The organism is Kitasatospora sp. NPDC085895 (assembly GCF_040702125.1).
GTDB classification, from domain to species: Bacteria; Actinomycetota; Actinomycetes; order Streptomycetales; family Streptomycetaceae; genus Kitasatospora; species Kitasatospora arboriphila.
In genome coordinates, this window is record NZ_JBFBJY010000036.1 from 1 (window position 1) to 80810 (window position 80810).

At 74.4% G+C, this 80810-nt stretch carries 72 protein-coding genes, 2 tRNA genes and 4 pseudogenes; 36 read left to right on the forward strand and 42 right to left on the reverse strand.

The features are described 5' to 3' along the window. Nucleotides 1-49 precede the first annotated feature (49 nt). The gene (locus AB0442_RS22150; protein WP_363548841.1) at nucleotides 50-793 is read right to left on the reverse strand and encodes a CGNR zinc finger domain-containing protein; all 744 of its coding nucleotides are present in this window, start codon (nucleotides 791-793) and stop codon (nucleotides 50-52) included. A gap of 249 nt (nucleotides 794-1042) precedes the next feature. On the opposite strand from AB0442_RS22150, the gene AB0442_RS22155 reads away from it, so the two are divergent. The 12 genes from AB0442_RS22155 (at nucleotide 1043) to aroA (ending at nucleotide 13633) form a co-directional block, all read left to right on the forward strand. Beyond that, nucleotides 1043-2584, forward strand: a complete 1542-nt coding sequence (locus AB0442_RS22155) for a 4-hydroxyphenylacetate 3-hydroxylase family protein (RefSeq protein WP_344622136.1) — start codon at nucleotides 1043-1045, stop codon at nucleotides 2582-2584. 59 nt (nucleotides 2585-2643) lie between these two features. Further along, nucleotides 2644-3141, forward strand: a complete 498-nt coding sequence (locus tag AB0442_RS22160) for a flavin reductase family protein (protein ID WP_344622137.1) — start codon at nucleotides 2644-2646, stop codon at nucleotides 3139-3141. Between the two features lie 21 nt (nucleotides 3142-3162). Continuing rightward, nucleotides 3163-4200, forward strand: a complete 1038-nt coding sequence (locus tag AB0442_RS22165; protein ID WP_366164725.1) for a hypothetical protein — start codon at nucleotides 3163-3165, stop codon at nucleotides 4198-4200. 160 nt (nucleotides 4201-4360) lie between these two features. Next, nucleotides 4361-5908: an FAD/NAD(P)-binding protein gene (locus AB0442_RS22170; RefSeq protein ID WP_366164726.1), complete on the forward strand. Its 1548-nt coding sequence runs from the start codon at nucleotides 4361-4363 to the stop codon at nucleotides 5906-5908. A 38-nt stretch (nucleotides 5909-5946) separates the two neighbouring features. Then, a complete protein-coding gene (locus tag AB0442_RS22175; RefSeq protein WP_363550258.1) occupies nucleotides 5947-6747 on the forward strand; it encodes a class II aldolase/adducin family protein in 801 nt (266 codons plus the stop codon). A gap of 46 nt (nucleotides 6748-6793) precedes the next feature. Further along, nucleotides 6794-7432 carry an NAD(P)H-binding protein gene (locus AB0442_RS22180; RefSeq protein ID WP_366164728.1) on the forward strand — a complete coding sequence of 213 codons (639 nt, stop codon included), beginning with the start codon at nucleotides 6794-6796 and terminating at the stop codon, nucleotides 7430-7432. A 129-nt stretch (nucleotides 7433-7561) separates the two neighbouring features. After that, nucleotides 7562-8809 (forward strand): multidrug effflux MFS transporter, encoded by a 1248-nt coding sequence (locus tag AB0442_RS22185; protein ID WP_359979884.1) that lies wholly within the window; start codon nucleotides 7562-7564, stop codon nucleotides 8807-8809. Between the two features lie 176 nt (nucleotides 8810-8985). Continuing rightward, nucleotides 8986-10380, forward strand: coding sequence for a class II 3-deoxy-7-phosphoheptulonate synthase (locus tag AB0442_RS22190; protein ID WP_366164730.1), 1395 nt, complete (start codon nucleotides 8986-8988; stop codon nucleotides 10378-10380). Further along, nucleotides 10380-10754, forward strand: a complete 375-nt coding sequence (aroH, locus tag AB0442_RS22195; protein WP_363550266.1) for a chorismate mutase — start codon at nucleotides 10380-10382, stop codon at nucleotides 10752-10754. The genes AB0442_RS22190 and aroH overlap by 1 nt, the downstream gene beginning before the upstream one ends. Further along, on the forward strand, nucleotides 10754-11914 hold the full coding sequence (locus AB0442_RS22200) for a prephenate dehydrogenase (RefSeq protein ID WP_366164805.1): 1161 nt from the start codon (nucleotides 10754-10756) through the stop codon (nucleotides 11912-11914). The genes aroH and AB0442_RS22200 overlap by 1 nt, the downstream gene beginning before the upstream one ends. Nucleotides 11915-11927: 13 nt before the next feature. Beyond that, nucleotides 11928-12398: a type II 3-dehydroquinate dehydratase gene (locus tag AB0442_RS22205; RefSeq protein WP_366164733.1), complete on the forward strand. Its 471-nt coding sequence runs from the start codon at nucleotides 11928-11930 to the stop codon at nucleotides 12396-12398. Then, a complete protein-coding gene (gene aroA / locus AB0442_RS22210) occupies nucleotides 12395-13633 on the forward strand; it encodes a 3-phosphoshikimate 1-carboxyvinyltransferase (protein WP_366164735.1) in 1239 nt (412 codons plus the stop codon). The genes AB0442_RS22205 and aroA overlap by 4 nt, the downstream gene beginning before the upstream one ends. A gap of 182 nt (nucleotides 13634-13815) precedes the next feature. Here the strand turns inward: aroA and hisC are convergent, their stop codons facing one another. From hisC to gap, 3 genes are all read right to left on the reverse strand, one after another. Further along, nucleotides 13816-14886, reverse strand: coding sequence for a histidinol-phosphate transaminase (gene hisC, locus AB0442_RS22215; protein ID WP_366164737.1), 1071 nt, complete (start codon nucleotides 14884-14886; stop codon nucleotides 13816-13818). 29 nt (nucleotides 14887-14915) lie between these two features. Next, nucleotides 14916-15815, reverse strand: coding sequence for a pyridoxamine 5'-phosphate oxidase family protein (locus tag AB0442_RS22220; protein ID WP_366164738.1), 900 nt, complete (start codon nucleotides 15813-15815; stop codon nucleotides 14916-14918). A gap of 139 nt (nucleotides 15816-15954) precedes the next feature. Continuing rightward, complete coding sequence (gene gap / locus AB0442_RS22225) at nucleotides 15955-16962, reverse strand: type I glyceraldehyde-3-phosphate dehydrogenase (protein ID WP_363546228.1); 1008 nt, start codon at nucleotides 16960-16962, stop codon at nucleotides 15955-15957. Nucleotides 16963-17274: 312 nt separating this feature from the next. On the opposite strand from gap, the gene AB0442_RS22230 reads away from it, so the two are divergent. From AB0442_RS22230 to AB0442_RS22245, 4 genes are all read left to right on the forward strand, one after another. Then, the gene (locus AB0442_RS22230; protein WP_363546231.1) at nucleotides 17275-18021 is read left to right on the forward strand and encodes a helix-turn-helix domain-containing protein; all 747 of its coding nucleotides are present in this window, start codon (nucleotides 17275-17277) and stop codon (nucleotides 18019-18021) included. A 186-nt stretch (nucleotides 18022-18207) separates the two neighbouring features. Then, complete coding sequence (locus AB0442_RS22235) at nucleotides 18208-18990, forward strand: class I SAM-dependent methyltransferase (RefSeq protein WP_366164740.1); 783 nt, start codon at nucleotides 18208-18210, stop codon at nucleotides 18988-18990. Next, entirely contained in the window at nucleotides 18987-20654 is a 1668-nt protein-coding gene (locus AB0442_RS22240) for an AMP-binding protein (protein WP_363546236.1), read from the forward strand. The genes AB0442_RS22235 and AB0442_RS22240 overlap by 4 nt, the downstream gene beginning before the upstream one ends. A 181-nt stretch (nucleotides 20655-20835) precedes the next feature. Further along, nucleotides 20836-21429, forward strand: coding sequence for a TetR/AcrR family transcriptional regulator (locus AB0442_RS22245; RefSeq protein WP_344622153.1), 594 nt, complete (start codon nucleotides 20836-20838; stop codon nucleotides 21427-21429). Here AB0442_RS22245 and AB0442_RS22250 read toward each other — a convergent pair. The 3 genes from AB0442_RS22250 to AB0442_RS22260 all read right to left on the reverse strand — a co-directional run bounded on the left by AB0442_RS22250 (nucleotide 21330) and on the right by AB0442_RS22260 (nucleotide 23748). After that, the gene (locus tag AB0442_RS22250) at nucleotides 21330-21803 is read right to left on the reverse strand and encodes a LysR family transcriptional regulator (protein ID WP_366164742.1); all 474 of its coding nucleotides are present in this window, start codon (nucleotides 21801-21803) and stop codon (nucleotides 21330-21332) included. The two genes, AB0442_RS22245 and AB0442_RS22250, sit on opposite strands and share 100 nt — an antisense overlap. A 60-nt stretch (nucleotides 21804-21863) precedes the next feature. Next, a complete protein-coding gene (locus tag AB0442_RS22255) occupies nucleotides 21864-22793 on the reverse strand; it encodes a ScbA/BarX family gamma-butyrolactone biosynthesis protein (RefSeq protein ID WP_366164743.1) in 930 nt (309 codons plus the stop codon). A gap of 304 nt (nucleotides 22794-23097) precedes the next feature. After that, nucleotides 23098-23748 carry a ScbR family autoregulator-binding transcription factor gene (locus tag AB0442_RS22260; RefSeq protein ID WP_363546243.1) on the reverse strand — a complete coding sequence of 217 codons (651 nt, stop codon included), beginning with the start codon at nucleotides 23746-23748 and terminating at the stop codon, nucleotides 23098-23100. 313 nt (nucleotides 23749-24061) lie between these two features. Here AB0442_RS22260 and AB0442_RS22265 point away from each other — a divergent pair, with 313 nt between their 5' ends. Continuing rightward, entirely contained in the window at nucleotides 24062-25228 is a 1167-nt protein-coding gene (locus AB0442_RS22265; protein WP_366164745.1) for an oxidoreductase, read from the forward strand. Nucleotides 25229-25327: 99 nt separating this feature from the next. On the opposite strand, the gene AB0442_RS22270 is transcribed toward AB0442_RS22265, so the two are convergent. Further along, nucleotides 25328-25708, reverse strand: a complete 381-nt coding sequence (locus AB0442_RS22270) for a hypothetical protein (RefSeq protein WP_344622158.1) — start codon at nucleotides 25706-25708, stop codon at nucleotides 25328-25330. Further along, nucleotides 25705-27336: a class I adenylate-forming enzyme family protein gene (locus AB0442_RS22275; protein WP_366164747.1), complete on the reverse strand. Its 1632-nt coding sequence runs from the start codon at nucleotides 27334-27336 to the stop codon at nucleotides 25705-25707. The genes AB0442_RS22270 and AB0442_RS22275 overlap by 4 nt, the downstream gene beginning before the upstream one ends. 421 nt (nucleotides 27337-27757) lie before the next feature. Here AB0442_RS22275 and AB0442_RS22280 point away from each other — a divergent pair, with 421 nt between their 5' ends. The 4 genes from AB0442_RS22280 (at nucleotide 27758) to AB0442_RS22295 (ending at nucleotide 30562) form a co-directional block, all read left to right on the forward strand. Next, complete coding sequence (locus AB0442_RS22280; protein ID WP_366164748.1) at nucleotides 27758-28210, forward strand: hypothetical protein; 453 nt, start codon at nucleotides 27758-27760, stop codon at nucleotides 28208-28210. Between the two features lie 127 nt (nucleotides 28211-28337). Further along, complete coding sequence (locus tag AB0442_RS22285; protein WP_263104466.1) at nucleotides 28338-28751, forward strand: DUF3151 domain-containing protein; 414 nt, start codon at nucleotides 28338-28340, stop codon at nucleotides 28749-28751. Between the two features lie 153 nt (nucleotides 28752-28904). After that, the gene (locus AB0442_RS22290; protein WP_366164750.1) at nucleotides 28905-29480 is read left to right on the forward strand and encodes a hypothetical protein; all 576 of its coding nucleotides are present in this window, start codon (nucleotides 28905-28907) and stop codon (nucleotides 29478-29480) included. Between the two features lie 215 nt (nucleotides 29481-29695). Then, on the forward strand, nucleotides 29696-30562 hold the full coding sequence (locus tag AB0442_RS22295; RefSeq protein WP_366164752.1) for a DUF3152 domain-containing protein: 867 nt from the start codon (nucleotides 29696-29698) through the stop codon (nucleotides 30560-30562). Between the two features lie 93 nt (nucleotides 30563-30655). Here AB0442_RS22295 and AB0442_RS22300 read toward each other — a convergent pair whose 3' ends face one another. From AB0442_RS22300 to purS, 5 genes are all read right to left on the reverse strand, one after another. Next, on the reverse strand, nucleotides 30656-32407 hold the full coding sequence (locus AB0442_RS22300) for a hypothetical protein (protein ID WP_366164754.1): 1752 nt from the start codon (nucleotides 32405-32407) through the stop codon (nucleotides 30656-30658). 107 nt (nucleotides 32408-32514) lie between these two features. Then, nucleotides 32515-33324 (reverse strand): sterol carrier family protein, encoded by an 810-nt coding sequence (locus AB0442_RS22305; RefSeq protein WP_366164756.1) that lies wholly within the window; start codon nucleotides 33322-33324, stop codon nucleotides 32515-32517. A gap of 69 nt (nucleotides 33325-33393) precedes the next feature. Next, nucleotides 33394-35649: a phosphoribosylformylglycinamidine synthase subunit PurL gene (gene purL, locus AB0442_RS22310; RefSeq protein WP_366164758.1), complete on the reverse strand. Its 2256-nt coding sequence runs from the start codon at nucleotides 35647-35649 to the stop codon at nucleotides 33394-33396. Continuing rightward, nucleotides 35649-36326, reverse strand: a complete 678-nt coding sequence (gene purQ, locus AB0442_RS22315) for a phosphoribosylformylglycinamidine synthase subunit PurQ (RefSeq protein ID WP_030274667.1) — start codon at nucleotides 36324-36326, stop codon at nucleotides 35649-35651. Before purQ ends, purL begins: the two co-directional genes overlap by 1 nt. Next, a complete protein-coding gene (purS, locus tag AB0442_RS22320) occupies nucleotides 36323-36583 on the reverse strand; it encodes a phosphoribosylformylglycinamidine synthase subunit PurS (protein WP_199922992.1) in 261 nt (86 codons plus the stop codon). Before purS ends, purQ begins: the two co-directional genes overlap by 4 nt. 453 nt (nucleotides 36584-37036) lie before the next feature. On the opposite strand from purS, the gene AB0442_RS22325 reads away from it, so the two are divergent. The 7 genes from AB0442_RS22325 to AB0442_RS22355 all read left to right on the forward strand — a co-directional run bounded on the left by AB0442_RS22325 (nucleotide 37037) and on the right by AB0442_RS22355 (nucleotide 41643). Then, nucleotides 37037-37354, forward strand: a complete 318-nt coding sequence (locus AB0442_RS22325; protein ID WP_030274670.1) for an Lsr2 family protein — start codon at nucleotides 37037-37039, stop codon at nucleotides 37352-37354. Between the two features lie 139 nt (nucleotides 37355-37493). Beyond that, nucleotides 37494-37566: transfer RNA gene (locus AB0442_RS22330), tRNA-Gly, on the forward strand. 46 nt (nucleotides 37567-37612) lie between these two features. Further along, nucleotides 37613-37685 (forward strand) — tRNA-Gly (locus AB0442_RS22335). Nucleotides 37686-37861: 176 nt separating this feature from the next. Continuing rightward, nucleotides 37862-38836: an ABC transporter ATP-binding protein gene (locus tag AB0442_RS22340; protein ID WP_366164760.1), complete on the forward strand. Its 975-nt coding sequence runs from the start codon at nucleotides 37862-37864 to the stop codon at nucleotides 38834-38836. Continuing rightward, nucleotides 38833-39678, forward strand: coding sequence for an ABC transporter permease (locus AB0442_RS22345; RefSeq protein ID WP_366164761.1), 846 nt, complete (start codon nucleotides 38833-38835; stop codon nucleotides 39676-39678). Before AB0442_RS22340 ends, AB0442_RS22345 begins: the two co-directional genes overlap by 4 nt. Nucleotides 39679-39784: 106 nt before the next feature. Next, nucleotides 39785-41032, forward strand: a complete 1248-nt coding sequence (locus AB0442_RS22350; RefSeq protein WP_366164762.1) for a sensor histidine kinase — start codon at nucleotides 39785-39787, stop codon at nucleotides 41030-41032. Next, nucleotides 41029-41643, forward strand: a complete 615-nt coding sequence (locus tag AB0442_RS22355) for a response regulator transcription factor (protein ID WP_366164764.1) — start codon at nucleotides 41029-41031, stop codon at nucleotides 41641-41643. Before AB0442_RS22350 ends, AB0442_RS22355 begins: the two co-directional genes overlap by 4 nt. Before the next feature lie 175 nt (nucleotides 41644-41818). Here AB0442_RS22355 and AB0442_RS22360 read toward each other — a convergent pair whose 3' ends face one another. From AB0442_RS22360 to purD, 4 genes are all read right to left on the reverse strand, one after another. Continuing rightward, nucleotides 41819-42718 carry a phosphoribosylaminoimidazolesuccinocarboxamide synthase gene (locus AB0442_RS22360; RefSeq protein ID WP_344622171.1) on the reverse strand — a complete coding sequence of 300 codons (900 nt, stop codon included), beginning with the start codon at nucleotides 42716-42718 and terminating at the stop codon, nucleotides 41819-41821. Nucleotides 42719-42761: 43 nt separating this feature from the next. After that, nucleotides 42762-44303, reverse strand: a complete 1542-nt coding sequence (locus AB0442_RS22365) for a N,N-dimethylformamidase beta subunit family domain-containing protein (RefSeq protein ID WP_366164766.1) — start codon at nucleotides 44301-44303, stop codon at nucleotides 42762-42764. A 163-nt stretch (nucleotides 44304-44466) separates the two neighbouring features. Next, nucleotides 44467-45939, reverse strand: coding sequence for a hypothetical protein (locus AB0442_RS22370; protein ID WP_366164767.1), 1473 nt, complete (start codon nucleotides 45937-45939; stop codon nucleotides 44467-44469). 520 nt (nucleotides 45940-46459) lie between these two features. After that, nucleotides 46460-47701 carry a phosphoribosylamine--glycine ligase gene (gene purD, locus AB0442_RS22375; protein ID WP_366164769.1) on the reverse strand — a complete coding sequence of 414 codons (1242 nt, stop codon included), beginning with the start codon at nucleotides 47699-47701 and terminating at the stop codon, nucleotides 46460-46462. Between the two features lie 481 nt (nucleotides 47702-48182). On the opposite strand from purD, the gene AB0442_RS22380 reads away from it, so the two are divergent. Beyond that, nucleotides 48183-48953 carry an SLATT domain-containing protein gene (locus AB0442_RS22380; RefSeq protein ID WP_366164807.1) on the forward strand — a complete coding sequence of 257 codons (771 nt, stop codon included), beginning with the start codon at nucleotides 48183-48185 and terminating at the stop codon, nucleotides 48951-48953. Nucleotides 48954-49040: 87 nt separating this feature from the next. Here AB0442_RS22380 and AB0442_RS22385 read toward each other — a convergent pair whose 3' ends face one another. The 3 genes from AB0442_RS22385 to AB0442_RS22395 form a co-directional block, all read right to left on the reverse strand. Continuing rightward, a complete protein-coding gene (locus tag AB0442_RS22385; protein WP_344622175.1) occupies nucleotides 49041-49691 on the reverse strand; it encodes a hypothetical protein in 651 nt (216 codons plus the stop codon). A gap of 121 nt (nucleotides 49692-49812) precedes the next feature. Next, nucleotides 49813-50730: a GntR family transcriptional regulator gene (locus AB0442_RS22390; protein ID WP_366164772.1), complete on the reverse strand. Its 918-nt coding sequence runs from the start codon at nucleotides 50728-50730 to the stop codon at nucleotides 49813-49815. Between the two features lie 222 nt (nucleotides 50731-50952). Beyond that, nucleotides 50953-51750, reverse strand: coding sequence for a carbon-nitrogen family hydrolase (locus AB0442_RS22395; protein WP_359984455.1), 798 nt, complete (start codon nucleotides 51748-51750; stop codon nucleotides 50953-50955). Nucleotides 51751-51906: 156 nt separating this feature from the next. On the opposite strand from AB0442_RS22395, the gene AB0442_RS22400 reads away from it, so the two are divergent. Together AB0442_RS22400 and AB0442_RS22405 are read left to right on the forward strand one after the other, a co-directional pair. After that, nucleotides 51907-52740, forward strand: a complete 834-nt coding sequence (locus AB0442_RS22400; RefSeq protein ID WP_366164774.1) for a maleylpyruvate isomerase family mycothiol-dependent enzyme — start codon at nucleotides 51907-51909, stop codon at nucleotides 52738-52740. Between the two features lie 162 nt (nucleotides 52741-52902). Further along, the gene (locus AB0442_RS22405) at nucleotides 52903-53712 is read left to right on the forward strand and encodes a Bro-N domain-containing protein (RefSeq protein WP_366164776.1); all 810 of its coding nucleotides are present in this window, start codon (nucleotides 52903-52905) and stop codon (nucleotides 53710-53712) included. A gap of 83 nt (nucleotides 53713-53795) precedes the next feature. Here the strand turns inward: AB0442_RS22405 and AB0442_RS22410 are convergent, their stop codons facing one another. The 6 genes from AB0442_RS22410 to AB0442_RS22435 form a co-directional block, all read right to left on the reverse strand. Continuing rightward, the gene (locus AB0442_RS22410; protein WP_366164778.1) at nucleotides 53796-55112 is read right to left on the reverse strand and encodes an MFS transporter; all 1317 of its coding nucleotides are present in this window, start codon (nucleotides 55110-55112) and stop codon (nucleotides 53796-53798) included. Between the two features lie 143 nt (nucleotides 55113-55255). Further along, complete coding sequence (locus AB0442_RS22415) at nucleotides 55256-56482, reverse strand: M64 family metallopeptidase (RefSeq protein ID WP_366164780.1); 1227 nt, start codon at nucleotides 56480-56482, stop codon at nucleotides 55256-55258. Nucleotides 56483-56681: 199 nt separating this feature from the next. After that, a complete protein-coding gene (locus AB0442_RS22420; RefSeq protein ID WP_366164782.1) occupies nucleotides 56682-57932 on the reverse strand; it encodes an ABC transporter permease in 1251 nt (416 codons plus the stop codon). Then, complete coding sequence (locus tag AB0442_RS22425) at nucleotides 57929-58612, reverse strand: ABC transporter ATP-binding protein (RefSeq protein WP_366164784.1); 684 nt, start codon at nucleotides 58610-58612, stop codon at nucleotides 57929-57931. Before AB0442_RS22425 ends, AB0442_RS22420 begins: the two co-directional genes overlap by 4 nt. Then, nucleotides 58609-60147, reverse strand: a complete 1539-nt coding sequence (locus tag AB0442_RS22430; RefSeq protein WP_366164786.1) for a peptidoglycan-binding protein — start codon at nucleotides 60145-60147, stop codon at nucleotides 58609-58611. Before AB0442_RS22430 ends, AB0442_RS22425 begins: the two co-directional genes overlap by 4 nt. 332 nt (nucleotides 60148-60479) lie before the next feature. Further along, nucleotides 60480-61709 carry a benzoate/H(+) symporter BenE family transporter gene (locus AB0442_RS22435; RefSeq protein ID WP_366164788.1) on the reverse strand — a complete coding sequence of 410 codons (1230 nt, stop codon included), beginning with the start codon at nucleotides 61707-61709 and terminating at the stop codon, nucleotides 60480-60482. Between the two features lie 282 nt (nucleotides 61710-61991). Here AB0442_RS22435 and AB0442_RS22440 point away from each other — a divergent pair, with 282 nt between their 5' ends. After that, nucleotides 61992-62135, forward strand: a complete 144-nt coding sequence (locus tag AB0442_RS22440; protein WP_366164790.1) for a hypothetical protein — start codon at nucleotides 61992-61994, stop codon at nucleotides 62133-62135. 65 nt (nucleotides 62136-62200) lie between these two features. On the opposite strand, the gene AB0442_RS22445 is transcribed toward AB0442_RS22440, so the two are convergent. Genes AB0442_RS22445 through pdhA form a run of 3 tightly spaced genes read right to left on the reverse strand, consistent with a single transcriptional unit; the run spans nucleotide 62201 to nucleotide 65778 of the window. After that, nucleotides 62201-63631, reverse strand: a complete 1431-nt coding sequence (locus AB0442_RS22445) for a dihydrolipoamide acetyltransferase family protein (protein ID WP_366164792.1) — start codon at nucleotides 63629-63631, stop codon at nucleotides 62201-62203. Nucleotides 63632-63646: 15 nt separating this feature from the next. Continuing rightward, nucleotides 63647-64624, reverse strand: a complete 978-nt coding sequence (locus AB0442_RS22450; protein ID WP_366164809.1) for an alpha-ketoacid dehydrogenase subunit beta — start codon at nucleotides 64622-64624, stop codon at nucleotides 63647-63649. Next, a complete protein-coding gene (pdhA, locus tag AB0442_RS22455; RefSeq protein WP_344622184.1) occupies nucleotides 64621-65778 on the reverse strand; it encodes a pyruvate dehydrogenase (acetyl-transferring) E1 component subunit alpha in 1158 nt (385 codons plus the stop codon). Before pdhA ends, AB0442_RS22450 begins: the two co-directional genes overlap by 4 nt. 373 nt (nucleotides 65779-66151) lie before the next feature. Here pdhA and AB0442_RS22460 point away from each other — a divergent pair, with 373 nt between their 5' ends. Further along, nucleotides 66152-66820, forward strand: a complete 669-nt coding sequence (locus tag AB0442_RS22460; protein ID WP_344622185.1) for a response regulator transcription factor — start codon at nucleotides 66152-66154, stop codon at nucleotides 66818-66820. A gap of 178 nt (nucleotides 66821-66998) precedes the next feature. Continuing rightward, complete coding sequence (locus tag AB0442_RS22465) at nucleotides 66999-68024, forward strand: phosphotransferase (RefSeq protein ID WP_366164811.1); 1026 nt, start codon at nucleotides 66999-67001, stop codon at nucleotides 68022-68024. Between the two features lie 12 nt (nucleotides 68025-68036). On the opposite strand, the gene AB0442_RS22470 is transcribed toward AB0442_RS22465, so the two are convergent. The 6 genes and pseudogenes from AB0442_RS22470 to AB0442_RS22495 all read right to left on the reverse strand — a co-directional run. Beyond that, a complete protein-coding gene (locus AB0442_RS22470) occupies nucleotides 68037-69770 on the reverse strand; it encodes a protein kinase (protein WP_366164795.1) in 1734 nt (577 codons plus the stop codon). 119 nt (nucleotides 69771-69889) lie between these two features. Further along, nucleotides 69890-71338, reverse strand: a complete 1449-nt coding sequence (locus AB0442_RS22475; RefSeq protein ID WP_359981346.1) for a protein kinase — start codon at nucleotides 71336-71338, stop codon at nucleotides 69890-69892. Between the two features lie 190 nt (nucleotides 71339-71528). After that, a complete protein-coding gene (locus AB0442_RS22480; RefSeq protein WP_363546342.1) occupies nucleotides 71529-72125 on the reverse strand; it encodes a bacterial proteasome activator family protein in 597 nt (198 codons plus the stop codon). Between the two features lie 97 nt (nucleotides 72126-72222). Further along, nucleotides 72223-73101, reverse strand: coding sequence for a hypothetical protein (locus AB0442_RS22485; protein WP_366164797.1), 879 nt, complete (start codon nucleotides 73099-73101; stop codon nucleotides 72223-72225). Nucleotides 73102-73238: 137 nt separating this feature from the next. Next, on the reverse strand, nucleotides 73239-74219 hold the full coding sequence (locus tag AB0442_RS22490) for an NAD(P)H-quinone oxidoreductase (protein ID WP_366164799.1): 981 nt from the start codon (nucleotides 74217-74219) through the stop codon (nucleotides 73239-73241). Between the two features lie 62 nt (nucleotides 74220-74281). Beyond that, a pseudogene (locus AB0442_RS22495) lies at nucleotides 74282-74936 on the reverse strand (NAD(P)-binding protein); the annotation flags it as partial. Nucleotides 74937-75202: 266 nt separating this feature from the next. Here AB0442_RS22495 and AB0442_RS22500 point away from each other — a divergent pair. Continuing rightward, complete coding sequence (locus AB0442_RS22500; protein WP_366164814.1) at nucleotides 75203-76216, forward strand: potassium channel family protein; 1014 nt, start codon at nucleotides 75203-75205, stop codon at nucleotides 76214-76216. Nucleotides 76217-76234: 18 nt separating this feature from the next. Here AB0442_RS22500 and AB0442_RS22505 read toward each other — a convergent pair whose 3' ends face one another. The 5 genes and pseudogenes from AB0442_RS22505 to AB0442_RS22525 all read right to left on the reverse strand — a co-directional run bounded on the left by AB0442_RS22505 (nucleotide 76235) and on the right by AB0442_RS22525 (nucleotide 80143). After that, entirely contained in the window at nucleotides 76235-77410 is a 1176-nt protein-coding gene (locus AB0442_RS22505; RefSeq protein ID WP_366164816.1) for a molybdopterin molybdotransferase MoeA, read from the reverse strand. Nucleotides 77411-77427: 17 nt separating this feature from the next. Further along, nucleotides 77428-77679 (reverse strand): annotated as a pseudogene (locus AB0442_RS22510) (DUF6457 domain-containing protein); the annotation flags it as partial. A gap of 133 nt (nucleotides 77680-77812) precedes the next feature. After that, nucleotides 77813-78376: pseudogene (locus AB0442_RS22515) on the reverse strand (NTP transferase domain-containing protein); the annotation flags it as partial. Nucleotides 78377-78461: 85 nt separating this feature from the next. After that, nucleotides 78462-79367 (reverse strand): MBL fold metallo-hydrolase, encoded by a 906-nt coding sequence (locus AB0442_RS22520; RefSeq protein ID WP_366164801.1) that lies wholly within the window; start codon nucleotides 79365-79367, stop codon nucleotides 78462-78464. Nucleotides 79368-79495: 128 nt separating this feature from the next. Continuing rightward, the gene (locus tag AB0442_RS22525) at nucleotides 79496-80143 is read right to left on the reverse strand and encodes an NAD(P)H-dependent oxidoreductase (protein ID WP_366164803.1); all 648 of its coding nucleotides are present in this window, start codon (nucleotides 80141-80143) and stop codon (nucleotides 79496-79498) included. Between the two features lie 107 nt (nucleotides 80144-80250). Between AB0442_RS22525 and AB0442_RS22530 the strand changes: the two genes are divergently transcribed. Beyond that, entirely contained in the window at nucleotides 80251-80613 is a 363-nt protein-coding gene (locus AB0442_RS22530) for a helix-turn-helix domain-containing protein (RefSeq protein ID WP_363546333.1), read from the forward strand. Between the two features lie 87 nt (nucleotides 80614-80700). On the opposite strand, the pseudogene AB0442_RS22535 reads toward AB0442_RS22530, so the two are convergent. After that, nucleotides 80701-80810: pseudogene (locus AB0442_RS22535) on the reverse strand (dolichol-phosphate mannosyltransferase); the annotation flags it as partial.

Consider the following 80810-nt stretch of genomic DNA (forward strand, 5'->3'; position numbering starts at 1 on the left):
CCGGGGAGTCGACTCCCCGGGGCCACGGCCGTCGTGCGTCCGCGGCGGGTCAGCCGACGGCGACCCGGGCGCCGCCGCGGGCGGCGGGCTGTTCGGCGCGCAGCCGCCGGTAGTGCCGGGCGGCCTTGGCGCGGTTGCCGCACTCGGCCATCGAGCACCAGCGCCGCATGCCGTTGCGCGAGGTGTCGAGGAACCAGAGCGGCAGCCGGTGCGGTCCGGCGCAGCTGCGGATCCGCTCGGGGGCGGTGCCGAGCAGCTGGAGGTAGTCGTCGAGGGCGAGCCAGCCGGCCAGCCAGGCCGGGTCGTCGACCTCGACGGTGGTGGCGGGCCCGTCGGCGGTGAGCCGGTAGCGCAGGGCGCCGCGGGCGAGCAGCCGGTCCACCTCGCGGACGGCGTCCGGGTCGGCGGGCGCCCGGCCGGGCCGGCGCTGGTCGTACGGGGGGCTGAGGGTGGCCTGCAGCGCCTCGCGGGTGTGCCGGGTCGCGGAGAGCGCGGCGCCGTCGGCGGGGCAGAGGCCGGCGAGGCCCGCGGAGGAGAGCCAGATCCGGTAGCCGTCCAGGTCGTCGAGCAGGTCGCGGGTGCCGGCCGGGGCGTCCCAGCGGGTGTTGAGCAGGTCGAGGGCGAGGGGTTCGCCGAGCAGCGGGCGGCGGTCGGCCGGGTCCGGGCTGCGGCCGCCGGCGGTGCCGGCCGGGCCGTGCCAGCGGCGGTCCGGGCCGGGGACGCCGAGGGCGAGGTCGAGCAGGGTGACCCGGGCGTCCGCCAGGGTGGTCAGCGGTGTGCCGTGTGCGCGCATCGTGCTCCCTCGGCCGGTGTCGGGCCGCTCTCCCCCCGTCCCCGGGCGGCACTGCGCGGGCAGCGCGGCGGCACCGGGCCAGTCTGGCGCCGGGGCCGGGCGCGCCGGAACGGGTGGGCGCCCGGTGTGCGCGCAACGGCCAGAGGCCGTGCGCGGCCTCATAACTGACCCTCGGGAATCTTTTCTAGCTTCGGATGTGCCAGACCCGGACACGCAGATCCGAACGCCCGATGGGGAGAGTGAAGCACGATGGCTCAGGCCGAATCAGACCTGGCACAGCCGGGCGCCGAGGCGCCCAACGACCTGCTGAACGGCGACACGTACCTGGAGAGCCTGCGTGACGGGCGCCAGGTGTACATCGACGGCGAGCTGGTCAAGGACGTGACCGAGCACCCGGCGTTCCGCAACGCCGCCCGCTCGATGGCGCACCTGTACGACGCGCTGCACCACCCGGACACCAAGGACATGATGACCACGGTCGACCGGTACACCGGCGCCCGGGTCCACCGGTTCTTCACTCCGGCCCACACGGCGGACGACCTGGTCAAGGCCCGTGACGCCATCGAGCACTGGGCGCGCCTGAGCTACGGCTTCATGAACCGCACGCCGGACTACAAGGCCTCCTTCATGGCCGGCCTGGCCGTCACCCACTCCTTCTACGAGCCGTTCGGCGACAACGCCCGCGCCTGGTACGAGAAGTACGCCCGTCAGGCGCTGGCGATCAGCCACGCGATCGTCAACCCGCCGGTCGACCGCCACAAGGCCGCGCACGACATCCCGGACGTCTACCTGAAGGTCGTCGAGGAGCGCGACGACGGCATCGTGGTCGAGGGCGCCAAGCTGATGGCCACCGCCTCCGCGCTGACCCACGTCGCCTTCGTCGGCCAGATCCACCTCGCCAACCTGGAGAAGGGCAAGGCCGAGGACATGGCGCTGGCCTTCATGGCGCCGCTGAACACGCCGGGCATGAAGGTGATCTGCCGCCCGTCGTACGAGAAGAAGGCCAACAGCCCGTTCGACAACCCGCTCTCCAGCCGGTTCGACGAGAACGACGCGGTGCTGGTCTTCGACAAGGCGTTCATCCCGTGGGAGAACGTCCTGATCTACCGGGACACCGAGAAGATCCACCAGTACTTCCCGCGTTCGGGCCTGCTCTCCCGCGGCTTCTTCCAGGGCGCGATCCGGATGGCCGTGAAGCTGGAGTTCATGGCGGGCGTCCTGGACCGCGGCACCCGCCTCAACGGCACCGACAAGTTCCGCGGCGTCCAGGCCGGCCTCGGCGAGCTGCTCGCCTGGCGCCACCAGACCTGGGCCGTCACCACCGCGATGGCGATGGACCCGGAGCCCGCCGAGGGCGGCACCGTCCTGCCGCGGATGGACTACTCGGCCGGCTACCGGGCGCTCGCCCCGATCAGCTGGGACCGCACCCACAAGTTCTTCGAGGAGCACCTGGCGGGCGCGCTGCTGATGACGCCGTCCAGCCACAAGGACCTCCAGAACCCGGAGCTGCGCCCGCTGTTCGACCGCTACTACCGCGGCTCCGGCACCACCGCGGAGGAGCGCGCCAAGCTCTTCAAGATGGCCTGGGACGCGGTCGGTTCGGAGTTCGGCGCCCGCCACGAGCTGTACGAGCTCAACTACGCGGGCGGCCCGGACCAGGTCCGCCTGGACACCCTGAACTGGACCCGCGCGGCCGGACTGCTCGACCAGTACGGCGACTTCGTGCAGAAGGCCATGGACGACTACGACCTGGACGGCTGGCGCAGCGGCCGCTGGGCCGAGACCGACTGACCCGGCCGGGCGGGCGGCCGCGGACGCGGCCGCCCGCCCTCCGCTCACAGGAGGCGGTAATGAACCACGATCTACGCAGCGTCATGCGTCACTTCGCCACCGGGGTCTGCGTCGTCAGCACCTACACGGACGGCGCCGACGGCCGGCGGCACGACGCCATCACGGTCAACTCGCTCACCTCGGTCTCGCTCGACCCGGCGATCATCACGCTCTGCTTCCGGCACGACTCGCGGTTCCTCGCGGACCTGCGGACCGCCGGCGTGTGGGGCGTCTCGATCCTGGACGGCGAGTCCGAGAGCCACGCCCGCGCCTTCGCCAAGGACCCGGAGTCGCGCCAGGTCTCGCTGTCCGAGGCCGCCCACAGCTTCGGCGACGCCACCGGTGTGCTGCTGCTCGACGCGGCCGGCTGGATGGAGGTCGCCTACCGCGACGAGCTGGTGATCGGCGACCACGTGATGGTGATCGGCGAGGTCGTGCGGCTCGGCGCCGCCGACTCCACCGCTCCGCTCATCTTCCTCCAGGGCGGATTCCACACCCTCGAACTCACCCGTTCCTGAGACAACGGAGATCGCACCACCATGAGCACGCCGAAGAAGAACACGTACAAGAGACCCCTCATCGCCTCCTCCGCCGCGGCCGCCCTGCTGGGCACCGCCGCACTGATCTCGCCCGCCGCCGGTTCGGCGAGCGCGGCGGGCACGGCGGTGGACACCACCCCGGTGAAGGTCTGTCTGACCGGGAACACCAGCACCACCGCCGAGTTCAACGTCACCCTGCCCAAGGTGGCCGTCGACCCGGTGCTGCAGGCGACCCCGTCGTACCTGGGGCCGTGCGCCTCGTACGGCACGCCGAGCGCCCTGGGCGACGGCAACGTGCGCACCTACGCCCAGCAGGAGCCGAACGGCAAGCCGATCTCGATGGGCTTCGTCTTCCCGAAGACGATGCTGCAGAACCTGCCGACCACGATGACGGACCAGCACCACTGCTACGACATCAACGGCAACGGCGTCATCGACGAGCACACCGAGTGCATGGGCGGCCACGAGCGTCCGCTCGACCTGCCCACCGCGCTCACCGGCACGCCCGACATCCCGTACAAGTGGGCGCTGCTGAACTACAACACCATGGGCCACGGCCCCGCGGGCATCTACGACCTCCCGCACTTCGACTTCCACTTCTACGTCCAGCCGAAGGCCGAGCGGGACGCGATCCGCCCCGGCCCGTGCGCGCTGGCGATCAACTGCGACGACTTCGCCACGGCGACCAAGCCGATCCCGTCGCAGTACATGCCCTCCGGCTACATAGACAACGGGGTGGCCGAGGTCGCGATGGGCAACCACCTGATCGACCAGAGCTCCCCCGAGTGGCACGGCCAGACGTTCACCCAGACGTTCATCTACGGCGCCTACGACGCGAAGATCAGCTTCCTGGAGCCGATGATCACCAAGGCGTACCTGGAGGGCCTGGCCACCGGCGCCAACCAGAGCGGGTGCTTCCCGATCAAGCAGCCGCAGGCCTGGCAGGTGGCCGGCTGGTACCCGAAGGACTACTGCATCAAGTACCGCGCCAACCGCGGCGACTACACCGTCTCGATGGAGAACTACCAGCACAGCTGAGCCATCGACCAGGCAGGGCCCTCCCCCGCCCTGCCCCCGGAGCCCGGCACCGGGGGCCATCCCCACCCCCGGTGCCGGGCCGCACCCACAGGCCGTTCGGATACGCGGAGGAGACAGCGCATGGACGGCGCCGGACATCCACGAGTGGCAGGAATCTGACATGTCATCGGCGATCTCACTCGCAGTCATCGGAGGCGGGGCCTCGGCGGTCTGCCTGATCGACGCCCTCGCCCAACGCGACACCGCACCCGGCAACCTCACGGTCTTCGAGCCGTCGCCGCACCTGTGGCGCGGCCGGGCGTACCAGTCCGACACCACCACGGTGAAGGTCAACGCGACCCCCGACGACATGTCGGTCCGGGCCGGCGACGACCGGCACTTCGAGCGGTGGCTCATGACCCGGGACCGGATCCTCGGCCTGCCCGAGGGCACCACCGGCCTCGACCCCAAGGCCGGCGCCCGCTTCGCTCCGCGCACCGAGTACGGGGAGTACCTGGAGCAGACCGCGCACGCCGCCCTCGCCAAGCTGCGCCTGCGCGGCTGGCGGGTGGACCTGGTGAGCGAGTCCGTCACCTCCGCCAACCTGGCGGCCGGCCGCGCGATGCTGCGCACCAACGAGGGCCGGGTGCGCGCCTTCGACTACGCGGTGCTCTGCGTCGGCGGCGACAGCCCCAAGGACGTGTACGGGCTCACCGGCAGCGGGAACTTCATCGGCGACCCGTACCCGATCACCCAGAAGCTGCAGTCCGTCGCCCCGGACCAGCACGTCGCCGTGATCGGCAGCGGCCTGACCGCCGTCGACATCATCATCTCGCTCGCCTCCCGCGGGCACCGCGGCCGGATCAGCCTGCTCTCCCGGCGCGGCATGCTGCCCGGCGTCCGGCAGAAGCCGGTCCACTTCGACCTGAAGCACGTCACCCCGGAGAAGATGCAGCGGCTGTCGCGCCGTCAGACCAGCCTGCGCCTCCAGGAGATCGCCGACCTGATCGGCAAGGAGTTCGCCGAGGCCGGCGCCGACCTGACCGCGGTGATCGAGGAGATCACCGGCGCGCACCGCGAGCACCCGGTCGAACGGCTGCGCCGCCAGCTCTCCGAGGTGGACTCGCCCGACCTGGGCCTGCGGATCCTGCAGCGCGCGGTGCCGGACACCGGCCCGGACATCTGGCCGCTGCTCTCCGAGCGCGACAAGGTCGAGCTGCTGCGCACCCACTACCGGACGATCATGAGCCTCTGCTGCCCGATGCCGCCGAGCAGCGCCACCGAGCTGCTGCGGCTCGCCGACGAGGGCCAGCTGCAGATCGTCTCCGGTCTGCAGGACATCGCGGCCGGCCCCGAGGGCGGCTACACCGTCGAGACCTCCGAGCAGGACGCCTTCCGGGCCGACGTGGTGATCAACGCCGTCAACGCCTCCGAGGGCAAGATCCCCGTCGGCGCGGCCCCGCTGGTCAACTCGCTCACCCGCAACCGGCTCGCCGACCGCCACCCGCACGGCGGCCTGCACATAGCCCGCGCCACCAGCCGGCTCGCCGTCGAGGGCCGGCCCGAACCGCGCTGGTACGCGCTCGGCAACATCGCGGCCGGGACGCTGTTCTTCACCTTCGGCATCCCCTCGCTGGTGGACCGGAGCCAGGACATCGTCCGTGCCGTCCTCGCGCACTCCCAGCGGATCGCCGGCCTGCGCGCCGAGCGCGTCCTGCAGAGCGCCTGACCCGGCGCCCCGAGTCCAGAGCCAAGGAGAGCACCCCCGTGACCACGACCACCCCGAGCTACCTGGCGGACACCGCCACCGGCCTGCCGCTGCCCGGCGACGCGCAGTTCGCCACCGCCGCCGAGGAGCGCCGGTACCGCAAGCAGCGGCTCACCGCCGCGCTGCGGCTGTTCGGCAAGTACGGCTTCGGCGAGGGCATATCGGGCCACATATCGGTCCGCGACCCCGAGCTGCCCGGGCACTTCTGGGTCAACCCGTTCGGCGTCTCGTTCAAGCGGGTCACCGTCGGCGACCTGATCCTGGTCGACTCCGACGGCACGGTGGTGGAGGGCCGGCACAAGGTCAACCCGAGTGCCTTCGTCATCCACTCCGCGATCCACGACATGAACCCGGACGCCGAGGCGGCCGCGCACGGCCACACCGCCCACTCGCGGGCGCTCGGCGCGCTCGGCCGACTGCTGGAGCCGATCGACCAGGAGTCCGCGGCCTTCTACGGCAAGCAGGTGCTCTACACCGAGTACGAGGGCCCCTCGGTCGCCGTCGAGCAGGGCAAGGACATCGCGCAGAAGCTCGGCGACAACCGGGCGATCCTGCTCCAGCACCACGGCCTGATCACGGTCGGCGGCTCGCTGGAGGAGGCCGTGCACTGGTTCTTCACCTTCGACAGCTGCGCCGAGGTCCAGCTGCTCGCGCTCGCCGCGGGCACCCCGAAGAGCTTCAGCCACGAGCAGGCCCTCTCCGCGGGCGCCGGCTTCGGCGACGCCCAGCTGGGCCGCTTCAGCTTCCAGCTGCTCTGGGACGAGATCGTCCACGAGCAGCCCGACCTGCTCGACGAGTGACGACCCGTCGGGCACACCGCACACCCCTGCCACACGAGGAGTGGTCATGAAGGTTCTGCTGTTCGGAGCGACCGGGAACATCGGCGCCGCGATCGCCGAGGAGCTCGTCGCCCGCGGCCACGAGGTCACCGGAGTCACCCGCTCCGGCGGCACCGGCGCGGGCTCGGCCGTCCCGCTCGTCGCGGGTGACGTCGCCGACGCCGAGCAGGTGGCCGAGCTCGTCCGGGGCCACGACGCGGTCGCCTCCGCCGTCGGCCCCCGGATCGGCGCGGACGACGACCGGACGATCCTCCTCGGCGCCACCGACGGGCTCGTCGCCGGCCTGCGCAAGGCCGGCGTGAAGCGCCTGGTGGTGCTCGGCGGCGCCGGCAGCCTGCGCACCCCCGACGGCACCCGCGTCGTGGACGACCCCCACTTCCCGGAGCTGTGGAAGGCCAACGCCCTCGCCCAGATCGAGGCGCTCGGCCGCTACCGCGAGGTCGACGACCTCGACTGGACGTACATCTCGCCGGCCAAGCTGATCGAGCCCGGCGAGCGCACCGGGGCCTACCGGCTGAGCGGCGACGACCTGCTGGTCGACGCCGAAGGCCGGTCCCGGATCAGCATCCCGGACTACGCGGTCGCCTTCGTCGACCAGCTCGAAGGCGGACGGGCCCTGCGGACCAGGGTCTCCGTCGCGTACTGACACCGCGTACCGGCGGACCGACGGCCCCCACCCGGCGGTCCGCACCCCGCATCAGCACCACCGGCCCGCCCGGCCGCCGGCCCCCGCCGACCGCCGGGCGCGCCACCACTCCGGAGGGAACCCGAAACCATGTCATCCACCGCCAGGGCCAAGGGCGGCGGCGCGGTCGTCGCCATCCTGGGCGCACTCACCGCGCTGGGTCCGCTGTCCAACGACACCTACCTGCCCGGTCTGCCCGACCTCACCCACGACCTGCACGCGAGCGCCTCGGCCGGCCAGCTCAGCCTCACCGCCTGCCTGCTCGGCCTCGGCCTCGGCCAGCTCTTCGCCGGCCCGATCTCGGACGCCGCCGGCCGCCGCAAGCCGCTGCTGTGGGGCCTCGGCGTCTACACCGTGGCGGCGCTGCTGTGCGCCGTCGCACCGAACATCTGGCTGCTGGTCGCGCTGCGCGCGATCCAGGGCCTCGGCGGCGCGGTCGGCATCGTGATCGCCGCCGCGGTCGTCCGCGACAAGCACGAGGGCGCCGCGGCCGCCAAGTACTTCGCGCTGCTGATGCTGATCACCGGCCTGGCGCCGGTGCTCGCCCCGGTGGCCGGCGGCCAGCTGCTGCGCTTCACCTCCTGGCACGGCGTCTTCACCCTGCTCGGCGTCCTCGGCGCGCTGCTGCTCGTCGTGGTCGCCGTCGGCCTGCCGGAAACCCACCCGGTGGAGCGGCGGCGCACCGGCGGCCTGAAGGCGACCGGTCCGGTCTTCCGCCGGCTGCTCTCCGACCGCGTCTTCGTCGGCTACAACCTGGCCTGCGGCCTCGCCTTCGCGGCGATGTTCGCGTACATCGCGGGTTCGCCGTTCGTGCTGCAGGACATCCACGGCATGTCCCCGCAGGGCTTCAGCGCGGTGTTCGCGGTCAACGCGGCCGGCCTGGTGGTCTGCGCGCAGATCTGCGGCCGGATCGTGCACCGCACCGGCCCGCGCCCGCTGCTCGCGATCGGCCTGACCGGCTCCGCGGTGGGCGGCCTCGGCCTGCTCGTCACGGTGCTCGCCGACGGCGGCCTGGTGCCGCTGCTGGTCGCGCTGTTCGTGGTGGTCTCCAGCGTCGGCCTGGTCATGCCGACCGCGACCGCGCTCGCCCTGCAGGAGCACGGCGACTCGGCCGGCTCCGCCGCGGCCCTGCTCGGCCTGTCCCAGCACATCATCGGTGCCGCCGTGGTGCCGCTGGTGGGCCTGGCCGGCGAGGGCACGGCCGTGCCGATGGGCATCGTCATCGCGGTGCTCGGAAGCGGCGCGCTGCTCTCCTTCGCCGCGCTGACCCGCGCCGCGGCCGCACCGGCCCCGGCGGCCGGGGCGGACGCCCGCTCGGAGCAGGCCGCGCACGCCTGATCCTCCGCCGCCCCGCCGGGCCCGTCCCGGCGGGGCGGCCCCTCGCTCTCCCCCGCACCACCCGCACCACCGTGCAAGCCCCCGCTCCCCCGGAACCACTGAAGTACGGGCGTTGCGCCCCGATCGCCTCGCACGCTCTGCCGCACCGCGTCCCATTTCACGAGCCGGAGATCGTTATGCCGTTCGCAACCTCGACCGACGTCCTGTCCCGGGAGGAGTCCTGGCGGACCCTGCCCGCGGCCCAGCAGCCGGACTGGCCGGACCCCGATGCCCTGGAGCGGGTCTGCGACGAACTGCGCACCTACCCGCCGCTGGTGTTCGCCGGGGAGTGCGACAACCTGACCGCCCGACTGGCCGCCGTGGCCCGCGGCGAGGCCTTCCTGCTGCAGGGCGGCGACTGCGCGGAGACCTTCGACGGCGTCTCCGCCGAGCAGATCCGCTCCAAGCTGAAGACCATGCTGCAGATGGCCGCCGTGCTGACCTTCGGCGCCTCGGTGCCGGTGGTCAAGGTCGGCCGGATCGCCGGCCAGTACTCCAAGCCGCGTTCGCAGCCCACCGAGACCCGGGACGGCGTCACCCTGCCGACCTACCGCGGCGACTCGGTCAACGGGCTGGCGTTCGACGCCGAGGCCCGGGTGCCCGACCCGCAGCGGCTGCTGCGGATGTACAACTCCTCCGCCGCGACCCTCAACCTCGTCCGCGCGTTCATCTCCGGCGGCTACGCCGACCTGCGCGAAGTGCACTCCTGGAACCAGGACTTCGTCCGCACCTCGCCGGCCGGCCAGCGCTACGAGCGGCTCGCCGAGGAGATCGACTCCGCCCTCTCGTTCATGCGGGCCTGCGGCGTCGACCCGACCGAGCTGCACCGCACCGAGTTCTACACCAGCCACGAAGCGCTGATCCTGGACTACGAGTGCGCGATGTCCCGCCTCGACAGCCGGTCCAACGACCGCTACGACGTCTCCGCCCACATGCTGTGGATCGGCGAGCGCACCCGCCAACCGGACGGCGCCCACCTGGAGTTCGCCTCCAAGGTGAACAACCCGATCGGCGTCAAGCTCGGCCCGACCACCACCGCGGACGAGGCGCTCACCCTGATCGACCGGCTCGACCCGAAGCGCGTCCCCGGCCGGCTCACCTTCATCACCCGGATGGGTGCGGAGAAGATCCGTGACCTGCTGCCGCGGCTGGTCGAGAAGGTCACCGCCGAGGGCGCTCAGGTCGCCTGGGTCTGCGACCCGATGCACGGCAACACCTTCACCGCCTCCACCGGCCACAAGACCCGCAGCTTCGACGCCGTCCTGGACGAGGTCGCCGGCTTCTTCGAGGTGCACCGCTCGCTGGGCACCCACCCGGGCGGCATCCACGTCGAGATCACCGGCGACGACGTCACCGAGTGCGTCGGCGGCGGCCACGCCCTGGTCGCCGAGGACCTCCACCAGCGGTACGAGTCGGCCTGCGACCCGCGGCTCAACCGCAGCCAGTCGCTCGACCTGGCCTTCCTGGTCGCCGAGATGTACCGGGGCCGCGGCACCGCCGCCGGCGTCCGGACCGTCCAGGCGGTGCGCTGATGCGCGCCGTCCGCGGGGCGATCCAGGTCGACCGGGACGACCCGGCCGAGGTCATGGACGCCACCCGCCTGCTGCTCCAGGAGATCATCGAGGCGAACTCGCTCGTCCCCGACGACCTGGTCTCGATCCTCTTCACCGCCACCCCTGACCTGCGCAGCGGCTTCCCCGCCCGCGCCGCCCGCGACCTCGGCCTGACCGACGTGCCGCTGATGTGCGCCCAGGAGATGGACGTCGACGGCGGCCTGCCGCGCACCGTCCGGGTGCTGGTCACCGCCGAGACCCCGCTGCCCCGCGACCGCGTCCGGCACGTCTACCTCGGCGGCGCCCGGGCCCTGCGCCCCGACCTGGCGCAGCCGATGGCGGGTGCCCGGTGATCCGTACCGCCGCGGTGGTCGGGGCCGGACTGATCGGCACCTCGGTGGCGCTCGCGCTGAGCCGCCGCGGGGTGCTGGTGCACCTGATCGACACCGACCGGGACGCCGTCCGCACCGCCGTCGCGCTCGGCGGCGGGGTGGACTGCCCGCCGGACGAGCCGGTGGACATCGCGGTGATCGCGGTGCCGCCGAGCGCGGTCGGCCGGGTGCTGGCCGACCACCAGGCCCGCGGCCTCGCCCACGCCTACACCGACGTGGCGAGCGTCAAGCACGAGACCGAGCGGGCGGTGCTCGGCGGCGCCCCGGACCCGTCCCTGTTCGTCGGCGGCCACCCGATGGCAGGCGGCGAGCGGTCCGGGCCGCTCGCCGCCTGCGCCAACCTCTTCGAGGGCCGCACCTGGGTGCTGACCACCTGCGAGATGACCTCCCGGGAGACGCTCAACCGGGCGCTCGCCATGGTCGCCATGTGCGGCGCGGTGCCGGTGGTGATGGAGAGCGACGCGCACGACCGGGCGGTGGCACTCGTCTCGCACGCGCCGCACGTGGTCGCCGCGCTGATGGCCGCCCGGCTGGAGAACGCCCCCGAGGAGGCGTCCCGGCTGGCCGGCCAGGGGGTGCGCGACATGACCCGGATCGCCGGCGGCGACCCCGGGCTGTGGGGCGACATCCTGGAGTCCAACGCCACCGCCGTCGCCGACGTGCTCAGCGAACTCGCCGACGACCTGGCGGCCACCGTGCGGGCGCTGCGCGGCCTCGCCGAGGTCGACGCGGCCAAGCGGGCCGAGGAGATGACCCGGGTGATCGACCTGCTCGGCCGCGGCAACGCCGGCCGGGCCCGGCTGCCCGGCAAGCCCGGCACGGCGGGCGGCGCGCTGGTGCCGGTGGTCATCGGCGACCGGCCCGGCGAACTGGCGCGGCTCTTCGCCGCCGTCCAGGACACCGGCGTCAACATCGAGGACGTGTCGATCGACCACTCCACCGGCCGCCCGAGCGGCCTGGTCGAACTGGTGGTCGCCACCGACGCGGCCGGCCTGCTCGCCGACCGGCTGCTGGCCGCCAACTGGACGGTGCAGCGGATCCGTCCGGTCTACGCGAACCGCGCCGCCGGCGCCGAGAACCGGGACCGCAGCGCCGCGGACCGCGTCTCCGTGCCGAGCTGACGAAGGAGCAGCAGTGACGCTGGTCTACGTGCTCAACGGCCCCAACCTGGCCCGGCTCGGTCTGACCGAGCCGGGCCGGGACGGCCGCGCCGCCTACCCGGAACTCGTCCGGGTCTGCCAGGAGACCGCCGCCGAGCTCGGCCTGCGGGCCGTCGTGCTGCAGACCGACAGCGAGGCGGAACTGGTCGACTGGCTGCACCGGGTCGCCGAGGAGGCGGCCCCGCTGGTGCTCAACCCGGCCGCGTTCACGCACTGCTCGTACCCGGTGCGGGACGCGCTCGCGCTGCGCCGTGCCCCGGCGATCGAGGTGCACCTGTGCAACCCGTACGCGCGCGAGCCGTTCCGCCGGGTCTCCGTGCTGTCCGACGTGGTCGACGGCGCGGTGACCGGCCTCGGGACGGACTCCTACCGGCTCGCGCTGCACGCCGTCGCCCGCCTCGCCGGGGCGGGCGCCCGTCCGCAACCCCGAGGAGCCATCGCGTGACCACCGCCGCCCGAGGGGCGATCGCCCGCATCCCGGGCTCCAAGAGCATCACCAACCGGGCGCTGCTGCTGGCCGCGGCCGCCCTCGGCCCGAGCCGGCTCGGGGCGCCGCTGGTCAGCGCCGACACCGTCGCCTTCCGCCGGGCGCTGGAGGCGCTCGGGGTGCGGGTGGACGAGCAGGACGGCGACTGGGTCGTGCACGGCACCGGCCGCGGCCCGCACGGCCGCGCCCGCCTCTGGTGCGAGGACGCCGGCACCGCCGCCCGCTTCCTGCCGGTGCTCGCCGCGGCCGGCTCCGGCCGGTTCGAGGTGGACGGCACCGAGCAGCTCCGGGCGCGCCCGCTCGGCCCGCTGGTCGACGCCCTGGTGCGGCTCGGCGCCGAAGTGACGGCCGGGCCCGGCGGCCGGCTGCCGCTGACCGTCCGCACCACCGGACTGCAGGGCGGCGAGATCGCCCTCGACTCCACCAGCAGCAGCCAGTACCTGACCGGTCTGCTGCTGTCCGCCCCGCTGATGCGCAGCCCGCTCACCGTGCACGCGGCGGGCCTGGTGAGCCGCCCCTACATCGACATGACGGTGGCGCTGATGCGCCGCTTCGGCGCCGACGTGGCGCAGGGGCCGGACGGCCGGCTGCGGGTCACCGGCGGCTACCGGGCCACCGACCTGCGGATCGAGCCGGACGCCTCCACCGCCTCGTACGTGTTCGCGGCGGCGGCGGTGTCCGGCCGGTCGGTCACCGTGCCGGGACTCGGCCGCGACAGCCTCCAGGGCGACCTCCGGTTCGTCGAGGTGCTGCGGCGGGCAGGCGCCGAGGTGGAGATCGGCGAGGACGGGACCACCGTGACCGGGACGGGGCGGCTGCGCGGCGGCTTCGAGGTCGACATGGGCGACATCTCCGACACCTTCATGACGCTGGCGGCCGTCGCACCGCTCGCGGACGGGCCGATCACCGTCACCGGCATCCGGCACGCCCGGTTCAAGGAGTCCGACCGGATCGCCGCCGTCGCCGGCAACCTGCGGCGGCTCGGCGTCGAGGTGACGGAGGGCCCGGACCGGCTCACCGTGCACCCCGGGGCCGTCTCCGGCGGCCTCGTCGACTGTCACCGCGACCACCGGATCGCGATGTCCTTCTCCGTCCTGGGCCTGCGGGTGCCGGGCATCGTGCTGGACGACCCGTCCTGCGTCGACAAGACCTTCCCCGAGTTCCACACCGAATTCGCCCGCCTCTTCGCCTGACGAAGAGCCCACAGGGGCGCGGGGAACTGCGGAGAGCACCTCAGGGGCGCGGGGAACTGCGCAATCCGGATGCGGCGCACGGACGGATCAGGTCGGCCCTGACTCGTTCCGCGGCCCACCCCGGACTGCGCAGTTCTCCCCCGGCCTTCGGCCGGGAGGTGCCCCCGCGCGCCCCTCATGGGCTACCGCCAGGCGGCAGCGACTTGCAGGACCACGTCGTTGGCCTCCGGCTCCCCCACCGTGATCCGCACGCCGTCCGTCCCGTACGGCCGGACCACGGCGCCGAGTTCCGCACAGGCCTCGGTGAACGCGGCAGTGCGCCCGCCGAGCCGCAGCCAGACGAAGTTGGCCTCGCTGTCCGGCAGGTCGAAGCCGCTCTCCCGGAGTGCCGCGGTGACCCGGGCCCGTTCCTTCACCAGCAGTTCGACCCGGTCGAGGAGTTCGTCCTCGGCGGCGAGCGAGGCCAGTGCGGCGTCCTGGGCGAGCCCGCTGACGCCGAACGGCAGCCCCACCTTGCGGAGCACGGCCGCCACCTCGGGGTGGGCGACGGCGTAGCCGATCCGCAGGCCGGCCAGGCCGTAGGCCTTGGAGAAGGTGCGCAGCAGCACGACGTTGCCGTGCCGGCGGTGGAACGCGAGGCCGTCGGCGGCGTCCGGGTCGCGGACGAACTCGGTGTAGGCCTCGTCGAGGACGACCGTCACGTCGTCCGGCACCCGGTCGAGGAAGCGCTCCAGTTCGGCGCGGCGGACGACGGTGCCGGTGGGGTTGTTGGGGGTGCAGAGGAAGATCAGCCGGGTGCGGTCGGTGACCGCGTCGGCCATGGCGTCGAGGTCGTGGCGCTCGTCGGCGAGCAGCGGCACCCGGACGGAGGTGGCGCCGCAGACCTCGGCCATGATCGGGTACGCCTCGAACGACCGCCAGGCGTACAGGACTTCGTCGCCCGGTCCGGCGGTGGCGCGGACCAGCAGCCGGCCGACGGCGACCGAGCCGGTGCCGAAGACCAACCGGTCGGCGGGGACGCCGAGGCGGGCGGCGAGCGCCTCGGCGAGGGCGGTGCAGGCCGGGTCGGGGTAGCGGTTGATCCGGCCGGCCTGTTCGCGGACGGCGGCGACGACCGAGGGCAGCGGCGGGTAGGGGTTCTCGTTGGAGGAGAGTTTGAGGTTCTCGCAGCCCTGGCGCGGGGAGCGGCCGGGGACGTAGTCCGGGACGGCGGCCAGCGCGGCTCTGAGCCGGGGGGCGTCGTAGCGGCTCACGGCGGGTACCTCCTGCGGTCGGGGCCCGATCAGGTCGGGTTGAAGGGCGAGGGGGCGGCGAACTTCCAGCGCAGGGTGGTGAAGTCGCGGACCTCGACCACCTGCTCGACGTCGAACTCGACCAGTCGCAGGGCGCCCTGGACGGCCTTGGAGCGGGACTCGTCCCAGTCGATCCGGGCCTTCCCGGTGACGTGCAGGGCGTGGCCGGCCTCCCAGTCGAGGAAGGTGAGGCCGCAGGCGGGGTCGAGCTGGAGGTTGCCGAGGGTCATGTAGAAGGAGTTGCCGAAGTAGTCCGGCCAGACGATCCTGTTCGGCGCGGGGACCTCGACGAAGCCGGGCGCGCCGCCGCGGTGCGAGGCGTCGGCGCCGTGCTGCGGGGCGCGGCTGGCGATGAAGAAGGTGTCGGCGCCGGTGATCCAGCGCTGCTGGTCGGCGTCGAGCACGGTGGAGCGGCGCACGGCCGGCGCGGCGGCCTGCGGTGCGTCGGGGCGCAGCACCCGCTGCTGCAGGTACTTGGGGCAGTTGCCGAGGACCTGCTCGGTGGTGACGACGAGGACGTCGCCCTCGCGCTGCGCGACGCCGTTGATCCGGATCCGCTGGCTGGTCTGCGGCTCGATGGCGAGCATGCCGATGTCGCGCTGTTCGTCGAAGACGTGCTCCAGCGGGTCGCCGGCCACCGGCAGGGCCTTGACGTGGATGGTGTGGGAGCCGACGGCGCCGGCGAAGCCGCGCGGGCCGGTCAGGACGGTGGACCAGGCGGCGCCGTCGTCGTCCACGCCGCCGATCACCAGCATCCGCTGGCGGCGCAGGAACATGTCGAACGGCGGTGGGATCGCGGCCTCGAACATCGGCGAGCCCCAGCCGGGGTGGCCCTCGCCGGCCCGCTGCTGCACCGCCTGCTCGCCCTCGTGGTACGGCGTCTTGACCATGGGTCGGCCCTCTCTGTGCGGGTGTTCGTCCGGTGCGGCGCGTCTTCGCCGCGGGTCGCCTGCTCGGTTCACGGGCGCGGGCCGGGCGCCCGGGGTTCGCCCCGGGCGCCCGGCCCGCGTGTGCGGTCGGCGGCGCCGGTCAGGCGTGCTTGCCGATCAGCAGGACGGTGTCGACGACGCGGTTGGAGAAACCCCACTCGTTGTCGTACCAGCCGGCGACCTTGACGGTGCGGTTGTTGATGACCTTGGTGAGCCCGGAGTCGAAGATGCAGGACGCCGGGTCGGTGACGATGTCGTTGGAGACCAGCGGCTCGTCGGTGTAGCGCAGGACGCCGGCCAGCGCGCCCTCGGCGGCCTTCGCGAACAGCGCGTTGACCTCCTCGACGGTGGTGTCGCGGGCGACGGTGACGGTCAGGTCGGTGACCGATCCGACGACGACCGGGACGCGCAGCGCGTAGCCGTCGAGCTTGCCGTTGAGCTCGGGCAGCACCTGGCCGATGGCCTTGGCGGCGCCGGTGCTGGTCGGCACGATGTTGCCGGCCGCGGCACGGGCCCGGCGGAGGTCCTTGTGCGGACCGTCCTGCAGGTTCTGGTCCTGGGTGTAGGCGTGCACGGTGGTCATCAGGCCCTGCTCGATGCCCAGGCCGTCGTTGAGGACCTTCGCCAGCGGGGCGAGGCAGTTGGTGGTGCACGAGGCGTTGGAGACCACGTTGTGGACGTCCTCGTCGTACACCGCGTCGTTGATGCCGATCGCGATGGTGAGGTCCTGGTTGGTGGCCGGGGCCGAGATGATGACCTTGCGGGCGCCGGCCGCGAGGTGCGCCTTGGCCTTCTCGGCGTCGGTGAAGACGCCGGTGGACTCCACGACCACGTCGACGCCCAGCTCCGCCCAGGGCAGGTCGGCCGGGTTGCGCTCGGCGGTGACGCGGATGCTGCGGCCGTCGACGACGATCTCGCCCTGGCCCGCCGTCACGGGCACCGGCAGCTTGCCGAGCGTGGTGTCGTACTTCAGGAGGTGGGCCAGGGTCGCCGCGTCGGTGAGGTCGTTGACCGCCACGATCTCGATGTCGGCGTTCTGCTCAAGTGCGGCGCGGAGGAAACTCCGGCCGATCCGGCCGAATCCGTTGATGCCTACCTTGATTGCCACGGGTGGGCCCCTTCTGGGTGGGTGCACAGGGGGACGCGCGCAGCGCCGGTGATCCGCGCGCCCGGCACTGATCTGTACCGCCGACGCTAGGCGGGGCCCGGCCGGGCGACTTGTCGGAACGCGCACGGGTTGTTGTGCGGCCGCGCACGATCCGGCCGGAGCGCTTCACAGCGGGCCGGGCATCACTGCTGCCGATGAAAACCGCATACCTTCCAGAAGGTATGTTTCCATGATGGAGGGGTCCGCCCTCCCGGGGCGGACCGGGTACCGGCTGACGCGGCCTCAAGTCCTCGCGGGGGAGCCATGGATGCAATGCCTACCGAGAACGGGCACACCGAGAACGGAACGGCACCGCGCCGGGCGCCGGAGCCGCCCGTGCTGCCGGTGGTGGAGAACGTGAGCGAGGTCAGCCTCGGCAAGGTCCGGATCACCGTCGTCGAGGGCACCGCCCCGGAGTACGGCGACGACGTCCGGGTCTCCCAGCACCGCACCCGCGGGGGCGAGGCCTACCTGCGGGTGAGCTGTCCGCTGTCCGACCCGCTCGCCGTCCCCGAGCTGTTGCGCCAGCTCGCCGACCAGGGCGCACTGCCCTCCGACCGCACCGCCGAACTGCTGGCCCGCGGCATCACCGGACTGGTCGCCCAGGCGTGCGCCGACTACATGGACCGCGACCAGGACTCGCCCCGTCCGGCCCGCAGCTCCGGCCTCGCCCGCCGCGCCATGCTGCAGCGGATCAAGCACTTCGCCCGCAGCCGGCTCGCCGACCCCGAGCTGAAGCCGGAGATGCTCGCGCAGCACCACCACATCTCGCTGCGCTACCTGCAGAAGCTCTTCCAGGAGCACGGCCAGAGCCCGGCCAGCTGGATCCGCGACGAGCGGCTGCACCGCTGCTGCGCCGAGCTGCGCGACCCGCGGCTGGCGCACCTCACCATCGCGATGATCGGCGAGCGCTCCGGCCTGTACGGCGCCTCGCACTTCAGCCGGCTGTTCCGCGACCGCTACGGCATCTCGCCGCGCGAGTACCGCCGCGACCACGCACGCCTGACCGACGCCGCCTGACCCGGCGCCGCCCGCCGGGAGGTCCGACCCGACGCCGTCCGCCGGGCCGCCCGGCCGGTGTCGCCGCACCGCCCGCACCGCCCGTCCCGCACCGCCCGAACCACGCCGCCCGCCGGGCCGTCCGGCACCGACCGGACGGCCCGGGACGACCGGCGCCCGCCGGTCCCGAGCGAAAGGCCCTCCTCCTTGTCCAGCCTGTCCAGCTTCGAATACCCGGGCGAGTTCTACGAGGTGATCCGCAAGGATTTCCGCGACCTCGCCACCGAGACCGAGTTCCTCGCCTCGTACCTGCCGCCCGGCGGGTCGGTGCTCGACATCGGCAGCGCCACCGGTGCCAACCTGCGGGCCCTGGCCGCCCTGGGCCACCCCGGGACGGGCCTCGACCAGAGCGCCGCCTTCACCGGGTACGCCGCCTCGAAGGCCCGGGAGCCCGGCTCCGCCGCCGTCGAGTACGTGCACACCCGGGCCGAGGAGTACCGCACCGACCGGCGCTTCGACCTGGTGTACAGCCTGTTCAGCACCCTCAACCAGCTGGACCGCGGCGAACTGCGGCAGCTGCTGGAGTCCGTCCGCGGCTGGCTCGCCCCCGGCGGCCACGTCGTGGTGGACATCGGCCACCTGCTGAACTTCGTGGACGGCTACCAGCCGAACATCATCGCCCACCACCAGGGCGACGGCCTGCTCGTCACCCGGCTCGCCCGGCAGTCCGTGCACGCCCACCGCGCGGTCTGGCGCAACGAGGAGACGATCATCGCCCGGGACGGCGACGGCACCGTCTCGATGTACGCCAACTTCTTCGACCAGACCGTCTTCACCGCCCCCGAGGTGCGCGACCTGCTGGTGGACGCCGGCTTCGAGGTGGTCGCCGAGTACGGCGGCTTCCGCAAGGAGCCCGGCCCGCGGATCGGCCGCGGCCCGCTGCTGTTCGTCGCCCGTGCCGCCGCGACCGGCGAGGAGGCCGCCGCATGACCGCGCCCGCCGACACCCGCACCCTGCCGGACGCCGTCCTCGACGGCGGCCCGGCCCCCGAACTCCCGGTCTGCAACCTCGGCGAGGCCCTGCAGCGCGCCGCCGCCCGGCCCGACGCCGGCCGGATCCACCTCGTCCGCGCGGACGGCTCCGACACCGTGCTCGGCTACCCCGAGCTGTTGGACGGCGCCCGGCGGATCCTCACCGGCCTGCGCGCGGGCGGCGCCCGCCCCGGCGACCGGGTGCTGCTGCAGATCCGCGAGGAGTCCGACCTGCTGGCCGCGTTCTGGGCCGCCGTCCTCGGCGGCCTGGTGCCGATCCCGGTGCCGCCGGGCCGCACCGACGCCCCCGAGGCCGCCGCCCAGCAGCTGGAGTGGATCTGGGCCGGCTACGACAACCCCTGGGTGGTCGTCGGCGACGACGGCGCCCCGGCCGGCCGGGCGATGACCGAGGCCGGCCGCTGGCTCGGCCGCACCGGCGAGCTGCGCGGCCACGCCCCGGCCGAGGAGCTGCACCCGGCCCGCGCCGACGACCTGGCCGTCCTGCTGCTGACCTCCGGCAGCACCGGCGTGCCGAAGGCCGTCGCGCTGACCCACCGCAACGTGCTGGCCCGCTCCACGGCCACCGCGCAGGTCCGCCGGCTGGACGTGACCAGCCGCTCGTTCAACTGGATGCCGCTCGACCACATCGGCGGCCTGGTCATGTTCCACGCCCGCGACGTGCTGCTCGGCTGCACCCAGGTGCACGCCCGCACCGAGTGGATCCTGGACGACCCGACCCGCTGGTTCGAGCAGATCTCCCGGCACGGCTGCGACACCACCTGGGCGCCCAACTTCGCCTTCGGCCTGGTCAACGACCGCGCCGAGGAGATCGCCGGCCGGGACTGGGACCTGCGCAGCCTGCGCTACATCATGAACGGCGGCGAGTCGGTCAAGGCCCGGGTGATCCGGCGCTTCCTCGACCTGCTGGCCCCGTTCGGCCTGCCGCGCACCTCGATGCACCCCGGCTGGGGCATGTCGGAGACCTCGGCCGGCATCGTCGACTTCGTCTTCGACCCGGACACCACGGGCGACGAGCGGTTCGTCCCGGTCGGCCGGCCGCACCCGGGGGTGCGGCTGCGCGTCGTGGACGAGCACGACGCCCTGCTGCCGGCCGGCACCGTCGGCCGCCTCCAGGTGACCGGTGACCCGGTGTTCTCCGGCTACTACGAGAACCCGGAGCAGAACGCCAGGTCGTTCACCGGGGACGGCTGGTTCCGCTCCGGCGACCTCGCCGTGATCGAGGACGGCATCCTCACCGTCACCGGCCGGGTGGACGACCTGATCACCCTCAACGGCGCCGAGTACCACGGCCACGAGATCGAGGCGCTGGTCGAGGAACTCCCCTTCGTGGAGCCCTCGTTCACCATCGTCTCGCCGTGCACCGCGGCCGGCGGCGAGGAGGAGCTGGTGGTCTTCTACCACCCGCGCGGCGGCACCGGCACCGACGAGGCCGACCGCCGGATCCGCGACCTGGTCACCGAGCGGTACGGGGTGCGCCTGGGCGGGGTCGTCACCCTCGCCCGCGAGGACGTGCCGAAGACCGGCATCGGCAAGCTCCGCCGCGCCGAGCTGCGCAAGCGCCACGAGGCCGGCACCGCCGGCGGACCGGGCACCGGGGCCTGACACCCCGCCGCGGCACGCACCGAGCGGCCCTTGGTCCGGACACCCGGCAGACCGAGGGCCGCTCGCGCGTTCATGGAGAGGGAATGGACGATAGACGGGGGTCCGGAAGAAGGGTTTGCCTTCGAACCATGAACTGCGGTACGTGAGTTCACGGGCAACGTGGTGGAACGGAAGGAAGCCGATGGCACAACAGGAGCGGGCCAGGAGGACGTACGAGGCGGTGCTGGACGCCGCAGCGAGGGAGTTCGCCGCCCACGGCTACGCCAACACCAACCTCGGCCATGTGGCGCAGAGCACCGGCGTCACCAAGGGAGCCCTGTACGGCCACTTCGCCTCCAAGGAGGAACTGGCCGCAGCGCTCGTACAACACCTTGACGACGCATGGAAGTTGATCGAGGACGGGGTCGGCGACAGTCCGGACTCGCCGGTGGCGACCCTGAAGAACGTGACCTGCGCGCTGGTCGCCCGGCTGCACCGCGACATCCGGGTCAACGCGGCCCTGCGGCTGCTGCTCGAGGAGGCCCAGTCCTCCAAGCGGACGCCGGCCTTCGTGTCGGACGTGGAACGCACGCTGCTGCGCCTGGTCGTCCAGGCGCAGCAGCAGGGCGAGATGGACTCCGACTACCCGCCGGAGCCGGTGGCGCAGTTGATGACCACCGTGATCTTCGGCGCGCACTATCTGGGTTCGGTGCGCGAGGAGTTGGATCTGATCACCCGGGTCAGGTCGTCCTGGGACGTGCTGCTGCCCGCCCTGGGCGCCCGCTGGGTGAGCTGAAGACGCCCCCGCTGGGCGGGCAGCCTGACCCCCGCCCGGCGGGGCACGGCGGCCCGCCCCAGGGCCTGTCCGGCCGCTTCGGCGGCCGGGCGCTCGGCCCGGCCGGACGGCCGGTCAGCCGCGCCGGCCACCTCGCGGTGGGCGAGGTCGGCCAGGGCGACGATGCGCTCCGCCACCGGGCGCAGCCGCATGCCGCTCTCGGTCAGCGCGATCCGCCGGCCGCGCCGGTCGAACAGCACGGCGCCGAGCGAGGCCTCGAGGTGCTGGATCTGCGCGGTCACGCTGGACTGCGCGTAGTTCAGCTTCTTGGCGGCCCGGGTGAAGCTCATCTCGCTCGACACCTCGAGGAACGAACGCAGATGCTGAAGTTCCATCAGGACTCCTTCGGAGCGGGCCGGCGGGCACGGCGGTGCACGGACGCACCCGGCGGTCCGTCAGGACGTGGGGCCGCCGGGCAGGGCGGCCGGGCGGAACACGAGGTCCGCCTGGGCGATCGGACGGCCCGCCTGGGCCGCCGTGGCGCGTACGGTCCGGGTGCCGGGCTCGCCGCCCGTGGCCCGGGCGTCGAGCAGGATCGGCGTGCCGAACTCGCCGTACGCGTGGAACTCGACCCGCAGGCCGGTGAGCACCTCGGCGAAGGCGCCCCGGGCCTGGCCGTCGGCGAGCAGGCCGCTCTGGCGCAGGGCCTCGAGCAGCAGCACCGCCTGGACGTGGTCGGATCCGTGGTCGAAGAAGGTGGGGTGGCCCTGGTCCACCCGCAGCCGCCAGCGGGCGTCGTCGCCCGGTTGCGCGGCGAGCAGCACCACGTCGTCGGGGCGCCGCCGTCCCACCTGGGCCGGGGTGGCGGCGACCGCGCCGCCGTCCTCGGCCGGGAGGCCGGGCTCGGCCGGGCGGGCGGCCCGCAGCCGCCGGTAGAGCGCCGGGTCGAGGATCTCGCCGCCGATGGTCACCCGGGCGCAGGGGCGCCCGGCGCCGGCGTGGACGACGGTGTGCGTCCGGAAGGGCATCCGGCGGCCGGCCCGGCGCTCGGCGGGCATGTCGACCACCAGGTCGAGGGTGACCTCCTGCGGCGCACCGAAGGAGCCGCGCGCGGCCTGGCCGTCCGTCAGCTCGAAGTCGAAGCTCTTGGCGACGAAGGGCAGTTCGAGCGGCACGCCGTAGTACTCGTGGAACGTGAACATGGTGGCCTGGCGGACCGTCTCGATGATGACCATGCTGTCCGCGGTGCCGCCCGGTCCGGGCTGGAAGACCGCGTGGTCGCGGGGCCACTGGGCGGCCAGCAGGTAGCTGTCCGCAGTGGCTCTGGCCGAATCGGTGAGGAACACCTCGGAGACCGCGGCCTTGTGGACCAGTTTGCGCGACACCGTTCGATGGAAGTCGAGATCTGCGGCGCTCCGCTGCCGCGGCAGCAGTCCGGCCGTCGGATGGGTCAGCTGATCTGGTGCAAAGGTGTCCATCGCGAGCCTTCCCCCACGGGGCTGTGAACGACAGGGCACTGGCCAGGGTCCGACCTTGGGACCGAAAGAAAATATACCTCCGGGAAGGTATGTTGCCAAGCTTTGACCCTCCCCCAAGTCCCTTTCGCCACAAGGGAAAAGCGGGGGCATCGGCTCCGCGCAGAACTGCGCGGGGCCGATGCCCCCGCCGGAATCGGGGTGGGCGGGACGGTCAGCTCCCCGGCAGGATCAGGTCCAGCAGCTCCTCGACCCGCGCGACCACGTCTGCGCGGTCGTTCAGGATCCACGACACGTGCTGGACGCCGAAGAACGAGGCGACGATCGTCCGCGCCAGCGACTCCGCGGAGGCGTCCGCCGGGAGCTCGCCCGCCTCCTTGGCCCGCTCCAGCAGCAGGGTGTAGACGGCGATGTAGTCGATGAAGGGCAGCGGCAGTTCGGCGTCGGTGACCATGCGCTCGGTCTGCAGCCGGACGGCCGCCTGCGCCACCGCGTCGTCACGGAGCCGGCGCGCCGTCTCCATGGTCAGCCGGCGGACGGTCTCCAGCGGCTTGAGGTCCGGGTCGGCCAGGGCCGAGGTGGTCTTCGGCGCGGCCGCGTAGAAGCTGCCGACCAGTTCGGCCGCGAGCGCCTCCTTGTTGGGGAAGTGGAAGTACACGGCGCCCTTGGTGGCACCGGCCTCCTCGGCGATCTCCTGCATGGTGACGACTTTGAAGCCCTTGCGGGCGAAGAGTGCGGCGGCGGCCTCCAGGACCGTCGCCCGGGTGCGCAGCGCCCGCGCCTGTTTCAGGGCCGGAGCGCTCCGACCTGCTGCCGTTCCCCGGCTCCTGCTGGTGCCGCTGACCGGATTCCCGCTGGCCGCCATGGCTCAACCTCCAGGGGTGCCGGCACGGTCGTGCCGGAGTTTCGCGCGAATCATAACGTCACGAAGGTATGTTCCAAATATTCTGCGGTACGACGGCAGCCGGCCACGTACCCGTGCCCCGGAACGCCCGCATCCGCACCCCGTGGCTGCGGCCGCCTTCCGCGACCGGTTCCGGTCGGCCACGCTGTCCTCGTCGACGACGACGTCCCCGCCCGCTGCGCCGCTAACCGAACGGGCAACGGGCGCCCCGGCCCTGCCGGCGGCCGGCGTCGTCCCGGCACGTGACGCCAGTCCACGACAGGGGGAGACAACGTTGAGCATTCTGGACGATCCCTGCACCACGGCCCGGACCACCGGGCTGCCCGGGTCACTCACGTCGGCCGCGGACGCGCTCCGCCCGACCGCCTTCGGCCGGGCCTCCGAGACCGACCGGCTGCGCGGCCTCGACGCCGCGCTGGCCGAGCGGCTGGCCGGCTCCGGCTTCGCCCGCCACTTCGTCCCGCGCCGTTGGGGAGGCGCGGAGGGCAGCTTCACCGAACTCGTCGCCGCGACCGCCTCGTTGGCGGAGGGCTGTACCTCGACCGCCTGGTGCGCCGCCCTGCAGGCGGCCCACGGGCGGCTGGCCGCCTTCCTGCCCGAGGCCGGCCAGCAGGAGATCTGGGGGGCCTCCCCGGACGTCCCGATCGCGGCCGCGCTCGTGCCGCCGACCGGCCGACTGGAGCGGACGGCCGACGGCGGGGTGCTGGTCACCGGCCGCTGGCGGTGCGTCAGCGGGGTCCGGAACGCGGCGTGGGTGCTGCTCGCGCTGCCCGACCCGGCGGCCCTGCCGGGCGACTTCCTGATCGTCGCGGTCCCCCGGGAGGCGGTGACGGTCCACGACACCTGGCACAGCAACGGGCTGCGGGGCACCGGCAGCCACGACGTCAGCGTGGCCGAACCCCTGGCCGTGCCGGCGCACCGCTGCCTGGCCTTCATGGACCTCGTCCGGGCCTCCGCGGCCCCGGACCGGGCCCGCTGCCACGGCGTGCCGCCGCGGCTGGTGGCGGGGCTCGCCTTCGCCGCGCCCGCCGTGGGGGCGGCGCGCGGCGCGCTGAAGGCCTGGGCGGCGCCGCTGGCGGACACCCACGGTCCGGGCGGTCCGGCCGTCAGCCCGGCCCGCTGCGAGGTGATGGCGCGGGCCTCGGCCGAGATCGACATCGCGGCCTCGCTGCTGGCGGACGCCGCGACGCGGGCGGACGCCGGGGCCGTCGGCGACCGCGCGGTGGGCCGCAACCTGCGGGACACCGCGCTGGCGGTGGAACTCACCGTCTCCGCGGTGGAGCGGCTCTTCCGGGCCGGCGGGGTGGCCGCCCAGTGGGAGGACTCGGCGCTCCAGCGGGCCTGGCGGGACGTCCACACGCTGGCCGCCCACGGCGCGCTCAGCTGGGAGGCGGCGGCCGCCGAGTACACCCGGACGGGCCTGGCCGCGTACGCCGGCTGAGGCAGGGGTGCGGCCCGGTGCCGGCGGGGTTTCGTGCCCCCGCCGGCCCCGGGCCGCCGGCCCCGGTGCCGGGGCGCGACCGGCACCGGGGAGTCCGGCTCAGGCCGACATCTCCTTGGGCAGCAGCAGGTCGCGGGCGATCTGCGGCAGCATCTCGTCGAAGAGCTGCTGCCCGCGCAGCTCTCCGTCCAGGGTGTACGGGATGTCGTCGACCGGGATCACCAGCGCGGGCAGCGCCGGGACGAGCCGGGCGCAGGCGGCCCGGGCGGCGCGCTGGGTGGACTCCTCGCGCTCGGCGTCGGCCGGCACGAAGGCCACCAGCAGCACGTCGCCGTGGTCCGGGAGTTCGCCGATCAGGACGGCGGTCTGGCGGGCCGCGGGCAGCTCGGTGAGCGCCCGTTCGAGGGAGAGCAGCCGGGTGCCGAGGTCGGCCTCGTCCAGCTGGTCGTCGGAGGTGTGCGGCGGAACCGGCGTGGTCATGCGGGGATCTCCGTAGCTGACTGCTTGTCCAGGTGGATGTAGAGGTTGACCAGCGGCATGATCTCGGTGAGCAGCTCGCCGGTGCGGATGGTGCCGGTGGGGCTGTACGGGATGGCGTCGACCGCGATCACGTGCGCGGAGATCCACGGCACCCGGCGGGCGCAGACCGCGCTGACCGCCCGGTAGGCGGACGCCTCCAGGTCCCGGGCGACCGGGACGAAGGGCACCGCGAGCACGGGGCCGTGGTCCGGCACGGTGACCCGCAGCACGGCCAGGTCGCGGACGGCCGGCTGGTCGAGCAGCTCGGTCTCCAGCCCGAAGAAGGCGGAGTCGTGGTCGCCGTCGGCCCGGGCCCGCACCGCGCCGCTGGTCCGGCCGGTGAGTTCCAGCCGGCCCTCGTAGTCGATGACGCCGTCGTCGCCGGTGAGCAGGAAGGGCCGCGGGCCCTGGCCGTCGCTCAGGTCGACCAGCACGGAGGGCGCGGGAGCGTCCCCGTAGGCGTCCATGAGCTGGTAGCTCGCGACGGCGACCCGGCCGCGCGCGCCGGGCGGCAGCGGGCGGTGCTCGGCGTCCAGCACGGCGATGCCGATGCCCGGCATCGCGCGGCCGGAGCGGCAGGGCGACAGCGCCAGCTCGTCCGGGCCGAGCAGGGTGACCAGCCCGGTCTCGGTGGAGCCGTAGTAGTGGTGCAGGACGGGGCCGAAGCGGTCCCAGGCCTCGTTGACGATCCAGCGGTTGAGGTGCTGGCCGCCGGTGAGCAGGAAGCGCAGCCGGGAGGTCTGCCGCAGCTCGGCGGAGGCCGGGTGGGCGAGCAGCCGGGAGAGCACCGGCGGCACCATCAGGGTGGCGGTGACGCCCTCGTCGGTGATCAGCCGGCACATCTCGGCGAGGTCGTGGTACGGGCCCAGCACCACGGTGCCGCCCAGGGCGAAGAACACCCGCGCCCAGCCCGGGCTCGACGCGTGGTACATCGGGACGGTCACCAGGTAGGTGTCGTCCTCGTCGAAGGCGAACTCGTCGACCAGTTCGGCGAGCCTGCGGGCCTCGAAGGAGCGGCGGCGGACCACCAGCCGCGGGTCCCCGGCGACGTCGTAGCTCACCGCGAAGTGCTCGTAGGGTTGGGAGATCGGCGCGGTCACGGCGGTCTGCGCGGCGGCCAGCGTCGAGTAGTGCACCGGCTCGCCGGCCTGCGGGTCCGGGACGACCGGCTCGGGCGCGGCCAGCTCCTCGCCCACGCCGTGCAGGTGGACCTGCAGCACGCCCTCGCGGTCGGCCCAGCCGGCGGCGATGAGCAGCGGGCGGTGCAGCTTGCTGCTGACCACGACGGTCGGGCGGAGCTGCGCCAGGGCGTCCGCGGTCGCCTCCGGGGTGGCCTCGAAGTCGAGGCCGGTGACGGACACGCCCAGCGTCTCGAAGGCGGCCATGGTGACGACCAGCTCCCAGCCGTTGCAGCAGAGGAAGGCGGCGCGGGCCGGCCGTCCCTCGGGCAGCACCGCGGCCAGGCCGCCGGCCACCTTGGCTATCTCGTCGGCCAGTTCGCTCCAGGTGATCCGGCGTCCGCCGTCCACCAGTGCGACGTGGTCCGGGCGTTCAGCGGCGTGCCGCAGGGCGTCTTGCAGCTTGATCATCTCGAACTCCGTTCCAGTGGGCTGGAGTTGGCCCTTCTGGTTCATCCATCGGTTGGGGCGCCGGAACACCTGCCCGGCGGTCTCGCTGGGGAAGGTCGGGCTCTTCTTCGCTGCACGCGGTCGCCGCCGAATGCGCGGGCACGCGTCGGGACACCCACCCGATAGAAACAAACCTTCCCGAAGGTATCAATAGCCATCGGCAGGACCGATGTGCGGCCCGCCGACACCCCCGGCCGACCCCCGGCAGACCCCGTCCCGCCCCACCACCACCCGCCCCCACCTGCGGACACGACCGACGTGCGCGGATCCACGACGCCCGGTGCGCGGACCGGCAACACCCCCGTCCGGCCGGTCGGTAGCTTCGGCCGGGCACCGTCCCACCGCGCCCCGCCAGCCGTCCCACCGTGGAAGGAACAGCCCCATGAAGCGCCGTTTCGTCGCCCTCGCCGCCGCCCTCGCCCTCTCCGCAGGCGGCGCCACCCTCGTCGCCGGACAGGCCTCCGCCGACGACGGCACCGCGGCCGCGACGGCCTCCGCCGCCCGCACCAGCCTGCCCCCGTTCGCCGGCAAGACCTACCTGATCACGGTCGACAACGGGAACGTCTACAAGAACACCTACTCCGCGGACGGCACCTCGCTGCACTCCGAGACCGTCGCCGGCACCGGCGTCGGCGAGACCTTCGACGCCACCCTGGCCACCGCCCAGGTCGGCTGGGGCCTCTACTTCACCAACTGGGTCGAGCCCAACGGCGTCACCGTCAGCCACGTCATGAACTTCAACAACAACACCGTGAAGGTGTACTTCACCTTCGCCACGGCCACCGGCACCCGCCTCGGCCAGCTGCACAGCGCCACCATGAGCTGCGTGGCCTGACCCCCTTCCGGCCCGCACCCGGCGCGCCGCGCCCGACCCCCTTCCGGCGCCGCGCCCCGGCCGTGCCCGGGTACCGCCCCTCCCTGCGGTACCCGGGCACGCCGCCCGGCAGTGGTTGACTGGGCCCATGAGCATTCACGAGAACCTGCTCGGCGGCCCGCCGCCGACCCACCTCCCGGCCGAGCCCGGCCCGCTGGAGGCGCTGGCTCAGGGCGCCTCGCCCGCCGAGGTCGCGGCGAAGTTCCCGACGTCCTCGCTCGCCTGGGCGCAGCTGGCCGACGACGCCTACGCCGCCGGCCGCGTCGTCGAGTCCTACGCCTACGCCCGCACCGGCTACCACCGCGGCCTCGACGCGCTGCGCCGCAGCGGCTGGAAGGGCCACGGCCCGGTGCCGTGGGAGCACGAGCCGAACCGCGGCTTCCTGCGCGCCCTGCACGCCCTGGGCCGGGCGGCAGCCGCCATCGAGGAGAAGGACGAGGCCGAGCGCTGCGCCCAGTTCCTGCGCGACAGCTCTCCGACCGCCGCCGACATGCTGGGCTGACCGCCCGCCGCGACACCCCGCGGGCGGCCGCCACGGCCGCCCGCGGACTTTCCGCCGCACCCCCGGGGCCCCGCCGCCCGGCCCGCCCGCCGATCCGGCAGACTCTGCGCCGACACCGGGACGGCCGGGCGCGGCAGTGAGGGCGGGATCGGCATGGCGGAGCACCTGCGCGGGGCACGACCCCTCGTCCTGGCCGGCGCGGCGGCCCTCGCCGTGCTGGGCACCGGCCTGTGGGCGGGGCGCTCGGGCGGCCCCTTGCTGCTGGCCCGGATCTGCGACCACCCGGTGGTGCTGGGCACCGCCGGGATCGTGCTGTTCACCGCCGCGCTGGTGCGGCGGACGCGCTCCCCGCTCGTCCGGGCCGAGACCGCCCTGGTGGGCGCGGCGCTGGCCGCCGTCCTGCCGGCCGCGCAGTTCCTCGGGTTCTTCTGGAACGGTGAGGTGACCGTCCGGCAGGCCGCCCCCGGGCGCCCCGACCGCGTGCTGGTGGTCGAGGAGGCGCCGGACTGGATCGACACGCTGAGCCGGGTCTACGTCGACGACGCCACCGGGCTCGTCGAACGGCGCTGGCACCTCGGGGAGTTCACCGGTGACGACCCGTCGGCCGGGCTGACCTCCGTCGTGTGGGACGGCCCGGACCGGCTGCGCGTCACCGTCGGCGGCGAGGTCCACCTGGTCGACCTCGCCCCCGGCACCGGCCGGCCCGCCCGCTCCTTCCACCTGCGCTGACGCCGCCGCAGCCGGGCGGGCGGCGCCCGCAACCGACCCGGGGCGCGGCGCGTCTCCAGTCGTGGCGTCCGCCCGGACGCGACCCGCACCGGGCGGCCGATGCATACCGAGTATGTGGACATGCGGGCCGGTTGCGTGCGAGGGTGGATCGACGGTATCGATCCTGCAACACCATGACGGTCCGTCACGCCCCGTCGCCGACCAGAAAGCACCTCGTGCGAGCAGCCTCCGCCAGCAGGAACGCACCCGCGCCCAGCCGACGCCGCGCCCGACAGCAGCGGCGACGCCGGGCACGGCGGCGCACCGTCTTCGGCGTCGGCCTGCTCTGCTCACTGACCGTGCTGGGCGGCACCGCCTTCATGGTGCTCGGCGGCGCCAAGGACGCCGGGGCCGGCGGCCCCACCGCCCAGGCCCGGCCGATCCCGCCGCTGGCCAGCAGCGCCGCTCCGGCCGTCAAGAAGACCGAGTCACCGGCCCCGAAGCCCACGCCCAGCCCCACCCCGAGCCCGACCGCCGTCACCGAGAAGGGCAAGGGCACCTTCACCGTCGCCACCTCCAAGGGCGATGCGGTCGGCAAGGGCCTGATCCGGCGCTACCGGGTCGAGGTGGAGGACGGCATAGGCATCGACCCGCAGGCCGCCGCCCAGCAGGTCCAGACGATCCTCGGCGACAGGCGCAGCTGGACGACCGACGGCAAGAACGGCTTCAAGCTGGTCTCCGACGGCGTCTACGACTTCACCGTCAAGGTCGCCTCGCCCGACACCGTCGACCGGATCTGCGGCTCGGCCGGCCTGGACACCAAGGGCGAGGTCAACTGCGACGTCGGCAAGCAGGTGGTCGTCAACTCCAAGCGCTGGCTGACCGGTTCGCCGCAGTTCGGCGGCTCCCTGGACGACTACCGGGCGCTCATCGTCAACCACGAGGTCGGACACCGGATCGGCCACGGCCACGAGGGCTGCCCGGGCAAGGGCAAGCCCGCCCCCGCCATGATGCAGCAGATCTACGGCCTCAACGGCTGCGTCGCCAACGCCTGGCCCTACACCGCGGACGGCACCTACATCAGCGGGCCGGCCGTCCCGTAGCACCCGGTGTCCCGCGCTGCCCGGTCGCTCGGTGCTGCCCGGCCGGCGCCCCCGGGCGGGTGCCGCGGGCGCCGTACCGGCAGCGGCGGGCCGTCAGCAGCGGATCGCCGCGACGCCCTCCCCGGTGCCGGCCACCAGCAGCTCGGCGGTGAGCGCCAGCGCCCAGACCTGCGAGCCCAGCCGCAGGTCGACCGGGCCGTCCGCGCCCGGCCGGCGGAGCCGCACGAGACCGTCCGCCCATGCCGCGGCCGTCGCCGGCCCGGCCGGGGTGTCGACCGCCGCCACGGCGGTGACCTGGCTGCCGCGGCGGTCGACCGGTTCGGCCTCCGGCCCGTCCGCAGCCGCGTCCCAGCGCCGCACCGCCCCGTCGAAGCCTCCGCTGAGCAACAGTCCGGCGGTGCCGGCGAGCGCGGTCACCGGGCCCTCGTGCAGCTTCTCGGCGTCCGTACCGCCGTCCGGCCGGCAGCGGTGGACCGAGCCGGTGTCGTCGGCCACCGCCGGCAGCCCCTGCGGGCCGGTGGTGGCGAGGGCGCTCAACTCGCCGCGGACGGAGGCCTGCAGGGCGTGCAGCGCCTGCTCGGCGGCGGCCCCGCCCGCCGGCTGCCCGGCCGGCTCCGGCAGCACGGCCGCGGTCCCCTCCGCGTCCAGCAGCAGCACGGTGCCGTCCGGGGCCGTCGCCAGCCCGCGCAACGGCCGGGCGTCCGGCAGGGCGACCCGGGCCAGCGGCCGTCCCGACGGGGTGTCCACGGTGCGCACCACGCCGCCCGGGTCCGCCAGCAGCAGCTGCCCGGCGTAGCCGCCGGTGCCCACCGCCAGACCGGCCACCGGGCCGGGCCAGCCCTTCGAGGATCCCGGCCACATCGCCCACTCGGCCCGCCAGGGCGCGGGCACCTCGCCGAGCCGGTCGGCCGCGGTGTCGTCCATGCCGATCAGACGGGTGCGCAGCACCGCGGCACGGACGGCCGGGTCGTCCTCGCCGACCAGGGCCGGGCCGGCCGCCGTCCAGGCGTCCGGGACGGGACCGTTGACGAAGTCCATGGCTGCGGTGACCGCCACCGGCCTTGCACGGGTGAGGAGTTGGGCGTCGGCGAGCAGTCCGGAGGCGGAGCCGTCCTTGGCGGCGGCCGTCCACAGGTCGCCGAGCAGCGCCTCGTCGGCGGCACCGAGGTCGGGCCGGCCGTCGGGATGGCGCGGCACCCGGGCGATCAGCTCGGCCGCGGTCTCCGCGGGCCGCCCGGCGCTGCCGTCGGCCGCCCCTGGGCTGGGGTAGGCGGCCGGGTCGCCGCCGACCGAGGCCGCCCAGGCGGCGAACCGGGCCGGGTCGGTCCACTCCGGCCGGTCGAGGTCCAGGACAGCCGCCTCCGCGACGGCAGTACCGAAGGCCGCGGCCGCCGCGCCGCCGTCGGGCGCCTCCACGACCAGCCGCACCAGCTCGGACTCGGCGAGCGGCCGCAGCAGCCCCGCCACCAGGTGCGAGGGGTGCACCGCACGGCCCAGGTCCGGGACGCAGACCACCACCGGCCGGCCCTCGTCGGCCAGGGCGGTGATCAGCTCCCCCGGGCTGTGCACCAGGTGGCCGAGGCGGCGGCCGAGCAGCCAGAGCGCGCTGTCGACGGTGAGCCGCTCTCCGTCGAGCACCGCGTGCACCCGCTGCGGCTCGGGCAGCCGCTCTCCGGTGCAGGCCTCGCCGAACCAGGTCAGCAGGTGGGTCTTGCCCGCCCCGGGCGAGCCGGCGACCCGGCACAGCCGCGGTGCGCGGGGGTCGGCCAGCCAGCCCAGCAGCGCCCGTCCGGCCGGCTTGCGGCCCGCCCTCAGCGGCGGTATCCGACGCGCACCGTCACTCATGCCTGGTCCCCTCGTAGCCCGGTGAACGACCCATGAGCTTACTGAGCACCGACACCCCGACGGTCCGTCACCCCGCTGCGGCGCCGCCGCGGCCGCGGCGGCGGGCGTCAGCCCAGGACGGGCAGCCAGCCGCGGAGGTCGCTGCGCTCCCCGCCGGCGTGCACCTCGGCCGCCTCGACCGCGTCCGGCCAGGCGCGCCGGCCGGTGGCCAGCCGGATCCAGGTGAGCGGGTCGGTCTCGACGACGTTCGGCGGGGTGCCGCGGGTGTGCCGGGGGCCCTCGACGGCCTGCACCACCGCGTACGGCGGGATCCGCAGCTCGACGGCGCCGCCCGGCACCTGGTCGGCGAAGGCGTCGGCGAGCAGCCGGGTCGCCGCGGCCACCGCCTGCCGGTCGTGCGGGAAGTCGGTGCCGAGGGCGTCCGCGAGGTCGTCGGCGTGCACCACGGTCTCCACCAGCCGGGTCACCAGGAAGTCGGCCAGCGGCATCGGGCCGAAGCGCATCCCGATCAGCCGCCCGGCCTCCGCCGCGGCCGGGCCGGCCAGCACCGCGTGGAGCTCCGCGCAGCGCCGGTCGAACTCGGCGGCCACCTCGGCGGGCGTGCCGGCGAACGGCCCCGCCGCGAGCTCCTCGGCGATGTCGTTGATGGTGGCGGCCGCCGTCCGCGTCCTGCGCGCCCAGTCGAGCGGGGTGATGGCGGGGGCCTCCGGCAGCGGCTCGTCCAGGTGGGCCGGCACCCAGCTGACCACCATGCCCAGGTGCGACACCAACTCCCGTACCCGCCAGTCGCCGAGGCGGGTCGGCAGGTCCAGCTGGGCGGCGGTCAGGCCGCGGACGGCGCCGCGCAGCGCCTCGGTCTGCCCGGCGAGCGCGGCGCGCACCTTGGCCGGGTCGTACGTGCGGGTCTTCGTCGGCATAGCCAGCAGCGTACGCCGAGGGGCGGCCCGCTCCGCAGAGCCGGCCGCCCCTCGGGACGTGCGCATCCGTCAGGCGAGCAGGGCCTCGATGACGCCGGTGTGGGCGTCCTTCAGCTCCGCCAGCGTGACGGTGAACTGGCCCTGGACCTCCAGGGCGTCGCCGTCGACGACACCGATCCGGGCGACCGGCAGGCCGCGGGCACCGCACATGTCGTTGAACCGGACCTCCTCGCTGCGCGGCACGGAGACCACCGCGCGGCCGGCCGACTCGGAGAACAGGAACACGAACGGGTCCGTGCCCTCCGGGACGACGACGCGGGCGCCGTTGCCGCCCTTGAGGCAGCTCTCCACCAGCGCCTGGGCCAGGCCGCCGTCGGCGAGGTCGTGCGCGGCGTCGATCATGCCGTCGCGGGAGGCCGCGATGAGGATCTCGCCGAGCAGCCGCTCGCGCTCCAGGTCGACCTTGGGCGGCAGGCCGCCGAGGTGGCCGTGCACGACCTGGGTCCAGGCCGAGCCGCCGAGCTCGTCCTCGGTGTCGCCGAGCAGGTACAGCAGCTGGCCCTGCTCGCCGAAGCCGATCGGGGTGCGGCGGGTGACGTCGTCGATGACGCCGAGCACCGCGACCACCGGGGTCGGGTGGATGGCGACGTCGCCGGTCTGGTTGTACAGCGAGACGTTGCCGCCGGTGACCGGGGTGCCGAGCACCTGGCAGGCATCGGCGAGGCCGCGGGTCGCCTCGGCGAACTGCCACATCACGTCCGGGTCCTCGGGGGAGCCGAAGTTGAGGCAGTCGGAGACGGCGAGCGGCTTGGCGCCGCCGGCCGCGACGTTGCGGTACGCCTCGGCCAGGGCCAGCTGGGCGCCGGTGTACGGGTCCAGCTTGGCGTAGCGGCCGTTGCCGTCGGTGGCGACCGAGACGCCGAGGTTGGTCTCCTCGTCGATCCGGATCATTCCGGAGTCCTCGCCCACCGAGAGCACGGTGTTGCCGAGCACGTAGCGGTCGTACTGGTCGGTGATCCACGCCTTGGAGGCCTGGTTCGGCGAGCCGGCGACCTTGAGCAGGGCGTCCTTGAGCCCGGCGCCGTCCGCCGGGCGGGCGAGCCGCTCGGCGGTGGGGGCGTCGGCCTGCAGCGCGTCCTGCCAGTCCGGGCGGGCGAAGGGGCGGTGGTAGGTCGGGCCCTCGTGGGCGACGGTGCGCGGGGGCACGTCCACGACCTGCTCGCCGTGCCAGAAGATCTCCAGGCGCTCGCCGTCGGTCACCTCACCGATCACGGTGGCGATGACGTCCCACTTCTCGCAGATCTCCAGGAAGCGGTCGACCTTGGCCGGCTCGACGATGGCGCACATGCGCTCCTGCGACTCGCTCATGAGGATCTCCTCCGGCGAGAGCGTGTTGTCGCGCAGCGGCACGGTGTCCAGCTCGATCCGCATGCCGCCGGTGCCGGCCGAGGCCAGCTCCGAGGTGGCGCAGGACAGGCCGGCGCCGCCGAGGTCCTGGATGCCCGCGACCAGGTCCTCCTTGAAGATCTCCAGGGTGCACTCGATGAGCAGCTTCTCCTGGAAGGGGTCGCCGACCTGGACGGCGGGGCGCTTGGCCGGGCCGGTCGCGTCGAAGGTCTCCGAGGCGAGCACGGAGACGCCGCCGATGCCGTCGCCGCCGGTGCGGGCGCCGTAGAGGATGACCCGGTTGCCGGGGCCGGAGGCCTTGGCGAGGTGGATGTCCTCGTGCTTCATGACGCCGACGCAGAGCGCGTTGACCAGCGGGTTGCCCTGGTAGCAGGAGTCGAAGACGACCTCGCCGCCGATGTTCGGCAGGCCCAGGCAGTTGCCGTAGCCGCCGATGCCCGCGACGATGCCGGGCAGCACCCGGCGGGTGTCCGGGTGGTCGGCCGCACCGAAGCGCAGCGGGTCCATCACCGCGACCGGGCGGGCGCCCATCGCGAGGATGTCGCGGACGATGCCGCCGATGCCGGTGGCCGCGCCCTGGTAGGGCTCGATGTACGACGGGTGGTTGTGCGACTCGACCTTGAAGGTGACCGCGTAGCCCTGGCCGACGTCGACGACGCCGGCGTTCTCGCCGATGCCGACGAGCATCGCGTCGTTCTCCGGGGCCTTCTCGCCGAACTGCTTGAGGTGGACCTTGGAGCTCTTGTACGAACAGTGCTCCGACCACATGACGGAGTACATCGCGAGTTCGGCGCCGGTCGGACGGCGGCCGAGGATCTCCCGGATGCGCGCGTACTCGTCCTCCTTGAGGCCGAGCTCGGCCCAGGGCTGGGCGGCGTCCGGGGTCTGCTCGGCGTTCTTGACGGTGTCGAGGCTCATCAGGCGTTCACCAGCTGCTTCAGGACGGAAGTGAAGAAGCCCAGGCCCTCGGTGGTCGGGCCGGTGAGCGGCTCCACGGCGTGCTCCGGGTGCGGCATCAGGCCGACGACGTTGCCCGCCGCGTTGGTGATGCCGGCGATGTCGCGGTACGAACCGTTCGGATTGACGTCGAGGTAACGGGCTACGACCCGGCCCTCCGCCTCGAGTTCGTCCAGGACGTGCTCGTCGGCGACGAAGCGGCCCTCGCCGTTCTTCAGCGGTACGACGATTTCCTGGCCGCTGCTGTAATCGGACGTCCACGCCGTGTCGGCGTTCTCGATGCGCAGCTTCTGGTCGCGGCAGACGAAGTGCAGCGAGTCGTTGCGGGTGAGCGCACCGGGCAGCAGGTGCGATTCGCACAGCACCTGGAAGCCGTTGCAGATACCGAGGACGGGCATTCCCTGCCGGGCCTGCTCGATGATGGTGTCCATGACCGGCGAGAAGCGGGAGATGGCACCGCAGCGCAGATAGTCGCCGTACGAGAATCCGCCCGGCAGGACGACGGCGTCGACCTGGTGCAGGTCCTTGTCCCGGTGCCAGAGGGCCACCGGCTCGGCGCCGGCGAGACGCACCGCGCGCTGGGCGTCGCGGTCGTCGAGCGAGCCGGGGAAAGTGACGACGCCGACGCGTGTGGTCACTTCGCCTCTCCCTCGACGCGGACGGTGAAGTCCTCGATCACGGTGTTGGCGAGAAACGTCTCGGCGGCCTCGCGGATGCGGGCCAGCGCGGCGTCGTCCACCGGCCCTTCCAGCTCCAGTTCGAAACGCTTGCCCTGGCGGACGTCGGCGATCCCGGCGAAGCCGAGACGCGGCAGTGCGCGCTGCACCGCCTGTCCCTGCGGGTCGAGGATCTCCGGCTTGAGCATGACGTCGACTACGACGCGTGCCACTGGCACTCCCGGTGGTGATTGCGTGAAGGCGGGGGACCTTCAGACTACCTGGCATTTCGGGCCTCCCGGCGGGTCGGTCCTGGTGACGCGCGTAGACAAACGCCCCTTACGCCGCAAGGGCTCCGCACGTTCGAGCCGCCCCCGCACGCCCCTTTTCTCCGGATTCAATGGCGTCCCGGCCGGCCGGGCCGAGAACACCCGAATACCGGCACACCGGACATGTCGACCACGACTATCCCCGACTATCCGGCATCCTCGTGAAGCCGCGTGAATATCCGGAAAAAAGGAATGCCGGGGCCTTCGATTTCCAGCCTCTTTGGGTGCAGAATAGGGCGACCGGCGGCAGCCATCGGCTGTCATTTGGCACGGCATGCCCGCATGCCGCCGTGCGCGCCGCCGGCGGACGGGCCACCGGACACCAGCATCCGGCGGCCGAATTGCCCGAGAGGATTGACACCCATGGCTCAGCGTGTAGTCGTCACGCTCTCCGACGACCTGGACGGCGGCACCGCCGCGGAAACCGTCCACTTCGGTGTCGACGGGAAGTCGTACGAGATCGACCTCTCCGTGGAGAACGCGGAGAAGCTGCGGGAGGCCCTCGCCCCGTTCGTCGCGGCCGGCCGCCGGCAGAGCCGCACCGGCAAGTCCTTCCGGCGCACCGCCCTGACCCCCGACCCGCAGGCCGTCCGGGCCTGGGCGCAGTCGCATGGCATGGACCTCCCGGCCCGCGGCCGCATCCCGAAGGCCGTCTACGAGCAGTTCGCCGAGGCCAACTGAGCGTGCCGCCGCCCCGCCCCGGTACCCCTCCGGGGAAAGGGTGGGGCGAGCACTCCGATCGATGGGGTAGAGTATTTCTCGTCGCCGCAACCGGAGGCCGAAAGGCAGCCGGGAGGGGCGATCGGTGCCGAGGCACCGTGCGGACGTGGCTCAGTTGGTAGAGCATCACCTTGCCAAGGTGAGGGTCGCGAGTTCGAATCTCGTCGTCCGCTCGCAGTGTTCGAGCAACACAGCAGTAGCAGTACAACTCAACAGCATGCGGACGTGGCTCAGTTGGTAGAGCATCACCTTGCCAAGGTGAGGGTCGCGAGTTCGAATCTCGTCGTCCGCTCCGAGTACGAAGGGCTCCCTCGCAGAGGGGGCCCTTCGTCGTGCTGCCGACTCCTCGTGCTGCCGACACGCGCGGCACCGCCGATGACATTTGTCACCGCCCACCCGTGCAAGCGCACCGGCAGCCGGTGACGACACGCACTGACCCCGCGCGCCGCCCGCCGGGAGGCTGGAGGCATGAAGGACACCAGCCACTCCGGGCCGGCCGTCGAGGCCGTGGACCTGCACCGCCGTTACGGCCCCACCGGCCCGGGCGGCTTCGACGCCGTCCGCGGCCTCGACCTCACCGTGCGCCGAGGCGAGCTCTTCGCCCTGCTCGGCACCAACGGCGCGGGCAAGACCTCCACCATGGAACTCCTCGAGGGACTGGCCGCCCCCACCGGCGGGCAGGTCCGGGTCCTCGGCCACGACCCGCACCGCGAGCGCACCGCCGTCCGGCCGCGGATCGGCATCATGCTCCAGGAGGGCGGCTTCCCCGGCGACCTCACCGTCACCGAGACCTGCCGCGGCTGGGCCGGACTGACCAGCGGCGCCCGCCCGGTCGGCGATGCGCTCGACCTGGTCGGCCTCGGCGGCCGCGCCGGGGTGCGGGTCAAGCAGCTCTCCGGCGGCGAGCGCCGCCGCCTCGACCTCGCGGTCGCCCTGCTCGGCCGCCCCGAGGTGCTCTTCCTCGACGAACCCAGCACCGGCCTCGACCCCGAGGCCCGCGCCGCGGTCTGGCGGTTGGTCCGCACGCTGCGCGAGGACGGCACCACCGTGCTGCTCACCACCCACTACCTGGAGGAGGCCGAGGAGCTCGCGGACCGGCTCGCGATCATGCACGCCGGCCGGATCGCCGCCACCGGGACCGTCTCCGAGGTCATCGCCGGCCGCCCGGCCAGGATCGCCTTCGAACTCCCGGAGCGCTGCGGCCCGTACGAGGCGATCGGCCTGCCCGCCCTGCCCGCCGCGGACATCACCGCGGACGGCCGCCGGATCACCGTCCGCACCCCGCAGCTCCAGGCCGACCTCACCGACCTGCTCGGCTGGGCCGCCCACCACGGCGTCACGCTCGGCGGCCTGGAAGCCCGCAGCGCCACCCTCGAAGAGGCCTTCCTCGCCATCGCCGCCGAAGCGGCCGCCACCCCCGAGACGATCGGCAGCCCCCGATGACCACGCACGCCGCCACCGCAGCCACCTCCGCACCCGCCGCCCCGGCCACGACCACCACCGCCGGCCGCCTGCTCGCCCTGGGCCGCACCGAGGCCACCCTGCTGCTGCGCAACCGCACCGCGCTGTTCATGGCCGTCGCCATGCCGGCGGTCATGATGGTGAGCCTCAAGGGCATCCTCGACCAGCAGGCCGAGACCACCCCCGACCTGGACCTGCACGCCAACCTGGTCAACGGCGTCGCCGGCCTGGTCCTGCTCTTCGTCGTCTACTACAACCTCACCACCGCCTACGTCGCCCGCCGCGGCGAACTGGTGCTCAAGCGGCTGCGCACCGGCGAGGCCCGCGACCTGGAGATCATGGCCGGCACGGCGATGCCCTCGGTCCTCCTCGGCCTGCTGGAGTGCGGTCTGATCGGCGCGTTCGGCGCCGCCAGGCTGGACCTGCCCACCCCGGTCAACCTGCTGCTGATGGCCGCCGGCCTGCTGCTCGGCACCGGTCTGCTCGTCGCACTCGCCGCCGCCACCAGTGCCTTCACCAAGTCCGTGGAGACCGCCGGCATCACCACCCTGCCGCTGCTGCTGCTCGCCCAGATCGGCTCCGGCCTGCTCATCCCGCTGGAGACCATGCCGGACGGCCTCGCCACCGCCTGCCGACTGCTGCCCACCACCCCGGCCTTCCAGCTGATCCGGCTCGGCTGGTTCGGCACCGACGGCTCCGGGGCACCCACCGACTTCCTCGGCAGCTGGGTCGAGGCCCTTCCGCACCTCGGGCTCGGCGTGCTCTGGCTCGCCGCCGCCGTCTGGGCCGCCCGCCGCTGGTTCCGCTGGGAGCCGCGCCGCTGACCCCCGCGGCCTCCGCCGTGCCCGCCGTGCCCGCCGCACCGGAGGAATCCGGCGGCACCACCGATGGGAGGATCTGACGACCGTGCATCCGTCGAGAGGGGACGACGTGGACCTGCTGAGGCCGTCGCGGCGCTGGCGGGCGCTGGGCAAGCCCAAGCGCACCGAGCTCTTCATCCGCTGGTCCCTCTACGTGACCGGCGTGCTGCAGCCGCTGCTCCTGATCGGCGCCCTCACGGGCAAGCGCGGGGCGGACCTGCCCGACGCCGTCCGGATCACCGTCGCCGCCGCCTCGCTCACCGCCTCGGCGCTGTTCGTCGTCTGCTGCCGCGCCGGGCTCGCGCACTACCTCGGCCGACGGGCCCGGCCCACCGGCTGGCTGGTCGCCTTCACCGTCGGCACGCTGGTCTGCTACTGGGCGGTGCTCTCCACCACCCGCCCGACCGGCGACGACCCCGTCCCCAACGGCGTCGCGACCGCCACCTGGCTGCTGGTCTTCTGGTTCGCCCCGGTGGCCGTCGCCGTCCCGGTGAAGGCCACCGCGCCGATCGGGCTGCTCGGACTGGCGTCGTCCGTCCCCGTCGCCGTGCTCGCCGGCATCCCCGCCTCCACCGCGACCGGCCTGGCCGTCGGCTCCGGCATCGCCATGGCACTGATCGGCGCGACCTGGCGGGGCACCGCCTGGATCGCCGCCGTGGTCTGGGAACTCGACGCCGCCCGCGAGGCACAGGCCCGGCTCGCCGTCGCCGAGGAACGGCTCCGCTTCTCCCGCGACCTGCACGACGTGCTCGGCCGCAACCTCACCACCATCGCGCTGAAGAGCGAACTCGCCGTCCAGCTCGCCCGCCGCGGCCGCACCGAGGCCGCCGACCAGATGGTCGAGGTCCAGCGGATCGCCCAGGAGTCGCAGCGCGAAGTGCGCGAGGTCGTCCGCGGCTACCGGACGGCCGACCTCGCCGCCGAGGTGGCCGGCGCCCGATCCGTCCTGCGCGCCGCCGGCGTCGAGTGCGACATCGACCTCGGCCCGGACGCCGCCGCCCTGCCGCCCACCGCCCAGTCCGTGCTCGGCTGGGTCGTCCGCGAGGCGACCACCAACGTGCTGCGGCACAGCGAGGCCGGGCACTGCACGGTCACCCTGCGCCTCGACGGCGGGCAGGCCCGGCTGACGGTCGAGAACGACGGCGTCCCCGGGCGGGCCGCCGACCGCGACCACCCCGGGACGGGCCTGCTCGGCCTGCGCGAACGGCTCGCCGCCCACGGCGGCGGGCTCGCCACCCCGCCCGCGGACCCGGGCCGCTTCCGGCTCACCGCATCGCTCCCGCTCGACCTGCCGGCCCTGGAGGTGGCCGCCCCGTGACCGATCCCGTCCGCGTCCTGCTCGCCGACGACGAGCACCTCATCCGCGGCGCCCTGGCCACCCTGCTCGGGCTGGAGGACGACCTGCAGGTCGTCGCCCAGGCCGCGTCCGGGCCGGAGGCCCTCGCCATGGCCCGTGCGCACCGGCCCGACGTCGCCGTCCTCGACCTGCAGATGCCGGGGCTCGACGGGCTGGAGGTCGCCGCCGAACTGCGGCACGTCCTGCCGGACTGCCGGACGATGATCGTCACCGGGCACGGCCGACCCGGCTACCTCAAGCGGGCCCTGGAGGTCGGGGTGCGCGGATTCCTGCCGAAGACCGTCTCCGCCTCCAACCTCGCCGGCATCATCCGCACGGTCGTCGCAGGCGGCCGCTACGTCGACCCGGAGCTCGCGGCCGACGCCATCAGCGCGGGCGACAGTCCGCTCACCCCGCGGGAGACCGACGTCCTGGAGCTCGCCGCGCACGGCACCTCGATCGCCGAGATCGCCGAACGGGCCGCCCTCTCCCCCGGCACCGTCCGCAACTACCTGTCCTCCGCCGCCGGCAAGCTCGGCGCCGAGAACCGCCACGCCGCCGTCCGCACAGCCCGCGAACACGGCTGGATCTAGAAAGCCGGATCAGGGAGGGACACCCAAGGGGCGCGGGGGAACTGCGCAATCCGGATGGGGCTCACGCACGAACCGGGGTGACCCTGGTCCATTCATGAGCCGCATCCGAATTGCGCAGTTCCCCCCCGGCCTTCGGCCGGGAGGTGCCCCCACGCGCCCCTGACGGGTCTACCGCTCAGGCCCAGGACGTCCCGGTGAGGCGCTCGTAGGCCTCGATGTACTTGGCGCGGGTCCGCTCGACGATCTCGGCGGGCAGGGCCGGCGGCGGCTCCTCGCCGGTGCGGTCCCAGCCGGACTCCGGCGAGGCCAGCCAGTTGCGGATGATCTGCTTGTCGAAGGACGGCTGGACCTGGCCCGGCTGCCACTCGTCGGCGGGCCAGAAGCGGGAGGAGTCCGGCGTCAGCACCTCGTCGCCGATGATCAGCTCGCCGTCCAGCAGACCGAACTCGAACTTGGTGTCGGCGAGGATGATCCCCCGATCGCGGGCGATGTCCCGGGCCCGGGCGTACACCGCGAGGGTGGTCTGCCGCAGGGTGGCGGCCAGCTCGGCCCCCAGGCGGCGGGCGGTCTCCTCGTAGGGGACGTTCTCGTCGTGCTCGCCGACCTCGGCCTTGAGGGCCGGGGTGTAGATCGGGGCGGGCAGCTCGGAGCCGTCCTCCAGGCCGTCGGGGAGGGCGATGCCGCAGACGGTGCGGGAGTCCCGGTACTCGACGAGGCCGGAGCCGGTCAGGTAGCCGCGGGCGACGCACTCGACCGGCACCATCTCCAGGCTGCGGCAGATCAGCGTCCGGCCCTTCCAGTCCGCGGGGGCGCCGGCCGGCAGCTCGGTGGAGACCACGTGGTTGGGCACCAGGTCGGCGATCCGCTCGAACCACCACAGCGAGAGCTGGGTGAGGATGCGGCCCTTGTCCGGGATCTCGTTGGGCAGCACCCAGTCGAAGGCGGAGGTCCGGTCGCTGGCCACCATCACCAGGTCGCCGTTGGCGGCGCGGTACAGGTCGCGCACCTTGCCGGTGTGCAGGTGGACCAGGCCGGGAACCTGGACGGGCTCGGGCTTGGTGACAAATCCGCTCAAGGTCGTCTCGTCCTCAGGGAAGGGGGCTGACGGCCCGAGTCTTTCACGTCGGGCCGCCGGCCTCCTTGCAGAGGTGGTCGAGCAGGTTGGCGGTGGCCCGCTGGACGCGCTCGTCGGTGTGCCCGGGGCGGTCCAGCGCCGGCGACCAGGCGAAGGTGCCGGCGGCGAAGACGTACGCGCCGCTGGGCGCCCGGTAGAGCGAGGTCTGCTGGTGCCGCAGCCGCCCGGCGCTGTCGCGGTACGGGGAGTGGGCGAGCAGGGTCCGCTCGGTGTGGTCGGGCAGCGGCGCCCGCGGGTGGTAGTGGTCGGCCTCGCCGGCGACCAGGCCGGGCAGCGGGTCGCCGTCCTGGAGGCCGGTGCCGGCCCACAGCCAGTGGCCGGTGTTGCGGGCGATCATCGGGGCGGGCGAGGGGACCCGCCCGGCGTACTGGACGCCGAGCAGGGCCTGCTCCGGCTCGCCGGCCTCGCGCCAGAGCGCGCCCGGGGTGCCGGGCAGCCCGGCGGCCGGGTTGCCGACCGGGACCTTCTGCCGCTTGCGGCAGTTGAGCAGCCGGTTCGGCTCGCCGGACGGCCCCGGCGAGAGGTCGACCCGCCAGTACATGGTGTTGGCGGAGAGGAAGACCAGCGAGGTGCCGGTGTCGCGCGCGAACTCGACCGTCCGCCGCATCGGCTCGGACCAGTACTCGTCGTGCCCGGGGAAGACCATCGCGCGGTGGCGCTCCGGCTCGACCAGGCCGGCGTGCAGGTCGGTGGCGGTGGCGTAGGCCAGGTCGTAGCCGTACCGCTCGGCCCAGCGGATGAAGTCGTAGGCGTGGCCGACGTGCAGCGGCAGTCCGGCGCCGGCGTGCGGGCGGTCGAAGGAGACGGTGACGGCGGCCTCGGACTCGCCGACCAACCGGCCCTGCCCGTCCCAGGCGTGGTAGAGGCTGGCCCCGGTGTGCCCGTCCTCGGGGAAGAGGTTGTAGGCCTGCCAGGTCACGTCGGGCAGGACGAGCAGCAGGTCCGCCGGGTGCTCCGGGTCGGCGTCGCGGACGGTGAACGGGACGTGGCTGCGGTGCCGGTCGTCGGCGGTGGTGAGCACCGCGACGTACGCGCCGGGGCGCCAGTGCGCGGGGATGTGCAGCCGCCAGGACTGCCACCAGTGGTGGCAGGAGACCGTGCGGCCGACGACCAGCGGCGCGGCCTGGGCCAGGCCGGAGATCAGCGGGCTGGAGGTGACCTGGCGGGCGCCGTCGCCGCCGTAGTGGCCGATCCGGTAGACGTCCACGGTGAACTCGCGGGGCGGGTTCACCGTCACCCGGAAGTCCACCGAGCCGCCGGGCCGGACCACGCCGGCCGAGGCGAACCCCTTGATCTGCTGGTCGACGTCGTCGGCGTTGGCCGGGCTGTTCACCACCGGCGCGGGCCGGGGTGCGCTCAGCGGCTGCTGGCCCGGTGCGTCGACGCTGACGTACCACGGCACCCCGCCGTCGGCGAGGTACTGGTCGGGGCTGCGCAGCCACGGCAGCGGCCCCTGGCCGAAGGGGTCGGACACGCCGTGCGCCAGCGTGCCGGACTCCCAGCGGCGGTTGAGTTCCGTCCCCACGCGCCCCTCCCACGGTCGCCGGCGTCAGGCTCGGCGCGCCCGTCCGCGACTGGCATGTGCCACACGGATGTGCGTGCGGTCCAGCACACCACAGGTTGCTGGCACTGCGTCACCCCACCGTAGCAACTGGTAGGCAAGACGCCCGATTCCGCACCATTCGTCATCAACTGCGCACGGGGCGCGCGAGCCGCACGCCCGCCGTCTCCAACCAGCCTCGCAGCGGTGCGTCCTTGCCGAGTTCGACGGCCTGGCCGACCACCGCGACGAGGTCGGCCCGCCGTACGCCGCCCATCAGCAGCACCGGGCCGTCCAGCCAGTCCAGGCCGGCGACGGCGGCACCGGCGTCGACCACGGCGCAGCTGACCATCGCGGTGAGGTGGTCGGCGAGCAGGTCGCGGGCGTGGCGGCCGGGCGCGGTGTGGCCGCAGCGGCCGGCCAGCGCGGCGGCCAGGGCGTCTCCGCCGCCGCCTGCGAGCCGGGCGAGCACCCGTGCGAGCGGCGGGCCGTCGGCCCGCACGGCCCCCGGGCCGTCCAGGGCGGCCTGCAGCACGGCGGACTTGTCGCGCCAGCCGCGCACGGCGACCTCGCCCGGGTAGGCGTCCCATTCGAGCGGCTGCCAGCCGCCGGGCGGCACCTGGTGGAGCAGGTCGGCGGCGAGCAGCGAGACGGCGGCGTCCACCCGGCCCGGCTCCTCCAGCAGGTCGCAGGCGGGCCGGTCGCCGAGGCGGGTCTCGTAGCCGTCGGCGAGCCGGTCGCGGCGGGCCAGCTCGGTGAGCGCGGCGACCACGCCCGCGTTCAGGTGCTCGGGGTGGCGGCCGAGCCGCCAGGCGGGCAGCGCGACCCGGGTGAGCAGGCGGTCCCACCCCGCGTAGGCGAGGCCGACCTGCTCCTGGGCGGCGATCCGCATCCCGTAGTCGACCGCCCTGGCCTGGTGCGAGGCCCAGGCCGCCGCCGAGCGCTCCAGCTCGGCGGAGTGCGCGCGGCAGGCGCCGAGCAGCAGGCGGTTGATCCGGTCGATCACTGCGGCCGGGCCGCGGTGCGGCTCGCCGAGCGCAGCGTCCAGACTGCGGACGAAGCGCCGGGCGGCGGCGACGTCGGTGTCGGCGGCGACGGCGGTGCCCGCCACCACGGGGGCGAGCAGGGCGCGGAGCTCACCGGCCCGCATCCACCACAGGAAGGGCGAGCCGATCACCAGGACGGGCGCCGGGTGCGGGGTGCCCCGGCGGTGCGGGCCGGCGGGCTCCTCCAGCCAGCTGTCGCAGTCCGGGGTCAGCGCGATCCCGGAGGGCACGGGCACCTCCAGGCGCTCGGCGAGGTCGACCAGCAGCCGGTAGAGCTCGGGCGCCTCCTCCGGGCGGACCGGGACGGCCGGGGTGGCCGGCGGCACCGCCGTGCGGTGCGAGCGGTGCACCAGCCAGCCGGTCACCAGCGCCAGGACGGCGACGGCGGCCACCGCCCAGCGGACGGCGTCCCACGTGCCGCCGTCGGGCGAGCCCGGCGCGCCGATCCGGCCGGTGAGACGGCCCGCCAGCAGCACGACGGCCAGGGCGGCGGGGACAACGGTGGCGGCCAGGGCCCAGCCACGGATTCGCAGCACGGCCTGGGCATGCGCGCGTGCGGCGTCGACAGCGGCCATTCGGCGCGGCACCCCCTTCGGAGCGGTCGGAGGCCAGTGGGCCGGGGCCGGCAGGACCGACGGGACCGGTGGCCGAGGCGTCCGAGCGACTCGAAATGATCAGTATCCGACCGGGACTCGGCGGCAGCCGCCCCCGGTTGTGCATCCTGCATGGCTCTTCTGACAGTTTTGACGCCCTCGTGCAGATGGGTGTTCCGGATCGCACCGCTTTCCACTCGTCCTGGTGACGGCGCGAACGATCCGGACGCCCCCAGCATCCCCCCGGGAGCGTCGCCCCACCCGGCGGCGGTACCGCGGGTGACGCGGTCCGGCACCGCAGGCAAGCGCGATTCAGCGCACCCTACGACCGGAGCGCCGGTTGCGTCAGCCGGATGCCCCATGAGTCACCCGAAGGGCTGGATTCCCGGCTTCGGGGAACCTCCGGAGGTCCGCCGAACGGGTCGAGAAACGCCCGAGGGCGCTGCGCCCATGGGGGTGTCCCCGCGGAGGCAGCGCCCTCGGCGCCGTCGACGGCCGTGCGCTACTGCGCGGCCTTCAGCGCGATGTCGGTGCGGTGGTGCGAGCCCTTGAGCGAGATCTTCGCGACCCCGCGGTAGGCCCGCTCGCGGGCCTCGGCGATGTCGGCGCCGGTCGCGGTGACCGACAGCACGCGGCCGCCGGCGCTGAGCACCTCGCCGCCCTCGCCCGCCCGGGTGCCGGCGTGCAGCACGTGGGTGTGCTCGTCGGCGACCTCGGCCAGGCCCTCGATCGGGTCACCGGTGCGCGGCGCGGCCGGGTAGCCCTCGGAGGCCACGACCACGGTCACCGCGGCGCCCTCGTCCCAGCGCAGCGGCTCCAGGCCGGCCAGCGTGCCCTCGGCGGCGGCCAGCAGCACGCCGGCCAGCGGGGTGCGCAGCCGGGCCAGCACGACCTGGGTCTCCGGGTCGCCGAAGCGGGCGTTGAACTCGATCACGCGGGTGCCGCGCGAGGTCAGCGCGAGGCCCGCGTAGAGCAGGCCGGAGAACGGGGTGCCGCGGCGGCGCAGCTCGTCCACGGTCGGCTGCAGGACGGTGGCGAGCACCTCGTCGACCAGGCCCTCGGGGGCCCAGGGCAGCGGCGAGTAGGCGCCCATGCCGCCGGTGTTGGGGCCCTCGTCGCCGTCCAGGGCGCGCTTGAAGTCCTGGGCGGGGACGAGCGGCAGCACGGTGGTGCCGTCGGTGATCGCGAAGAGCGACACCTCGGGGCCGTCGAGGTACTCCTCGATCACCACGCGCTCGCAGGCCGCGGCGTGCTCCAGCGCGGCCTCGCGGTCGGAGGTGACCACGACGCCCTTGCCGGCGGCCAGGCCGTCGTCCTTGACCACGTACGGGGCGCCGAAGGCGTCCAGCGCGGCGGCCGCCTCCTCGGCGGTGGTGCAGACGTACGAGCGGGCGGTCGGCACGCCGGCGGCGGCCATCACGTCCTTGGCGAAGGCCTTGGAGCCCTCCAGCTGCGCCGCCTCGGCGGACGGGCCGAAGACGGGGATGCCGGCCGCGCGCAGCGGGTCGGCGACGCCGGCCACCAGCGGGGCCTCGGGGCCGACCACCACCAGGTCGGCGGCGAGCTCCCGGGCCAGGGCGGTGACGGCCGCGCCGTCCAGCTGGTCGACCGGGTGCACCGTGGCGACCTGCGAGATCCCGGCGTTGCCCGGGGCGCAGTGCAGCTCGGTGACGGCGGGATCGAGGGACAGTGAGCGGCACAGGGCGTGTTCGCGGGCGCCGCCGCCGATTACGAGGACCTTCACGTTTGGCAAGGGTAGTCGGTGGCCGGATCCGTGCTCGTGCCGCCGGGGTGCCGACCGTGGCGAAACCTCCAATGCTGCCGCTTTTCGGCGCATCCGATCTAGAGGATCGTCCAATCCGGAGGGGGCCGGGGCGACCACCGGGCGCCGCCGCAGGCCGCGGGTCATGTCCGCGGGCCCGCCGGGCCTCGCTCGGAAGAGTGAAATCTCGCCGCCCGACGAAACCCTCTCACCTCGGCTTCCGGACCCGAATTCGGATAACGATCACAGCCGAAGCACCCCCACGGTAAGCCATTTGGGGGTAAGAAGTGCTGATGGACGAGAACCGGCGGACTGCCGGAGCACGGCACCATGGGCGGCTCACACCACCCGCGCACGGAGCCATGTCCGACGATGCGTCGGTTCGACGCACCGTCAGCCGGGCGTCCAGCCAGGACTGCACTGTCACCCGCCACAGGGAGCCCCACAGGTGAGCCAGCCGGAAATGCAACCCGAGGAGAGCCCCTGGGGCAAGGACGTCGGTGAGGAGGACCAGCCCTCCCCGGCGTCGGCCGGCCGCACTCCGACGCGCCGCCGCACCGACCTGAGCGCCCGTCAGTTCCCGCTCGGTGACTGGGGCGAGCCCGCCGAGCGACTGGAGGAGCTCTACCGCTGGTCCGAGGAACGGGCCGTGGAGGCGATCGACTGGTACCGCAAGGACCGTGTCTGGAAGCGGCGTTGGGCCCGGCTGCTGCGCTTCGGCGCCGCGGTGTCCGGGGTCGCCGGGGTGAGCGCCCCGCTGGTCGGCACGACCGGCGTGCTGGACGGCGCCGCCGGCTGGGGCTACGTGGGCCTCGCGATGTCGGCCGCCTGCCTGCTGACCGACCGCGGCTTCGGCCTGACCTCCGGCTGGATGCGGGACGTCTCCACCGCGCAGGCGCTGCAGCGGCGACTGGAGGCCTTCCAGTTCGACTGGGCCTCGGAGTGCGTCCGCGAGGTGCTCGGCCCCACCGAGGGCACCGCGGGCGAGGCCGCCGAGCGCTGCCTCGGCGTGCTGCGGCGGTTCTGCGAGGACGTCTCCGACATGGTCCGCGCCGAGACCTCGGAGTGGATGCTGGAGTTCCGCGCGACGATGACCCAGCTGCCCACCCAGGCACCGGGCGTCTGGGGCGGCCGCTCCGAGGGCGGGATCGGCGCCCAGGTGCGGGTGCTGCCGCCGCCCGGCACCCGGCCCACCATGCCGCGCCAGCGCCCGCCGGAGGGACCGCTGCGCTGACCGCGCGCACCGACAGCAGAGGGCGGGCCCGCCGGGCCCGCCCTTCCGTGTGCCGGCCGAGGCCCCGGCTCGGGCTCAGGCTCGGGCTCAGGCGAAGACGATCATCGAGCCCTGGGTGACGCTGCGGGTCGCCGCCGCGTACAGGCCGGCCCAGGCGTGCCGCTCCCGCGCGAACGGGTGGTGCGCCTCGTCCAGCGGCGGGGCGAAGGGCTGCTCGAGGCCGGTCGGCGAGAGCGGCCGGGTCGGCGCCGGCGGTTCGAGCACGTCGATGCCCAACACCGGCGCCACCGCCTGCAGTTCGCGCAGCAGACCGTACGAGGAGCCGAGCGGGCCGCCGGTCGCCAGCAGCGCGTCGTCGACCAGCGGGACGGGGAACTCCACCGGGACGTACGCCCCGGCGTGGTCGAAGTGCCAGACCAGGTGCGACTGTTCGGCGGTGGACTCGAACATCTCCAGCAGCTGCTCGTAGTCGCCGCCGAGCGCGTCCACCGGGGTGATCTGGAAGCCGGTCACGCCCAACAGGTAGGCGCGGCGCAGGAAGTGGAGCGAGTCGTAGTCGAAGGCGGCTATCGGCTCGACCTCACCGGTGATGCCGGGCGCGTAGCCGTGCACCGGGACCTCGGGCAGCCCGTGGCCGGCCAGCACCGCGTTGTAGCGGACGAGGTCGTCCCGGAAGGGGTTCTCGGGGTTGTAGGTGAGGACGTCCACGAGCGGGACGAGCCAGAGGTCGCAGGCCATGGCCGGCTCATCCTCTCCGGGGGTCGGACGCGGCGCGCGCGCCGCCGACGGTGGTCGGGGAACGAGCGCCCACCCTACCGGTGCCCCGCCGGGCCCACGGGGCCGAGGACGACGTCCCCGCTCAGGACGGAGAGGTGCGGCCCGGCACCGGGCCGGAGGGGCGGACCGGCCGCCCGAAGCGCCCGGGCGGCACCGACCGGGGCGGCGGGACCCGGGTGGCCTCCTCCGCCACCGCGGCCGGAGCGGCGGGGACGGCCGGGGCCGGGGCGGCGGCCGGCGGGCCCGGCTCGGAGGCGCTCGCGAGCGGCGCACGCAGCAGCGCCGCCACCGGCACCGCGTCGGTCTCCTCGCCCGCCAGCCGGCCCAGCAGCTCCAGCGTGAACAGGTTGTAGTCGTTGACCACCCGGTGCGCCCCGGACAGGTCGCGGGCCTCGATCCGGTCGACCAGGTCGCCGTGCCGGTCCCAGCAGACCCCGCCCAGGTCCCCCACCTGCCGCAGGTAGGGGGCGGCGAACATCCAGGACTGCACCCGCAGCCAGCCGAGGTAGTCGGCGATCCGGGCGTTCCCGAGCAGGGCTGCGGCCTCCTGCCAGAACCGCAGGTCGCAGCCGACCAGCACGTCCAGCTGGCCCTGCCGGGAGGCGCGGGCGGCGGCGTCGGCCCGGCGGCGCAGCGAGGGCATCCGGGACCAGTCGTAGCTCCCGGAACCCCGGGCCGGGTGCGCGGTGAGCCGGCGCATCGCGCTGTCGGTGAGCAGGGTGCGCGCCTCGAAGATCTCCACGAAGTCCCGCCAGGTGAAGGCGGGGACGGTGAAGCCCCGGTGGTGCTCGGTGCGCAGCAGCCCCTGGGCGGCGAGGTCGACCATCGCCTCGCGGGCCGGGGTCGCGGACACCCCGTAGAGGTCGGCGATCTCCTTGACGGTGAAGTTCCGGCCGGCGGCGAGCCGGCCGGCCATCATCTCCTCGCGCAGCGCGTCGGCGATCTGCTCGCGCAGGCTGTTGCGCTGGATCGGGGGACGGGCGGCACCGGTGCCGTACATGCGGGCCACCCCTCCTCGGCGGGCGTCACGGGGCCAGCGCGGAAGGCGGTGGCGGCCCATCTTCTCAAAGTCGCCCCCGGGGTGCACAAGTACCCCATCACGCCCATAACCGGACAGCGGACACCGGCTGCCGGGCAGCGGGTGTCCGCCGCACCGGCCGGGCGGACGGGGACGGTACGCCGGGGCGGGCGGCGGCGGCCTGGTGTCAGTGCTGGACGGGCGTCAGCGCTGGACGGGCGCGGGGATGCCGAGCAGCCGGTCGCGGTGCACCGGGAAGTCGGCGCGGGCCTTGCCGACCTCCGCCGGGTCGAACTCCACGGTGAGCACCTCCTCGTCCGGGCCGGCCTCGCCGAGCACCCGGCCCCACGGGTCCACCACCAGGCTGTGCCCGGCCTGCGGGACCCCGCCGTGGGTGCCCGCGGTGTTGCAGGCCAGCACGAACGCCTGCTCCTCGACGGCCCGGGCACGGGCCAGCAGCGTCCAGTGCTCGCGGCGGCGCTCCGGCCACGCGGCCGGCACCACGAGCAGCTCGGCGCCGTCGTCCAGCAGGGCCCGGAACAGCTCGGGGAAGCGCAGGTCGTAGCAGGTGGCGAGGCCGAGCCGGCCGAGGTCGGTGGCGGCGGTGACGATCTCCTGGCCCGCACCCATCGCGACCGCCTCACCGCTGTCGAAGCCGAAGCGGTGGATCTTCCGGTAGGTGTGGGTGAGGGTGCCGTCCGGCGCGAACAGCAGCGAGGTGTTGTAGATCGGGCCGTCCGGATCGCGTTCGACGATCGAACCGGCGTGCAGCCACACCCGGGTCGCCCGGGCGGCCGCCGACATGGCCTCGGCGGTGGGTCCGTCCAGGGGCTCGGCCCCGGTCGCCCACGCCTCGTAGGCGAAGCCGCCGAGCGCCCACAGCTCCGGCAGCACCACCAGGTCCGCGCCCTCCTGGGCCCTGACCAGCGCCGCGGCGCGGGACCGCCGCTCGGCGGGCGGCTCGGAATCGGAGACCGCGAGTTGGATCAATGAAGCGCGCACAGTACCACCGTCCACGGCAAGAGTCCTACGATCATCACCCGAAAGCGCTGCCCTGCTGTGACCCGACAGCGTAACGTGCGGGTAGCGCTTGCGCCCCCAGGTCCCGGCGGCGGCCGGCGGGGCGTGTTGGAAGCTGACGGAGGGCCGGAGATACCCGTGACGGACAACCAGACCGTGCAGGCTTACACCGACGCGTGGACGCAGTCCATCGAGTCCGTGGCCGAGCTGCTGGCCCCGCTGCCGACCGACTCCTGGAACCGGCCCACCGAATGCCCCGGCTGGTCGGTCCGCGACATCGTCTCGCACATCATCGCCGTCGAGTCGGAGCTGCTCGGCGACCCCCGGCCGATCCACTCCCTCCCCCGCGACCTGCGGCACGTCACCAGCGAGTTCGCCCGCTACGTCGAGCTGCCGGTCGACAAGCGCCGCTGCCACACGCCGGTGGAGATCACCAGCGAGCTGGAGTACACGGTCATCCGCCGCTCGCGCGCCCTGCGCAACGCCCGCCAGCAGCCGGAGGACCTCGTCCGCTGGCCGGCCGGCCCGCTCTCCCGGGACATCAGCTACACCGAACTGCTGCGCAACCGCGCCTTCGACGTCTGGGTGCACGAGCAGGACCTGCGCCGCGCCCTGCGGGTGCCCGGCAACCTGGACTCCCCCGGTGCGGTGGTCGCCCGCGACTACCTGGTCCAGGGGCTGCCCAAGGTGGTCGCCAAGCTCGCCGGCGCACCGGCCGGCACCACGGTGGTCTTCGACGTCAGCGGCCCGCTGGAGTTCCTGCGCACCGTCCGGGTCGACGCCGTCGGCCACGGCAGCGTGGACACCTCCGTCGGCCTCGCCCCCGACGTCCAGTTCCACCTGGACTGGGAGACCTACCTCCGGCTCGCCTGCGGCCGGGTCCGCCCCGAGATCGCCGCGCACGCCGTCCGCGTCGACGGCGACACCGAACTCGCCGCGCGCATCCTGGCCCACTTCGCCCTGACCCCCTGACACCCCCGCCCCGGCCCTTTCGGGGCCGCCCCTGGCGCACGCCCCCGCGCGCGGGTGGCGCACGTCCTCGTACCCCCGTACGACGCCTGCCGACCGCCACATCATGCGTTCGGACTCGTTGATGTGTGCAGAACCCATCACCGAGAGTGAAGGAGGGGCGGTATGCACGACGAGACCGACATGGTGTTGGTGCCGTCGAGCTTCCCGATCACGGGGCAGCCGATCAGGGTGGTGATGATCGACGGGGAGCCGTGGTTCGTCACCGCGGACGTGTGCAGGATCCTCGGGTTGACCAACCCGAGCGAGGCCGTGAGGAGCCTCGACAGCGTCCGCGTCCGGCGGGTAGACCTTCGGGTGATTACCCTCAGCCCGGCTGAGGGTATTGACGTTTCTGCAGGTGGAAAACCCTATGGGCGCGGCAACCCAGTGGTCGGTGTAGTGGACGAAGCCGGCCTGTACCGGCTGATCCTGCGGTCCGCCAAGCCGGCCGCCCAGCCCTTCCAGGAGTGGATCACCGGGGACCTGCTGCCTTCGATCAGGCGCGGTGACTTCGACCTCGGCCACCATCGGGCGCGGATGGCCGGGACCCTGGCCGAAGCGGTCGGGGAGCAGGTGGAGATCCTCACCGACGTCACGCGGGGTGACGGCATCGGCGCCCACGTCCGCTCGGACGGCACGGTGCACTGCCGGCACGGCGAGATGGAGTTCCGGGTGCCGGGCCGCGGCGAGGACAGCGGGCCGCCCTTCGGCCCGTACTACAGCTGCCCGAGCGTGGAGCGGGTCGGGATCCGCGGGAGCGTGGTGCTGCCGCGCTGCCCGCGGCTGAAGCTGGTCGAGCTGATCCGGCACCTGGCCGAGACCGGCCGCCGCAACCACCCGGGCGGCACCGTCCGGTGCGAGCTCGGCCGGGTCACCTTCTCGGGGGCGCCGCTCGACATCGCGGACCTGCTCCGGGAGATCGGCGAGGCCTAAGTGGTGACCCTCAGCCGAAGGCAGGGGTTCTGACCTGTGGAAACGCCAATACCCTCACGTGAAGTGAGGGTATTGGCGTTCTCTCAGTGCCCCGCCCTGCGGCGGAGGCGGAGGATCATCGCGGTGCCGACCGCCAGTGGCACGTACTGCCAGCAGAAGGCCCAGCGGTAGGCCTCGGCGGAGTGGGTGCCGTCGGCGCCGGCGAGGGCGTCGAGCAGGACGCCGATGCCGAGCAGGGTGACGACGGCGCCGACGAAGCCGCCCATGTTGGCGATGCCGGAGGCGGTGCCGAGCCGTTCGGCGGGGTTGTGGGAGCGGGCGTAGTCGAGGCCGACCAGTGAGGCGGGGCCGTTGCTGCCCATGACGGTGATCAGCACCACCAGCAGCCAGAGCGGCGGTCGTCCGCCGGGCCAGCCGAGGGCGGAGGCCCAGCAGAGCGCGGTGGCGGTGATCACCGCGAGGGTGAGCGGCATCCGGCTGCGCGGGCTGCGGGAGACCGTCCGGCCGAAGAGCAGTGCGAAGGCCATGTTGCTGACCACCAGCAGGGTGAGCATCCCGCCGGCGGCGGTGCGGCTCATGCCCTGGCCCTCGACCAGGTAGGGCATGCCCCAGAGCAGGCCGAAGGCGCTGGCGGGGAAGGCGGTGGTGAAGTGCACCCACAGCCCCAGCCGGGTGCCGGGTTCGGCCCAGGCGTCCCGGATCTGTCGGCCGACGGACGTGGTGGGGGCGGGGGTGCTGCGGCGGGTCCGGCGGTCGTGCCCGGGCCCCTCCCGCAGGACGAGTCCGACGAGCGCGAAGATCCCGGCGCCGGCCAGGGCGATGGCGGCGAAGGTGGCCGTCCAGCCCTGTTCGTGCAGGGCCCGGGCGAGGACGACCGTGGTGACCAGGTTGCCGCCGACCCCGACCAGGCCGGTGAGCTGGGCGATCAGCGGGTTGCGGGCGGCCGGGAACCAGTGCGCGGCGATCCGGAGCACGCTGATGAAGGTCATGGCGTCGCCGCAGCCGAGCACGGCCCGGGAGGCGAGGGCCGGGCCGAAGGAGGTGGCGAAGGCGAAGGCCAGCTGCCCGGTGCTCATCAGCAGGACGCCCAGCAGCAGCACCCGCCGGGCGCCCTGGCGGTCCACGAGCAGGCCGACCGGGATCTGCATGGCGGCGTAGACCAGCACCTGGAGGATGGCGAAGGTGGAGAGGGCGGAGGCCCCGATCCCGAAGCGGGCGGCGGCGTCGAGGCCGGCGACGCCGAGGCTGGTGCGGTGGACGACCGCCAGGAGGTAGACCGAGGCGCCGACGGCCCAGGCCGCCCAGGCGGCACGGCCGCCGGGCGGGACGGGACGGACGAGGGGCTGCGGCGGGACGAGGGGGGACGGGGGACGGGTGGTGCCGACGGGGTCCGCGCTCATGGCCCCTGAGCCTAGTCATCCCATGACCGGATCAATCCGGCAGGGTACGAACCGGGTCCGCGCCGCGGGCGCGCCACGGACGCCCCCGGACGCACCACGGACCGCCACCAGCGCGCCGGTCAGCCGGTCAGCCGGTCAGCCGGTCAGCCGGTCAGCGTCCAGCTCACCGTGCGGGTCATGAAGCGGTCCCGGAACGCCTCGTCGCGCACCCAGTCGGTGGTGTCGCGGACGGTCGCGGTGACGGTGGCGCGGGCGCCGGGTGCGAGCGTCAGGCCGGCGGTGTCCAGCCAGGTGCCGCCGGGGGCCGCCACCCGCCGCCCGTTCACCGTCCATTCGACGGCCAACTGGCGCGTCCCCTCCAGGGGCACCGCGCTCACCTGGAGCCTCGGCCGCCCGGTGACCACGCCGGGCGTGGGCGAGGCGCCGTCCAGCGGCTTCACCCGGCGGTAGATCTGTTCGACGATCGCCTCGCGCGAGGGCAGGTTGTACTGCCCGCCGAGGGTGCGCATCACGGAGTCGGCGGTGGGCCGGTAGAGGCCGTTGGCACTGCGGTAGGCGCCCACCACACCGCCGCCGTCCGGCGAGGTGGCGCCGAGCCAGCGCCACCACTTGGTGTGGGTCCGCAGCATCTCGTCGGCGTCGACGGCCGAGAGGTTGGCGTAGTCGGGGTCGTCGGGGGCGCTGTCGTACTCGTCACCGAGGTCGCCGACGGTGTGGCCGATCTCGTGCTGGATGATCCGGCCGGCGTCGGGGCTGCCGCCGGCCAGGGTGGTGACGCCGGTGCCGCCCGCGCCGCCGTACTCCTCGGAGTTCGCGAGCGCTATCAGGAACTGCGGTCCGGCGTCCTCGCCGGCGTAGCGGGCGGTCGCGGACTCGTCGGCGCAGAGCAGCCGGGCGGTGCCCTCGCACCAGAAGTGCATGCCCAGCGGGGTGTCGGTGGGTCGGCCGTCCTCGGCCTCGGCTATGCCGGCGACCGGGGAGACCACCTCGACCCTCCGTATGTTGAAGAAGTTCTGGTAGGTGCGGAACGGCTCGATCTCCATCAGGGCCCGCCAGGCCCGGTCGGCCTGTTCCCGGAAGAGCGGCTGCTGGGCCGCGGTGTAGCCGTCGCCGAGCAGCACCAGGGTGATCCGGTTGGCCGGGTCGCCGACGCGCCGGATGTCGATGCTGGGGGCGGCACCGGGTGCCCGGAGGTCGATCCGGTTCTGGGCGGGCGGCGCACCGCGGTCGGTGAGCGGGCCGGCGGGCGGCCCTATCACCGCGGACGGAGCGGGGGCCGCGACCTCGAGCGCTGCGGGCAGCACGGCGGCCGACATCAGCACGAGCGCGGCCAGACTCCGGACGATCCGGCCAGGGTTGCCAGGCGGCATGCGGGTGCGTCCTCCGGGCTCCGGTCACCCGGTGGGGGCCCGGGTGGTGGTCGCACAGACGTACCCCTCGCGACACGCCCGGCCGACCGGACGCATCCGAAGTTCGCCGGACCGGCCCAATGCCGTAACGGCGTGTCGGCTGGCCACCGGCGGCGAACCGTCTCCAGAACCTGCTGGTCAGCGTCGGCGCGGGCCCCGGTCAGCCGCCGCGGAGCGCGGTGAGCGGGTCGGTCCGGGCGGCCCGGACGGCCGGGTAGAGCCCGGCGAGCAGGCCGACCGCGGAGCCGATCAGCGGCGCCGGCAGGGTGGCCCAGGGCTGCAGGACGGCCGTCCAGTCCCGGGAGGCGGCCACCGCGAGCACGGTGAGCACCCCCAGGCAGGTGCCGATCAGCCCGCCGAGGGTACCGAGCGCCGTCGACTCGGTGAGGAACTGCGCGGCGATGTGCCGGGTGCGGGCGCCTAGCGAGCGGCGCAGGCCGATCTCGGGGGTGCGTTCGAGGACGGCGACGAGGGTGGTGTTGGCGATCCCGACCGCCCCCACCACCAGGCAGATCGCGGCCAGCGTCAGGAAGAGGCCGGTGAGGTCGGAGGTGACCCGGTCGCGCAGGCCGTGCGGGTCCGGCGGCGCGGTGACGGTGAGCAGGTCCGGGGCGTCCGGGCGCAGGGCCACCGCCAGCTGGCCGGCGACCACGTCGGCGGCGCCGACCCGGGTGGCGGCGATCAGGTGCGCGGCCTCGTCGTCGGCCGTGCCGGGGTTGCCGAAGCGCTCCAGCGCGGTGGACCCGGGGACGATCATGCCGAGCATGGTGTCCGGCAGCCGTTCGACCTGGTCGTAGACGCCGATCACGGTGTACGGCAGGCCCTGGATGAAGATCGCGGGCTGGGTGTCCAGCCGGGTCACCCCGAGCCTGGCCGCCGCCGTCCGGCTCAGCAGCACCACCGGCAGGGCGGCCCGCTGCGCGTACGGGTCGAGGGTCACCCCGGCGGCCAGCGTCGGGTGCACCGCGGCGACGGCGCCGGGGGTGGCGGCGAACAGGGAGAGCCCCTGGACGCCCGGCCCGGTCTCGGGGGCGGCCGAGATCCGCAGGTCGTCCGAGGGGATCCGCCACCACAGGCCGGCCGCGGTGACGCCGTCGATCCGGCCGGCCCGGGCGTCGGCGTCGGCGGGGAAGCCGCTCGGCGGGTTGGCGCCGGGCGGGACGCCGTCCGTCACGGGGTGGTCGGTGACGGTCACCGTGGTCGCCCGCACCAGGTCGAACCCGGCGCCGATCTGCCCGGAGGCGGTGGCCGTCAGGCCGAGCACCGCGACGAACGCACCGATGCCGAGCACCGTGCCCAGCATGGTCAGCGCCGAGCGGCCGGGACGCTGCAGCACGCCCGCCAGGGCCTCGGCCGCCAGGTCGCGCGGCCCGAGCCGGGAGGGTGGCCCGACCGGCCCGGAGGCGGTCATCGGCCGGCCGCCGGCTCGGTCAGGCGGCCGTCCGCGATCCGGACCACCCGGCGGGCCCGGGCGGCCACCGCGGGGTCGTGGGTGATCATCACCAGGGTGTAGCCCTCGTCGTTGAGCCGCTCGAACCGCTCCAGCACGGCGCCTGCGCTCGCGGAGTCCAGGTTGCCGGTGGGTTCGTCGCAGAGCAGCAGGTCCGGCCGGTTGACCAGGGCGCGGGCGACGGCGACCCGCTGCCGCTCGCCGCCGGACAGCGTGGTGGGCAGCGCCTCCACCCGGTGGCCGAGGCCGACCAGGTGCAGCGCCTCCCGGGCGGCCGTCCGGCGCTGCTCCCGGGGGACGCGGTTGTAGACCTGGGCGAGCTGGACGTTCTCCTCGGCGGTGCGGTGCGGCAGGAGTTGGAAGGACTGGAAGACGAAGCCGATCCGGCGGCCGCGGAGGGCGGAGCGGTCCCGGTCGCGGAGGCTCCCGGTGTCGATGCCGTCCAGCTCGTACCGGCCGGTGGTCGGGGTGTCGAGCAGCCCCAGCAGGTGGAGCAGGGTGGACTTGCCCGAGCCGGACGGGCCGGTCACCGCCACGAACTCGCCGCGCCGCACGGACAGGTCGCAGGGGTGCAGTGCGGTGACCGGCGGCGGCCCGGCGAAGCTGCGGCCCACGCCCTCCAGTCGGATCACCTCGCTCACCGGCCGACCACCACCCGGTCGCCAGGCTGCAGCTGCGCGGCCTGCACGGGGGTGACGGCCACGTACCCGTCGGCGTTCACCCCGGTGGTCACCGGAACGGTGACCCGGCGGCCCGTGGAGCCGATCCGGGGGACCGCCGTCCGCCCGGTGGCGTCGGTGTACACGGCGGCGACCGGTACGCACAGCACCGGCTGGGCGGTGGCGCTGCGCCGGACGGTGATGCGGACGTTCTGGCCGCCGAGGGCGGCGGGCAGCGGCTCGGTGGGAGTGATCCTCAGCGGTACGTAGGCGGCCGCGGGCGGGGCGGCCGGCGCCGCCGGGGCGGCAGCTGCGGCGCCGGCGGACCCGCCGCCGGTGCCGGGACCGGCCGGGGCGGCGGCGCCGCCGATCGCGATCACCCGGCCCGCCGGCGGCGCGGTGGTCCGCGGGCCCAGCTCGGCGACCTCGCCCCGCACCACCGTGCCGGTGCTCTCCGAGAGGATCTCCACCGCCATGCCCGGGGTGATCCCGGGCGCCTGGCCGGGGGTGAGCTGGCCGGTGACGACCAGGTCGCCGCTGGTCAGCGAGAGCAGCGGACCTGCGACCGGGGCACCGACGGTCGCGTTCACGGCCGTCACGGCGGCCGGCAGCACGGGCAGGAAGACCACCTCCCCGGCGGGCACCACCGGCCCGTCGGCCGCCTGCGCCCGGGCCAGCGCCGCCCTGTCGTCGGACAGCCGCCGCTCGGCCTCGTCGAGCTGGGCGGCGAGGTCGGGCAGGACGCCCTGGTCGGCCGGGGCGGCGGAGGGCGCGCCCGACGGCGGGGCCGCGGCCGCCCCCTGCCGGGCCTTCAGGTCGTCGACCGTCCGCTGGTCCGCCTCCACGGCTCGCTTCGCGGCGTCCACGGCCTGCTCGGCGGCCGCGCCCGCGGTGGGTGCGGGGTGGCCGAGCTGCCGGTAGAAGTCGGTGACGGCCTGCGCGGTGCCCGGGCCGTACTCCCCCTCGGCGTCCGAGCCGCGCCCGTGGCCGAGGTCGGCCAGTGCGGCCTGCAGCTGGGCCACGTCGGACCCGTTGGCTCCCGGCTTGAGGTCCCGGTAGGCGGGCACCGCGCCCTTGAGGACGAACAGCGGCCGGCCGGAGACCTCCGCGAGCAGCTGGCCGTTGGCGACCGCGTCGCCCGCCTTCACCGCCAGCGCGGACACGTACAGCTGCGTGATCTCCGGGGAGGACGTGGCGGGGGTGACGTCGTAGCGGGTGGGCGGGTAGACCTGGCCGCGGGTGACGGTGGCACGCGTCAGCACCTTCGTCTCGGCCTCGGCGGTGAGCAGCGTGCCGGGCGGCGGCGCGGTGTCGGCCGCCCGCTCGGCGGGCGACTTGACGAGCCCGGCGGCGCCCAGGCCGCCGCAGGCGACCAGCGCGGCGGAGGCCGCGACCGCCAGCAGGGCGCGGCGGCGCCGCACCAGCCGCGAGCGGCCGGATCCGACCGCCTCGGCGGCGGTCTCCTCCTCCCCCTCGAATTCGCGCTCCGCATCCCGGATCAGATCGCCCACTGCCATGTCACCAGCCATCGCCGCTGCTCGTCGGAGGAATCCACGTGCGCCGGAGCGGGTGATTCCGAATTCCCCACCGCATCCGGATCGAGCCGCCTCAGCCTACCCGCGCGACCCGCTCCGCCATGCGATCCGCGACCCGTGAATTTCGTGCCGAACTGCCCGTACCCGCACGGAATTCGGCCGTTCGGGGCAGTTCCGCGAGCACATCACCGGCAAGATCGCATCCCGGGTTCGGCCGTCCGGTCCACCGGATCGCACGCACGGCGTCCACGAACCCTGAATACGGGCATTCGACGTGATTCCGATGGAATACCGCGGAAATGGGAGAACGGTTTTCAGGCCCTGCGGCGGTGCAGCACGAGATGGGTGGCGACGCCGAGCAGCAGCCCCCAGAACGCCGCACCGATGCCGAACAGCGTCATGCCCGAGGCGGTCGCCAGGAAGGTCACCACGGCGCCGTCCCGGCCCTGCTCGTCGGCGACCGCGCCGGCCAGGCTGCCCTGGAAGGAGGCGAGCAGCGCGACTCCGGCGATCACCGCGATCAGCACGTGCGGCAGCCCGGTGAACAGGCCGACCAGCACCCCGCCGAAGCTGCCCACCAGGAGGTAGAGGACGCCGGCGGACATCCCGGCGACGTAGCGCCGCCGCGGGTCGGGGTGGCTCTCCTCGCTGGTGCAGATCGCGGCGGTGATGGCGGCCAGGTTGACGCCCGGCGAGCCGAACGGCGCCAGCAGCACGGAGACCGCGCCGGTGGCCCCCACCAGCATCCGGTCGTCCGGCCGGTAGCCGGAGGCCCGCATGATGCCGAGGCCCGGGGCGTTCTGCGAGGCCAGCGCGACGATGGTGAGCGGCAGTGCCAGGCCGACGGTCGCGGACCAGGAGAAGGCCGGCACGGTGAGCACCGGCCGGGTCGGCCCGCCCGACCCGAAGTGCAGCGGCAGCCCGACGGTGGCCGCGGCGAGCGCCGCACCCGCCAGCAGCGCCAGCGGGACGGCGTACCGCGGCAGCCACCGCTTGGCGAGCAGGAAGGCGGCGAAGGTGCCGAGCACCAGGACGGGGGCGCTCCGCAGCTCGGTGAAGATCCCGGCGCCGAAGGTGAACAGGATGCCGGCCAGCATCGCGTTGACGATGCCGACCGGGATCGCGCGCACGAGCCGGCCGAACAGGCCGGTGGCGCCCAGCACGGCCACGGCGACCGAGGAGAGCAGGAAGGCGCCCACCGACTCCCGGTAGGGATGGGCGCCGAGGCTGCCGACCAGCAGGGCCGCGCCGGGGGTGGACCAGGCGGTGATCACCGGGGTCCGCGTCCACCAGCTGAGCAGCAGGCAGGTCAGGCCGCTGCCGATCGACACCGCCCAGATCCAGGAGGCGGTGTGCGCCGGGTCCAGGTGCCCGGCGGAGGCGGCGGCGAGCACCACCACCAGCGGCCCGGAGAAGGAGACGGCGATGCAGACCAGACCGGCCAGCAGGGCCGGCACCGAGACGTCGCGCCGCAGCGAGGGCCGGGGCTCGGGCAGGTCGGGGGCGCTGCGGGCGGCCTTCACCGCGGTCTGACGATCGGACATGGGAGCAGTATCGCCGAGGGACTCCGGGGCCCGGAAAGAATTTCCCGGAACCACCTGCAACCCCGGGGCGGATGCACGTCCATCAGAGTGAAGGCACGGAGAGCAGGACCGGCGGGCAACGGCCGGGGGGGCCGATGCACCGGACACCTTCACCCACACACCGTCAGCACATCGCCCTGGGGGGACCAGTCATGCGAGCGCCCGTCATCTACCGTTTTGTCCGAAACGCCGCCGTCACCACCGCCGTCACCACTGCCGTCGCGGTCGGCGTCGGGTCTGCCCGTGCTGACCGGCGGCACCGCTGCCTGGGCCTGCGACGACGAGCCGGCGCCCTCGGCCACCGCCTTCCCGTTCGCCTCCGGCGGGGTGCTGCTCGCCCTCGGCGGCGGGGTGCTGCTCGCCGTGAAGCGCCTCGCCCGCCGCTGACCGGCCCGGGAACGCCGCCGGCCCCGCCCCCACGAGGGGACGGGGCCGGCGGTGTTCACCGGGGATCAGGCCCAGGTGATGAGCCGCTTCGGGCGCTCCAGGATCGCGGCGATGTCCGCGAGGACCTTGGAGCCGAGTTCGCCGTCGACCAGGCGGTGGTCGAAGGAGAGCGCCAGCGTGGTGACCTGACGGGGCACCACCTTGCCCTTGTGCACCCAGGGCATCTCCCGGACCGCGCCGAAGGCGAGGATGGCGGCCTCGCCCGGGTTGAGGATCGGGGTGCCGGTGTCGACGCCGAAGACGCCGACGTTGGTGATGGTGATCGAGCCGCCCTGCATGTCCGCGGGCGAGGTCTTGCCCTCGCGCGCGGTGTCGACCAGCTCGCCGAGCGAGAGGGCCAGCTGGGTCAGCGTCTTGCCGCCGGCGTCCTTGATGTTCGGGACGATCAGGCCGCGCGGCGTGGCCGCGGCGATGCCGAGGTTGACCTGCCCCTTGATCACGATCTCCTGAGCGGCCTCGTCCCAGGCGGCGTTGATCTCCGGGTGCCGCTTCACCGCGGTGAGCAGCGCCTTGGCGACCAGCAGCAGCGGCGAGACGCGGACGTCCCGGCCGAGCTCGCCGGTCTCCTTGAGCTTGCGGACCAGCTTCATCGTGCGGGTCACGTCGATCTGGACGAACTCGGTGACGTGCGGCGCGGTGAAGGCCGAGGAGACCATGGCGGCCGCGGTGGCCTTGCGGACGCCCTTGATCGGCACCCGCACGTCGCCCGCACCGCTCGCCACGGGGGCGGCGGCCGGCGCGGCCTGCGGGGCCGGGACGGCTGCGGCGGCCGGGGCGGCCTCCGCGGGGGCCGGTGCGACGGCCGCGTGCACGTCCTCGCGGGTGATCACGCCGTCCGGGCCGGTCGGGACGACCGTGCGGAGGTCGACGCCGAGGTCCTTGGCCAGCTTGCGCACCGGGGGCTTGGCCAGCGGCCGTTCCCCCGCCTGCGCGGGCACTGGCACCGGGACGGCGACGGGTGCCGCCGGGGCGATCGGCGCCGCCGGGACGGGCGGTGTTTCACGTGAAACCGGAGCGGCGGCCGCCGGTACGGCGGTCCGGCGGGCCCGGCGCTGGGTGCCGCCGGTGCGCGGGCCGTAGCCGACCAGCACCTCGCGCCGCTCGGGCACCTCCTCCGCCTCGGCCGGGGCGGCCGGTGCGGGGGCGGCGGCGGCCGGCGCGGCCACCGCCGGGGCGGCACCCTCGACCGCCACCGCGATGATCGCGGTGCCGACGTCGACGGTGGAGCCCTCGGGGAAGAACAGCTGCTCGACGACACCGGTGAACGGGATCGGCAGCTCGACGGCGGCCTTGGCCGTCTCGACCTCGCAGACGACCTGGCCGTCGGTGACGGTGTCGCCCGGCTTGACGTACCAGGAGAGGATCTCGGCCTCGGTCAGCCCCTCGCCGACGTCGGGCATCTTGAACTCGCGGAGCGCGCGGACTTCGGTGGTCATGTTGCGTCGCTCCTCTCAGTACGCGAGCGCGCGGTCGACGGCGTCGAGCACACGGTCGAGGTCGGGCAGGAAGGACTCCTCGACCCGGGACGGCGGGTACGGCGCGTAGTAGCCGCCGACGCGCAGGACCGGCGCCTCCAGGTGGTAGAAGCACTTCTCGGTGAGCCGGGCGGCCAGCTCGGCGCCCATGCCCAGGAAGACCGGCGCCTCGTGGACGACGATGCCGCGGCCGGTGCGCTTGACCGACTCCTCGAGGGTGGCGAAGTCGACCGGGGTGAGCGAGCGGAGGTCGACGACCTCCAGGTTGCGGCCGTCCTCCTGGGCGGCCGCGGCGGCCTCCTGGCAGACCTTGACCATCGGGCCGTACGCGATCAGGGTCGCGTCGGTGCCCGGGCGGACGATCCGCGCGGAGTGCAGCGGCAGGTCGGAGCTGTCGCCGACCTCGCCCTTGTCCCAGTAGCGGCGCTTGGGCTCCAGGAAGATCACCGGGTCGTCCGAGGCGATCGCCTCGCGCAGCATCCAGTGCGCGTCGTGCGCGTTGGACGGGGTGACCACCTTGAGGCCCGCGGTGTGCGCGAAGTAGGCCTCGTGCGACTCGCTGTGGTGCTCGACGGCGCCGATGCCGCCGCCGTACGGCATGCGGACGGTGATCGGGAGCTTGACGTGCCCGAGCGAGCGGGCGTGCATCTTGGCGAGCTGGGAGACGATCTGGTCGAAGGCCGGGTAGACGAAGCCGTCGAACTGGATCTCCACCACCGGGCGGTAGCCGCGCAGCGCGAGGCCGATCGCGGTGCCCATGATGCCGGACTCGGCGAGCGGGCTGTCGATGACCCGGTCCTCGCCGAAGTCCTTCTGCAGGCCGTCGGTGATTCTGAAGACGCCGCCGAGCTTGCCGATGTCCTCTCCCATGAGGAGGGTCTTCGGGTCGTTCTCCAGCGACTTGCGGAGCGCGTCGTTGAGCGCCTTCGCGATGCTGAGTCGCTCTGCCATCAGTTCTGCTCCCCGCCCTCGAAGGAGGCCGCGTAGGCCACGTACTCGGCCCGCTCCTCGTCCACCAGCGCGTGCGGTTCCGCATAGACGTGGTCGAAGATCAGGGTGGGGTCCGGGTCGGGCATGGAGCGCACGCCCTCGCGGACCCGGAGGCCGAGCGCGTCGCTCTCGGCCTCGACGCCGGCGAAGAACGCGTCGTCGGCGAGGCCCTCCTTCTCCAGGTGGGCCTTGAGGCGGGTGATCGGGTCCTTGGCCTTCCAGGCCTCGGTCTCCTCGGAGCCCCGGTAACGGGTCGGGTCGTCGGAGGTGGTGTGGGCGCCCATGCGGTAGGTGAACGCCTCGACGAGCACGGGACCGTTGCCGGTGCGGGCGTGGTCGAGCGCCCAGCGGGTCACCGCGAGGCAGGCGAGCACGTCGTTGCCGTCCACCCGCACGCCCGGGAAGCCGAAGCCGGAGGCGCGGCGGTAGAGCGGGATGCGGGTCTGGTTGGTGGTCGGCTCGGAGATCGCCCACTGGTTGTTCTGGCAGAAGAAGACCACCGGCGAGTTGTAGACCGAGGCGAAGGTGAAGGCCTCGTTGACGTCGCCCTGGCTGGAGGCGCCGTCGCCGAAGTAGGCGATCACCGCGTCGTCCGCGCCGTCCTTGGTGATGCCCATCGCGTACCCGGTGGCGTGCAGGGTCTGCGCGCCGATCACGATGGTGTAGAGGTGGAAGTTCTTCTCGTTCGGGTCCCAGCCGCCGTGGTTCACGCCGCGGAACATGCCGAGCAGGTTCAGCGGGTCGACGTCGCGGCACCAGGCCACGCCGTGCTCGCGGTACGTCGGGAAGGCGTAGTCGCCGGGGCGCATCGCACGACCGGAGCCGACCTGCGCAGCCTCCTGGCCGAGCAGCGACGCCCACAGGCCCAGCTCGCCCTGGCGCTGCAGCGAGGTGGCCTCGGCGTCGAACCGCCGGACCAGCACCAGGTCGCGGTAGAGCGCGCGGAGCTCCTCGGGGCTGGTCACCAGGGGGAAGTCCGGGTGCTCGACCCGGTCGCCCTCCGGCGTGAGCAGCTGGACGAGCTCCGGCGCGGCGCCCGTGCCTGCGCGGAGGTTGTCAGGGACGCCGGGGGCGGCCTTCTTGCGCGCCCTCGCCGTGCTTTTGACGGTCACGTTCACTCCTCGGTCTGTCCGGCCGCCCGGGGTCGCCGGTGACCGGTCCGGTCACCTCCGGGCAAAGCGCGCTGGGTGTGCGCACCGGCTGCTCGGCAGGTGGTGATCCTTCTCCGACGGCGTCCCTCACGAGAACGTTACCCAGCGGCGCCCCTTGGCGCGCTTGCGCTAGGACGTCCTACTTGTTCCTGTCCGAGAACCGCCGGTGTGGTGCGGGTCTCGGCTCGGTGGCCGTCAGGACACCAGCGCACGGTATCCGGGCAAAGCTCTCCGCGTAAGGGGGTAACGGGCATCGATTCGGTGTCTCCCGTTCCCGGCTGTCCCCCGGGGAGCGGCCGGGAGCAGGGATTTCGACACGGTGGCGTGGAAGGATTCCCCCATGACAGGAAACGGACATATCAGGGTATTCCTCCTCGACGACCACGAAGTCGTGCGGCGCGGCGTGCACGACCTGCTGTCCACAGAGGCGGACATCGAGGTGGTCGGCGAGGCCGGAACGGCCGCCGAGGCGCTCGCCCGGATCCCGGCGGTCGAACCGGACGTGGCGGTGCTCGACGTCCGGCTGCCGGACGGCAACGGGGTGGAGGTCTGCCGGGAGGTCCGCTCCCGGGTGCCCGGGGTGCGCTGCCTGATGCTGACCTCGTTCTCGGACGACGAGGCGCTGTTCGACTCGATCATGGCGGGCGCCTCCGGGTACGTGCTGAAGGCGATCCGGGGCACCGACCTGATCACCGCCGTCCGGGACGTCGCGGCCGGCCGCTCGCTGCTCGACCCGGTGGCCACCAGCCGCGTCCTGGAGCGGCTGCGGGAGGGCGGCGGCAAGGAGGACGAGCGGCTCGCGCAGCTCACCCGGCAGGAACGCCGGATCCTCGACCTGATCGGCGAGGGGATGACCAATCGGCAGATCGGCAATGAACTCCACCTGGCCGAGAAGACGGTGAAGAACTACGTCTCCAGCCTGCTCGCCAAGATGGGCATGGAAAGGCGCACGCAGGCCGCCGCGTACGTGGCCCGGAACCTCCCTCCCGGTGCGAGATCAGAAGGTTGACGATCTGTCAACCACACCTTCACGACCTCATTACGCTCCTTCCGTGATTACCGGCCCGGCCTCCCCGCCCGATCTCCGCGGGGACGGCACCCCGTCCCTCCTCCTTCCCTCCGCCCGCCGCGCCCGGCCGCACCGGCCCGCCGCCGCACCGGCCCGCCCCGACCTCTCCGCCCCGCCCGTGGGGACCCTGAGCCCGCCCGTCGCGCACGCCGCCCTGACGGGCGTCCTGCGCCGCTTCGGCACCGCGCCCGCGGTGTCCGTCCGGCCGGTGGCCGAGGGCCTGCTGAACCGCGGCTACCGGGTCACCACCACCGAGGGCCGCTACTTCCTCAAGTGCTACGTCGACCGGGCCACCGCCTCCCGCACCGCGATCACCGCCCAGCACCGGGCCACCACGGCCCTGCACGCCCGCGGCCTGCCGGTGGCCCGCCCGCTGCCCGCCACCGACGGGGACACCGTCGTCGCCCACCGCGGACGGCTGTTCGGCCTCTACCCCTGGGTGGAGGGCGAGCACCGGCACGGCACGGCGCTCGACCCGTCGCAGTGCACGGACCTCGGCGCGCTGCTCGGCCGGCTGCACGGCGCCCTGGCTCAGGTCTGCGCGCCGGTGCGCCAGCCCGCCGGGCGGCTGACCGCCGATCCGGAGGAGACCGGGCGCCTGGTCGACGACCTGCGCAGGCTCGCCGGGCACCACCACCCGGCCACGCCCTTCGACGCACTGGCCGAGGAGCACCTCGCGGAGCGGCTCGACCTGCTCGACGCCCACCGCGGCCGACGGCCGGCCCCGGCCGACGCCCCGCCCACCGGCTGGACGCACGGCGACTTCCACGGGCTCAACCTGCTGTACGGCGGCGGGGCGGTCACCGCCGTCCTGGACTGGGACAAGCTCGGGCTGCACCCGACCGCCGAGGAGGCCGTCCGGGCCGCCACCCTGCTCTTCAACGACGGCCGGACCGGCGTACTGGACCTCTGCCGGGTGCGCGCCTACAGCAGGGCCTACCGGGCCGGGGCGGCGGCCGGCCCGGGCGAGCTGGCCGCCGCCGTCCACCGGGTCTGGTGGGAGCGGCTGAACGACCTGTGGATGCTGCAGTGGCACTACCAGCGCGGCGACCACCGGGCCGACCCGCTCTTCCCCGCGGCCGCCGGCCAGCTGCGCTGGTGGTGCCAGGAGTACGAGCAGGTCCTGGACGCCTTCACCAACTGACCGGACGCCCCGTCAGTTGGTGAGCGCGGCGGGGCCGGTCGACCCCCCGCCGCCCGGGGTCGGGGTCGGCGGGGCCGAGGTCGGCTGCTCGGTCGGGGTCGGGGTGGACTTGGTCTCGGTCGGGGTCGGCGACGGCGACGGCGTGTCGGTCGGCGAGGCCGAACCCGTCGGGCTCGGGCTGCCGGTCGGCGAGTGCGAGCCGAAGGTCGGCTCGGTCGGCCGGGTCGTGCCGGTCTGCGAGTGCGTCGACGGGGCCGAGGTCGGCTGCTCGGTCGGCTGACCGGTGTCCGCGGGAGCGGTGGTCTGGGTCTGCTGCTGGGTCGGCGTGTTGCCGCCGCCCCCGCCGCCGCCCCCGCCACCGCTGAGGGCCAGCCCGATCCCGACGCCGGCCGCGACCAGCACGGCCAGGACGCCCAGCACCCAGCCCCACGGGCTGCGCCGGTCCTCCGGCTCGTAGCCGTCGTGACCGCCGCCCCCGCCGTAGCCGGTGTCGCCGTCGTAGCCCTGCCCGCCGCCGGTCGGCCGGTAGGGCCGGGACGGCGTCTGGTAGGGCGAGGTGACCTGGAACGGCAGCGCGGCCGTCGGGTCCGCCGGGTCGGTGCGGCCGATCGGCTCGGTGACGGCGGTGCCGCCGTTGGGCGTCCCCTCCGGTCCGGGCCGGCCGTTGCCGTTGCCGCCCTGGACGGAGGCGGCCAGCCCGGCCGCGGCGGCCGCCGCGGCAGCGGCACCGGCCGCGTAGCCGACGCCCTGGGCGCCGTGCATGGTGCGCAGGGCGTGCTGGACGTGGGCCCGGAACTCGTCGGCGGTCTGGTAGCGGTCGTCCGGGTTCTTGGCCAGCGAGCGCAGCACCAGGTCGTCCAGCTCGGCCGGCACCCGGCCGTTGGTCCGGGACGGCGGCACCGGGTTGTCCTGGACGTGCTGGTAGACCACCGACAGCGGGGTCTCGCCGGTGAACGGCGGGCGCAGCGCCAGCAGCTCGTAGAGCATGCAGCCGGCCGCGTACAGGTCGGAGCGGTGGTCGACCGGCCGGCCGAGGGCCTGCTCGGGCGAGAGGTACTGCGGGGTGCCCATCACCATGCCGGTCTGGGTCATGGTGGTGGCCGCGCCGGTCAGGGCGCGGGCGATGCCGAAGTCCATCACCTTGACCGCGCCGCTGCTGGTGATGATCACGTTGGCGGGCTTGATGTCACGGTGCACGATGCCGTGCTTGTGGCTGTAGGCGAGCGCTTCCAGCACCCCGGCGATGATGATCAGCGCCTGGTCGACGGGCGGCGCCTCCTCGTCCACCAGGAGTTCGCGGACCGTCCGGCCCTCGACCAGCTCCATCACGATGTACGGGGTGGAGTCGCCGTCCAGCACCTCCTCGCCGGTGTCGTACACCGCCACGATCGAGTGGTGGTTGAGCGCGGCGACGGCGTGCGCCTCGCGCGTGAAGCGGAGCCGGGCGATGTCGTCCTCGGCGAGGTCCGCGCGCAGCAGCTTGACGGCGACGGTCCGGCCGAGCCGGACGTCCTGCGCGGAGAACACCTCCGCCATGCCGCCGCGGCCGAGCCGGCCGGTGATGCGGTACCTGCCGTCGCCGACCGTGCCGAGCACGGCCTTGGTGCCGCGGCCCGGGGTCTGTCCGAGCGGCGGGCCCGACACGACCTTCGTCTCGGCGGTCTCCGGCTCCCGTCCCGTCGTCTCCTCGGTGGAGGCCTGGACGTCCGCGTCCTCGCCGTCGCCCGGCCGATCGGTCTGTGCCATTGCTCCTCGCCCCGGGCGGCCGCTCGGCGCGCAGTCGCCCTGTCGGTTACGTCCTGTGAAACGCTACCGCTTCGACGCGGTCACCGTGGAACCCGCGGCCGGGGCCGCGCCCGCAGGGCCTACTCCGCGCCGTCCTGCGGCAGCTCCAGCACCACCGAGGCGGTGGCCCCCAGGGACGAGCTGCCGTAGCTGCTGCCCTTGTTCTTCTCGCCCTGGGCGGCCGCGATCAGCACGATGATCACCGCGAGCACGATCACGCCGAAGATCACACCGACCACGACCAGCGCCGTCGAACAGCCGGCGTTGCTGTTGCCCGGCTGCGGCTTCGCCACGAACGGGCCCGGCTGGGCCGGCATCGGCCCGGTCGGGTGCGCCTGCTGCGGGAAGGGCCGCGGGGTCTGGTACGGCTGCGGGGCCTGCGGGAACGGCTGAGGGGTGTGCGCCTGCGGGAAGGGCTGCGGCGTGTGCGGGGCCTGCGGGAACGGCTGCGGGGTGTGCGGCGCCTGCACCTGCGGGTACGGCGGCGGGGTGCTGGCCTGCGGCTGGTACGGCTGCTGGACCTGCGGGGCGGGCGTGCGGATGTCGCCGGAGACCTGCGGGAAGTTGGTCAGCGACGGCGCGGCGTGCACCGAACGCGGGCCCTCGCTGATCACCAGCGGCGTGGAGGCCTGCAGCGGCGAGCTGCCGGACTGCGCGGTGGACTCGACCCGCTCGACCTCCTCGCGCATCGCCTCCGCGGTCGGGAAGCGGTGCGCCGGGTCCTTGCGCAGCGCGCGCTCGACCAGGGCGTCGACCGCGGGCGTGACCGCCCGGTTGATCGTCGACGGCGCCGGCGGCGGCTCCTGGACGTGCTTGTACGCGATGGAGAAGGCCGAGTCGCCGTCGAACGGCAGGCCGCCGGTCAGCAGCTCGAAGAGCATGCAGCCGACCGAGTACAGGTCGGAGCGGGCGTCGACGCTCTTGCCGAGCGCCTGCTCGGGCGACAGGTACTGCGGGGTGCCGACCACCATGCCGGTCTGCGTCATGGAGGTGACGCCGGACTGCAGCGCGCGGGCGATGCCGAAGTCCATCACCTTGACGATGCCCTTGGTGTTGACCATGACGTTGCCCGGCTTGATGTCCCGGTGCACCAGGCCCTGGTCGTGCGAGGCCTCCAGCGCGGAGAGCACCGCGGCGGTGATCTTCAGCGCCTGGGCGGTCGGCATCGCGCCGTGCTGCGCGATCGCGTCGTTCAGCACGTCGCGCAGGGCCTGGCCCTCGACGTACTCCATGACGATGTACGGGGTGGCGGCGCCGTCCGCGGCGACGTCCTCGCCGCTGTCGTAGACCTGGACGATGTTGGTGTGCTGGAGGCGCGCGACGGCCTGCGCCTCGCGGCGGAAGCGCTCCTTGAACGAGGCCTCCCGGCCCAGCTCGGTGTGCAGGGTCTTCACCGCGACCTGGCGGTCCAGCACCGTGTCGTACGCCAGGTGCACGGAGGCCATGCCGCCCTGCCCGAGCAGGCGCTGCAGCACGTACCGACCGTTGCCCAGGGCGTGGCCCTCGACCGTGGTGCCGTCCTCGCTCATGTCCCCCTGCTTCCACGTCTCGTCCGGGCGTGCCCGGTGCGCGGGCCCGCGCTGCCGCAGGCCCCCGCCGACGGCGCGGCGGCCGACGGCAGGGGCCCAGGGTATCGGCTCTCGCCGACGTGATCGGGTGCAGGGGCGCAGCTGTGTCCGGCCTGCAACGCGGTTGCCGAACAGCTGCGACACGCGACCGCTAGAGGTACGGGCCCGAACGGATGCCGCGGCCCGGGCCGACCTCCTCCTCACCCGGCTCGGCGCCGTGCAGGCCGGGCGGCAGGGCGCGCCGCATCTGCTCCAACTGCGCCCGGGCCGCCATCTGCTGGGCGAACAGCGCGGTCTGGATGCCGTGGAAGAGCCCCTCCAGCCAGCCGACGAGCTGCGCCTGGGCGATCCGCAGTTCGGCCTCGGTGGGGATGCTGTCCTCGGTGAAGGGCAGCGACAGCCGCTCCAACTCCTCGACCAGCTCGGGGGCGAGGCCGAGTTCGAGCTCCTTGATGGAGCTGGCGTGGATGTCCTTGAGTCTGGCCCGGCTGGCCTCGTCGAGGGGAGCCGCCCGGACCTCCTCCAGCAGCTGCTTGATCATGCTGCCGATCCGCATCACCTTGGCCGGCTGCTCGACCATCTCGGTCACCGGCAGTTCGCGCGGCTCCCCCTGGTCGTCGGCCCGGCCGAAACCGCCCGGGACGGCGCCGACCGGCATCCCGTCCGGGCCCACGATCAGGACCTTCGGCGCGTCGTCCGGCTGCCCGCCCGACGCCTCGACGGCCTGCTGCAACGAGCGCTCGTTCATCGGGTTCGTCATGAAGGGCATTCTCCCTCACCGGGGTTCGGTGCGGGGAGTGCCTGCGGATCTTGTAGGGCCGGTCCGGCGGCCGACGGCGGCCCGGTCAGCCGCGGCGCAGCTTCACGCCGACCAGGCCCAGTCCCAGGCCGATCAGCGTCAGCCCGGCGCCGAGCGGCAGCTGACGGGTGGCCGGGTCGGACCAGCGCAGCGGGGCGGCCAGGTCGGCGGCGGCCTGCGGGACGGGCGCGGCGGCGGTGACGGAGGGCTGCCCGTCGGCCAGGTCCGCGGAGGCGTCCGGGGTGGCGGGCCGGGCGGCCGTGGTCGGCGCGCTCGGGGTGCGGGGGGTGCGGACGGGGTGCCCGAGGACGGCGGCGGGCTGGGTGCGGCCGTGCGGGCCGCGGGCGGGGGCGGCGGCCGCCGGGCTCGCGGCGGCCTGCCCGGTGGCGGCCCCGTCGGCCGCGCCGCTGTCGCTGCCGTCGGCACAGTCGTCCTCGTCCTCCTCCTCGGCGGCCTGGGCGGTCTCCTGGCCGTGGGTGGCCGGAGAACCCTGGGCCGGGCCCGGCTGGCTTCCGGTGTGGCCGTCGGCCGCGGGGCCGCCCGGGTCAGTGGAGGTGCCCGCAGTGGATCCGGCCGCCCCGGCCGTCGCGGCGGGGGCGGCCGGCGCGGTCGGTTCGGGCACGGACGCCGGCGAGTGCGCCGGCGGCCTGACGGGGAGTCCGGACATGCCGGAACCCCCCTGGGACGAGGGCGGCGCGGCTGCGGGCGCCGTCACCTCCGGCAGGGCGGAGACGGCCTGCCGGACGGCCTGCTGGACGGCCGCCTCGACCTGGCCGGCCGCCGCGGAGGCCTCGGTGTCGTCGGCCGCGGCGGGCAGGGCGAGCAGGACCGGAAGGACGAGGCCCGCACCGACGAACGCCGCCCGGCGGCAGCCGGTGGGGAGCGCGGAGGAGAGAGCACGGAACGCGTACGGAAGTGCAGCCACGGCGGGAAGTCCTTCCGACGGGCGGCCGCGGCGGGACGCGGTCGGCGGCGGGACAGCTCCGGACCAGCCTCACACATTCCGACAAAACGGGCATTTCGTACGCTCACTCCCCGTGTCCGCCCTGACCGGTGACACGGTCAGCGCAGCCGGAGCACCACCTTGCCCACGTGCTCGCTCCGCTCGACCGAGCGGTGGGCGGCGGCGGCCTCCTCGACGGGCAGCACCCGGTCCACCACCGGCCGCACCACCCCGGACTCCACCAGCGGCCACACGTGCTCGCGGACGGCGGCGACGATGGCCGCCTTCTCCGCGACCGGCCGGCCGCGGAGGTTGGTCGCCGCGACCGCCGCCCGCTTGCGCAGCAGGGTGTTCAGGTCGAGCTCCGCCTTGACCCCGCCCTGCAGGCCGATGATCACCAGCCGCCCGTTCACGGCCAGCGCGTCCACGTTCCGCTGCAGGTACTTGGCGCCCATGATGTCGAGGATCACGTCCGCCCCCGCCCCGCCGGTGAACTCCCGGACGGCCGCCGTGAAGTCCTCCTCCCGGTAGTCGATGCCGAGGTCGGCGCCCAGCTCCGCGCAGCGCGCCAGCTTCTCCGCGCTGCCCGCGGTGACCGCCACCCGGGCACCCACGGCCTTGGCCAGCTGGATCGCCATGGTGCCGATGCCGCTCGCCCCGCCGTGCACCAGCACGGTCTCGCCCGGGCGCAGGTGGGCCACCATGAAGACGTTCGACCAGACCGTGCAGGCGACCTCCGGCAGCGCCGCCGCCTCCGTGGCGGACAGCCCCTTCGGCACCGGCAGCAGCTGCCCCACCGGCACCGCGACCCGCTCCGCGTAGCCGCCGCCGGTGAGCAGCGCACAGACCTCGTCGCCGACCGCCCAGCCGGCCACGCCCGCGCCCAGCGCGGCGATCCGGCCGGCGCACTCCAGGCCCGGGTACCGGGAGGACCCGGGCGGCGGGTCGTAGAAGCCCTGCCGCTGCAGCAGGTCCGCGCGGTTGACGGCGGTGGCGGCGACCTCGATCAGGACCTCGCCCTCGGCGGGCTCCGGATCGGGCACCTCGGCCCAGGTCAGCACCTCGGGTCCGCCCGGCTGGGGAATGGTGATGGCTCGCATGGCCGCCACGCTAGCCGCGGCGCCGGCACCGCCCGCGGTCGGCCCGCCGACCGCGCCCGTCCTCAGCCGAGGTCGACGCCCCGCCGGACGGTGATGATCCGGTCGGTGAGCTGCAGCACCGCGGCCTCCGGGTCGGTGAAGTTCAGCAGCCGGCGGCCGCGGACGACCGACACCACCAGGTCCGCGCACTCCCGCGGGGAGCGGCCCGCCTCGGCCCTGGTCACCGGCCGCTCGACGAGGTCCAGCCCGGAGCCGACCGTCAGCAGGTCCTCCATGACGGCACCGGCGTGCGGGCTGAGGATCGACATGCCGAGCAGCCGGCCCGCCGAACTGGAGCTGGTGACCACCACGTCCGCACCGCTCTGCCGCAGCAGCGGCGCGTTCTCGTCCTCCCGCACGGCCGCCACCAGCACCGCCGCGGGGTTGAGCTGACGCGCGGTCAGCGCCACCAGGACGGCGGTGTCGTCCCGGGCCGGGGCGATCACCACCTTCTCGGCGCGCGGCAGTTCGGCCCGCATCAGGGTGTCCGAGCGGGTCGCGTCCCCCAGCACCGCGGTCAGGCCGTCCCGGCCCGCCTGGTCGATCGCCTTGCGCTGCGGGTCGACGACCACGATCGACTCCTTGCGCAGCCCCTGGCCCAGCAGCGCGGTGACCGCGCTTCGGCCCTTGGTGCCGTAGCCGACGACGACGGTGTGCTCCCGCACCGGACCTCCAGCGGCTGCCGACCGAGGACGGCACCGACCGGGGCCGCCGCAGGCGACGATACCGCCGCCGCGGCCGCACCGGCCGGACCCGTCGGCCACCCCGTGACCGGCACCTTCCCTCCACGTCCCTGCACCGGACCGCCCCCGCGCGGCGGTGGCCCGGCGCGGCGGCGGCCCGCCATGCTGGTGCCCGTGACCCAAGGCACCCAGTCCCCCGGCCCCGACGGCAGACTCTCCCGGCTGCGCGGCTCCCGCGCATCCCGCGTCCGCGAGACCGAGGTGGCCGGCGGCCGGGTCTTCCTGCCGACCAGGACTCCCCCGCCGCCGTTCCGCCAGGTCTCCCGGCGGCTGCTGCTGGCGCTCGCCGTCCTGCTCGCCACCACGCTGATCGTCTGGCTGGACCGGGACGGGTACCACGACAACGCGGGCGGCCCGCTGGACCTGCTGGACGCCGCGTACTACGCCACGGTCACCCTCTCCACCACCGGCTACGGCGACATCACCCCGGTCAGTGACGCCGCCCGGCTGACCAACATCTTCGTGATCACCCCGCTGCGCGTGCTGTTCCTGATCATCCTGGTCGGCACCACCCTGGAGGTGCTCACCGAACGCACCCGCCAGCAGTGGCGGATCGGGCGCTGGCGCTCCACCGTCCGGGACCACACGGTGGTGATCGGGTACGGCACCAAGGGCCGCAGCGCGGTCGGCGCGCTGCTCGGCCAGGGCATCGACCGCGGCTCGATCGTGGTCGTCGACCCGCAGCCGCGCACGGTCGAGCAGGCCACCCTGGACGGGCTGGTCGGCGTGGTCGGCGACGCCACCCGCACCGACACCCTGCTGCGCGCCGAAGTGCCCCGGGCCGCGCGGGTGGTGGTGGCTCCCGAGCGGGACGACACCGCGGTGCTGATCACCCTGACCGCCCGCCAGCTCAACCGGGCCGCCACCGTGGTGGCGGCCGTGCGGGAGGACGAGAACGCGCCGCTGCTGCGGCAGAGCGGTGCGGACGTGGTGGTCACCAGCTCCAGTTCGGCGGGCCGGCTGCTCGGCATGTCGATCCTCAGCCCGCACGCCGGCGCCGTCATGGAGGACCTGCTCACCCACGGCACCGGGCTGGACGTCACCGAACGGCCCGTGACCGCCGAGGAGGCGGGCCGCTCCCCGCGGGAGAGCGCCGACCTCGTGCTGGCGGTCGTCCGCGGCCGCCGGCTGCTGAACTTCACCGACCCGGAGGCCGCGGTGCTGCAGCTCACCGACCGGCTGATCGTCATCCGGGACGCCCGCAGCCACGCCTGACGCCGCACCGGCCGCGGATCACGGCAGGTCCAGCACCTCCGCCCGGCCGCCCGCCGGGAGGCCGCCGGGCGGCACCACGGCCACCGCCTCGGCGAGCGCCAGGCCGCGCAGCATGGCCGGTCCGTCGAAGCGCAGCGGCACCAGCCCGTCGGCGGTCCGCACCACCGGCACCAGCCGGGTGTCCTCCGGGTGGCCCGGCAGGTCGGCCGCCGCGCTCTCGGCGCGGGTCGGCGGCTCGGCCCGGCCGGCCAGCGCGTCCAGCAGCGGCAGGGCCAGGGTCAGCGCGCCCGCGGCCGCGGCCAGCGGGTTGCCGGGCAGGCCGACCAGATGCCGTCCGCCGGGCAGCGCGGCGAGCAGCATCGGGTGCCCCGGCCGGACGGCGACGCCGTCGACCAGCAGCCGGGCACCGGCCTCGGCCAGCGCGGCGTGCAGGAAGTCGGCCGGGCCGGCCGCCGTACCGCCGGTGGTCACCACGACGTCGGCGGGCGAGTGCCGCAGCGCCTCCCGCAGCAGGTCCCGGTCGTCGCCGATCCGGCGCACCCCGGCCGGCTCGGCACCGGCCGCGGCGAGCCAGGGCGGCAGCAGCGGACCGAGCGCGTCCCGGACGAGACCCGGGCCGGGCACCCCGGAGTCGAGCAGCTCGTCGCCGAGCAGCAGCAGTTCGACGGTCGGCCGGCGGCGCACCGCGAGGACGTCGTGGCCGGCCGCGGCGGCCAGGCCGAGCACCGGCGCGGTGACCCGGGTGCCGGCGGGCAGCAGGGTCTCGCCGCGGCGGCACTCCTGGCCGCGCGGGCGGACGTCCTGGCCGGGCCCGACCTCGCCGTGCAGCAGCCCCCGGACCGTCCGACCGTGCTCGCGGCGGAGCACACCGGTGGCGCCGGGCGGCAGCTGCGCACCGGTGGCGATCTCGACGGCCGTGCCGTCGGCCAGCGGGGCGGGTGCGGCGCCGGCGAGCAGCCGCCCGGCGGACCGCCAGGGGCCGGGACCGGCGACGGCCCAGCCGTCCATGGCGGAGGTGTCGAAGCCGGGCAGGTCGGTGACGGCCGCGAGCGGCTCGGCCAGGGTGCGGCCGAGCGCGGCGCCGAGCGGGACCCGCTCGACGGGCAGCGGCGCGGCGGCGGCCTGCCGGGCCGTCCGCCGGGCCTGGGGCCAGGGGCGGTCGTGCACCGGCGGCCCGGTGCGCGGGTGGTCCACGTCGGCGAGGGCGCCGGTCACGCCTGCTCCGGCGGGTGCTGCGCGGCCCACCGTTCGGCGAGGGCGGCGGTGCGGGCGGTCGCCGCCGCGACCTCCTCCGCCCCGCCGCCGCGGGCGGCCGCCGCGTACCCCACCAGGAAGGCGGTCAGCGGTGCGGCCGGCCGGGCGACCCCGTGCGCGACCACCCGGGCGAGGTCCAGCAGCCCCGGCACGTCGACCTCGAAGTCGATCCCCAGCTCGGCGCCGACCTCGGCGATCCAGTCATCCAGCGTGCGCTCCATGGCCCCATGCTGCCCGATCCCGGTGTCCGCGGTGGTGCCGCGGTCGTGTGCGGCGCGGGTCGGTCCGCTCACCGGCCGTCGGGGCGGGCGGTGAGGATCACCGTCCGGCGCGCCCGCGCAGCTCCCGGTCGCGGGCCCGGGCGAGTTCCTCCCAGGTGTCGCAGTCGAGGGCGACGGCCTCGGCGTCGGCCAGCCGGACGGTGTGCAGCGGCCCGGTGAGCCGGCGCAGCGGGCGGCCGTCCGGGCTGCCGAGGGCGGCGAGCGAGGCACGCAGCGCGGCCGTGCGGTAGGCGCCGGCGAGCGGCTGGTCCCGGCCGTCCGCGTCGACCAGGACGGCGGCCTCCGCCCCGGCGTCGTCGAGGGCGGCGAGCAGCCGGTGCACGGTGCGGGCGTCCAGGAAGGGCAGGTCGGCGGCGAGCAGCAGCACCCGGTCGGCGGTCACCGCGGCGAGGCCGGCGGCGACGGCGGCGACCGGTCCGCCACCGGGCGGCTCCTCGCGGGTCCAGTGCACGGTGCGGGCGACGGTGCGGACGGGGCCGACCACCACGGTGGTGCGGGCGTCCGCGCAGGCCGCCAGCACCCGGTCGAGCAGGGTCCGGCCGCCCACGTCCAGCCCGGGCTTGTCGGCGCCGCCGAGCCGGCTCGCGGCCCCGCCGGCCGGCACGATCACGTCGAAGGCCGTCATGCCGCCAGTATCCGCCGCCCGGCGGCCCGTCCGGGAGGGCCGGGTGAGCAGGGGCGGCCGGGGCGGCCGGGGCGGCCTGAGGGGTTCAGTCCTCCTCGACGATCTCCGCGTCGACGATCTCGGCGTCCTCGGCCGGCGTGGTGTTGGCGGCCGCGCCGAGGTCGAGGATGACGGGCAGGGTGAGCGCGCCGTACCGCTCGTTCATCGCGGCGGCCAGGGCCTCCGGGTCGTGCGGGTGGGCGGCCAGGGCACGGTCGAAGTCCTGCAGGTACTCGCCGGTGAAGGCGATCACCCGCAGCGCGTCGTCGTCGGTGCCGGGCGCCCGGTGGCCGGCGACCACCCGCTCCGCGCCGAGGTCGGCGATCCGGGCCAGGTTGTGCGCCCAGTCGATCCGGCGGTGGGCGTCGGTGTCGGCCGTCCATACGTGGGTGCCGTTGTAGACGAAGTCGCCGGCGAGCACGGTGCGGATGCTCGGGACGTGCACCACGGTGGAGCCTTCGCAGTCGCCCTGGCCGAGCGCGAGCACCCGGATCGGCTGGCCGTCGATCATCAGCGGCTGCGGCAGCAGCGGCGCGGGCAGCAGCGGCTGGTCGGGGATGTCGTCGCCGTAGACGGGCTTCCACTCGGCGACCTTGGCGGCGGCGGTGCGGGCGATCCCCTCGACCACCGGCGGCGCGGCCAGCAGCTGGGCCTCGGGGAAGAGTCGCAGCACCTCCTCGGCACCGAAGTAGTGGTCGGGGTGGCGGTGGGTGACCACGATGGCGAGCAGCCGGCGGCCCTTGCCGGCGATCCACTCGGCGAGCTCGCGGCCGGCGCTGCGGGTGAGCTGGGCGTCGACCAGGATCGCGGTGCCCTGGCCCATGATCAGCACGGAGGTCGCGAAGAAGGCGCTCTCCGGGCCGGTGAAGACGTCGATCTCCAGCGGCGGGTGGCCCGGCCCGGGGGCCGCGCGGTGGGGTCCGGCGGTCTCGTCGGGCGGGTTGGGCGTCACGTCGGCTCCCTGGTCGGCGGGGCGACCCGGCGGGCCGCTCGTTCGTACCAGCTTGGTCGGTGGGGGTGCCGATCGCCGGTAAGGCGCGCCCGGGCGGGTGGAGCGGAGGCCGCCCGGGCGCGGGGGCCTCAGGCCGCGACGCGGCTGCCGACGGCCTCGGCACGGGCCGCGGCGTCCACCAGCGCCTGCGCCTTGGAGGCGTCCGCCTGCTCGGCGAAGCCGGCCAGCGCCGGGTTGACCCGGGCCAGGGTGAACTCGGGCACCACGAAGTCGACCTCCAGGCCGAGCATGCCGGTCAGCACCTTCTCCAGGTAGGTGGTGACGAACTCGAAGCTCTCCCGCGGGGTGCCCGGGCCGTACGCGCCGCCGCGGGAGGCGACCACGGTGACCGGGGTGCCGGCGGCGGAGGGCTGCTCGCCCGCGCTGCGGCCGATCACGATCACCTGGTCGAGCCAGGCCTTGAGGGCGGACGGGATCGTGAAGTTGTACATCGGGGTGCCGATGACGACGGCGTCCGCCTGCTCCAGCTCGGTGACCAGCTGCTCGCGCAGGGCCCAGGCCGCCTGCTGCTCCGGGCTGCGGTGCTCGGCCGGGGCGAAGGCGGAGGTGATGCCGGCGGCGTCCAGGTGCGGCACGGGCTCGGCGGCCAGGTCGCGGTAGATCACGGTGCCGCCCGGGTTGGCGGCCTCCCAGGCCTCCCGGTACGCCGCGGAGACCTCGCGGGAGACGGAGCCCTCGGAGAGCGCGGACGAGTCGATGTGCAGCAGCGTGGGCATGGCGATGCCTCCATTTCAGAAGTTACTGCAGCGCAGTGCGCTGCTTCAATAACAGTAGCAGCTTACTTTTCTATAGTCACTTGCCGAGAGGCAGTACCCTGGACGGCATGGCGCAGGAAACAGCACCGGCACACGCTGCCTGTACGGGGGCGGACGCCGCCATCACCCGGGTCTTCGCCCTGCTCGGCAAGCGCTGGACGGGACTGGTGGTCGCCGTGCTCAGCCACGGTCCCGGCCACTTCTCCGAGCTGCGCCGCGCCATCCCCGGCATCAGCGAGCGGATGCTCTCCGACCGGCTCACCGAGCTCGGCGAGGCCGGCCTGGTCCTCCGCGAGGTCGACGAGGGCCCGCCGCTGCGGGTCCGCTACCGGCTCACCGAATCCGGCGCCGCGCTCGGCCCCGCCCTCACCGAGCTGCGCGCCTGGGCGGAGCGCTACCTGCCCCCGCTGCCGCCGGGCGGCTGCGGGTAGCGGCCCCGGGAACGACGGAGCGCCCCGCCGCGGACCGCCGAGCAACTGCTCGGCACCGCGACGGGGCGCTCGTGTCGATCCGGGGGGTTACTTCCCGCCCTTGCCGGTGATCTTGTCGATGCGGGAGCCGATGCCCCAGGTGGTGACGCGCCAGAGGGCTTCGACGACGATGTTGCGGCTCATCTTGGAGTTGCCGT

Excerpts from the sequence above, each read along its gene's own strand:
- AB0442_RS22150 (WP_363548841.1), bottom strand. The coding sequence starts at position 793 with ATGCGCGCACACGGCACACCGCTGACCACCCTGGCGGACGCCCGGGTC.
- AB0442_RS22155 (WP_344622136.1), top strand. The coding sequence starts at position 1,043 with ATGGCTCAGGCCGAATCAGACCTGGCACAGCCGGGCGCCGAGGCGCCC.
- AB0442_RS22160 (WP_344622137.1), top strand. The coding sequence starts at position 2,644 with ATGAACCACGATCTACGCAGCGTCATGCGTCACTTCGCCACCGGGGTC.
- AB0442_RS22165 (WP_366164725.1), top strand. The coding sequence starts at position 3,163 with ATGAGCACGCCGAAGAAGAACACGTACAAGAGACCCCTCATCGCCTCC.
- AB0442_RS22170 (WP_366164726.1), top strand. The coding sequence starts at position 4,361 with ATGTCATCGGCGATCTCACTCGCAGTCATCGGAGGCGGGGCCTCGGCG.
- AB0442_RS22180 (WP_366164728.1), top strand. The coding sequence starts at position 6,794 with ATGAAGGTTCTGCTGTTCGGAGCGACCGGGAACATCGGCGCCGCGATC.
- AB0442_RS22185 (WP_359979884.1), top strand. The coding sequence starts at position 7,562 with ATGTCATCCACCGCCAGGGCCAAGGGCGGCGGCGCGGTCGTCGCCATC.
- AB0442_RS22190 (WP_366164730.1), top strand. The coding sequence starts at position 8,986 with ATGCCGTTCGCAACCTCGACCGACGTCCTGTCCCGGGAGGAGTCCTGG.
- aroH (WP_363550266.1), top strand. The coding sequence starts at position 10,380 with ATGCGCGCCGTCCGCGGGGCGATCCAGGTCGACCGGGACGACCCGGCC.
- AB0442_RS22220 (WP_366164738.1), bottom strand. The coding sequence starts at position 15,815 with ATGGTCAAGACGCCGTACCACGAGGGCGAGCAGGCGGTGCAGCAGCGG.
- AB0442_RS22230 (WP_363546231.1), top strand. The coding sequence starts at position 17,275 with ATGCCTACCGAGAACGGGCACACCGAGAACGGAACGGCACCGCGCCGG.
- AB0442_RS22240 (WP_363546236.1), top strand. The coding sequence starts at position 18,987 with ATGACCGCGCCCGCCGACACCCGCACCCTGCCGGACGCCGTCCTCGAC.
- AB0442_RS22245 (WP_344622153.1), top strand. The coding sequence starts at position 20,836 with ATGGCACAACAGGAGCGGGCCAGGAGGACGTACGAGGCGGTGCTGGAC.
- AB0442_RS22250 (WP_366164742.1), bottom strand. The coding sequence starts at position 21,803 with ATGGAACTTCAGCATCTGCGTTCGTTCCTCGAGGTGTCGAGCGAGATG.
- AB0442_RS22260 (WP_363546243.1), bottom strand. The coding sequence starts at position 23,748 with ATGGCGGCCAGCGGGAATCCGGTCAGCGGCACCAGCAGGAGCCGGGGA.
- AB0442_RS22270 (WP_344622158.1), bottom strand. The coding sequence starts at position 25,708 with ATGACCACGCCGGTTCCGCCGCACACCTCCGACGACCAGCTGGACGAG.
- AB0442_RS22275 (WP_366164747.1), bottom strand. The coding sequence starts at position 27,336 with ATGATCAAGCTGCAAGACGCCCTGCGGCACGCCGCTGAACGCCCGGAC.
- AB0442_RS22280 (WP_366164748.1), top strand. The coding sequence starts at position 27,758 with ATGAAGCGCCGTTTCGTCGCCCTCGCCGCCGCCCTCGCCCTCTCCGCA.
- AB0442_RS22285 (WP_263104466.1), top strand. The coding sequence starts at position 28,338 with ATGAGCATTCACGAGAACCTGCTCGGCGGCCCGCCGCCGACCCACCTC.
- AB0442_RS22290 (WP_366164750.1), top strand. The coding sequence starts at position 28,905 with ATGGCGGAGCACCTGCGCGGGGCACGACCCCTCGTCCTGGCCGGCGCG.
- AB0442_RS22300 (WP_366164754.1), bottom strand. The coding sequence starts at position 32,407 with ATGAGTGACGGTGCGCGTCGGATACCGCCGCTGAGGGCGGGCCGCAAG.
- AB0442_RS22305 (WP_366164756.1), bottom strand. The coding sequence starts at position 33,324 with ATGCCGACGAAGACCCGCACGTACGACCCGGCCAAGGTGCGCGCCGCG.
- purL (WP_366164758.1), bottom strand. The coding sequence starts at position 35,649 with ATGAGCCTCGACACCGTCAAGAACGCCGAGCAGACCCCGGACGCCGCC.
- AB0442_RS22325 (WP_030274670.1), top strand. The coding sequence starts at position 37,037 with ATGGCTCAGCGTGTAGTCGTCACGCTCTCCGACGACCTGGACGGCGGC.
- AB0442_RS22340 (WP_366164760.1), top strand. The coding sequence starts at position 37,862 with ATGAAGGACACCAGCCACTCCGGGCCGGCCGTCGAGGCCGTGGACCTG.
- AB0442_RS22345 (WP_366164761.1), top strand. The coding sequence starts at position 38,833 with ATGACCACGCACGCCGCCACCGCAGCCACCTCCGCACCCGCCGCCCCG.
- AB0442_RS22370 (WP_366164767.1), bottom strand. The coding sequence starts at position 45,939 with ATGGCCGCTGTCGACGCCGCACGCGCGCATGCCCAGGCCGTGCTGCGA.
- AB0442_RS22380 (WP_366164807.1), top strand. The coding sequence starts at position 48,183 with ATGCAACCCGAGGAGAGCCCCTGGGGCAAGGACGTCGGTGAGGAGGAC.
- AB0442_RS22385 (WP_344622175.1), bottom strand. The coding sequence starts at position 49,691 with ATGGCCTGCGACCTCTGGCTCGTCCCGCTCGTGGACGTCCTCACCTAC.
- AB0442_RS22390 (WP_366164772.1), bottom strand. The coding sequence starts at position 50,730 with ATGTACGGCACCGGTGCCGCCCGTCCCCCGATCCAGCGCAACAGCCTG.
- AB0442_RS22405 (WP_366164776.1), top strand. The coding sequence starts at position 52,903 with ATGCACGACGAGACCGACATGGTGTTGGTGCCGTCGAGCTTCCCGATC.
- AB0442_RS22410 (WP_366164778.1), bottom strand. The coding sequence starts at position 55,112 with ATGAGCGCGGACCCCGTCGGCACCACCCGTCCCCCGTCCCCCCTCGTC.
- AB0442_RS22415 (WP_366164780.1), bottom strand. The coding sequence starts at position 56,482 with ATGCCGCCTGGCAACCCTGGCCGGATCGTCCGGAGTCTGGCCGCGCTC.
- AB0442_RS22420 (WP_366164782.1), bottom strand. The coding sequence starts at position 57,932 with ATGACCGCCTCCGGGCCGGTCGGGCCACCCTCCCGGCTCGGGCCGCGC.
- AB0442_RS22430 (WP_366164786.1), bottom strand. The coding sequence starts at position 60,147 with ATGGCAGTGGGCGATCTGATCCGGGATGCGGAGCGCGAATTCGAGGGG.
- AB0442_RS22435 (WP_366164788.1), bottom strand. The coding sequence starts at position 61,709 with ATGTCCGATCGTCAGACCGCGGTGAAGGCCGCCCGCAGCGCCCCCGAC.
- AB0442_RS22445 (WP_366164792.1), bottom strand. The coding sequence starts at position 63,631 with ATGACCACCGAAGTCCGCGCGCTCCGCGAGTTCAAGATGCCCGACGTC.
- AB0442_RS22460 (WP_344622185.1), top strand. The coding sequence starts at position 66,152 with ATGACAGGAAACGGACATATCAGGGTATTCCTCCTCGACGACCACGAA.
- AB0442_RS22470 (WP_366164795.1), bottom strand. The coding sequence starts at position 69,770 with ATGGCACAGACCGATCGGCCGGGCGACGGCGAGGACGCGGACGTCCAG.
- AB0442_RS22475 (WP_359981346.1), bottom strand. The coding sequence starts at position 71,338 with ATGAGCGAGGACGGCACCACGGTCGAGGGCCACGCCCTGGGCAACGGT.
- AB0442_RS22480 (WP_363546342.1), bottom strand. The coding sequence starts at position 72,125 with ATGAACGAGCGCTCGTTGCAGCAGGCCGTCGAGGCGTCGGGCGGGCAG.
- AB0442_RS22490 (WP_366164799.1), bottom strand. The coding sequence starts at position 74,219 with ATGCGAGCCATCACCATTCCCCAGCCGGGCGGACCCGAGGTGCTGACC.
- AB0442_RS22525 (WP_366164803.1), bottom strand. The coding sequence starts at position 80,143 with ATGCCCACGCTGCTGCACATCGACTCGTCCGCGCTCTCCGAGGGCTCC.
- AB0442_RS22530 (WP_363546333.1), top strand. The coding sequence starts at position 80,251 with ATGGCGCAGGAAACAGCACCGGCACACGCTGCCTGTACGGGGGCGGAC.